The following is a 100,137-nucleotide window of genomic DNA, read 5'->3' as shown; positions in this document are numbered from 1 at the left end:
GCCGATGCTCCGCATCGGCTCCCTCCTCCGCCTTGCAATCGCACGCACCGGACCCCGCCGCGCCCGCCCTCCGGGCGGCCGACGCTACTTTGCGGACACCCCCTAGGGAGTGTCTACTGCCGTTTCCACAGTTTGGCGAGGGCTTCCATGTGGTCGTCACCGGACCCGTCCGCGATGTCGGTGACCTGGAGGACGAGGAGCACGTCGGAGGAGGACCGGACGCAGATCTTGTCGCCGACGTCCCACTCCGCGTCCTCCACGAGGGTTCCGTAGCCGGAGGACCACTCGTCGGCCAGGCAGTCGCTGTTCACGTCGGAGTCCTCGTCCTTGAGCAGCAGGATGTCGTCCCCCGCGAGGTCCCAGTTCTGGTGCAGGTCGACGTCGAAACCGGTGCCGGACTTGGCGTTCTTGAAGTCCGAGGCGTCGAAGCCGTGGCCGGTGGGCAGCCGGACGTCCGCCTCGTCGGCCAGGGACCAGTCGTCGAACGGATCGGTGGCCGCGGGGGTCGGCTCCTCGGAAGTCGTCCCGCCGTCGGTGGGCTCCGGGCTCGTCTCCTCGGCCGACGGGGTGTCCGAGGGAGTGTCGGCGTTGTCGTCCTGGGAGACGTACGACGGGTCCGCGTCCTCGCGGTGCTGGTGGGCCGTGTACGCCAGGGCGCCGATCGACGCGGCCACCACCACGGCGACCGCCGCCAGGAAGGGAGCCGTTCGGATCCGCCCCCGGATCCCCGTCGGGCGCATCGCGGGGCCGGCCGGCGCCGGGTCCACACGGGTCGGCGCGTACCGGGCGGGTGCGGCCGCCGGCGCGGGACCGGAATCCGCTTCGAGCGCGGAGGAGGCCCGCGCGAGCAGGCTGCCGGCGACGGCGGGCGGCAGCCACCCCGAACCGTCCGGCCGCGCGGACAGCTCGGCCAACAGGACTGCGGGCGAAGGCCGCCGCGCAGGGTCCTTGGCCAGGCACCGCCGTACGAGGTCCAGCGCCACCCCCGAGAGGCCCTCCAGCCGTGGCTCGGCATGGACGACCCGGTACAGCAGCGCGGGAGTGGCACCCGTACCGAAGGGGCTCTCCCCGGTCAGGGTGAAGGCCAGCACCGTCCCGAACGAGAACACGTCGGACGCGGCCCCCACCGTGCCCCCGCCGGCCTGCTCCGGAGACATGAAGCCGGGCGACCCCACGGTCATCCCGGTCCGGGTCAGGGCGCTTGCCTCGGTCGCCCGCGAGATGCCGAAGTCGATCACCCGGGGGCCGTCGGGGCCCAGCAGCACGTTCGACGGCTTCAGGTCCCGGTGCACCAGGCCGGCCGCGTGCACCGCCGCGAGCGCCGCGGCCAGTCCGCGGGCCAGGGCGAGCGCCGACTCCACGGGGAAGGGGCCGTGTTCGGCCACCGCCTCGGCGAGCGACATGCCGGGCACGAACACGGTGCTCAGCCACGGTGTCGGGTCGTCCACGCCGGCGTCGAGGACCTGTGCGGTGAACCGCCCGTCCACCGCCCGCGCCGCCGCGACCTCGCGGGCGAAGCGCCGTCTGAACTCCGGATCCCGCGCCAGCTCGGGATGCACCACCTTCACGGCCACGCTGCGCCCGCCGGGCGTCCGGGCCAGATAGACCCGCCCCATGCCCCCGCTGCCGAGCCGCGCGACGACGCGGTACGGACCGACCGTTACAGGATCACCCGGAATCAACGCTTCCACTCGGCCCCCCGCATAGCCTGGCTTGGCCGAATTCTAGTGATGGCGACCAGCACCGTGCAGGGCTTTGCCCACCTCGCCGCGACCTCTCGGCCCCCGCCGGTTCCCAGGGCGCACTGGTGGGCGGCCGGTCCACGTCCGCAGCGGCTCAGGAGCCCCCGGGCGGGTTGCGGGCGTGCCAGTCCGCGAGGCCTCCGGCACCCAGGACGGTGGCGTCGGCCGTCAGTTCGCCGCGCGCGGGCGTACGCAGCTCACGGCGGGCGATGCGGGCGACGATCGGCGGGAAGAGCGGCCGCAGTGGCTGGCACCAGCGCAGCCAGGGCGGCGCGTAGACGGAGGGGGAGCGGCGCGCGACCCCCTCCGCCATCCAGCCGGCGACCTGCTCGGGGGTGCGCACCCGACGGGCGAACCGGGGCTGGTGGCGGCGCAGGGCACGCAGTACGGGAAGCTCGTCGAGGCCGCTGATCATGTCGGTGCCGGTCCAGTGGACGTAGGCGATCCCGACGGCGACACCGTCGGGCTCCACCTCGCTGCGCAACGCCAGTGCGAAGGACTCGACGCCGGCCTTGGAGGCGCAGTAGGCGCTCATCATGGGGGAGGAGCCCAGCGCGGCGGTGGAGGCGACCTGGAGGAAGTAGCCACGCGTGCGGGTCAGCTGGGGCAGGAAGGCCCTGGCGGTGTTGGCGGATCCGGTGAGGTTGACGTCGATGACGCGCTGCCACAGGTCTGCCGCCGTGCGGTCGAAGGGCCCGCCGACGGCGATCCCGGCGTTGGCGGCGACCACGCTGGCCGGTCCCAGCACCTCTTCCACGTGCCGGGCGGCGGCCTGCAGTGCCGCGTTGTCGGTGACGTCGGCCTCGACGCAGACGCTCCGGTTCGGCAGGGTCCTCGCCGTCGCGCGCAGGGACGCCTCCTCGCGGCCCAGCAGCGCCACGGACATCCCCGCCTCGGACAGGTTCCGTGCCAGTGCCGCCCCGATTCCGCGTGCGGCGCCGGTCACGACCGCGACCCTTCCCCGCAGCGGGGCGCCGGGGTGGCGGTCTCGGCCGGGCGTGGACATGTCGCGCATTGCGCCCCTCGTTCCTGGTGCGGGCAGAGCCCGTTGGCCGGCCTCCGGCATCGCGCGGGCCGCACGGCCTCTCTAACAGTCCGAGGCCCCGCAGCCGGTGCACCCCAGCGCCAGGACACCCGTGTCAATCCGGGTGGCGTACATCGGGCGGAGACACGAGGCGGAGGGCCGGCGCATCCGGACGGCTCACGATCCACTCGGTGCGGGTGACCGCTATCAGGACGGTGACCGGCCCGGGGCTGCCGTGGTGCGCGAGCTTGGCCGTCACCGCCGCCCGGACCCGCTCGCGGACGTCTCGGGCGACGTCGACCACGCGCCGGTCGGAGCGCACCGCGCACCGCACCTCCACCAGCCAGCCGTCTTCCGGGGTGTGCCGGCAGCGGACGCCGGCGGCGGGACGCCCGGCGGCCGCGCCGCCCGCCAGGGCGTGCTTCGTCCGGGAGACGGCGAGGGGGAGGAGGTCACCGAGGGCGGGCTGGAAACCTGCCACGCCGGGAACCTGGAGGGCGGCGCGGGCCGCCGCCCGATGGACGTCCTCACGCGCGGCGGTGGTCACAGGTCGCCACCCGTCGATCGCTCGTCGACCGTGGCACGGGGAGCCTCCAGCACCGCGTTGATGGTCAGGTCGACCGCCGTGACGCGCAGGCCCAAGCCGCGGTGAGCCGCGTGCAGCACGGCCCCGCGCACTTCCTCGGCCCGCTCCGGCAGCGGCTGATCGAGTGCGGCCGCGATGGTGAGGGCGACGGTGTGCACGGCCCGGCTCCCCCGGACGAGCACGAGGCGGCAGCTGATGGCACGGGCACCCGGAACGGTGTCGACGGCCCGGCGCAGCACCTTCGCCGCGGCGCTCTCGGCGATGTGCAGGTCCTGATCGGGGTCGTCCAGCAGCAGCATGGCGCCCAGGCGCGTCTCGGCACGCACCGCGTCGACGACCCGCTGCGCGAGTGTACGGCCGTCGGGCTGTTCTTCGGTGCGCAGGGCGCGGGCGGCCCGGTCCAGGGCGGTCAGTCCTTCGACAGCCTGCCGGCACCACGTGCACGTGCCGGTGTGCGGGTCCACCGGGGTGCCGGCGGGCCTGCGCGCCTGTTCCCAGGCACGGCTGACGGGGCGCCCGCAGGGCAGGATTTCGGGGCCGGCCCGCAGCTCGGCCTCGTGGAGCACCGAGGCCGGTGCCTTCATGGTGTCCACGGGCTCGGGGCGGTCGCCCGAGGATCGGTGCGGGTCGTCTAGCGCCATGGGCGCATCGCCTCCGTCAGTGCGCGTCGTGCGCGATAGAGCCTCCCGCGCACGGTCTGTTCGCTGGTGCCCAGAACGTGGGCGATCTCCTCGTAGTGCAGTTCGTGCAGCTCCCGCAGGACCCAGCACGCGCGCAGCTCAGGGTCGAGTTCCAGCAGCGCCCGCTTCAGGGCGGCGGTCGCGGCGTCCCCCTCGCATACCCGGGGCGGCGAACTCCCGGCGTCGGCGGCGGCGGGCTCGGGGAGGGCGTCCAGCGGAAGGGGACGGGGACTGCGGCGCAGGACGTTCAGGCAGCGGTTCGTCACGATGCGGTACATCCAGGTGCCGAAGGAGGCGGCGTGGTGGAACTCCGGCAGACGTCGCCAGGCACTGAGGAACGCCTCCTGCACGGCGTCCTCGGCGTCCGCCCGGTCGCCCAGCAGGTGCTGTGCCAGGGCGAGCAGCCGACTGCTGTGCCGCCGGACGAGGACGGCGAACGCGTCGTCGTCCCCCTCGGAAGCCCGGACGGCCAGCATGCCGTCGTTCAGGTCGTCAGGGGCTCCTGAACCGCCGGGACCGCCGGCGGCGCCCCGCGCGGCGGTGGAGCCGGTGGCCGGCCGCGGCGCAGGCCGGAACTCCGCCTCGTAGGGGGGTGGGGGTCCGGGCCGGTTGCGCATCGCCGCCCACTTTCGTCGGGAACGGTCCTCGCGGTAGCGCACGCATCTCCATGGTAGGTGGAACGGGTCGTGCGACAGCGGTGACGAATGCGCCCGGGGCGTGTCCAAACAGTCGAGGGCGCCACACCGGCACCCGCAGGACCCTCGGGAGGTCCCCCATGTCGGACACCATCAGCCCCATCGCAGGTGGGAGCGAGCCCGGGACGGGCTCGGCGGGCAAGACCCTGAAGGGCCGCAGCGGCGCCGGGGCGGCGCCCGAGACACGAGGCCGGACGTCCATCTCCGACAGCGTGGTCGAGAAGATCGCGGGGATGGCCGCCCGGGAGGTGCCGGGCATCCACAGCCTCGGCGCCGGCGTGACCCGCACGCTCGGGGCCGTGAAGGACATGGTTCCGGGCGGCCGTCCCAGCGTGAGCCGCGGGGTGAAGGTCGAGGTGGGCGAACGACAGGCCGCCATCGATCTCGACGTGGTCGTCGAATACGGCGTGGCCATCGTGGACATGGCCGGCGCCGTCCGCACCAACGTCATCACGGCGGTGGAGCGCATGACCGGCCTCGAGGTCGTCGAGGTGAACGTCACCGTCGACGACGTCCACCTGCCCGACGAGGAGGACGAGGAGACGGGCGAGGGCCGTGTGCAGTGACCCCGCCTCGCCCTCCTCGCCCCGTGCGCGACCGCGCACGGCGCACGACGCAGGACATACCTCGACGTGAGGATTCAGGTGAGTGAGATGAGCGCAGCAAAGGTGGGCCTGCTGGCCGGTATGGCCCTCGGCTTCGCCGCATTCTTCGGAGGCTTCTGGGCGTTCCTGCTCGTGGCCGTCCTGGGCGCGGTGGGCCTGGTGATCGGCCTCCTGGTTCAGGGCGATCTCACGACGTCCGACTTCAGGCGTTCCGGGGGCCCGCGGTGACCTCGCGACCGACACCGACCGCCGCCACGCCCGGCTCAGCGGCTGGTTCGGCCCCGCCGACACTGCCGGCTGCCGAGCGCGGCGCCACGGTGGTACGGGACAAAGTGGTGGCCCGCATCGCGGTCCGCGCCGCACGGGAGGCTCTGGCCGAGCAGGAGGCCACCTCACAGCCCGGCACGGGACTGGCCGGGCCACGCGCCTCGGTCACCGTCGGTGGCGGTACGGCCCGCCTGGGCCTCTCTCTGGACCTGCCGTACCCCATCGACCTGGCCGACGCCTCCCGCCGACTCCAGCAGTACGTCAGCACTCGCGTGAGCCAGCTGACCGGGATCAAGGTCACCGAGGTCACCCTCGCCATCGAGCACCTGGTCCCCATCGGCGGCGCAGGCCTCGATGGCGGGCGCGTGCAATGAGCCCCGGGTGACGACCCTCCCGGAAGGAGCGCCGGAATGAAAACGGACCAAGCCGCTTCCCCCGACCCTGCGCCCGCGGGAGGCGTACCTCCCGCACGCCGGCCCTGGTCCGCACGCCGGATCCCCGCCGCACTGACGGCCCTGGTCGTCGCAGCCGCCACCGGAGCCCTCCTGTTCGACATCGTCCGGGTCCGCGCGGGCGGCAACGCCGCCGCCTGGCGCACGAGCCTCGCCCCCGAGCTGGCCACACGTCCCCTGGACGACGTCTGGATGCGGGTCGGCGCCGCCGTCCTCGCCCTGCTCGGCCTCTGGCTGATCGTGCTGGCACTCACGCCCGGCCTGCGCCACCAGTACCCGCTGAAGTCCCCCGACGCGCACGTACGGGCCGTGCTGGACCGCGCCGCGGCGGTCCTGCTGCTGCGGGACGCCGCCCTGCGCGTCCCCGGCGTCAGCGGCGCGAGGATCCGCATGCGCCGTCACCGCGTCGCGGCGCGCGCCGACGTACGGTTCCGCTCCCCGGCCGAGGTCCGGGCCGATCTGGAGGCCGTGCTGCGGGAGCAGATCGACCGGCTCGCCCTCGCCGACCCGCCCGGGCTCGCCGTCCGGACCCGCGCCCGCCCCAAGTGACGCGTCGTGGACGGCCACCCGCCCGCGACAACACGAGACAGGACGGATCTCATGAGGAAGTCCGCGATCAACCGGATCCTGTTGGCCCTGACGGGCATCGTCATGCTCGGCTCAGGCGTCCTGATCCTGGCGGGTGGCTTCGACGTCTACCGGCGCTGGTCCCTCTCGTCTCCCGACGGCATGCCGTGGACCGCCCCCAAGACCGTGGTGCTGGATGACGCCGACCGTACGCGGTGGACGGACGAGGCCTGGTGGTGGCCCGTGGTCATCGCCGTCCTGGCCGTCGTGTTCCTGCTCGCCCTCTGGTGGCTCCTGGCGCAGCTCCACCGGACCCACCCCGGCGACATTCGGCTGGGCGAGCCCCCCGCGGACGGCGTGGAACTGCGCGAGCACGCCCTCAGCGACGCGCTGGCCGCCGATGCCGGCCGGCAACCGGGCGTCACCCGCGCGCAGGCGCGCATGATCGGCCCGTCACGCAGTCCGAAGGCGCAACTCGACCTCACCCTGACCCAGGACAGCGAACCCGGTCCCGTCCTGCGCGCGCTGTGCGACGGCCCCCTGACCCGGGCCCGCCGCTCCACCGGCCACACCCGGCTGCCGGCCGAGGCGCGGATGCGGGTGGCCGCGCACAAGCCGCACCGGGCCGAATAGGCCTGCGGCACCGACGGGCACGCGGCGGGGCGGAGCGACTCTCACCCCGACAGCTCGGCCCGCCACTGCCGTGGCCACTGCCCCGGAGGCGGCGGAGCGCCTTCGATGCCCAGGTCGCGCCGCGCACTCTCGTAGAAGGCGTCCCGTGCCGCGCTCGCCAGCCGGTGCGCCCTGGTCCACAGCTCGCCGTCGACCGAGTCCTCCCGTATCAGCAGCTGTATGGTCCAGATCGTCTCGTGCCAGCGCCGTGCGGCCGCGACCGTCTCCGCGTCCCCCACCAGGAGGACGGCCTCCCACTCCGTCGCACGGTGGGACTCGGCGTCGGCGAGCAGGGGCAGGCCGTCGGCCGGTGCCAGCGGATCGACCACGTCCGAGTATCCGAGTGAGGCGCCGATGCGCTGGGTGAGGCGGAGCTGTGCCTTGAGGGCGTTGGCGTAACGGCCGTACGTCTCGAAGCGCTTCTCGTCCCACCGCTCCTGCCGCTGCCGCGTCCACCGCCGGCGCTCGGTCAGCGTCTGCACGGCGTAGGAGCCGAGCGAACCGACCACGACGCCCATGAGCGCGGGTAGTTGATCGAGCAGTGCCACAGTCCCTCCCCGAACCGTACGCCTGGTGCCGCACGTTCGGTGCGTCGCGGCAGACAGCTCCTACCCACCTTCGGCACGGAGCACATCCGTTCGGCCGCCCCTCCCGTCCCACGGCCGTCACCGGTGCCCCCGGTGCCGCCGGAGGCCGGCCGGCGCGGCCAGTCGGGTGACATCTGCCCGTACCCCGGCCCGGTGCTGCCGCAGCACACGCGCACCGGCGTGAGGATGCACGGGCCGGTTTCCCCGTTCCTCCACGGCTGGAGTGTCCCAGTGCTCGAACGCAAGAAGCTCAAGGGCCGTACGCAGGTCACCTTCGTCCTCCCCGCGGAAACTCCCGACGGGCCGGTCAGCGTGGTCGGGGACTTCAACCACTGGAACCCCGCCGCCCACCCCCTGGAGCCCCGCGGCGACGGCACCCGCGCCGCGACCGTCGCACTGCCCGCCCACAGCGCCCACTCGTTCCGCTACCTCGCGGCCGGCGACTACTGGTTCGACGACGAGCACGCCGACGCCCACGACGGCACCAACAGCCGTATCCACACCTGACGGCAGCCGCTCCCGGCCCCCCGGCCCCCGGCCCCCGGCCCCGCCCCGCCAACACCGTGACCAGCACCGAGGTGAGACCCAGTGAGCAGCCCGATCGGTCTGTCGGAAGGCTGCGTCGCTGCCATCCAGCACCTGAGGGAGCTGCGGGAGATCAACACCGTGGTCCTGCGGTACGCGGACCCGCCCGACCTGCTGGTCCCGGAGCTCGAGGCCAACCTGACCCACGACGAGCTGGTGCAGGGCCTGCCCTCGGACGAGCCCCGGCTGGTCCTCCACGAGCTGTCCTTCGCCAGCCCGGAGGGCACACGGCGCAACGAGCTCCTGCTGATCTTCTGGATGCCGCCGGCGGCCGGTGAGCAGGAGGAGACCTACACGGCGGGGTACTCGGCCCTGAAGGAGTACCTCGCCGACGTCCACGTCCACCTCACCGCCCGGCGCGCGGACCAGCTGGCCTACCGAAGACTGGTCGCCCTGGCCGGCTGATCGGGCCTGGGGGGTGTCATGCCGATCAGGCCGGGCTCGCGCCTGATCGGCAAGACCCCCCTAAGGTTGGGGCGACCCGACCGAGGAGGACCAGCGTGGCGAGCATGGTGATCGCGCAGACGACCGTGAACGACGAGGCGAAAGCCTACGAGATCGCACAGGGCGCGGTGGAGGCCAGGCTGGCGGCCGCCGCCGACGTCGAGGCACGGATGACCCTCTTCCACTGGAGCAAGGACGCCCTGCGGCACGAGCGGGGCTACCGGGTCTCCTTCACGACGACCACGGAGAGGGCCGCGGACCTGGAGGCATGGGTGCACGGCCGCCACCCGTACGACGTGCCCCAGTGGATCGTGCTCCCGGCGGCCGGGACCTCGGACGCGTACCTGGCGTGGGCGGTGCAGGAGACCACCCCGCGCTAGGTCGTGTCCTCCGGATCATGCCGGGCGGTGGACGGCCCGGGTCGCGCACGCCCTAAGGTCGTCCCTCGTGACCCGACTCCCCGAACTCCCCGCGTACCTCCGTGAGACGTCCGACGCCTACGACTCCGTGGTCGTCCGCTACGCGGATCTCGCCCGCGACTGGCTCGACGGCGTTCCGCTGGACCGCTCGGTCCTCGCCGCGTTCGCCGAGCTGGCGCGGACCGCCGATGCCGGGCCCGTGGCCGAACTGGGCTGTGGGCCGGGGTACGTGACGGCTCATCTGCGCGACCTGGAACTGGACGTCTTCGGCGTCGACCTCTCACCGGCCATGATCGACTACGCCCGCGAGGCCCATCCGGACCTGCGGTTCGAAGTCGGGTCGATGGACGCCCTGGAGCTGGCCGACGGCGAGCTGGGCGGCATCGTGTCCTGGTACTCGGTGATCCACGCCCCGCCGCGGGAACTCCCTGCCTACCTCGCCGAGTTCCGCCGCGTCATGGCTCCGGGCGGGCCCCTCCTGCTCGCCTTCTTCGAGGCCGAAGGCGGTCCCGCGGCGGCGTTCGACCACAAGGTGACGACCGCCTACCGGTGGCCGATCGACGACCTCGCGGGGATGGCCCGCGAGGCCGGGTTCGTCGAGGTCGGACGGATGCTGCGCGAGCCCGGCGAGGAGGAGCGCTTCCGCCGGGGCCACCTCCTGATGCGGGCGCAGGACGGGCCCGGCGACGAACCGAGGTGATCGTTTCGGGGCAATCCGGTCGTGCGAAAACCCCGTGCCCGGCAGGCACGGTCACGCTACCGTTGCCCGCATGAACGTCAACGGCCCCAGCACCACCGCGACCGCGCGAGCGACCAGCTCGCCGGTTGCCGCCGCCTGACCTTCCCCCTCTCCCCGGCGACCGGAAACGGTCCGTCGGCCATGCCGTGGCGTCCCCGCCCGGCCGGAGACCCTCGGTCCGTTCTCCGGTGCCGCTTCCCGCTGCGACGCGAAGGAGCCACCCCATGAACACCGAACGCCTGGTCGACACGTTCGTCGAGTACTTCCAGGAGCGCGAACACCGCCGGATCGTCGGCTCGACGCTCCTGCCACCACCCGGCGACCCCGTGCTCTTCACCACCTCCGGCATGCACCCGCTCACCCCGTACCTGGAGGGCCGCCCCCATCCACAGGGCAGGCGACTGGTCAACGTACAGCGCTGCCTGCGCACCACGGACCTGGAGGAGGTCGGCGACGACACGCACCTGACGGTCTTCGAGATGCTCGGCACCTGGTCGCTGGGCGACTACGACGGCCCGCTCAGCCTCGACTGGGGATACGGACTGCTCACCGAGGGACTCGGCGTGGATCCCCGCCTGCTGTACGCCACCGTCCACGGGGGCGACGACCAGACCGGGCCGGACACGGCCTCCCTGCGGCTGTGGCAGGACCGGGGCGTCCCCGTCGAACAAACCACCGAGGACAACTGGTGGTCCAACGGCCCGGTCGGCCCCTGCGGCCCCGACTCGGAGATCTTCCTCTGGAGCGGCGACGGCCCGCCCCGCTCGACACCCACCCGCGACGACCGCTGGGTGGAGGTGTGGAACCACGTCACGATGAGCCACCGCCGGCTCGACGACGGCTCACTCGTGCCCCTGCCCCGGCGCAACGTCGACACCGGACTCGGTCTGGAACGGCTGGCCTCACTGCTCCAGGGCAAGTCGTCCGTGTTCGAGTGCGACGTCTTCGACCCCTGGCGCCGCCTCGTGCCGCCGCTGTGGCACGTGGACGAAACGTCCCTGCGCGTGGTCTGCGACCATCTGCGCTCGGCCGTCGTGGTGCTCGGCGACGGCGTGCGCCCGGCCAACACCGGACGCGGATACGTGCTGCGGCGGCTGGTGCGACGGGTGCTCACCGTGCTGTGGCGGGACGATCCCTCGCGCGGACTCGGCGACCTGCCGGAGGAACTGGTCCGGCACACCCTGGACCACTTCCGGCAGGACATGCCGCCGGGTGACGTGCTCCGGCTGCTCCGGGAGGAGGAGCACCGGTTCCGCGGCCTCCTGGAGCGCGGCCGGCGGGTGCTCGCCCGCCCCCGGTTCCGGGGCGTGCTGACCGAGGACGACTTCCACTACCTCCACGACACCCATGGTCTGCCGCGCGATCTGGTCACGTCACTGCGGCAGGAATGACGCCCCGGACGAGGGGGCCGACGCGGCGCGTTCACTTCGGCGCGACGGCTCCCGAGTCCGGCGACTGCTGCAGTCCGGACGCGTCGACCGCCTCGAAGTCGGACCCCTTGAAGGCCTTGAGCCCGGCGAGCTGGGAGTTGTCCCAGCCGGAGTTCTCCTCACCGGAGATGAACCAGGCCGAGCCGTTGTCCGCGACGATGGCGCCGTACTTCTTGAGGGCCTCGGCGACCGCCTTGGCCTGCGGAGCCAGATTCGAGGTGTCGACGGAACTCTTGAGCCGCAGCCGCAGCCCCATGGGCGGCAGTGCCGGGTCCGCGGCCGCGCCCGCCTGGTGCCGCGCGGGCCACACGTAGCTCTGGTCCGAGCGCGGCACCGTGATGCGGATCGCGTGGTCGACCTGCCCGGACGCCGCCTCGTCGTAGCGCACCAGGCCGGGCAGGACGGCGAGTCCGGCGGCATCGGCCGACGTCCACCCGTCGGGCCGGAGCTGATGGCTCCGCAGGTCGAAGACCGCGCCGCCGCCGGCGTGCCAGGCGTTGCCGCCCCGCGGCTCGGCGTCCCAGAGCTCGTAGGACTTGCAACTGTCACGGTCCCAGACGACGACGTGCCGGTCGCCGTCGCTCGCCGGGCCGTTCTCGATCCTGGCGTTCTGCGGGATCCGGTACCCGGACGGGTCGCTTTCCTCGGCGATGTCGAAGGTGACCTTCGATTCCGGCACCGCCGTGTCCGAGACGGTGATGGGAATGCCGATCGGCATGCCGTCGACGAGCCCGGAGCCGAAGTCGGGGTGCAGGGGCGCCGCGGCGCCGATCGAGGAGACGTACCGGGCGGAGTCCGGGTGGACGGGAAGGGTGTCCACGGGCGCCCGCCAGAAGCTGTCCGGCAGCGCGGTCTCGCAGTCCGCGGCTGCGGCCGCAGCCGCCGTCCGGCCGGAATCCGTGTATCCGGACACCAGGCAGGCGGATGCCACGGCGAGGACGGTGGCGACGGCGGGGAGCCTGCGGGCCGGACGTGTGAGCGGTACCCCCGCGCGCTGCGCTGTCATGGCTTCACCCCGTCCGAGCGGTGTCCCCTCCAGCCTAGGTACGTTCCCGCCGGGGCGCTTCGCGGCGCGTGCGGCGGCGCCCGGGGTGCTGGTGCGGCGCGCGCCCGGCGGCGGGAGACTGGTGCTGGACGGCCTTGAGCAGCGGCTCCGGACCCGACCGGCCCGGACCAGACGGCGGGAGCATCCATGACCGCGCTCGGCGACCTGATCGACATCGACGACGGGACCGTGCTGGTCCTCGGCCGGGAACTGGATCTCGCGCACGATCAGCCGGACGTCGGCAACGCCCTCGTGCACCGGGCCGGCGAAACACTGGTGGTCGTCGACACCGGCGTCACCACGGCCTTCCGCGCCGCGCTGCGGACGGCGGCGGACCGGGTCGGGCCCTGGTCCCGGGCGCTGGTGCTGACCACGCACGGCCACCCCGACCACGTCGGCAACAACGACCTGGCCGACGAGCTGGGAGTGCCCGTCGAGCACTACGTCCCCGCCCGCGACCTCGACCAGATGCGGGACCCGGAGTCCTACTGGGTGCGGTCCTTCGAGCGCATCGCCTGGGCGGCGCCGCTGCCGGCGCCCGCGCTGGCCGCGAAGGTGGTGTCGCTCTTCGAGCCGATGCGGCCCTTCGCCGCGACGACCCGGACCTACGAGGAGCTGCCGCTGGAGCTGATCCGGATCGGCTCGCTGCGGTTCACCGGCTGGACCTTCGCCGACGGCGCGGTCCGGGTGCTGCGCAGCCAGGGCCACTGTGCCGGGCACGTGATCGTGCACCTCGGGGACTGCGGCGTCCTCCACCTGTCCGACGAGGGCAACGGCGCCTGCGGGGCGATGTACGACGCCGACCAGGTCAAGATCCAGACCGTGCTCGGCGCCGTGGCCCGCCTCTTCGAGGAGGGGGAAGCCGCGATCCTCACCGACGGGCACACCTTCGCCCTGCGCCGGGGTGCCGAGGCGGTGTCCCACCTGGACGGCCTGCTGGAGCAGGCCACCGCCCTCCAGGCGGCCGCGCTGGGACTGACCGGCGGGAACGGCCGGGTGCGCCCGAGCGCGTTCACCGGCCGGTACGCGCAGGCCGTCGCCGACGGGGGAGTGGGCGGCGCCAACCCCAACCCGATGTTCACCGCCATGATGGCGCTCAACGAACTCGGCGAGCTGGGCCTGCGCCCGGAACCGGGCGACGACGCCGACACACCCTGGTCCCGCCCCGCACTCCGACAGGAAGGGTCTCCCTGATCCGGCCTGATCGACAAGACACGACCTAGCCCGCGCTGACGGCCGCCACGTGGGTGGTGCCGTCGTGGAGGGCGGCGATGCGGACCTGCCCCGCGGGGAAGGGGTCCTTGCCGTTCGGGCCGGGTATCCGAGCGAACGGTGTCCAGGATCCGTCCGGCCTCCTGACGTTGTGCCAGACCCGTCCGTCGAGCCCGACCGCCACGACGTGGGCCGAGCCGTCGGGCGTTCCCGCGATGCCGATGGCGCTGGCCCCCATGGTGGCGGTCGTGACACCCCTCGGGGCCCGGAATCCGGTCCAGGAGCCGTCCGGCCGCCGCAGTTGGTGGTAGACGATCCCGTCGATCCCGATCGCCAGGACCTGCGAGGATCCGTCGGACATCCCCGTGATCGCCAGGGCGGGGCCGGCGAACGTGGCCGCGCCGTTGTGGCCGGCCAGCCGTCCCCACGGCGTCCACGTACCCGAACGCCCGCGCACGCAGTGGTACATGGCACCGTCCGTGCCGTAACTGAGCAACTGGGCGGACCCGTCGGGCATGGCGGTGATCGCCACCTTCGTCGCACCCCAGCGGCTCGTCGCCGTGGGACCGGGCACGGCCCGGAACCCGGGCAGCCCGCCGTCGGCCCGCCGCTGCTGGTGGTACGTGGTGCCGTCCATGGCCGTCGCCACGATCTGGCAGGTGCCGTCGGGGAAGGCCGCGATGTCCGCCTCCCTGACGGTGAACCCGGTCGACCCGTCCGGCCCCGCGACGCGCTGCCACGGCCGGAGCGTGGCCGGACCCCGTACGGAGGTCAGCCACAAGCCGTTGTCGGGTGCGATGCCCAGCATCACCACCGAGCCGTCCGCCATGCCCGCCACGGCGCTCTGCACCCCGGCGAACGAGGCGGCGCCGACGGCACCGGGCAGCGGACGCATACCGCTCCACGACCCGTCGGGACGGCGCTCGGTGTGGAAGAGCACGCGCCGCTCGACGTCGTACGGGGGCAGTTGGGCGGAGTAGAACCACACCGGGTTGGTGATGGCCACCAGTTGGTCCAGCGTGGTGGAGGCGGGCTTGGGGCGGCGCACCTCCGCCCGGGCGAACATGGACGCCCTGCCCCAGCCGCGCCACCTCAGCTGCCCGCGGCCGCTGCCGTCGATGCAGGTGGCGGCCACGATGCCCCATTCGGTGTACAGCGTGGCGATGCTGTCCGGGGCGCCCGTCACGTTCAGGGTCACATCGACGGCGTCGAAGAAGGACAGCGGCAGTTCCTCGCCGGGCCCCGCGACCGCCGCGCCGGCGCGGGCCGTGAAGTCCACGGTCACGCCCGCGGATTCGACGGCGTACGAGCGTCCCGTGCGCAGCGCGTCCAGTACCGCGGCCGTCGACAGGCTGTCGGCGCGCACCACGTTGTGCGGCCGGCCGACGGCGTCCGCGGGGCTGTGGGCGTCGCTGTTGCCGACGGCGGCGACCCGCTTGCCGAGGCAGAGCATGACGTGCCAGGCGGCGATGTTGGCCGCGTCGTCCAGGGTCCACGGTCCGTTCCACACCTCCAGCGCGTCCACGCGGTCGAGGCCGAACTCCCAGAAGGATCCGGGTGCCGGAGTGAGCGGATGGGCGGCGATCGCCAGTCCGCCCAAACTGTGCACGCGCCGGACGTGGCCCTCGAACGCCCCCTGGTCCGCGGGTCCGTAGCGCCAGTCCACCCACTCGCCCTGTGGCAGGCCGACGGCCAGCCAGTGGCCGTGCCGGGTCGTGACCTCCTCGGCGTTGATCACCAGCAGGTCGGCCGGTACGTTCCCGTTCCACGTCACGCCGGTCGAGCTGGTGTTGTGGTCGGAGGTGGCGATGAAGTGCAGGCCCTCCTGGCGCGCGGCCGCGACGATCTCGTCCACCGTGCGCTGCCCGTCGGAGTGCACGCTGTGCAGGTGCAGATCGCCCCGGTACCAGCCGGGGCCGCGTCCGGGCACCGCGGCGGGCAGGATGTCGTACGGGGCTGCGGGCAGCGGGGCCCCCTCGTGGAGGGTGACGTCTACCTGCCAGGCCATGCCGCCGGGGCTGCCGACCATGGGGCCCAGGATGACGGACCAGCGGCCCGCCTGAACCGGCCCGGGCACGTAGCCGGGGGTGGCGTCCGTCGCGGCGAGGGTGAAGCCGGACCGTGCGCCGCCCGACCAGCCGCGGAAGCCGGTCGGGCCGAAGATCCCCAGGTCCAGGATGCCGGCGGAGCCGTCGTGAGTGGTCGACACGGAGATCCGCCGGACTCCGGCGGGGACGTCGAAGGCGACGTACGCCCACTGGTCGTTGCCGTAGGGGGAGCGGCCCGTGTAGGTGGTGGTCACCGTATCGGTCCCCCGGCCGCGCGTCGCGGCGTGCGCGACCGGTGCGGGGACCAGCGCGGCGGCCCCGCCCGCGGCCAGCAGGGCCCCTAATCGCAGCAGCGACCTGCGTTCGACCTGCGGGCCGGCTCCGGGCCCGTCACTCGGGAGGTGTTCACTCGGCACAGCCGTGCTCTCCGTTCACATGGGTGGCATGGAAGGCGTGCAGGTGCGAGATGCGAGGAGCGAGGAGCGAGCAGCGGACGGGCAGGAGACGAGACGCGGCCCGCACCCCCTAGGGTGCGGACACGACCTAGCGGCGTGCGCGCTGGGCGTCGACGATCTGTCGCACGGAGCCGTCGACGTCCGTCCGGGCCTGGATCCGCTCCGCGAAGCCGGGGAACTGTCCGGCGATGGCGCTGAGCAGCCGCAGCTCCAGCGGCGCGACGTTGACCTCGCACAGGTCGCGGCGGACGGCCCGCACGACGCCGTCGGCGACCTGGCCCGGCGTCACGGTCCGGATGCCGTTCGGGGTGGCGGCACCGGTGGCCGCGAACATCCCGGCGTCACGCACGAATCCGGGCTGTACCAGCGACACCCCCACCCCCGTGCCCCTGAGCTCCTGGCGCAGCGCGAGGGCGAAACCGCGCAGCCCGAACTTCGTCGCGTTGTACAGGGAGGTCGACTTGGTCGCCGCCTTGCCCGAGATGGAACCGACCAGCACGATGTGGCCGCGGCCGCGGGCCACCATGTGTTCCGCGAGCAGCCGGGACAACAGGACGGGAGCCCGCAGGTTGACGTCGAGGGCACGGTCGAGCTGCTCCTCGGAGTAGTCGAGGAGGTCGCCGCTGGCGGGCAGGGCGGCGTTCGCGACGAGGACGTCCGACTCGACGCAGGCTTCGGCGAGGCGCACGACGTCCGCCCGGACGGCGAGATCGGCGAGCACGGCCTTGGCCCCGCAGGCGTCCGCGGCGGCTTTCAGGGCGGTCTCCTGCCGACCGGTGACCGTGAGGCGGGCCCCCTGCGCGGTCAGACGCGCGGCCAGGGCGGCGCCGATGCCTCCGGTGGCCCCGGTGAGCAGAACGTTCGATCCGGACATCTCCACGACAACTCCCGTGCGGCGTTACGGCGTTCTTCCATTGTTCGTTCGAACGAACAGTATGGATCGCGTCGCTGCTTGTCCACACCCCACCCGTCGCCGACTCCCCGGCCCCGCGCGGCCCCCGCACGGGCCCCGCAGGGCGGCCACGTCGGCCGATGGGGCAGAATGCGGACATGCCCCACGCTTCCGCGACCCGCCAGAGCATCATCGACGCCGTACTGCGGATCATCGGGCAGGACGGCATCGCGGCCGTCACCAACCGGCGGATCGCCAAGGAGGCGGCGGTCTCCCTCGGCTCCGTCACCTACCACTTCGCCACCCAGCACGAGCTGCTGCGCGAGAGCCTGCTGCACTTCGTGGCCGAGGAGACCCGGCACTTCACCGGGCTCGCCGACGAATGCTCCGACGAGCACTTCGACATCGGCCGGGCGGCCGAGGTGGTGGCGCAGGTCGCGGGCGGCAACGCCTTCGACAGCCGCCACATCGCGCCGTTCGAGCTGTACGTCCAGGCGGGCCGCGACGAACGGCTGCGTGCCGCCGCGGCCGAGTGTTTCGCCGCCTACGACCTGCTGGCCACGCGGATCCTGACCCAGCTGGGCGTGCCGGACCCCGAACGCCTGGCCGGCGCGGCCGTGGCCCTGGTGTTCGGGCAGCAGCTGCGCCGCCTGGCCACCGGAGCCCCCGCCGAGGACCTGGTCGACACGCTGCTGATCCTCACGAACTTCACCCCGGCGCAGACGCCGTAGCCGGGGTCACGGCGCGGCTCAGTACGCGAGTCCCACGTGCGCGAGGGCCTGCTTCAGCAGCACCGCGTGGCCGCCCGGCATCTCGCCCTGCACGGCCGGCGAGGCCGCTTCCTGCGGGCTGAACCAGACCAGGTCCAGGGCGTCCTGCCGGGGACGGCAGTCGCCCGTCACCGGCACCACGTAGGCCAGGGACACCGCGTGCTGGCGGGGGTCGTGGAACGGGGTGATGCCGGCGGTGGGGAAGTACTCGGCCACCGTGAAGGGCTGGAGGGAAGCCGGCACCAGGGGCAGGGCCACCGGGCCCAGGTCCTTCTCCAGGTGGCGCAGCAGCGCGTCACGGATCCGCTCGTGGTGCATGACCCGGCCGGACACCAGCGTCCGGCTGATCGTTCCCTCCGCGCCGATCCGCAGGAGCAGTCCGATGCTGGTGACTTCGCCGGTGTCGTTCACGCGCACGGGAACGGCCTCGACGTACAGGATCGGCATCTGGGCCCTGGCCATGTCCAGCTCGTCACTGGTCAGCCAGCCGGGGGTAGTTTCGGTCATGTCAGCCATTTCTTGATCATACTTTCCGCAGTGGGCCTTGGCCCAGATCACGAGTCCGTCGGAAATCGACCGACCGTCAGGCTGCCGTCGACGCCGACAGTTGACGCGCCGTCGTGACGGTTGCGACGGCTCGTCCGCCATGACCGAAAAGCAGCATTCATGGAGACTCGGGCGCATATCCTCACTTCCCATGGAGAGGGTGACCTATTCCGGGAGGCACGATGAGTGAGCGGCCGGTCCTACTGCCCTACGCCGACCAGGATTTCCTCGCCGACCCCTTCCCGCTCTACGGGAAACTGCGCGAGGACGGCCCCGTACGCCGCGTCGTCGTCGCGGGCGGCCTGGACGCCTGGCTGGTCACCCGCTACGAGGAGGGGCTCGCGGCCCTGTCCGACCCGCGCCTCAGCAGCGACGTGCGCGACGCCTCGGACCCCCGGCTGCTGGCCCAGCTGCCCGAAACCGAGCGCGAGTCGATGCTGAGCAACATGCTCCGCAGCGACCCGCCCGACCACACCCGCCTGCGCCGCCTGGTCTCCAAGGCGTTCACCGCCCGCCGGGTCGCGCAGATGCGGCCCCGGATCCAGGCCATCACCGACGGCCTGCTCGACGGGATCGTCCCGGCCGGCCGCGCCGACCTCGTGGCCGATTTCGCCCTGCCCCTCCCCGTCGCCGTCATCGGCGAACTGCTCGGCGTGCCGGTCGACGACCAGCACGACTTCCAGCGCTGGACCGACCGCATGATCATGCGTGGCGCGGAGCCGCCGGACCCCGCCGTCGTCAACGAGGCGTGGCAGCACATGCGCGCCTACGTCACCGACCTCATCCGGGCCAAACGGGCCCACCCCGGCGACGACCTCCTCAGCGGCCTGATCGCCGCCCGGGACGAGGAAGCACGGCTGAGCGAGGACGAGCTCATCGCCATGGTGTTCCTGCTGCTGGCCGCCGGCTACATCACCACCGTCAACCTGATCAGCGGCGGCATCGCGATGCTGCTCGCCCACCCCGGCCAGCTCGACCTCCTGCGCTCCGACCCCGAACTCCTGGGCAGCGCCGTCGAGGAGTTCCTCCGCTACGACGGCCCCGTGAGCCCCGGCATCGCCCGCTTCGCCCGCGAGGACGTCGAGATCGCGGGCGTGACCGTCCCGCGGGGTGCGACCGTCCTGATCGCCTCGGCCATCGCCGACCGCGACCCGGCACGCTTCCCGGACCCCGACCGCCTCGACATCACCCGGCCGGACAACGCCCACCTCGCATTCGGCCACGGCGTCCACTACTGCCTGGGCGCCCCGCTGGCCCGGCTGGAGGGGCACATCGCCATCGGGACCGCGCTGCGCCGACTGCCCGGACTCGCCCTCGCCGTGCCACCGGACGAGATCCGCTGGCGCCCGGGCGGACTGCGCGGCCCCCTGGGCCTCCCGGTGACCTTCCGTTCCTAGCCCGGCGGTCACGGCATACTGGAGGCTCCTGCCGCCAGCAGGTCGTGCATAGCGTCGGCGAGGGAGAGCCCGATGACCAACCTCTTCTTCGAAAGCGGGAACCTGGAGGCCACGGAGGCGTTCCTGTCCGCCGCCTACACCCCCATGCAGATCGGCGGGCGCCCCGCGGACACCCGCGCCCGGATCTCCCGCACCGAGGTCGGCGGGCTGAGCGTGGACCGCCTCTCCTTCGGCTACACGATGGGCTACGACGCCGGGTGCCTCGGCAAGGTGTGCCTCGTGACGATGCACAGCGGAACCATCGTCGACACCACCGGCGGCCGCGAGGAGGTCTTCGGCCCCGGCGAGACCTTCCTCCTGGCCCCTCACGACCGGCCGTACGAGGGGCAGGTGCGCCAAGCCCGCTACACCATCACGATGTTCGACCCCCGCCTGCTGGGCCGGGTCGCGTCCGTTCCCGGTGGGAAGGACGTCCGCATCACCGGAGCCCGGGCCGTCGGCCCCGCCGAGAACCGGCGGCTCGGCGCGGCCGTCGCCTACCTCCGCGACCACGTACTCGACGACAGCGCCGTGTCCGCCGACCCCGACGGGCTGTTCGTCTCGACCGCCGCCCAGCACCTGGCCGCCACGGTACTGGCGACCCTGCCGAACACCGCCCGCGGTGACGCGGCCACCCCGCGGGACGGACGCGACGCGCACAGCGACACCCTGCGCCGCGCCGTCGAGTTCATCGAGGCCAACGCACACCGCGACATCACCCTCGCCGACATCGCCGCCTCGATCCCGGTCACTGCGCGCGCGGTGCAGTACGCCTTCACCCGCCACGCCGGCACGACGCCGCTCGCCCATCTCCGCCGGGTCCGGCTGACCCGGGCCCATGCCGAGCTGCGGGCCGCCGACCCGGCGGGCGCCACGACCGTCGCCGGCGTCGCCGGACGATGGGGCTTCGCCCACCAGGGCCGCTTCGCCGCCGCCTACCGGCAGGAGTACGGCGTGTCGCCCTCCGTCACGCTGAGATCCGGCTGAGCGGGCGGTCGCCGTCAGCGCGCCGCGTCGGGCCAACCGTCAGCGGTTCCGGGGTAGGAGAGGTCGAACAGGGCGTCGGCGCCCGTGATGCGCAGCAGGCGGTAGAACTGCGGGCCGGGATCGGTGAGGGTCAGGGTCCGCCGGTTCTGCTCGCACAGGGACCGCGCGTGGAGCAGGGCGTTGAGTCCGGCGGAGTCGCAGAAGTCGAGCCGCGAGAGGTCGACGACCACCCGCTCCGGAGCGGTGGGAGCGGTACACGCCTCCTGGAGGGCGGCGCGCAGGGGGCCGACATGGTCGAGGTCCATGTCGCCGGTAAGGGTGATGACGCTGCAGTCGGCGCGGGTGGCGAGCGTGACACGGTGCGGACCACGGGCGGCCAGGGGGTTCATCTCGGTCCTGCCTTCGGATGCGCGGGCGGACCTCGGCAGTGGCCGCCCGCCCCGACGCTATCCGGGCGGGCGGGCGCGTACAGCCCCTGAGACGAAAGCATGCAGGTCTTCGTTTGGCGGACATGCGGTCAGGACGCGGCCCCCGCCTCGGTGACCGGGCGGCGGCCCGCGCCACCGGTGCCCATCGCGGCGGACAGGTCCGCGCGCCGCTGAATGCCGAGCTTGCGGTACGTGCTGCTCAGATGGGTCTCCACGGTGCGTCTGGCCAGGTGGAGGAGGTCCGAGATCTCGGCGTTCGTCCGGCCGTCCGCGGCCAGCGCGGCGACGCGGCGTTCGCTTCCCGTCAGCGAGGCCTCACCGGTGAGCGGGCCGGAGCCGCCGCGGGCGCCGCCGGCGCGCAGCATGTCCTGGGTCAGGGTCAGGAGGGCCGTGGCGCCCAGGCGTTCCGCGATCACGGACGCCTCGCGGAGCAGGGAACGCGCCCGGCGCGGATGGCCCGCGGCGGTCAGCAGGCGGCCGTGGGTGACCAGGGCGGATCCCAGTTCCAGGCCCAGCGGCGGTTCCGTGCCGGCCCCCGGGCCGGGCGAGGGTCCGCGCAGCACTTCGACGGCCTGCTCGGTGAGCTCCAGGCCGCGACGCCCGCCGGTGACCTCACCCAGCACCCGCCGGGCGCGGCCGACCACCCGCGGGGTTCCCCCGACCGTCGCGAGCCGGTACTCCTCGTCGGCGAGTGCGAGGGCTTCCCGGGGCCGGTCCAGCGCCGACTGGACCTCGGCGGCGGCCGACCGCCAGGGTGTGACCGCCGGTCCGGCGCTCTCGCCGTCGAGCGCGCGGCGGCCGCACTCCAGGAAGTCCGCCAGAGCGCCGTGCCGGTCGCCGGAGGCGGCGCGCAGAACGCCACGCGCGTAGAGGAAACGATTCGCCTCCCAGTCGGCCCGTCCCGACCAGTGCGAGAACGGCCTGGGCCCGCAGGTTGGAGGCGACGGCCGGGCCCGCACCGTCCACGGGAAGCCCGTTCTCCTCCGCGTACGTCAGCACGCGCGCGAAGTCCCCGCAGGCCGCGGCCGTGTCGATCCGGACCCCCAGCAGCAGGTAGTGGACGGGATGCAGCGGCGAGACCCGGTGCCCGGTGAGGCCCGCCCCGGCGAGCTGGTCGGCCCAGTCCAGCGCGTCGGCCCACTGCGCCACGCAGGCGGCGGCGCCGAACAGGTACGGAGCGGGCAGCGGATCCTCGGCGGCAGTGGTGAGCTCGCGCAGCCGGCGCAGCGCCCGCAGCAACCGCCCGGAGCCCGCCCGGGCGCGCCGCGCCTCCGCGGACAACAGGCCGAGTGCTTCCGCACGTTCGAAAAGGGACGCCATCACACGCTCCTGGCGATCTCGTGGTGAGCCACGATTGTCGGCGGACCGACCGCAACAGGACGATTCTCGAAGCTTGTTCGGCGTGTTGCACGCGTTCCCGTCACGTAAGGATGTTCGGTCATGGCTCTGAGTGCCCGTGCCAGGATCCCGGTCGAGGTCCACGCATCGGACCCGCTCTCCTTCGCCGGCGCGACCGGCCAGTTGCGCCGGCAGCCCGAGATCGAGCTCGTCGAGGAGATGGCCGGGCGGCCGGGGACGGTCGCGGTCCTGCTCGTCGACGCGCTGGACGAGGCGACCCCGTCCCGTCTGCGGCGGCTCACCCGGACCGAGGGGACCCGGGTGGTCCTCGTCGCGAACGCCCTGCGGGAGGCCGACCTGCTCCAGGTCGTCGAATGCGGGGTCCGCGCCATCGTCTGGCGCCGGGAGGCCACCGAGGACCGGCTCCTCCAGGCGGTCCGCGCGGCCGCCCGGGGCGACGGCGACCTGCCCTCCGACCTGATCGCCCGGCTGATCACCCAGGTGGGCAGCATGCAGCGCAGCGCCGATCGGCTGCCGGGCGTGCCGGCCTCCGGCCTCGTACGGCGAGAGGTCGACGTGCTCCGGCTGGTCGCCGACGGGCTGAGCACCGAGGAGGTCGCGGCCAAACTGGCCTACTCCGAGCGCACGGTGAAGAACGTGATGCACGGGTTCACCACCCGCCTGCACCTGCGCAATCGAGCCCACGCCGTGGCGTACGCCCTGCGCGAGGGCTACATCTGACGTCTCGCCGGAGACCGGGTGCCCGGTACGCCGTCAGGGCAGGAGGCCCGCCGGCAGGTACTCCCCGACCGTCGCGGCCGGCCGTCCGGTGGCCTGGCGCACCAGGTCCCACACCGGATCCTCCTCCGGGTCCGACAGGGGCGTGCCGAGGATGGTGGCGACGTCCCTGCGGAGGTTCGGCAGCAGGGCGTACAGGCGATCGCCCGGGCAGGACGTGGCGTTGAAGTCGCGGTGCCCGTAGATCTCCGACGCGGCCAGGCCGTACTGGTCGCAGATGTGGGCGCACAGGTCGGCCAGCGCCGCGTACTGGGCGGCGGGCGGGGCCTCCGAGGTGTAGGTGCCCTCGTTCTCGATGCCGATCGACACCGTGTTCTGCCCCACGCAGTGCGCCGCGCGCACCTGGCGCGTGCCGGTGCGCAGCTCCGCGAGGCTGCTGTGGCGCCCCTCCATCACGAACGCCCCACGGCTGACGGTGAAGTGCTGACCGGTGTCGATCCAGCCCTGCGCGTCCATGTGGTACGTCTGGATCGCCCGGGCCAGCGCGAAGGCGCGTTGCTTGGTGTAGTCCGTCACGTTGGCCGTCGCCGTGTGGTGGACGACGATCCGCTCCGGGCGGTTGGCGAGGACCACGACGGGTTCGGACGCGGCCCGCGCACCCCAGGTGGCGCAGGCGATGATGTCCGGGCCGGCGGCCGAGTACGCCCGCCCGGCCGCGGCGACGGGCAGCGCCGCCGCGGTGGCCAGCGCGAACGCGCCCGTGAGGACTGACCGGCGGGTGAACCGGCCCGAGGCGGGTGCCGGCTGGTGGTGCGGTGCGCGGAGGGTCATACGGTGCCCGTTTCCGTAGGAGGGTGCCCATTCAAGGGAGCCCGGCCGCACCGGTCGCGCCGACACACCGGGCGGCAACCGGACTCTCCCCGACCGGCCGTGGCGCCGAAGCGTGCGAACGCCCCCCGGCGCGACGGCGCTCACCGCGGGGCGGTTGGATGGGGCGTGGACGACGACGGGGGAGCAGTGGCACGGACGCCCGGCCGAGCGGCCGGACGCCCGCGCCCGGTCGTCCCCCGGACCCTCCTGCCGCCGCGACACCGGAGATCCTCGACACCCCCGCCCGGGTGTCGTCCGCCCACTTGAAAGAGCACCATGGCTGACCAGCTCGAACCGCACACCACCCTCAACGACCAGCCGTTCCCCGAACTGCTCGGACTCGCCTGCCAGACGGTCTTCAGCAGCGACGGACAGTGGCTCGCGGTCAGTTCGGTCATGCACCGCTACAGCCGGATCGCCGTCTACCGCACGGACGACCTGTCCTGCGCCCACCTGCTGACCTTCACGACGGAAGCCGAATCGATCGCCTTCCACCCGACGCTTCCGCTGCTCGCCGTGGGCCTCGACAACGGCGACGACTACTTCCGGGCGGGCGGACTCACCCTCCTCGAGGCCGACACCGGACACCGCGTCGACTTCACCGACCCCGCGTGGGGCATCGACCCCATCCGCTGGCTGGACGACCGCACGCTCCAACTCACCTTCTTCGCCATGGACGACGGCAGCGACAGCCGGGTGGCCCGGGCGACGGTCGTACGCGAGGACTGGCGCGGCCTCGGCCCCGACGCCCTCGATCTGACCACCCTCGACCGGACGGCGCAGGACCCCGGGGAACCGAGGACGTACGAGGACACCCCGCCCGCGCTGCAGACGCTGCGCACGCTCGCCGAGCGGGCGGGACGCCGCTATGACCAGCACTGCGCGGTCCGGGCCGTGGCGGGGCTCGGTGACGGCCGGGTGCTCGCCACCGGCCGGGACGTGGTGGTGGAGTGCCGGGCCGCCGACGGTTCGGTCCTGTGGAGCGTGCCCGCCGCGTCGCTGTACGGCGGCACCCGGATCGAGGTGGCCGCCGACGAGCGGACCGTTCGCGTGGCCATCCCCGGTCCCGACCGCCGCACCCGGACCGATTTCCTGCTCGTCGACACCGCCGACGGCAGGGTCCTCGACCGCCGCTCGGTGCCGCACGCGGCCGCGATGTGCGCCCGTACCGACGGGGCGTGGGCGATCCGGGACACCTTCGACCGCTGCTTCGGGGCGGAGCCGCCCGCCCCGCCCGACACCCGGATCTTCGCCGCCGACGGAAGCCCGCTGGGCTCGCTCCACGTCCCGGACCGCTACGACCTGGTCCCGCTCGACGTCCGGCGCTGCCCCGAGCTGCTGTACTGGCGCCGGCGCCGCGACGTGGTCGCGCTCGCCCCCGACGGCGTCACGGAGGCGGTGCTCTTCAGCGTCGACGCCCCGCTGGGCCGCGCCGTCCACGCGGACGACGGCACCGGCGCCGCCCTGTTCCACGGACGGACGGAGCTGGTCCGCAGGGCCTTCCCGTCCGGCGTGGTGCAGTGGAGCAGGCCGCTGGAATCCGAGGTCATCGGCCTCGACACGCACGCCGGGGTGCTGCACGCCCTGTGCGCCGACGGCACCCTCCTCTCCGTCGACACGGCCGACGGCACCCTCCTGGCCACGCGCCGGCTGCCCCCGCACGGGCCGCTCTGCCTGCACGCGGCACCCGACGGCACGGTCGTGGTCGGCACCGCTGCCGGCCAGGTCCTGCGCTGTCCGGCGGTTCGCGTTCCGAGCGGGACACCCAGGTGACCGGTTCGCCGCGGCCGACCGGTTCGTCGCGGCCGACCGGTGAGCGGGTGGCCCGTACGGCGTGTACGGCGTGTCCGCCGCCGTACGGCGGGGAGGGCCGGGTCCGGCTGCCTACCGTGCTCCCATGAGCAGACGTCCCGCAGTGCCGTTGGCCGGGTACGGCATCCGGCCCGCCCGGCCCTCCGAGTCGGGAGCGATCGCCGCGCTCCTGGCCCGCGCCTTCGCCGACGACCCGGTCATGGCGTGGATGGTCCCCGCTGCCGACCGGGAACGCAGGACAGCCCGCTACTTCCGGCTGTCCCAGCGCCAACAGCGGCCGCGCGACGGCGCGGTCCGGGTCGCCGCGACGGGCGACGGGCGGCTGCTGGCCGCCGCACTGTGGGCGGGACCCGGGTGCTGGAAGGCCTCCGCGGCACAGGAGTTGGCGGCGCTGCCCCAGTACGCCCGCGTCTTTGGCCTGCGCGGGATGCCACGGGCCGCAGAGGTCCAGAACGCCATGCACGAGGCCCATCCGGACGAGCCGCACTGGTACCTGCCGTCGGTGGGGACGGACCGGGGGCTCCAGGGGATGGGCGTCGGCTCGGCGCTGCTGCGCCAGCAGCTGGCCCAGTGCGACCGGCTCGGGCAACCCGCCTACCTGGAGTCCAGCAACATCACCAACATCCCCTTCTACGAAGGGCTGGGCTTCCGCGTCACCGGTGAGATCCGGCTCCCGGGCGGCGGACCGACCTTGTGGCCGATGTGGCGCGAACCCGTCCACGCGGACGACCGCAGCCCCGGCTGACGCTCAGGTCTGGCACTGCCTCGTCGCGGCGGGGGACCAGCCGCTCCAGGCGGCGCCGTCGGCCCGGGCGTGAACGCGGATCTCGACCTTCACGGGGCCGCACACCCGGGTGCTGCTCCCCACTTCGAGAGGGCCGACGGACTCCCCGGCGCGCACGTAGGTGCGGCCACTGCCCAGCTTCTCCCAGTGACCGCCGTCGACGACGCGGAAGTAGGCCTCGTAGGCGACGTTGAGTCCCTTGCTCCCGGTGTTGCGCGCCTTGACGTACGCCGTGATCTCGCGCGTGGGGAACCTGCCGGCGGATCCCCGCTGGGCGCTGATGCAGCCGTTGACGGCCACCCGGCCGGTCGACGTCCCGCCGCCGCAGGCGACCGCCGCGGCGTCCGCGGTGGCCGGGACCGCCAGCACGGTCAGTGCGGCCGCAGCCAAGATCGTTCCGATGCGCCTCAGATGCAACGTTCCATGCCCTTCGTCGAGTCCGTCGAGTCCGCTGTCTCGGAACAGACCATGGCCCGCGTCGGGCCCGAGGGGCAGGGGGTCGCCGGATCTTTCGCCCGAACGGAGTCGCCGCAGGCCACGCGGGCGACGCGCCGCAGCTCGACGCCCCCGTCCCGCCACCCGGCGGGGGCGCCCCAGTGCGGATGGGCGCACAGGCGCCCGGACAGCGCGATCAGCCGCCGCAGCAGCAGGGTCGTCCCGCCCCCGGCGGGCACCTGCGCCAGCTCGCCATAGGTACGCAGCCACGCCGCCTGCAGCGCGACCAGGTCATCGGGAAACCGGAATGATGCCGTCACCTCTATATTCCAACACATGTTCGATTCTCGGCGCGAGCGCGACGCTCCGGCGTGGAGTGCTTGTGATGACCGCCGTGCGCATCACCAGGGCACCTCGCCGGCGTCCTCGAAGAAACGGCCGGTCGGGCCGTCGTCGGGCAGGGTCGCGAGTTTGATGGCGATCGCCGCGCCCTGTTCAGGGGTGCGCACGCCGCGGAAGCCGTTGAGGTCGGTCGCGACGTAGCCGGGGCAGCCGGCGTTGATCAGGATGTTCGTGCCGCTCAGCTCCCGGGCGTACTGAAGGGTGACGGCGTTCAGGAACGTCTTCGACGGCGCGTACGCCGCGGCCACCGGGCCCGTCGTCTGCTCGGCGGCGGTGCCGGACTGCCGGGTGAGGGAGCCGACGCTGCTGGACATGTTCACGATCCGCGGTGAGGCGGAGCGGCGCAGCAGCGGCATCATCGCGTTGGTGACGCGGACGACACCGATCACGTTGGTCTCCACGACCGTGCGGATGGTGGCGGGATCGACCCGGGTGGGCTCCTGCGGCATGCCGCCGGTGATGGCGGCGTTGTTGACCAGCACGTCGAGACGCCCGGCCTGTTCCTCGATCAGCCGTGCGGCGGCGGTCGTGCTCGCGTCGTCCGTCACGTCCAGTGGTACGCCGAAGGCGTCGACGCCGGCGTCGCGCAGTCTCTCCACCGCGGCCTTGCGGCGCTGATCGTCGCGGGCGCCGACGCCGACGCTCCAGCCGAGGGAGCCCAGCCCCGCGGCGATCTCGTAGCCGATTCCCTTGTTCGCGCCGGTGACCAGCGCAATCGTTCGTTCGCTCATGGGGACCATGCTGCCGTCGCACCCCGGCGAGGGTCCAAGACCGATAGGGTGGGCAGCGATACCGTCCGGGTATCGATCCGAAGTATCGTGGCCGGATGGAGACCCGGGAACTGCGCTACTTCGTCGCTGTCGCTGAAGAGTTGCACTTCGGCCGCGCCGCGCAGCGGCTCGGGATCGCACAGCCGCCTCTGTCACGGGCGATCCAGCAGCTCGAACGCCGGCTCGGGGCAGCGCTGCTGGACCGCACCAGCCGCACCGTCACGCTGACGGAGGCCGGCTCAGTGCTGCTGACCGAGGGCCGTGCGGCGCTCGACGCGGTCGCCGCCGCCGAGCGTCGGACCCGCCGCGCCGCCCGATCCGCGACCGGCCGACCCGGCCTGGTCCTGGTCACGAAAGCCAGCGCGTCCAGCGAACTGCTGGCGAAACTGCTCGACGCGTACGCCGCCGAACCCGGCGCGGTCCCCGTCGACGTCATCCTGTGCGGCCCGGCGGAGCAGGAACGACTCCTGCGCGAGGGCCGGGCCGACGTGGCGCTGCTGCACCGGCCGTTCGACTCGACGGCCAGGCTCCACACCGAAGAACTCAGCACGGAGGGCCAAGTGGTGGTCCTGCCGGCCGGACATCCGCTCACCGTCCGGGCCCATGTGCACATGGCCGACATCACCGCGCTGCCCGGCCTGCCCCTGCCACGCTGGCCCAACCCCGACGGCACCTACCCGCCCGGCCCCGGCCCCCGGGTCCGCGACCACGCGCAGTTGTTGCAGCTCGTCGCGCTCGGCCGGGCCTGCGCGGTCTCACCGGAGTCGTGCCGAGCCCAACTGCACGGTGACCTCGCCGCCGTGCCCGTACTGGACGCGCCGAACGTCACCACCGTGATCGCCTGGCCGCCGCACAGTCGGTCCAAAGCCGTCGCCGACCTTGTCCGGACCGCGACGCGTCTCCAGTAGTTCCCACATGCCTGGCCGGGTTCCACCGGTCGTGGCCCGGCTCAACCCTGCGGCCGGCGGCGCTGAGTCACGTGTGGCGGGACCCGGGGTCGTGGTCGCAGGGGTTGTGGTTGACGTAGCGGCAGCTTCTACGGTCGTGACCAGGGCCGGAGAGGCCGGCCCGACTGGTGGTGGCGAACGGGTGACGGTGGTGGACCGACCGATCGCGGAGGTGGCCCGGATGCCGGGTGGGACGGCACGAACCCTGCGTCACTACGACGAGATCGGACCGCTGCCGCCGGCCCGGATCGGAGCCAACGGTCACCGCGACCTGCGTCGACGACCCCGCCCGGAGGGTCGCCTACGAGGCCGTCGCACCTGGCCCGGCCGCATCCCAGCGCGACGCGCCATCGATGTCTACGCCACCGAACGCCTCGCCTGAACGGTCGGCCGGCTCGTCCCCCGGCAGTTCGCCCGCGCCATCAGCGGCGTCCACCTCGCCCCAGAACCTGGCCGAGGTCATCGACCGGGCGCGTTACGTCCTGGCGAAGTCGGCGGCCGTGGGCGCGGATGCGCCCGGCGCGCAGGGCCTGATGCTGGTCCGGGCATGGCCGACCCGCGCGGCCTACGCCCGGGAGACGCCCGACCAGTGGCTCTGCCGGGCCACGGTCTCCGACTCGGGCGTCGCCGCCCCTTCGGCAACGGCTGGGGGCGCCTGTTCGCTGCCGACCGCCGGGAGGTGACGTCCGCGACCTGCGGTGGCGCGCCCCTGGAGGTCCGCCGGGTCGGCACCGTCGCGCGTGGCTCCCGGAGGCTGTACGCCGTAGGGTCCCGGACTGCATCCGGGGCAGCACCGGCCTGTCGCTGCTGCACGACGGCATCACGTCCGAGACCCGGTTCCGGCTCGGCGACGCCCGGTGATCGCACCTGCGGCGAAGGGGCCTGAGCGCTGTGAGCGATCTGAGCGCCGCATCCGGTGAACGGCGCCGGACGAGGCGCTCGGTCACTGGGAGCGGTGCCTGGGCCGGGGGCGCCTACGATTCGTCGGCCGCGGTGTCACCGCAGGACAGGGCCGCCCTTCTCCTGCGGTACACCACCACCGCGCACACCGCGAGGAGGAGGACGGCGACGGCGCAGGCGCCGAGCACCGGCTGCTGGGCGAAGAGCCTTCCCAGCACTTCGAGCACGCCGAGCCCCGCTGTCGCGTAGATCAGCGCCCAGGCCGCTCCGCCCACGAACAGGGCGGGGAGGTAGCGGGGCAGGGGCATGCGCATGCTGCCCGCGAGGAAGTTGGCGGCGGTCTGGAAACCGACGGTCAGGAAGGAGACGGCCACCACGGGTGCGCCCCACCGCTGGATCGCCCGCTCGGCGCGCTGGAACCTCGCCGTGGAGATTCGCCCGGCGAGCCGGCTGCGCCGGGCACCGGCGCCGGCGAGCCAGCCGACGGCGAACGTCCCTCCGGCGCGGAGCAGGACGATGACGTACAGGGCTCCGGCCGTCAGCGCGATCTTATCCACGAGGCATCGTCCCGATCTCCGGGCCGTACCCCGGCACGCCCGTCACCCGCATGGCCGGCCCGCCCCAGTGGGCGCACGACGCGCACAAGCCCGGTCACCGCCTCTCACCTGCGCCCTGCCTCTGCGCGTTCCGCTCCATGGTTGCCGCCTGCGGTGCCGGACCCCAGCCCGGTACGCCAGCGCGCCAAACGAGGTTAGCCTAACCGAACACGCATACGGGATGCCGGGCCGCCGGAGCAAGTCGGCCATGGGTGTCAGAGCCGATCACCCCGGCCGGGGGACCGGGCGTGACGGCGGACGCGCGCGTGCCCCTGATCCCCCGGGCGCCGGAGGGCTTGAGCCGACGGGCTCGGTACTTCGGTCGAGGGGCACGGGCTGCATGTTCCCCGCCGTGACCTCCCACCCTGCCGGGAGGCCGCGCGTTCTGGAAGCCGACACTACCGAAGGCTCGGCCGCGGACGGATGGTGGTTCCCGGCAGGCGGCAGTCGCGTCTCCATGGCTCACGGGTTCATGATCGGGCCGGACGGCGAGTTCGGGATCGACGCGACGCGTGGGGCCTGGGCCTGACCTGACATGACCCCGGCAGCCCGGGCGCACCGGCTCCGCGTACGGTCTGCGCATGGAAGATCAACGACCGCCGTTGTCATGGCTGGACGCGTTCGAGGCCTGGGAGCCCGTGCTGCGGCTCATGCTGGCCGGCGACACGGAGCGTGCGGCCGCCCGGCCGGCCCGCGTGGCAGGACGTATCGGCCAGTACGGCTGGAGCCTTGCGCATCGGGGCTCCATGTCGGCGACCGCGCGCACCAGGGTGGAGGACATACAAAGGGCGCTGGCGCGCGGCAGGGTCCAGGAGGTCGCGTTCAGGGCGGAGGTGCGACCCGACGGAAGGACCACGCTCGGCCTCGTCTGGCCGAGCCCGGTCGTCGAGCCGGCTGTCGGCTACCCCGACCTGGGGGTGCTCGTCCTGGCCGAGGGTTCCCTTCCCGAGCCGTGGCTGCGCCGTCCCGATCCGGCGCCCGAGGCGGTTCCGGCACCGTCCGCGGACCCGGAACTGCTGGAGCGGACTCTCCGCGAACGGTTGCCCGACGCCGTCGGCGCGACCGCGGAGGAGATCGCTGCCGCCGAAGCCCGCTTGGGCGTCGCGCTGTCCGACGAGCTCAAGGCGCTCTACCGGGTGGCACGGGTGGACTGGCGTGGTGACTTCGAGGGGGCGGACCGCGTCGGCGATGCGGTGGGCTGCGAACTCAGCGGCCTGGACGACCTGTACGCCGTCGACGCCGAACGCCGGCACTCCGGCTGGGGCCACGGCGCGATGCGTGCGCTCAGTACCGCTCCCGACGCCGCGGTGCAGGGCCTGGCCGGCTCGCCCGGCTGGATCGGCTTCGGGAGCAACGGCGGCGACGAGTTCGCGGTCGACCTGAATCCCGGGCCGGGCGGACACTTCGGGCAGGTCATCCTGGTCGACCACGAGCAGAGCCTCGGCGCCGAGCTCGTGGCCGATTCCCTCACCGATTTCGTCCTGGGCCGGAGGCGGGAGGAACGCGGTGGCCGCCGCGGCAACACGCTTCCGGCCGTGGCCAAGGTCGGTTCCGGATTCCTGGAGACGATCGAGACCGCCGCCCACGGCGCACTGGAGGTGCTGACGATCGGCGCCTGGGACGGCGCTCCGTTCAGCCTCGCTCCCCTCGCCGGACTGCCGCGCCTGCGCACCCTCACCGCAGCGCCCGGCACCCTGGCCGACCCCTTGGAGATCGCCGGTTTCACCGGACTGGAGTTCCTGGAACTGGGCGTGCGGGATTGGCGCGTCCTCCTGGACGCCGGGGCCGTCCCGCGCACCCTGAAAGCCGCGGCCGTCAAGGTCCGGGACCAGGACCACCTGCCCGTCGCGGCCCTCGCCAACGAGATCCTGGCCCTCTGGGACCGCCCTCAGATCGCCCAAACGCTCATCCAGGGCGACCTCGGCCCCGTGACCCCCGCCCGCTGAACAGCCCGGCCGCCCGGCCGCCGCGGAGGTACCGTCGGCCACGGCCCGGGCCCAGTCGGCGCATGCCCCCGCGGCGTCGGTCCACCGACGTCCCGGGGGCATGCGCCGACAGGCGGCTGCCGTCAGTGGCTGAGCGACCTGAGGGCCGCCGCGTCGTACGGCTGCAGTTCGTCGAAGCGGTTGCCGAGGACCTTCGCCGCCCACTGCGGGTCCTGGAGCAGCGCGCGGCCGACGGCGACCATGTCGAACTCGTCGCGTTCCATGCGGTCCAGGAGGTTGTCGATGTCGCCCAGCGCCGCGCCCTCGCCGGCGAAGGCGCGGATGAAGTCGCCGTCGAGGCCCACCGAGCCGACGGTGATGGTCGGCCGGCCGGTGAGCTTCTTGGTCCAGCCCGCCAGGTTCAGGTCCGAGCCGTCGAACTCCGGGAGCCAGTAGCGCCGGGTGGAGGCGTGGAACGCGTCGACGCCCGCCGCCGCCAGCGGGGCCAGGATCGCCTCCAGCTCCTCCGGGGTCTGCGCGAGCCGGGCGTCGTAGGCCTCCTGCTTCCACTGCGAGTAGCGGAAGATCACCGGGAAGTCGGACGAGACGCGTTCGCGCACCGCCGCCACGATCTCCGCCGCGAACTTCGTACGGGCCACCGCGTCGCCGCCGTACGCGTCGGTGCGGCGGTTGGTCCGCTCCCACAGGAACTGGTCGAGCAGGTAGCCGTGGGCGCCGTGCAGTTCGATGCCGTCGAAGCCGATCCGCTCGGCCTGCGCGGCGGCGTCGGCGAACGCGCCGATGACGTCGTCGAGGTCGGCGCGGGTCATCGCCCTGCCGGTCCCCTCGGTGCCGTCGACGCGGATGCCGGAGGGGCCGACGGCGGGCGCTTCGGCGTACGGGGCCTCGCCCTGCTTGCGCACCATGCCTATGTGCCACAGCTGCGGAACGATCGTGCCGCCGGCCTCGTGCACGGCCGCGGCGACCTTCGCCCATCCCGCCAGCTGGTCCTCGCCGTGGAACCGCGGCACCCGGTCGCTCTGCCCGGCGGAGTCGTGACCGACGTAGGTGCCCTCGGTGACGATCAGGCCCACGCCCGCGGCGGCCCGGCTGGCGTAGTACGCCCGCACATCCTCGCCGGGCACGCCGCCGGGGGAGAACATCCGCGTCATCGGCGCCATGGCGATGCGGTTGGGGACGGTCAGGCCGTTCAGCGTGACGGGCCGGGAGAGGATCTCGGCCGCGCGGGAGGCGGTGGACGTGGTGACGGACATGCGGGTCCTCCGGTGTGAGGCTGTGGCTCGTCGGGGTGACAACGAGAAGTGCATAGTACACACGCTATGTATCATGCATATGGCTGCGGGTCCGGCCCGCAGAGGTCCACCGGTCCGCCGGTCCGCGATAATGGAGCGCCGGAAAGGAGCGGGAGGCGCAGTGCTGGAAAAACTGGAGCGGGAGCTGATGCTCCTCTCGCGGCACCAGGTGCTGGCTCGGCGCGAGCGCGACGCCGAACGCCTGGAGCGGTCGGCGTACCTGCTGCTCAGCCGGATCGACACCCAAGGACCCATGTCCATCGGACAGTTGGCGGAGGCCTTCGGCCTCGACACCTCCACCGTGAACCGCCAGACGGCCGCACTGCTGCGCTGCGGACTGGCCGAACGCGTCGCGGATCCGGACGGCGGCATGGCCCGCAAGCTGCGCATCACCGCCGAGGGCGGGCGCCGCCTCGAAGGAGACCGCGAGGTCAACCGGTCCTGCCTGGCCCGGGTGGTCGCCGACTGGTCCCCCGAGGAGGTACGGGAGCTGGAGGACGTCCTGGTCCGGCTCAACCGCAGCGCCGAGGCCCTCGAAGGACGGCACTGGCCGCGCACGGAGGAAGGCGACGCCGGGACCTCATGCCGCCTGCCGGCCCCGGCGCAAGAGGGGCCTGCCACCCCGTAGGGGACCGACGCCGCGATGCCGACGGGGACTGGGCCCGCCCCCTCGCGGAGGGGCGGGCACACGGCTGATCCGCATCGAGCCGCATCGCGCGGCGCGGGGCCTCAGGTGGCGACGGTGGCCACCGGCTCCAGGCCGTAGGTGCGGGCGTAGCCGTTCTCGGTGCCCACGAGCAGGTCCACGACGTCGAAGTAGCGGTCCCAGAAGGGGGTTTCGCGCAGTGCGTCGATCAGCAGCCGGTAGGCGTCATGGTCGTCCGCCTCCCAGACCCAGACGTCGGTGACCCGAGCCGAGTAGAACTCGGTGTCGTAGAAGCGGGAGCGGACACCGCGGGTGCGGGCCTCGATCACCGGGACGACGTGGGTGGTGAAGGCGTGGACGCGTTCGGGCACCGTCATCGCCAGCCACTCGGGGGTGGTTTTGACCAGCATGAACGCGGTGACCGGCGGCTCGGTTCGGTCAGCGGGCATCGGCTGCCTCCGGAGCGGCGAGGACGACGGGCCGCAGGGTCTGCGCGCACCACTGCGCGAATCCGGTGGCCGGTCCCGCCTGCGGCGAGCGGTCGACGCCCGAGTCCAGGCCCTCGTCCTTGGCGCGCTTCATGTCGACCATGCCCTCGACGAAGGCCGCGCCCAGGCCGTGTCCGAGCATGGTGGACCGCAACTCGTCGAGCGTCTGGCGTTCGTAGCGGACCGGACGGCCCAGCTCCTCGCTCATGATGCGGGCGAGGTCATGGGGAGACAGGTCCTGCGGCCCGAGCACCGGAACGCTGCCGGCCCCGGTCCAGGACCGGTCCAGAAGCAGCCCGGCCGCCGCTGCGGCGATGTCGGCGACGGCCACCATCGGAGCCGGCCGGTCCGCGGCGACGGTGTCGGTGAAGACGCCGTTCTCGCGGATCGAGTCGACCTCCTCCAGCAGGTTCTCGAAGAACGACGGGTTGGCCAGGGCGCGGTAGGCGACACCGGAGCCGGCGATCAGGTCGTCCATGGCCAGGGACGCGGTGACCAGCCCGGCCCGGCCGGCCTGAGCGGTGCCGCGGCCGAGCGCCGAGACGCCGACGACATGGCCGACACCGTGCGCGGCGAACGCCCGCGCGGCCGGGCGGGTGAAGCCGCTGTACGCCTCCTCGGGCGTGAGCGAGACGTCCGGCGGGACCAGCCAGAAGACCGCGTCGGCCCCGGTGAAGGCCCGCTCGACGGTCGCGGCGTCCCCGTGTGAACCGGTGACCACCTCGACCCGTTCCCGCACGGCCTCGGGCAGCCGGGCGGGATCGCGGACCACGACCCGCACCTCCTCTCCGCGTGCGGGCGCGGCCTCGACCAGCAGGGACAGCAGCCGACTGCCGATGTTCCCGGTGGGGGCGGTAATGACGATCATGAAAACCTCGCGGTCTGAGTCGGTCGGATCTGTAACGCCCCCTCATCGTGCGAACCCGAACCGCATTGCCACAATGGGAACTTCAGCATCCAATCATTGCCCAGAACGGAAAGATGCAGGTGAACAGGGTGAGCAGCCCAGCCCCGAACCTCGACGCCAATCTCGCCGTCGCCCTCGACGCCCTCCTCGCCGAGCAGAGCGTCACCCGTGCCGCCGCGCGGCTGCGCACCTCTCCCGCCGCGATGAGCCGCACCCTGGCCCGGCTTCGCCGGGTCCTGCAGGACCCGCTCCTGGTGCGGGCGGGGCAGGCGATGGTGCCCACACCGCGCGCCGAGGAGCTGCGGGACGAGGCCGCCGCCGTGGTGCGGCGACTGGAGGCGCTGCTCACGCCGAGCGGCGGTATCGACCCCGCCGCACTGCGGCGGACCTTCACCGTCCAGGCCGCGGACCTGGTCGGCGCGGCACTGACCCCCGGGCTGCTCGGGCTGGCCCGGCGCCGGGCGCCGGGCGTCTCGCTGCGCGTGCTGGCCGAGGAGTGGGAGGCGGGCCCGGCGCTGCGCGAGGGCCGGATCGACCTGGAGATCGGGGCCATCGACCACGTCGACCCGGAGACCCGGGTCGAGGAGCTGGTGACGCTGCGGATGGCGGCCGGCGTCAGGGCCGGGCACCCGCTCGCCGAAGGACCCCTGACCGCCGCCGGGCTGGCCGCGGCGGAGCACGTGGCCGTCAGCCGCCGGGGCCGCTTCACCGGCCCGCTGGACACGGCCCTGGCCGCCCAGGGGCTCAGCCGGCAGGTCGGAGCCGTCCTGCCGGGGCATCTGGCGGCGATGGCGCTGGCCGCGGTCGGCGACGTGGTCTGCCTCGTGCCGACCGCCCTGCCGGGCGAGCCGCCGTCACCGCTCGGCGACGCGGCACGCGCGATGGGGCTGCGCCTGCTGGACATCCCCCTGCCCCTGCCCCCGGTGACGATCGGCATGGCCTGGCACCCGCGCCACACAGCGGACGGCGCCCACCAATGGCTGCGCGCCGCCGTACGCCACGTCCTGCGCCCACCCCGCCCGGAATGACCCCCGCCCCGCCCCGGGGAGCGGCTATGCGGGGCGGGTGGGGAGGGTGGCGGTGGGGGGTGTTCGACGGCGCAGGGGGGCGAAGGCGAGGAGGTAGCAGAGTCCCCCGAGGGGCAGCAGGTCCAGGCTGAACGCGTTCGCGGCCGTGCCCAGTACGAAGAGCGCCTGCGCCCGGACGGCGTCACGGCCCGTGAGGGTGGCGAGCAGGATGATCATCCCCAGGTAGAGGAAGAGCGGTCCGACGGTGTAGACGGCCGGCATCACCCCCGGGACGTCTTGGACCTGCCCGAACAGCTCCCGCATCTCCGGCTTGTCCGCCGCTCGGAGCCCCACGTACAGGTCGATCAGTGCCTGCGCGGCGGCCGCCGCCACTCCCACCAGCCCGGCCGCGAACCCCGCCCGGGCCAGCCGTCGCCGTACCGGCCCCGCGCCGGCCGTCGCCATGCGGTACACCCCCGCGCACATCGCCCCGAAGAGCAACACCCCGAACAGGAAAGCGAGGTGGCCGGCGGTCCAGGCGGCACCGGGCTCCTTCGACCCCTCCGCCAGGAGGCGGACGGAGCCGTAGACGATGAGGAGGAGGGGGGCGGCGGCGAAGGAGATGCCGGCGAGACGTCCGGGCGCGTTCGATGTCATGGCCTCACCCTGCCGCCCGCGCGTACAGCGGCACATGGGTGATCACCCCGGCAACACCCCGATGCGCCATGCGGGTTGAGCCAGGGTCGGCGAAGGGTCGGCCTCAGGGGCACTGACGCGGTACACGGCGCGGTGCCCGTACGATCGGGCGATTTCCAGCAGCTTTCTATCTCCAACCGCTGTTGTTTCTAGAATGGCGGGGTGAAGGACATCGATGTGATCGCGGTGCTGCAGGACCCGGTGCGCCGCCGGCTGTACGAGTACGTGGCCGCCCAGGGGCGCGAGGTCGGGCGCAACGAGGCGGCCGAGGCGGCCGGGGTGGCGCGGACGCTCGCCGCGCACCATCTGGACCGGCTGGCCGAGGCGGGGCTGCTGGAGAGCGGTAGCCGCCGCCTGACGGGACGCTCGGGGCCGGGGGCCGGCCGTCCCGCCAAGGTGTACACGCGGGCACGCGTCGAGCGGTCCGTGTCGCTGCCCGCCCGCGACTACCGCACCGCCGCCGAGCTGCTCGCCGAAGCCGCCGAGGAGGTCGGACTGGACGCCGGGCTCTGCGCGGCGGCGCGCCGCCGGGGTGAGTCCCTCCGCGGCGCGGCGGCGCCCTGCGGCGGGCTCGAAGAGGCCGCGGAGCTGCTCGCCTCCCGCGGCTACGAACCGCACCTGGAAGGCGATGGAGAGGGGGAGGGCGGGCAGGAGCGCGTGCTCCGTATGCGCAACTGCCCGTTCCATGCCGTCGCCGAACGCTTCCCCCCGCTCGTCTGCGGCATGAACCTCGCACTGCTGGAAGGGCTGCTCGGCGTCGACGGTCCGGTCCGTGCCCGCATGGACGCCCGGCCGGGGGAGTGCTGCGTCGTCGTCGAAGCTTCTAAAGACAATGAACGTTGACATAGAAATGAGGAGCGTGCTGGGATGAGGCCATGACCACACCCGCGCATGCCTTCCACCTCGCCCAGCTCAACGTCGCCACGCTCCTACACCCCTTCGACGACCCGCGCATCGCGCCGTTCGTCGAGCTGCTCGATCCGGTCAACTCCGCCGCCGACGAAACGCCGGGCTTCGTGTGGCGGCTCGTGGGGGAGGGGGAGGCCGACGCCACCGGACTGCGCCCGGCGGGCGAGGACGTCATCGTCAACCTGTCGGTGTGGGAGACCCAGGAAGCCCTGTGGGACTTCGCCTACCGCAGCGGACACCTGGAGGTGATGCGGCGGCGCCGCGAGTGGTTCGAGCGGCACGTCGAGGCGCACATGGTGCTCTGGTGGGTTCCCGCCGGCCACCTGCCGACCGTCGACGAGGCGCTGGAGCGGCTGAGCGACCTGCGGGCGCACGGGCCGTCGCCGCGCGCGTTCACCTTCGCCTCCTCGTACACCGCCGCCGAGGCAGCCCCGCCCCACATGGCCCCGCCCGACGTGGCCCTGCGCGCGAAGCCGGCCGACGAGGCCGAGGCGGCGGCGGTCTGAGGCAACCACCCCCGCCCAGCCCCTCCCCATCCCCCTCGGGTCGCCCCGCGCTGCGCCGGAACGCACGATGGGAAGGGTGATGACGGTGTTGGTGGTCGGTGTGCCCGAGGGCGAGCAGCTGGAACTGCTCCGTTCGGGCATCCAGCGCAACCCGCACTTCCAGGTCGTGTCGCACGCCGACGACCCCGCCGTCGCCCTCGCGCACGCCCGGGTCCTGCTGCCCGACATCACCGTCCTGTCCCTGCCCGCCGGAATCGGCAGCATCGACTCGGACCCGGAGGTCCTGCGCGTGTTCCGCGGAGTGCGGGGGCTGGACCCGCCCAGCGGGGTGGTGCTGCGGACCCCCTCCGCGCGTGTGCCCCGTGCGGTGTCGGGCCTGGAGGTCGAGGGAGCCGTCCACGTCGTGCGCGAAGGGGACTCCGAGGCGCTGATGCGGGCCCTGCGCACGATCGGGCTCCGCCGGGCCAGTTGCGACCCCGACGAGATGCCCTGACCCGGCCCCGGACCGCCGGCGACCACCGTCCTCACCCACCGTGCTCGCCCACCGTCCTCGCCCCCGTCACCGGCGGCCGACGGCGCGCGGGAGGCAGGGCGCAAGCGGAGGAGCTCGCACCGATTGCTTCGATGATCATTCCCTGCGTACTGTCCCGAGGGGATCGCGGCGGCAGCCCGCTGCCACCCGGTGCCCGCAGCCGGTGTCCCGGCGATTCCCGAGTGCGACAGAGAGCGAGCGATCAGACAGATGCAGCCGACCCCGACGTTCGTGCTGGTTCACGGCGCCTTCGCCAACTCCTTCTCCTTCGCGCCGCTCCAGGCCGAACTCGGCCTTCTCGGACACCGCTCCGTAGCCGTCGACCTGCCCGGCCACGGCTTCGAGGCGAGCTACCAGCGCGCCTACCAGGCGCCGCAGGACCCCGAAGGCCTCGCCGCCGCACCCGGCTCGATCCGGGGCGTCACGCTCGCCGACAACGCCAAGCACCTGATCGGCATCCTGGAACGGGCCAAGCAGAACGGGCCGGTGGTCCTCGTCTCGCACAGCCGAGGCGGAATCACGGCCACCGCCGCCGCCAACGCACGGCCGGACCTGATCGACCGCATCGTCTACGTCGCCGCCTGGGCCCCGGTCGACCTGGAGGTCGGTGCCTACTACGCCGAACCGGAGATGGCCGCGGTCGACGCGGCTTCCCTGAGCCTGGCCCTGGCCGGGAACCCCGCGGAACTCGGCCTGCTGCGCGTCAACTTCCGCACGGCAGACCCCGCGGCCCTCACCGCGTTCAAGACGGCCTTCCTCGCCGACGGCACCGACGAGGAGTTCCTGACCTTCCTGAACACCTTCCAGCCCGACGAGAACCTCGACGTCGGCACCTCCGCGGACCGGGCACAGGCTGCGACCTGGGGCACGATCCCGAAGACCTTCGTACGCCTGGCGGACGACGCGAGCCTGCCGCTCGCCATGCAGGACCGGCTGATCCGCGAGGGCGACGCCCTCACGCCGGACAACCCGTACGACGTCCGCACCCTGGCGGGCAGCCACCTGAAGTGGCTGGTCGACCCGGCCCCGGCGGCCCGGGTCCTCGGGGAACTCGCCGCGCTCACGGCGCCGGCCACCGGTTCCTGAGCGCAGCCCGTCCGTAGGGTCCGCCATGTCCCGGCCGCGCAGCCCGGACAGGGGTTCCCCGTCCGGGCTGCGCGGGCCCGGCGATCGTACGGAGGGGACTCAGGCGGCGGCCAGGGCCTCCAGGGCGGGGACCGTCTCGGCGGGACTCGGCAGAGCTGCGTTCTCCGCGCGGAGGCGTTCGGCGGCGTCGCGCAGGACCGGGTCGGCGGTGAGGCGCGTCAGGAGCGCGGCGTCCACCTCGTCGGAGGCGGAGCGCAGGGCGGCGCCCGTCGCGGTGAGGGCGTCGGCGTTGGTGAAGTGGTCGGCGCCCTGGGGGAGCAGGAGCTGGGGCAGGCCGGCCTGGAGGGCGGTGAGCAGGGTTCCGGAGCCGCCGTGGTGGATCAGCCCGTCGGAGGCGGTCAGCAGCTCGGCCAGCGGAACCCACGGCAGCGGGCGGACGTTGTCCGGGAGGGTGCCCAGCGGCGCGAGGTCGGTGTCGCCGACGGCGAGCAGGAACTCGGCGTCCACCGACGCCGCCGCCTCGATCAGGCGGACGATGGCGCGGACGCCGTCCAGCTCGGTGAGCACCGTGCCCAGGGTGACGGCCACGCGCGGGCGGGTACCGCGGCGGAGCAGTTCGAGGGGGACGGTGCCGCCGCCGTTGTACGGGAGGTAGCGCATCCGCAGGCCGCCCGGGTCGCCGCCGAGGGAGGCGGGGACGATGTTCAGCGCGGTGGCCTCGGCGGGGCCCGCCACTCCGTACGTCTCGTACGCCTCGGTGAAGTTGGCGGCGAGCCGGCCGACCATGTCGTGCCCGGAGGTGACGCCGAAGTTCTGGATCACCGACGGGATCTTGAGCTTGGCCGCGACCAGCGGGGCCGAGGCCTGGAAGGAGTCGTAGACCAGCAGGTCGGCGCGCCAGCTCTCGGCGGCTTCGAGCAGGCCGTCCACGGTGGAACGGGAGATGAGCGCGAAGCCGCGGGCCGCCCGGTCGAGGATCTCGTCAGGGGTCATGTCCGGCGCGACGTAGCGCACCTCCTCGCCGGTGGACTGTTCGAAGACGTCCCGGATGCTGCGGCCGTCGCCTATCTCGACGAGCGGGAAACCAGCCTCGCGCAGCTGGTGCAGCGGCTGCGAGCCGGCGAACAGCACGTCGTGACCGGCCGCGCGTAAGGCCTGCGCCGTCGGGATCATCGGAAAGAGGTGCCCGGCCGAGGCCGGACCGGTGAAGAGTATGCGCACGGCTTCTCCTTGCCCATGGTGTGCCGGTCGGGGACGGGTCGTGCGGGCCCGCCCCCGGTTCCACCCTTTGAACTGCCGCAACGGCACGCGGTGTTCCCCGTCGGAGATCGAAAATCAGACGTTCTGGGAGGACCGTGGGCAAGACACCCCCTAGCTGTTGCCGGACCTGAAGAGGAAGTCCTCGACGGCGCGCAGATCGGTGTTCCAGTACGTGACCCGGGGGTTGGGGCCGACGGTGAGGGTTCCGACCTCCTCCGACAGTCTGATGTCGAGCGGCGCCGCCTCCCGGTTGCTGTCGGGGGCGCGGTCCTGGTAGCCGAGGGAGAACGAGGTGACGGTCCTCGTCTGCTGGCCGGCCCGGAAGACGAACACACCCGCGTACGCCTTCTCCCCTCGGCCCGATCGTGGCGACGGCCCGCGGCTTGGAGTCCGTGGGGGCGACCGGATCACCGATGTCCGTGCCGAAGCGGACGTACGGGTGGTGGTAGAGGGTGCAGGCCTTGTCCGTGAGGTTGGTGGCCGTGATGAGGAGGTGCCGGCCCGAGTCCTGCCGCCATCCCGACGTGTCGATCGACAGGTCGTTGTCGTTGCAGGCGACGACGGTGCCGTCGCCGCCACCCGCGCTCTGCGAGGGGCCGGCGGCGCCCCCGTCGCCACCGGGCCGGGCCGTGGTGCCGGACGGGCTCGGGGGGCCGGACGGGGAGGCGGCGCCGGACGGGGAGGCCGCGGCGGTCGGAGCGGGGGCGCCGGACGTGGTGGGGTTCTTGCCCCGGGCCGCGCCGCCGTCGGAGTCACATGCCGCGGACGAAAGGAGCGCGGCGACGGCCGCGGCCCCGAGGGTGTAGGTCTTCCAGCTCTTGCGGACAGTGCGCATGGTGGCCCCCGTATGCCTTCACATGGCTTGAACGGTGCGATCGACGCCTCGGTTCTGCCCTGCGGAGTGGCCGAAATCCGCACCCCCGGGGGACCGTTACGGACTCAGGACGTGAAGGACACCATTCCGTTCAAGTGGCCACGACCCGTCCGTTCTCGGGACGCGCGGTCCCGCGTGGCTAGCATGAGGGGATGGAGATCCGAGCGGGTCAGGTGGTGGTCCACTGCGTGGAGCACGGGACCGGCCGGCCCGTGCTGGTGCTCCACGGCGCCGGTGTCGACCACCGGGAGGCCGAAGCCTGCTTCGAGCCGGCCCTCGACGGTGTCGCCGGGCTGCGGCGCGTCTACCCCGACCTCCCCGGAATGGGGCGGACGGCCGCCCCCGCGACACTGCGCAGCGCCGACGACGTCGTCGACACGCTGCTCCGCTTCGCCGACGAGGTCACGGCCGGGGCCCCGGACGCCGAGTACCTCCTCGTCGGCCACTCGGCCGGCGCGTACTTCGCGCAGGCGATGGCCGCCCGGCGGCCGGAGCGTGTCGCCGGCCTGGCGCTCGTGTGCCCGTTGCTGCCCCGCGTGCGGGAGGTCCCGGACCACCGGGTGGTCGCCGGCTCGGGCGAGATCGGCGACGAGGTCTTCCGGAGCTACTTCGTGATCCAGACGCCGGACATGCTCGAACGGTACCGACGCCACGTGGAGCCGGCCGCGGCGCTCGTCGACGAGGCGGCACTCGAACGCATCGGCGAACGCTGGGCGCTGACACCCGGCCACGAGCGCGCGTACCCGGGCCCGATACTGGTCGTCGCCGGGCGGCTGGACTCGACGGTCGGCTACGCCGCCGCCGTCGACCTGGTCCACCACTACCCGCACGCCTCGCTCGCCGTGGTCGACGACGCGGGACACGCCCTGCCGCACGAACAGCCGGAACTCCTGCGCGCCCTCCTCGCGGACTGGCTCATCCGCGTCGAGCGTTCGGCCGCGGCGAGCCGAGCCGACGGGGAGCCGTCCACCAGGACCGAACCCTCCTGACCGAGGCGGTCGAGCGGGCCGGCGCCGGAGATCCTGAGCGGCCTGCCGTCCCGGCCCCGGAGGCAGCGGCGGTTTCCGGACGTTCGTGGGCAACGGGCCCTGCCGGGTGACAGCGGGCCGCGGTTCGGGGCATGCGCGGCAGTGGCTGCGACGCGCAGACCGTGTGCCACACCAGCGAACAGGAAGGAACGGCCATGCTGATAACGGTCACCCGCTCCGGAGGCTTCGCCGGCCGGGATAAGCTCAGCGCCCTCGACACCTCCGGCCGCACGGACGCCGCGGACCTGGAGGAGCTCGCCAAGCGGGCCGTCACACCCGTCGCGGACGGCTACCGCTACCGCATCACCGTCGACGACGAGGTGCTCGACCTCCAGGACCCCTGCCTGTCAGACGCCCAGCGCACACTGATCCGTACCGTCCTCGGCGTGGGTGCCTGACCTCGACCACGGCCCGGGCGCGCCGCCCCGCGGCGCCCGGCGGCGGCGCGCCCGGCCCGGCCCACCCGGACGGGTCGCCCGCCGTGCCGGGGTGCGCCCGCCGCCCTACGCTCGGGGCATGCCACGCCGCCCGATGCGCATGTCCGAAGCGGCCAAGGCCGCGCTGGCCACCGCGCTGAAGAAGCTCCGGACCGATCTCCAGGCCGCCTCGGTCTTCCCCGATCCCGTGCTCGCGGCGGCCGAGGCGGCCGCCCGCTCGCCCCGGCTGCCCGACAAGGACGCCACCGACCTGCCGTTCTTCACGATCGACCCGCCCGGTTCCAAGGACCTCGACCAGGCCATGTACCTGGAGCGGCGGCCCGGGGGCGGGTTCCGGGTGTACTACGCCATCGCCGACGTGGCCGCCTTCGTCACCGCCGGCGACGTGCTGGACGCCGAGGCGCACCAGCGGATCGTGACGCTGTACTTCCCCGACGGCAAGGTGCCGCTGCACCCGCCCGTCCTCTCCGAGGGCGCGGCCAGCCTGCTGCCGAACCAGAAGGTCCCCGCCCTGCTGTGGGAGCACGACCTCGACGCCTACGGCGAAGTGACGAGGTCGTCCGTGAGCCGTGCCCTGGTCCGCAGCAGGGCCAAGCTCGACTACGCGGGCGTCCAGCAGGCCATCGACTCCGGCACGGCCGAGGAGTCCGTCGCCCTGCTGCGCGACATCGGCGTCCTGCGCGAGGCCGTGGAGGCGGAGCGCGGCGGCATCTCGCTCAGCCTCCCGGACCAGGAGGTCACGTTGGAGGAGGGATCGTTCCGGCTGAGCTACCGGGCGGCGCTGCCCGTGGACGGCTGGAACGAGCAGATCTCCCTCATGACCGGCATGGCCGCGGCCACGATGATGCTGGCCGGCGGTCCCGGCATCCTGCGGACCCAGGAGCGGGCCCCGACGCATGAGGTCACGCGCCTGCGCCGGATCGCGCAGGGCCTCGGGATCGACTGGCCGCACCACGTGTCGTACGCGGAGCTGATCCGCTCGCTGAATCCGCACGAGCACCGGCACGCGGCCTTCCTCCACGAGGCGGCCGGCGCCCTGTTGCTGAAATCGGTCTACCGGTCCTTCCGCGACCACGACAGCATCCCCGCGCAGACGGTCCACGCGGCGATCGCGGCACCGTACACGCACTGCACGGCGCCGCTGAGGCGCCTGGTCGACCGGTACGCAGGCGAAATGTGTGTGGCAGCCACCGCGGACCGGGACGCGCCGGAGTGGGTGCTCGCGGCCCTGGACGAGCTGCCGGACACGATGGCGAAGGCGAAGGGGAGTGCGGCGGACCGGCAGTCCGTGGACCTGGTGGAGGCGGCGCTGCTCATGGACCGGGTGGGAGCCACCTTCGACGCCGTGGTCATCGACACCGACGCGGAAGAGTCCCGGCCGAACCCGCGGGAGGGGCAGGTACAGCTGGCCGAGCCCGCCGTCCTGGGCAGCGTCACCTCCACCACCGCCGACCTCGAACTCGGCAGCAGCGTCCGGGTCGAGCTCCGACGGGCCGACCCCGCCTTCCCCGAGAAGAACAAGCGGGTCCTCTTCAGCCTGGTGGAGGACGAGGGGTGACGGCCCCTCACCGGACGGTTTCGCAAGGAACTTGCCCGGGTTGGCACCGCTTCTGAACTGCGCGTTCATGGAATGCACGCAGGCGTGGCGTCAATTATGGCTCGACGTGGTGCCATTGATGCGCCATGATGGCGTCATGGGTGGCGCGCCCATGGGCCGTAGAGGTCGGCGGGCGCGTTCGCGGGTGGGCCGTCGAAGGGGTGGGGATCATGGAGACCGTGCAGAACGGGCAGCAGGCGACACAGCCCGGTGCCGTCACCGCCTTCGCCCGCTTCGTACTCTGCGGCGGCGGAGTCGGGCTCGCCTCCAGCTTCGCCGTGGGGGCCCTCGCCTCCTGGATCCCCTGGGTCCTGGCCAACGCCCTGATCACCGTGGTCTCCACGCTGCTCGCCACCGAGCTCCACGCCCGCTTCACCTTCGGCGCGGGCGAGCGCGCGAGCCGGCGCCAGCACGCGCAGTCGGCCGGGTCCGCGGTGGCGGCGTACGCGGTGACGTGTGTGGCGATGCTGACCCTGCAGCGGCTGGTGCCGGCGCCCGATCCGATGCTGGAGCAGGTCGTCTACCTGTCGGCCTCCGCACTCGCCGGAGTCGCACGATTCGCGGTGCTCCGCCTCTTCGTGTTCGCGCGGAACCGCTCGCAGGCCGCGGGTACCCTTCGTGGCGCCCGCACCCTGCCCGCGACCGTGGTCCGCGCCTCGGCCCCGGCGGGCCCCGCGGAACTCTGCCGCGCCGCCTGACGAGTTCGGGGTGGCGGGGGAGCGGGGCGGAGGCCCGTCGGAACCCACGCGGACCCGGAGCCCCCAGTGCCCCTCGTCGATTCCCGCACGCCGGGCTGACGTAGCGTTCGGGCATGAGTACGCCCCCGCCCCAGCAGCACCCCGGTCCCTACGGGCCCCCGCACCCCCCGCACCAGCAGCCCTACCCGGCGCAGCCCCACCCGGGCCGGCCCTACCCGGGTCAGCCGTACCCGCCGCAGCCGCACCCCGGCCAAGGCGCGTGGGGGCAGCCTCCGATGGGCCCGCCGCAGCGCAAGAACCGGACGGGCATGGTGATCGGGATCGTGGCGGCCTCGCTGGTGGCGCTCGGCGTCCTCGGGTTCGGAGTGAAGCTGCTGACCGGAGCCACCGGCGGCTTCCCCGAGGCCACCCACCGCCTCACCGTTCCCAAGACCCTCCTGGACGGCAAGTACCAGCTGGACCAGGACCTTTCGGCCACCGCGGGTCAGGAGGCCCTGAAGGGCACCTACGACTCCAAGGTCCGCGACCCGAAGCCGGCCGTCGGCCAGTACACGGCCAAGTCCCCGCAGGGAACGGGCGCACTCGTCATCTCGGGCATGTACGGCCGGTTCAAGGATCCCGCGAGCGCTCGCAGGAAGATGCTCGACGGAGCCGAGGACGCGGAGGGCGCGAAGGTGGCGGTCCCCGCGAGGGACATCACCCCCCTCGGATCCGACATCACCGTCTCCTGCCAGGTGCTGACCGTGCAGCAGGGCGGGGCCGAGGGCTCCCTGCCGATCTGCGCCTGGGCGGACGAGAACACCGGCGCCTCGGTCGGATTCGTCACCCCGGAGACGACCCAGCAGAAGCCCGCTTCCGTCGACCTCGCCCCGTTCGCCGAGGCCACCCTCAAGGTGCGCGCCGAGGCCCGGCAGCCGATCGGGTGAACGACGCCGCGGCTCTAAACGATCGCAGGGTTATGCCCAAAAGGTGACTTTCCGGAGTTTGGGCCGGTCGGATAGCAATGGTGCGGCGCCTGGCGCGGCCCGCCGACGGTCGGCGGCGACCCCAGTGCGCCGAGGAGGAAACCTCTCGTGATCCGCACCCGTTTCGCCGTCACACTGGCCACCATGGCCGTCACCGCCCTGGCCGTCACCGCGAGCCCCGCCTCGGCGGCGCCCGGTGACACGGTCAACATGTGCGCCAGCGCGCTCACCCCGGACGGCTGGGTCGACGTCCAGTGGTGGAACAGCGCCGGGTGCGGCTCCGGCTTCACGCCCAACATGAAGCAGATCAAGGACCTCAGAGGCTACCCCGTGGGCACGCAGGTCAACGCCTGCGCGTCCACGTGGCCGCCCGCCGGCTGGACCATCACCAGCACCTACTACTCGAGTGGCTGTCGCTACTCCGCCGTCCCCAGCTTCAACCCCAACACCTGGACGCTGAAGCGGACTTCCTGACCCCACGCCGTAGCCGAAGCAGTAGCCGAAGCCGTAGCCGACCCTCCCGCGGGCCGGCTGCGGCTTCGCCGTTTTCGCCCTGCCTGCGTCCGCGACGCAGTGGGCGCCACGCGGGCGCCGGGCCGGGCACGGCTTGCTAAACGGACCGGCGGTTCGTACGCTCGGGATCAAGCGGACTGGCGGTCCGTTTGTCAGGCGGGCGTGCGCCCGTCCCCAGTGCGAGCAGATCGGAAGCCCGGACCATGACGATCCCCATGACGGCCGCGGAGCTGTACCGCCACGGCCTGGAACTGCTGTTGGAGAAGGACATACCCGCCTGGGTCGACCTGTGGTCCACCGACGGCGTCCTCGAATTCCCCTTCGCCCCCGAAGGCATGCCCTCGCGCCTCGACGGCAAAGCCGCGGTCGGCGAGTACATGCGCCACTACCCCGACCACGTGGACCTGCACGACTTCCCCGATGTGAAGATCCATCAGACCACCGTCCCCGAAACGATCGTGGTCGAGATGCGCGGAGTCGGCCGCCTGGTGCAGACAGACACCCCCTACGACATGACCTACATCGCCGTGGTCACGGTCGAGGACGGCCTCATCACCTCCTACCGCGACTACTGGAACCCGCTCGCCGCATCCCTGCCCGGCGCCGACTTCACCGGAGCGAACCGATGACGAGCACCCCCACCACCACCGCCCCCGCCACCCTGGTGATCGGGGCCACCGGCACCACCGGCCGCCGCGTCACCGCCGGACTGCTCGCCGAGGGCCGGCGCGTGAAAGCGGCCGGCCGGACCGCCACCCCGCACACGGGCGCCCAGGCCGTCCGCTTCGACTGGAACGAGCCCGTGACCTGGGCCGAAGCCCTGGACGGCGTCGACCGCGCCTACCTGATCCCGCCCACCGGCTCACCGGATCCGGCCGCCGTCATGCTGCCCTTCCTCCACCGGGCCCGCACGGCAGGCGTACGCCGCGCGGTGCTCCTCAGCTCCTCCGCGATCCCCGCGGGCGGCCCTGCGGTGGGCCGGGTCCACGAACAACTGCCCGGCCTGTTCGAGGAGTGGGCCGTGCTGCGGCCCTCCTGGTTCATGCAGAACTTCGCCGATCCCGCCCCCCACGCACGCACCATCCGCGAGGACGGTGCCATCTTCACGGCCGCGGGAGACGGCCGCGTCGGATTCGTCGACGCCGAGGACATCGCCGCCGTCGCCGTACGCGCCCTGACCGACGGACGGGCCCCCGACACCGACCTGATCCTCACCGGGCCGCAGGCGCTGAGCTACGCCGACGTCGCCGCGGTCATCACCGATGTCACCGGGCGGCCCGTCGTACACCGGCAGCTGACCTTCGAGGAACTGCGCGACCGGTGGGCGGCGGAGATACCGATGGAGTTCGCCACGATGCTGGCCCGGATGGACCGTGCCATCGCCGACGGGGCCGAGGACCGTACCTCGGACACCGTGGAGCGCCTCACCGGCCGGCCCCCCGGCAGCCTGCGGGCCTTCGTCGAACGGGAGCTGCGCTCGGGCGCGAACCGCTGACACGACCCGGCCGAATATCATTCCCCGGGGCCGGAGAGGCCGTAGACCAAGGAGGACACGTGGCCCGACCAACGGAACGCGCCGACGCCCAGCGCAACCGGGAAGCCGTCCTGGCGGCCGCCGACGCCCTCTTCGCCGCCAGCAGCAGCCCCCACAGCGTCTCGATGGACGACATCGCCGCTGCCGCGGGCGTGGGCAAGGGGACCCTCTTCCGCCGCTTCGGCGACCGCGCCGGCCTGATCGCCGCCGTGATCACCTCCCGCCTCGAACCGCTGCAGCGCACGGTGCGTGAGGTGCAGGAGGCAACGGGCAGCGCACCGCGGCAGCGGGTGCTGGCCCTCCTCGACACCTCGCTGACCTTCAAGATCGAGAACCGGAACCTCATGGCGGCCGCCGAGGACGCCGGGCTCAGCAGCCCGTACCAGGCCGAGCACTACGGCTGGTGGCACGAAACGCTGCGGGCGGCGCTCGACCGGGTCCCCGGCGTCCACGACCCGGACTTCACCGCCCACGCACTGCTGGCCACGATCCGCGCCGACCTCGTCGCACACCTGATCGACGAACAGAGGATGTCCCCCGAAGGCCTGCGCTCCGCGCTCGCCGCCCACGTCGACAACGTCCTCGGCGGCTAGGTCGAGTCCTGCCGATCAGGCCGGTGGTCCTGCTGCTGCCGTGCCGGGAGCCCGGTAGCGGATCTGCTCGGCGTTGCGCAGGGCGTCCAGTGTTTCGTCGATGGTGAGCAGCACGGTCGTCTCGAACGAGCTGAGCGCCCCGCCCCCGCTGATCGCCAGGGCGACCGAGGCCATGGACACGTTGTCGGGGGCCTCCCACAGGTTGTATCCGTCATGGGTGCCGAAGGCGTACCAGAAGCCGTGCAGCTTGCCGCCGACGGACTCGATGTAGGACCTGGCGGCCGTCGTACGGTCCTCGGGACGGCTCATCAGCCGTGCCCACGTCTCCGGCGTGTAGCTGAACCTGGACAGGTAGAGCGGCATCGTGCACCTCTTTCGTTGTGTGAAGAGGTGCCCGCGGTCGGCCGGGTAGGGGCGCGTCAGGTCCTCGGATCCCCCGAACGGCCGCCTCCGGACGGCCGCGGCGGCCGACTCCGGCGAGGTGCCCCCGGGCCGCACGAGCCGGGGGCACCTGGTCCGCCGCTACGGCGCCGCCGCCACCGGCATGACGTAACCGAGCAGACCCTCCCGCGAGTAGGGCCCCTCGCAGTTGGCGCGGTCGGAGACGAAGTGGTCGAAGACGGACGGTACGTAGCACCGGTAGAGGGGTACCGAGCCCGGCACCGCCTTCGTGTGGACGTACCCGACCGCGCCGAGGGGCTGCTGGCCCTCGCATCCCGGATCGGGGGTCAGCAGCGAGTGGTTCGCCGCCCTGCACTCGTAGAGCCGGACCGTGCCCGGCGCCGGGTCCCGCAGCACCTTCCAGACCGCCTCGGGGGTGAAGCCGGCGGGCAGCGGCCGTGAGGAGGCCAGGTGCCCGGCGTGCGGGCGGTAGCCGCGCACCAGGGGCGCGTACGGGGTGGTGTGGCCGTGGGCGCGCCCCCACGTGCGCAGATAGCCCTCGGCACCCTGCATGAGCTCGTCCACCACGTCCTGGCCCCCGGTGACCCGGATGTCCTCGATCCAGTCCGGAACGAGGCCGTAGTGGGCGCCGCCGCCGTCCGTGTTGACGTCCCACACGCGTGAGCCGGTGACCTGCCGGTCGAGGAGCGAGCCGCCGTCCGGACTGCGGAAGGGATAGCGGACCTGATCGCCGGCCGCCGCCCTCGGACCGGGCAGCCAGGCGAAGCCGTTCATGTCGGTGCCGATGCCGTACCCGGCGCCGTACCGGGCGCGCAGGGCGGCGTGTTCACGCGCCTCGGCGGCGAACGCGGGGGCCTCGAACATGTGGCCCGTGATGAACCCGCCCAGGCGGTAGACCCGTTCGGTCCAGTTCTCGTCCATCCAGCCGTGCGTGGACAGGACACCCGGGTAGCGCTCCGCCTCGAGCACGCGCAGCGCCTGGTTCGCCGCCTTGACGCTCATGTGGTCGATCTCCAGCATCATGCCGCGCTTCGTCATGCCCAGCACCGCGTACTCGCCCAGCGCGGTCAGACCCCGGCGGTTGCACTGCGCCGCCCGGAGGGAGGCGCCGCCGTACTCCGGGAGCTCGACGCCTTCCGGCAGGGCGCCGCGGACCCGGGCCTCGGCCGCCGCCTCCGTCTCCACCGCCTGCGTCGTCCCCGCCTGCGCCGCCCCCGCCCGGGAGGTCCCGGCGGGCTCGGCCGCTCCCGCGGCGAGCCCGAAGCCGATCGGATTGTCGTGCTCGGGCCCCGCGCACGGCTCCGTGCTCCAGAAGGTGCCCGTCGACAGGAACTGGCCCGCGTTGACGGCCATGCCCTGGGTGCCCGAGTCGAACCGTACGCCGCACAGGGCGTTGTCGAACTTGTGGCACAGGAACATGCTGCGCACGCCCAGGCGGTGCAGTTCGTCGAGGCCCCGGTCGATGTCGTCCATGGTGCAGCGGGCGCTGTCCAGCACCTGCTTGCAGCCGAACGGTTCGGAGGTCTCCACCCCGAGGACGACGGCCAGCTTGCCCTCCCGGACGACCTCGCGCGCCTGCTCGGGGTCGGTGACGACCCGGAACCAGCCCTTGCCCGGGCCGCCGTACATGGCGTCCACGTAGGCCTGGAGTTCGTACGTCTTCTGGATCTGGAGCCGGATCGCGGTCATCTCGTCGCAGCCGCGGTCCTTGAAGAAGTACAGCGAGCAGATGACCCCGTTGGTGACCATGTCGTTCACCAGGACCCGCTGCCCGCCCCGCCAGGCCCGCTCCACCCAGGCGTAGTACGTCTGCTGGTGGGTGGCCGAGTCATGGGCCGGCCAGTCGCGGAACGTCGGCCAGCCGTTCGGGTCGTGCCGCCCGTCACCACCCTTGGTGATCATGTCGAAGAGGGCGAGGACGCCGTTCGGGTAGTGCTCGGGGCAGTCCTTCAGCGCGTCGGCCACCCCCGCCGGGGAGAAGACCTCTCCGCAGACCAGCCGTCCTCCGAAGCCCTCGTCGGACATCAGGTGGACGTGCGCGTCCACGTATCCGCGCACGCGGCCCCGCGCGTCGGTCCCGGTGAACGGCTCCCCGGTGACGTCGACCTGCGAGTCCGGGGCCGGGCGCGCCACGGGCTCCCACCACTTGGGCCCGGCGGGCGCGCCGGCGGCCGCCGCGGGCCCGAGGGCCAGCGTCACCAATGCGAGGACCAGGCCGATCAGCAGGTACCGGCTCCGTCCCAAGGCTCTTCGTCGGTTCATCCCCATCCCTTTCACGAGGCGTTCACGACACTGCGGAGATGGTCTTCCTCGGCCCCGGACGCCGCCGCCCGCGCGGTCGCGGGGGTCACACCGGGCGGTCCACCGCTCCCGCCGAACGGGCACGGACCAGGGCCAGGTAGTCCGCCGCGAGGCGGTGGCAGTCACCGGGCCACCGCGCCGAGACGTAGTTGCCGTCGGTGACGGTGAAGCCGCGTCCGGGCCGGGCGGCGGTGTCGCGCACGGGCAGCGGCGGGCCCGCGAGGAAGTGGCGCGGATCGGCGAGCGCCGCGGTGACCTCCTGCTGCACGGTGGCGCGGTACGTCCGGTAGTAGCGCCCCAGCCAGAGCCGGGTGAGGTTCCACCCCGTCAGCTCCAGCAGGGTCGTCAGAGCCGTCGTGCGGCGGCCGTGGAGGACCGAGCGTCCGGTGGCGGGATCCTGGGCACGGGCGGCGAGCAGCACCCCGTGGCAGACGGCCCCCACCGGCAGCCCCTGGGTGAAGGCCCGGGCGAACAGCTGCTGGGCGGTGGCGTCTTCGAGCAGTGTCCGCATGCGCGGGGCGTGGCCGCCCGGTACGAAGAGACCGGTGATGCCGGCCGGGTCGACGTCGGCGTACGCGAGAGGGGCGAGGAAGGCAGGGTCCTCGGTGAGGCGCCGGTAGGCGGCCAGCTCGGCGCGGCGGGTCATCAGCCAGGGCGACAGCCAGGAGAAAGCCGAGGTCGGTGAGCCGGGGATCGGCGAGCGCGACCTTCCCGTCGGGAGTCGCGAACCGCACCTCGAAGCCGGCGTCCCGCAGGGCGGCCCAGGGCACCGCCGCCTCGGTGGGGTCGTAGTCGCCTGCCGGGAGCAGGAAGAGAATCACGGCGTACTCCTCTGAGCGGTGGTGATCAGGGCAGCACGTTCGCTTCCGCGGCCCGGGGGCCCGACCCCCTGACCTCCTCGGTGTCCGAAGGACGAGCCTAGGAGCGGCCCGCGGCACCGTCATTGACCCCGACGGCCAAGGCGTTGACTCCCCGGACCCGCACCCCGCCGCCCCTCCCCGCGGGCGGCCGTCCCGCGGACGCTATTGACGGGGGTGGCGGGTCCGCATTGACTGACGGCCGTGTCCACCGTCGAGCCCCCTACCGTCACGGGACCCTCCGTCAACGCCTCGTACGCCCTCGCGGTCCTGAGCGCGACGGCCGAGGCAGGAACCGGCGGGGCCGACTCCCGGGCCATGCCCACGGACCGGCTGGACTACGGCGAGATGCGCGCCCTGTGGGACGAGGTGCTGGCAGCCCGGGACGCCGGCCCGCACACCGGGCTCCTCGTCGGCGACCGCATGCGGCCCGACGGCCTGCACATCCTCGGCCACCTGATCCTCACCTGCGCCAGCCTCGCGGACGCCGCGCGGGCAGCCGAGCGCTACCACCCCCTGGTGAGCCAGGCGGGCACGGTGACCCTGCGACGCCTGGGCGCCGCCGGCCGCATCTGCTACCGGCCGACCGTCGGCCCGCCCGCCATGCACCCCCAGCAGGTGGAAGCGGTCGTCAGCAGCATGGTGCGGGCGGCCCGCTGGATCGCGGGCGACGACTGGACGCCGCTGGCCGTGTCGTTCGCCCACCCCCGGGCGGGCGCGGCCGAGCCGTACGCCCGCGTCTTCGGCTGCCCCGTCACCTTCGACGCCCCGGAGAACGCGATCACGGTCGCCGGCGAGGACCTCGAAAGGCGCCGGCCCCTCTACGATCCGGCGCTCAACGGCCTGCACCGTGCCTACGCCGACCGCCTCCTGCACCAGCTGTCCGCGGCGGCCCCGACCGCGGCAGAGAGCGTCCGGCAGTGGCTGGAGCACGCCGCGCTCGGGGACGCGGGCCCCGAAGGCCCCGCCCGGCAGCTCAACCTCAGCGTCCGGACCCTGCGCAGGGCCCTGCACGCGGAGGGCACCTCGTGGCGCGCACTCCTCGACACCGCCCGCCACGGCCGGGCCAGGCGGCTGCTGGAGACCACGGCCCTGCCCCTGGACCGGATCGCCCCGCTCATCGGCCTGAGCGGCGCCACGGCCCTGGTCCGAGCCTTCACCCGGTGGGAGGGCATGCCCCCGGGCGCGTACCGCAGCCGGCACCGGCCCGCCTCCCAGGCCCGCGACGGGACCGGATGACGGAGCGGCGACGGGCGGGGGAGCGGAACCGGGCTCGGAACGGGACCGGGACGGGGGAGGGTGAGGGTGAGGAACTCCACCCCCGGCGGGACCCCGGCCGACCGGGCCCGGTGCTAGATTGTCCGGCGGCCGGATCCCAGGCCCCGGACGAGATGCGCCGTACCCGGTTACGCACGACGACGCGCGAGGTGCCGCACCAGCGGCACCATCCGCTGTCCGCTCCCGGGCAGCGTCCTCGTCGAGCAAGATGGGCCGAACGCCATGACCGTGCCACTCACCCGCAGCCTGTACCGGACGACCGCGCACGCAGCCGGGGGACGTACCGGATCCGTACGCACGGACGACGGGCGCCTGGACGTCCGTCTCGCGCCGCCGCGCAAGAAGGTGCCCGGCACCACCAACCCCGAGCAGCTGTTCGCGGCAGGTTTCGCGGCCTGCTTCACCTCCGCGTTCGCGGAAGTCGCCGCCGAGTTCGGGGCGGACGCCTCCGCCGCGCGGGTGGCCTGCGAGGTGGAGCTCGGTACGACGGACACGCCCGCGGGCTACGGCCTCGCGGTGGCCATCACCGTCAGCCTGCCGGGGTGGCGGGCGGCGGACCTCCAGCCGCTGCTGCACCGGGCGGACGCGGTCTGCCCGTACTCGCAGGCGGTACGGGGCAACGTACCGCTGACGCTCCTGGCGGTGGACGACCCGGCCACCGGCGACCGTGCCACCGACGACCGTGCCTGAGCCTGGGCCTGAGCCGGAGCCGGCGGGTGAGGTCCGGGGCGTCCCGGTACCCGAGCGCGGCGCCTGGTTGCGGCGGGGGATCAGCCGCAACGGCGGGCCGCTCGTCGAGGACCGGGGCACCGAAGTGGTGTGGCTGCAGGCCGGGTCGTACTACGCCGACAGCCGCGGCTTCGCCGGTACGACCTCCTTCGACGGCTCCCAGGTGCGCTTCCACCACCTCACGGGCGAGCCCGGCGACGACACCGGCACGCTCCGCCGGGACGGCGAGAACCTCGTCGAGTGGGGCACCAACCCGGACGGCGGCACCTTCCTGGAGATCTGGACCCCGCTGCCCGGTGCGGACGGTGTCACCGGCTCCTGGTCCGGCCCCGACCACCACGTGGTCCGCGTCGGCCGGCACGTGGTGCACGTCGATTCCCGTGCGGGTACGTACTGGCGGCTGTGAGTCCCGGCTCACCGGCGGCCGGACGGGGTCCCTTCGTCGTCGAGCATGCGGGTCAGGCGAGCGGCGAAGAACATGGCCGCGCCCGCCGCGACGATGCTCAGTGCATCGGCCACCATGCCCACGGTCACCGCGTCGAGGAAGGGACCGAGGTCTTCGGCCCGCCGGTAGCCCACGCTCGCGTACCGGCCCAGCAGGATCGAGCCGGCGAACGACGCCCACCAGAGGTTCAGCGGCCAGAAGGGGCCCTTGGCGCCCCGCAGACCGACCGTCCAGGCCTCGTTGGCGATCCGGTACGGCAACCAGAGGCAGGCCACCGGAACGAACCAGCCCCCGATCGCCCAGCCCGGCCCCCGGCGGAACCCGGTGGGCGCCAGCGTGCCGGCCCGCTGCCGGACGCGGTGGAACCAGGTGATGAAGACGGCCGCGCACGCGAGCACGATGAGCAGCTGGACCTGCTCCACCCTGGCGAACATCGTGTCCAGGGCCGCCCACCGGTCCTCGGAGATGTAGGCGAACTCGTCGTCTCCCTCCACCGCGGAGTGTGCCCGGAAACCGGCGTACAGGGAGACGGCGTCGCCTGCCGCGGCCGCCGTCAGCACGGCGTGCAGCACTCCGAGCAGAGCACGTCCGGGACTCGGGGCCGGATGGGCGAGCGGCGGACGAGGGCGGAGAACGTCGGGACGGGACGAGGACATGACGGTGTGAACCCCCCACGGGCACGGTACGCAGGCGCCCGGGGATGAGCGCGCAGAGGAAAAGTACGGCAATGAGAACCCGCCCGTCCACAAAGAAACCGCAGGTCTACGGCCTGCGGGGCCGGTAACGACCGCTGCCGGCCGCCGGCGGTGCCGGCCCGACGACGCATGGACCCGCGGGTTGCGGTGATACGAGCGGAACAGGCGGTTCACGGCGGGCCGCCCCTGCTGGAAGGAAACCGGGCGTGACCCACGACTCCCGTACCGACGTACTCCTCGACCCCCGACACGACGCGCCGCTCGACGGACCGTGCCGCTCCGGGGAACGGGAGGTCTTCGAGCGGGGCGCGAACGAGCGGGCCGAGGCCGCCCGGGAGCGCGAAGAGGCCGCCAAGGCCGTCTGCCACCGCTGCCCGGTCCGTCTCCCGTGCCGCCGCCACGCCCTCGCCGACCGGGTCCTCCACGGTGTGCGCGGCGGTCTCACCCCCGACGAGCGCCACCGCCTGCTGGCCAACACCCAGGCCGTGTCCGCAAAGTAGCGCCGGGCCGCACCCTACGATCGGCGGATGACCAGACGGCCGCCTCAGCCTCCCCGCTCCGTGTGTTTCGACGTGCCCGACGGGCACGGCGTCATCGAGGTGATCGGCGACGAGGGCGGCAGCCTGCTCCTGCTCGCGGGGGAGCCGGTGGTCTTGGAGGTCAACGACGGCTGCGGAAGCCTGGGTTGGCTGGCCGCCCGCGCGGGAACGGGCGGGCCCGGGCTGTCGGAGGTCAAGTACCTCACCGAGTGGCTCGGCGCCCCCGGCCTCGTGCCCGATCCGCTGACCGGTCGGGCCGGGCCGCCGGATCCGCAGTGCCTGCGCCCGCTGCTGTCACTGCTGGCCCCGGGGCGGTACGTGATGTCGGCCGGGCTCGCTCCGCACGACCTGCGAGTGGTCCGTCCGCGCGCCCTGCAGGTCCAGAGCTGGTACGCCGACGAGGAGCTCGCGCTGGTGACCAGCGACGCGTGGCCGCCCCGCGACCACAGGGCGGTGCGCGGTTACGTCGACCGCATCCGTGCCGGGGGCGGCCTGCCGGCCCTGGTCGCGCTGTTCCCCACCGCCGGGAGCTCCGTCGGCCACCTCCTCGACGGGCACCACAAGCTCGCCGCGTACGAGCGCGCGGGGGCCCGTCCCCTGGTGATCAGGCTGGCCCCGCTGGAGCCCCGCCCCTTCCGGCGCGACGACCTCGACCGCGCCCGGGCGGCGTTCTCCGACGGCGCGCCCCGACCGCAGGGCGACGCGCTGGGCAGGCTCTTCTCCTCCGTGCGGACGGAGTCCGCCTGACCGAGGGCGTCCTCGGAGCCCTCAACCCGCGCCTTCAGCAGGCCGGTTCGCCGGGCGGGCCGGCCGGTGGGAGGTCGATCACGACCATCCTGTCCAGCCGGTAGCCGTCGAGGTCCGGACGGTTCCACCGCTCGCCGTCGCGGACCTGGTGGAACCTGAACGTCGCGTTCGTCTCGTTGGCGCTGACGATGCACCGCACCGGCCCGGGCCGGTCCAGTACGGCCACGAGCTGCCGGAGCTCCAGGGCGAACGCGATCCCGTGGAGGAGCAGGACTCGCTGGTCGTCCTGCGAGATCTCCGGGGCGCCGTCCACGATCTGGACGTCGACGGGGACGTGGTCCTCCAGATGGAGGGAGCTTTCGGCGCACTCCCAGCCCGTGAGGTCCGCGAAAGGGGACGGAGCCTCGGCGGCGTTGCCCGCCGAGCCGGCCCAGGCGAGTACGTGCCCTCGACGACGTATCCCCTCGGCGAGCCGGTCACGCAGGCCCGGCGCGAGGCCGCCCGGCGGCGCGAACAGGGCCCGGCCCGCCGGCACTCCCAGTACCTCGGCCGCAGCATCGTTCATCGTCAGCGACAGCATGAGATCCATGATCGCCGCCGACCGCCGCTCCCGTGCCCGACGCTCTGCATAATTCGTCATGTGCCTGACAGCAAGGCGCGCTGCGCACTCCCATGAACGGCACCACACCCCGAAGGGAGCGATCGGTACATGACCAGGCCTGAGAGCGCCGGACACGGACGCGAGAACGGACCCGAGGGCGGACCTGAGACCGGACCCGAGACCGGACACGGCGACGACCGCGAAGGCGCACTCGAATACGACGTCGTCGTCAGCGGAGCCAGCCTCGCCGGCAGTGCCGCGGCGATCCTGCTCGCCCGCCGCGGCGTCCGCGTCGCACTGCTGGAACGGCGCTCGGACCCCGAGGCGCACAAGGTGCTGTGCACCCACTCCATCACGGCCAACGCCTACCCCGTCCTGGACGAACTCGGCCTCGTCCCCGCCATCGAGAAGGCCGGGGCCGTCCGCAACGAGGCCCGCTGGTACACCCGTTGGGGCTGGATCGAGCCGAGGGCCGTGCCGGGCGGCCCCGAGCTGCCGTACGCGTACAACATCCGCCGCAGCACCCTCGATCCGATGATCAGGTCCCTCGCCGAACGGACGCCGGGCGTCGATCTGCTCCTCGGCCACCAGGTGGCCGGGCTGGTCCGGGAAGCCGGGCGGACGGTGGGCGTGCGCGCGTCGACACCGCAGGGCGAGCGCGAGATCCGCGCCCGTCTGGTGGTCGGCGCCGACGGCAAGGACTCGGCCGTGGCGAAGTTCGCCGGGGTGCCCGGCCGGCAGTACGAGAACGGGCGGTTCGGCTACTTCGCGCACTTCCGCGACCTTCCCCTGCGCGGGGGGCTCGGCCACACGTGGTTCCTCGACCCCGACATGGCGTACGCGTTCCCCAACGAGGACGCAGTGACCGTCATCGCGGTGCTCCCCGGCAAGAAGTGGCTGCCGGCCTTCCGGGAAGACCTGGAGGGCAGCTTCCTCGCGTTCGTCCGCGCCCTGCCCGAGGCGCCGTCCATCGACTCCGCCGAGCGCATCACGAAGATCACCGGCACCGTCAACTACCCGCTCCACAGCCGCAAGCCGACGGCGCCCGGCGTGGCACTCGTCGGCGATGCCGCCCTGACCGGCGACCCCTTGTGGGGCGTGGGGTGCGGATGGGCCCTGGAGTCCGCGCAGTGGCTGGCGGAGGCCGTCGCCCCGGCCGCAACCGGCCGCGGCGACCTCGACGGGTCCCTCATGGCGTACGAACGCAGACACCGGCGCACGCTGCGCGGACACCAGTACCTGGCGGCCGACTTCGCCAAGGCCCGCCCCTTCAACCCCGTGGAGCGGCTGATGTTCTCGGCGGCGGCGCGTGACGCATCGCTGGCGCGGCACATGCACCTCTTCGGATCCCGCCTGATCGGTCCGCTGAGATTCCTGAACCCGGTGGCCGTGGCCAAGGCCTCGGCCGTCAACATCAAGCACCGTCGCGCGGCCGCCCCGCCGCCGGCACACCTGTCACGCACGCGGTCCTGACCGCGCTCCGCTCCCGCTCCCGGATCCGGCCTGATCCGAACGACGGCCGGGGCGTCAACGGCGTCGGCGTGGACGGCGACCCGGACCTCCTCGCGCCCAATGCTGTCCGATATGCCCACATATGACACAAGTCCCCTGAGCGCGACGGATAGTGACTCCCGTCACTTCCAGTGACGGATGGGACATGTCCTGCGCGGACCGGGGCAGGCGCGCCCGAGCACCACCACCGCGGGTAGGCCGCGGTGCCGGAATCGGAGGTACAGCGCGTCGTGTCCGAGCAGACGACCATCCACATCGCCGGGACCTGGCGTTCCGCGATATCAGGAGCCACCCGAGAGGTCCTCGACCCGGCGGACGCCACGGTCCTCGCCGTCGTCGCGGAGGGCGGCACCGCGGACACCGACGCGGCCGTCAGCGCGGCCCGCGCGGCCTTCGACGGCGGGGAGTGGCCCCAGACCCCCGTGCTGGAGCGGGCCGCACTGCTGCGCCGCGCCGCCGTCCTGCTGCACCGCGACCGCGAACGCCTCGCGCTGCTGGAGAGCCGCGACGCGGGCAAGACGCTGGAAGAGGGCCGCGTGGACGTGGACTGCGTCGCCGACGCCTTCCTCTACTTCGCCGACCTCGTCTCCGGCGAGAGCGCGGGCCGCGTGATCGATGCCGGCACCCCCGACGTCCACAGCGTCGTCGTCCACGAACCCGTCGGGGTCTGCGCCCTGATCACCCCCTGGAACTACCCGCTCCTCCAGGCCTCCTGGAAGATCGCCCCCGCCCTCGCCGCCGGCAACACCTTCGTGATCAAGCCCAGCGAGATCACCCCGCTGTCCACGGCGGCCCTCGTCGGGCTACTGGTGGAGGCCGGTCTGCCGGCCGGCGTGGCGAACCTGGTCACCGGCGCCGGCGATCCCGTCGGAGCGCGCCTCGCGGCCCACCCCGACGTCGACCTCGTCTCCTTCACCGGGGGTCTCACCAGCGGTACGAAGGTGATGCGCGCGGCCGCCGACTCCGTCAAGAAGGTCGCCCTCGAACTCGGCGGCAAGAACCCCAACGTCGTCTTCGCCGACGCCTGCGCCACCCAGGAGGGCTTCGACACCGCCGTCGACCAGGCGCTCAACGCCGCCTTCATGCACAGCGGCCAGGTCTGCTCCGCGGGCTCCCGGCTCATCGTCGAGGAGAGCGTCGCCGAGCGCTTCGTCGCCGAACTCGCCCGCCGGGCGGACCGCATCCGCCTGGGCCGCGGAACGGACCCCGGCGTGGAGTGCGGGCCGCTGGTGTCCGCCGCCCAGCGCGAACGCACCGAGGAGTACGTGGCCTCCGCCCTCGCCGAGGGAGCCGTACTCCGCTCCGGCGGCGTACGGCCCGACGAGCCCGGCTACTTCTACCGCCCGACCGTGCTGGACGGCTGCCACCGGGGGATGCGCGTCGTACGGGAAGAGGTCTTCGGGCCCGTCCTGACCGTCGAGACCTTCCGTACCGAGGCCGAGGCCGTCGCGCTCGCCAACGACACCGAGTACGGCCTCGCCGGCGCCGTGTGGACCTCCGACGCCGGACGCGGCCGCCGCGTGGCGGGCCGGCTGCGCCACGGCACCGTCTGGATCAACGACTTCCACCCCTACCTCCCGCAGGCGGAGTGGGGCGGCTTCGGGAAGTCCGGGACCGGGCGCGAACTGGGCCCGTCGGGCCTGGCCGAGTACCGCGAGACCAAGCACGTGTACCAGAACCTCGCCCCGCGCCCCGTGCGCTGGTTCGCGGGCTGAAGGAGGAGCAGAGCATGACCACCCCCACGCACATCCCCACGCCCGCTGACGAGCACGAGTCAGCCCACGAGCACGAGTCCGTGCACGAGTACCGCTACGACTACGTCGTCGTCGGCGGGGGCACCGCCGGCTCGGTGATCGCCTCCCGCCTGACCGAGGACCCGGACGTCACCGTCGCCGTCATCGAGGGCGGCCCCAGCGACGTCGACCGCCCCGACGTGCTCACCCTGCGCCGCTGGATGGGGCTGCTCGGCGGCGAACTCGACTACGACTACCCCACCACCGAGCAGCCCCGCGGCAATTCGCACATCCGCCACAGCCGCGCCCGCGTCCTCGGCGGCTGCTCCTCGCACAACACCCTGATCTCCTTCAAGCCGCTGCCGTCCGACTGGGACGAGTGGGAGCGGGCGGGGGCCGAGGGCTGGCACGCGTCCGCCATGGACCCCTACTTCGACAAGCTCCTCAACAACATCGTTCCGGTGGCCGAGAAGGACCGCAACGCCATCGCGCGCGACTTCGTCGACTCCGCGCAGAACGCCCTGGGCGTCCCGCGCGTCGAGGGCTTCAACCGCAAGCCCTTCCACGAGGGCGCCGGCTTCTTCGACCTCGCCTACCACCCCGAGGACAACAAGCGTTCCTCCGCGTCGGTGGCCTACCTCCATCCCGTCATGGACGAGCGCCCCAACCTCCGGATCCTCCTGGAGACCTGGGCCCACCGCCTCGAACTCGACGGCACCCGGGCGCGCGGAGTCCGCGTACGCGCCGCCGACGGTACGGAGTCCCTCATCACCGCACGTCGCGAGGTGCTCGTGTGCGCCGGCGCCGTGGACACCCCGCGGCTCCTGCTGCACTCGGGCATCGGCCCGCGCGCGGACCTGGAAGCCCTCGGCATCCCGCCGGTTCACGACCTGCCCGGCGTCGGGGAGAACCTCCTCGACCACCCCGAGTCGGTGATCGTCTGGGAGACCGACGGCCCGATACCGGAGAACTCCGCGATGGACAGCGACGCGGGCCTCTTCGTCCGGCGCGACCCCGAATCCGCGGGACCCGACCTGATGTTCCACTTCTACCAGGTCCCCTTCACCGACAACCCCGAGCGCCTCGGCTACGAACGCCCCGCGCACGGAGTGTCGATGACCCCCAACATCCCCAAGCCGCGCAGCCGCGGCCGCCTCTACCTGACCAGCGCGGACCCCGAGGTCAAGCCGGCCCTGGACTTCCGCTACTTCACGGACGAGGACGACTACGACGCCAGGACCCTGGTGGACGGCATCAAGCTCGCCCGCAAGATCGCCGCGACCGAGCCCCTCGCCGGCTGGCTCGGGCGCGAGGTCTGCCCCGGTCCGGAGATCACCGGTGACGAGGAGCTGAGCGCCTACGCCCGCTCCGTCGCGCACACCGTCTACCACCCGGCCGGCACCTGCCGGATGGGCGCCGCCGACGACCCCGGGGCCGTCGTCGGCCCGGACCTGAAGATCCGCGGACTCGAAGGCATCCGCATCGCGGACGCATCCGTCTTCCCGACGATGCCCGCGGTCAACCCGATGATCGGAGTGCTCATGGTCGGCGAAAAGGCAGCCGAACTCCTCACCCGGGACGGTGGTACCCGATGAACACCACCCCCGCCGCCGCCCCGGCGCCCGCCGACTCCGACGCGCCGTCCGTCTTCTCCGTGAACGGCCTCTGGAAGGTCTTCGGCCCCGACAAGGCCGCCGCCAAGGTCCCCGGCTCCGCCGACGCCGACCTGTCCGCCGCCGAACTGCGCGAGCGCACCGGCTGCACCGCGGCCGTCCGCGACGTCACCTTCGACGTCCGCAAGGGCGAGGTCTTCGTCGTGATGGGTCTCTCGGGATCCGGCAAGTCCACCCTCGTACGCTGCCTCACCCGGCTGATCGAGCCGACCGCCGGAAGCCTGGCGATCGACGGCGAGGACGTCCTGGCCATGGACGCCACCCGGCTGCGCGACCTGCGCCGCCACCGGGCCGCCATGGTCTTCCAACACTTCGGCCTGCTCCCGCACCGCACCGTCCTCGACAACGTGGCGTACGGACTGGAGATCCAGGGCGTCGGCCGCGGCGACCGCCGGGACAAGGCCGCCGAACTCGTCGCCAAGGTCGGCCTGGACGGACTGGAGCACCGCAGGCCCGGCCAGCTCTCGGGCGGCCAGCAGCAGCGCGTCGGCCTGGCCCGCGCCCTCGCCGCCGACCCCGAAGTGCTCCTGTTCGACGAGCCGTTCAGCGCCCTCGACCCCCTCATCCGGCGCGAGATGCAGGAGGAGGTCGCCCGGCTCCACCACGAGGAGGGCCGCACCATGGTCTTCATCACCCACGACCTGGCCGAGGCCCTGCGCCTGGGGGACCGGATCGCGCTGATGCGCGACGGCCGCATCGTCCAGCTGGGCACGCCCGAGGAGATCGTCGGCTCGCCGGCCGACGACTACGTACGGGACTTCGTCCGCGACGTCCCGCGCGAACAGGTGCTCACCGTCCGCACCGCGATGCGCGCCGCCACCGCCGGCGAGGCCGAACAGGGTCCCGCGCTGGCCCCCGCCACCACCGTCGTCGATGCCATCCAGGCCGTCGCCGTCAGCGGCGGACCGGCCCGCGTCGTCGACGGAGGCCGCTGCCTGGGCGTCGTCGACGACGCCGGTCTGCTCGCCGTGGTGGCCGGGCTCCCGGCCCCCACCGGACGGGGGGTGGCGGCGTGACCTGCCCCGCCCGTCCCGCGCTCCCCGTCCCCGTCACACGGAGGTGGTGCGCATGACCGCGACCCCGACCCACTCGAAAGCCCGTACCCCGGCCCGCATACCGGGTTCCCGGGCCGCCGCCCCCTCCGGAGCCGCACGGCCCGGCGGCCGGGCGACCTCCCACACCGCGTCCGCTCCGCAGGACCGCCCCCGCAGAGGCCTGCGCGGCCTGGCCGCGGGCCGCGCGTTCCTCCTCCCGATGGGCATCGCGGTCGCCCTGCTGATCCCCCTCGCCACGGCCTTCCCGGGCGCGGGCAGCTGGCCCGCGGCACTGGCCGTGGACCTCTCCGGACCGCTCGGCCGCGCCGGCGACTGGATCATCGACCACCGCGACAGCCACCCGCTGTTCCTCTACCTCTTCGGCCACGTCAGCAACGCCGTCGTGGTGGCCGTCCGCGCCGTGTACGTGCTCCTCCTGGCAGCAGGCTGGACCGGGGTCACCGCCCTGGCCGCCCTGGTCGCCTGGCGCCTCGCCGGCATCCGGCTCGCCGCGACCTGCGCCGCCGCCTTCGCGGCCTGCGGCCTGCTCGGCATGTGGGTGCCGACGATGCAGACCCTCGCGCTGATGGTCGTCGCCGTCGCCGCTTCCGTCGTACTCGGCGCCCTGCTGGGCCTTGCCGCGGGGCTGTCCCCGCGCGCCGACCGCGTACTGCGCCCCGTACTCGACACCATGCAGATCCTGCCGGCCTTCGCGTACCTGCTGCCGATGGTGCTGGTCTTCGGCATCGGCGTGCCCGCCGCCGTCCTGGCCACCGTGGTCTACGCGGCCCCGCCCATGGCCCGCCTCACCGCCCTCGGCCTGCGCGAGGCCGATGCCGGGGTCATGGAAGCCGCCGCCTCGCTCGGCGCCACCGGCCGTCAGCGGCTGCTCACCGCGCGCCTTCCGCTCGCGCGCCGCCAACTCCTGCTGGGCGTCAACCAGGCCATCATGACGGGCCTGTCCATGGCCGTCATCGCCTCCGTGATCGGCGCGGGCGGCCTCGGCGACCGCGTCTACCAGGCCCTCGCCTCCGTGGACGTCGGCGCCGCCCTCGCCGCCGGCATCCCGATCGTGCTCCTCGCCGTGGTGCTCGACCGCACCGCCGACGCCGCGGGCCGCCGGCTCGGCGCCGACCCCGTACCCCTGGGCGAACAGCACCTGCTGCGGCGGGTGTTCTCCGGCTGGTACGGCCGCCTGCTCACGCTCCTCGCGGCGGTCGCCGTCGCCGTCGTCGGCCGGATGGCCGGCACCTCCGTATGGCCCGAGTCCTGGACCGTCTCCCTGGCCGATCCGGTGAACTCCGCCGTCGCCTGGATGACCGACCACCTCTACTCCGGCGTACCCGTCGTCGGCGGCACCGCCGACTGGGCCGCCCGCTTCACCGGCTGGATCCTCGACCCGCTGCGCAGCGGGCTCCAGGCAGCCCCGTGGTGGCTGCTCCTGCTCACGGCCTGCGCGCTCGCCCTGCTCGCCGGCACCTGGCGCACCGCCCTCACCGCGGTCCTCGCCCTCGGCGCCGTCGGGGTGCTCGGAGTGTGGGAAACCTCCCTGGACACCCTGTCCCAGGTCCTGGCCGCGGTGGCCGTCACGCTCGTACTCGGCTTCGCCATCGCCGTGGGAGCCGCCCGCAGCGCCCGGGCCGAGCGGATGCTGCGGCCCGTCCTCGACATCTGCCAGACCCTGCCGCAGTTCGTCTACCTCATCCCCGTCGTCGCGCTGTTCGGCGTCGGCCGCGCCCCGGCCGCCGCGGCCGCGATCGTGTACGCGCTGCCCGCCGTCGTCCGGATCACCGTCCAGGGCCTGCGCGAGGTCGACCCGACCGTCGTGGAATCGGCCCGCTCGCTCGGCGCGACCCGCGCACAGCTGCTGCGCCAGGTCCAGCTGCCGCTCGCCCGGCCCGCGCTGCTGCTCGCCGTCAACCAGGCCGTCGTCCTGGTCCTCGCCGTCGTCATCATCGGCGGCCTCGTCGGCGGCGGTGCGCTCGGCTACGACGTCGTCCTCGGACTCGCACAGGGCGACCTCGCCACCGGCCTGGTGGCCGGCGCCGCGATCGTCTGCCTCGGACTGCTCCTCGACCGTGTCACCCAGCCCGCGAAGGAGGCCTGACATGCGCGACACCGACCACCGGCGCACCCTGCGCCGCCCGCGCGGCGCGGCCGTCCTCGCCGCCGCCACCGGACTCGCCGTCCTCACCGGCTGCGGGGCCGCCGACATGACCCGCCAGGCCTCGCCGTACGCCGCCGCCGAGGGCGCGAAGACCGTCACCCTCTCCGTCCAGTCGTGGGTCGGCGCCCAGGCGAACACCGCCGTCGCCTCCTACCTCCTCGAACACGAGCTGGGCTACCGCGTGGACACCGTCCAGGTCGACGAGGTGCCCGCCTGGGACGCCCTCAGCCAGGGGCGCGTCGACGCCATCCTGGAGGACTGGGGCCACCCCGAGCAGGAGAAGCGGTACGTGGAGGGCAAGAAGACCATCACGCGGGGCGGGGACCTGGGGGTGACGGGCCACATCGGCTGGTTCGTCCCCACGTACTTCGCGGAGGCGCACCCCGACGTCACCGACTGGAAGAACCTCGACAAGTACGCCGACCAGCTGCGCACACCGGAGAGCCGTGGCAAGGGCCAGCTGATGGACGGCTCGCCGTCCTACGTCACGAACGACAAGGCGCTGGTGAAGAACCTGGGCCTGGACTACGAAGTGGTCTTCGCCGGCTCCGAGGCCGCCCAGATCACCCAGATCAAGCAGTTCGCCAAGGAGCGCAAGCCGTTCCTGACGTACTGGTACGAGCCGCAGTGGCTGTTCGAGCGCGTCCCGATGACCGAGGTGAAGCTGCCGGAGTACACCGAGGGCTGCGCTGACGACCCGGAGAAGGTGGCCTGCGCCTACCCGCACACACCGCTGCAGAAGTACCTCAACGCGCGCTTCGCCCGGTCGGGCGGAGAGGCGGCCGAGTTCCTGAAGAAGTTCCACTGGACGAAGGCGCAGCAGAACGAGGTCTCGCTGATGATCGCCGAGGAGAAACTGTCCCCGCAGCAGGCGGCGAAGAAGTGGGTGGAACGCAACGAGAACGTCTGGAAGCCCTGGCTGACCTGACGACCGCCCACCTCCCCGTGCCCTCCCCTCCGGGGGAGGGCACGGGCGCCGGACCGCCCGACGCGGCGGGCGGAACCGCCGAACACGAGCGCCGCGTGTCGCGGCGCCGACTGCCGGCGGGAAGGGCTTGCGCAGACCCGACGGCCGGGGGCGGGCCGCTGCGCCAACTCGGCATCGTCTCGTGGACGTGGGCCCGTGGACGCCCGGGTGGGGGCCGGGTCCGGCGTACGGTCGGGGGACCGGCCGGGCCTCGTCGCCGGCTGGGCCGGGTCTCCCGATGCCATGACCGGAACAGGAGCAGTCGTTGCTTCTCTACGCCCAGACCCCCGCGCGGCGCAACCGCCAGATCCTCGCGGACCTGATCGCGGTGCTCCTGATCGCCGCCGCGGTGACGTTCGCCCTGGCCGTCCACGACGCGATCATGCTGCTGGCCGAGCCCGGACGGAAGGTGGAGAGTTCCGGCGACAGCCTGGCCGCCGCCCTCGACGACGCGGGAGAGACGGCCTCACGGGTTCCGCTCGTCGGCGACCTCCTGAAGACGCCCTTCCGGTCCGCGGCCGACGCCGGCACCGGGCTCGCCGACGCCGGGCAGTCGCTCCAGGACATCGTCGGCCAGGTGGCGTTCCTGGTCACGCTCGCGCTGATCGTCGTCCCCGTGGCCTGCGTGCTCCTGCTGTGGCTGCCCCTCCGCCTGCGCTGGATCCGCCGCAGCGCCCGCATCCGGGGTCTGCTCACCGCCCCCGGCGGCGCCGATCTGCTCGCTCTGCGCGCCCTCACCGGGCCCCCGGGCGACCTCTCCGCGATCCCCGCCCCGCCCGGCGGCCTCGCGGACGCCTGGCGGCGCGGCGACCCGCAGGCCATCTCCGCCCTGTCCGAGATCGCACTCAGGCGAGCCGGCCTGCGGCCCTGACGGCCGGAGCCGGCCCGCGCCCGGCCGGGCCGCGCGCACACCGCTCGGCAGTGCCGGCGGCGGTCTGGAAGGATCAAGGCCTACGGTGCCCTTGATCGCTGTGATGAGGAGGATCTGATGAGCGTGGCCGACGGGGGGCGGCAGTGGCCGGACGAGGTCAGCGTCGAGAACGCGAGGGCGACACTGCTGCAGCTCCTTGCGCGGGCTGGGGTCCCGTCCGATGACGCGCGGCAACTGATCGGGCTCCTGGAAGCGGGCGCCCTGGCACTCGCGCACGAGGAGCTGAGCGCAGACGCCGGCCGCCCCCGGAGCATCCCGGGGGACAAGGGAGAGGCGTACGAGTCGGGCCGGCTCGACGGCGCCCGCGACGTCCTGGAGGAGCTCGGCGCCGTCGCGGAGCGGACCCTGGTACGGGCCGTCGGTGTGGAGGGGGAGCAGGGCGCGGCGGGGGAGCGGCCCCGGGCCCGGCGCATGGAGGTGGAGCGGGCACGGGTGGCGGTCACGCCCCTGTACCTGTCGTTCACCGCGGTGTCGGAGCTGGATCCGGAGGTGACGGACGAGGTCCTCGCCGCCGTCCTCGGCACGATGAGCCCCCGGCAGCGGGCCGGATACGCCGGGCGGCTGACGGAGTTCGCCGCGGACCACCGGGCCCGGCTGGAGCGCATGTTCGCCGGCTACGGCCCGGACAGCGCCATCACGATGCACGGCCGCTACTCGCTCCTGCACTCCGCCACGAGCATCGCCGTGCTGGAGCGGCTCGCCGCCGCACCGCGGGAGCTGCGCGAGGAGTGGGACGCCGTGGAGCTGCCGCCCGCGTGGCTGGACGGGCTCACCACCGCCTGGAACGCTCCCGCCTGACCGCCTCAGGCCCGATGGCCGCCGCGGGAATACCGCGGCCGCACCCCCCGTTCCCGGGTATAGTTGAATCGTAAACAACCTTGGGAAGGGTAGCCATGCAGTTCGGAATCTTCACCGTCGGTGACGTCACGGCCGATCCGACGACCGGACGCGTGCCCAGCGAGCACGAACGCATCAAGGCGATGCTCGCCATCGCGCAGAAGGCCGAGGAGGTCGGCCTCGACGTCTTCGCCACCGGCGAGCACCACAACCCGCCGTTCGTCCCCTCCTCGCCGACGACCATGCTCGGCTACATCGCGGCGCGGACCGAGAACCTCATCCTGTCGACCTCCACCACGCTGATCACCACGAACGACCCGGTGAAGATCGCCGAGGACTTCGCGATGCTCCAGCACGTCGCGGACGGCCGCGTCGACGTGATGATGGGCCGCGGCAACACCGGACCGGTCTACCCCTGGTTCGGCAAGGACATCCGCGACGGCATCGACCTCGCCGTCGAGAACTACGCCCTCCTGCGCCGCCTCTGGGACGAGGACGTCGTCACCTGGAAGGGCAAGTTCCGCACGCCGCTGCAGTCCTTCACCTCCACCCCCCGCCCCCTCGACGGCGTCGCCCCCTTCGTCTGGCACGGCTCCATCCGGTCGCCGGAGATCGCCGAGCAGGCCGCGTACTACGGCGACGGCTTCTTCCACAACAACATCTTCTGGCCCGCCTCCCACACCGAGCAGATGGTGAACCTCTACCGGCAGCGCTACGCCCACTACGGGCACGGCACCCCCGAGCAGGCCATCGTCGGTCTCGGCGGCCAGGTGTTCATGCGCAAGAACTCGCAGGACGCGGTGCGCGAGTTCCGCCCGTACTTCGACAACGCCCCGGTCTACGGCCACGGCCCGTCCCTGGAGGAGTTCACCTCCCAGACGCCGCTCACCGTCGGCTCGCCCCAGCAGGTCATCGAGCGGACCCTGTCCTTCCGGGACTACGTGGGCGACTACCAGCGCCAGCTGTTCCTGATGGACCACGCGGGCCTGCCCCTGAAGACCGTCCTGGAGCAGCTCGACCTGCTCGGCGAAGAGGTCGTGCCGGTGCTGCGCAAGGAGTTCGCGAACCTGCGCGCGGCCGGCGTGCCCGACGCACCGACCCACTCCGCCCGGGTCGCCGCCGCAGCCGCGCCCGAGGCCCAGGAGAGCCCGAAGGAGGAGACGCAGGCATGAGGATCGTCGTCGTATCGGCAGGGCTGAGCTCGCCCTCCTCCACCCGGCTGCTCGCCGACCGGCTCACCGCCGCGACCCTGGAGCACGTCGACGCGGAGACCGAGGTCGTCGAACTGCGGGAACTGGCGACGGAGATCGCCCAGCACTTCGTCACCGGGTTCCCGCCCGCCCGGCTGGCCGCCGCGCTCGACGCGGTCGCCGCCGCGGACGGCCTGATCGCCGTGACACCGGTGTTCGCCGGCTCGTACAGCGGCCTGTTCAAGTCCTTCTTCGACCTCATCGACAAGGACTCCCTCACCGGCAAACCGGTGCTCCTCGGCGCGACCGGCGGCACGGCACGCCACTCCCTCGTCACCGAACACGCCCTGCGCCCGCTCTTCGCCTACCTGCGCGCGCTCGTCCTGCCCACCGCCGTGTACGCGGCCTCGGAGGACTGGGGCGAGGAGGGACTCGCGCAGCGGATCGCCCGCGCGGGCGCCGAGCTGGCACGCTTCACGACGCCCGCCGCGGTGCCCGGCCAGGGCGCGGCACCCGACGTCGACACCGCCGCCGCGATCGCACCCCGTTCACTGACCGGGGCGATCACTTCGGTGGACCCGGCCGACGGATTCGTGACGGTGCCGTTCGAACAACGGCTGGCCGCGCTGCGGGTCCCCTAACCCCTGCCACCCCACGCCCGCCGCCCCCGACCCGGGGCGGCGGGCACCGGGATATTCGATGGGCCGAGCCCACGCCATCAGGCACAATGCCCAGCGATGATCTCTACAGCCGACGACCTGCTCGTCGCTCTCGAACCCCTCCCGCACGCCGCCCGGCTCCGGCACACCGCCGTCACCGCCCACCGGCTCGCAGCCCGGGAGGGCGCCCTGCGCCCCCTGCTCACCGCCCTGGACGCGCGCGGCCCGTACGAGCGCCGCCTCGCCGCGCTGGCCGCCCTCACCGGCGGGGACATCGAGCACCTCGCCGCCCGGCTCGCCGACAGCGACCCCGTCGTACGCCGGTACGCGCTCCGCGGCGCACGCCGACTGCCCGTCCCCGACGCAGCCGTCGAAGCCGCCTACGACGACGCCCCCGCCGTGGTCCGCGCCGACCTCGCACGGCTGCTGCGCGACGGACGGCGGCCCCGGCTCGCCGAGCGCCTGGTCCTGCGGGCGCGCACCGAGTACGGCGGCCAGGACGCGGCGCGCCTCCTGGCCGGCTGCTCGCCGGAGTTCACGGCGAAGCTCCTGCCCGAACTCGCCGGGGCGCTCGCCTTCGAGGACTGGAGCACCCTGGCCGCCCGCCACCCCATCGCCGCCCTCGACCACGCCGAGCGCGAACTCGGGGACCTTCCCGAGCCGTTGCGCGCACGCTGGTGGAAGCAGCACGCCACCGCGATCGCCGCCGCCCTGCCCGCCGCGCCGGGCCGGGCGCTGGACCTGCTGGAACGGTACGGCCCGGACGACCTGCCCGATCCGGTGCACGACCGGCTGGGCCACCTCGTCGCGGTGGACGCCGAGCGCGTCGCCCGCTGGTTCGCCGACCCCGGCCGCACCGCCGGGCGCTGGGAGCGGACCCCCGGCCCGGCGGTCATGCGGCAGCTGGTGGCCGCGGACCCGCCGTCGCTGCCCAGGCTCGGGGCCCGGTGGTTCCACCGGGGCGCCTTCACCGTCCTGCTGCGGGCGATGCCACCGGCGCACCGGCCCGGCTTCCTGGACGCCGTCCTCGCCGAGGACGCGTCCCGCCGGAAATTCGGCGCTCTCGCAGGCGTCCTCGCCCTGCTGCCGGTCGCCGAGCGGCACGCACGGGCCCGCGCCGCGATCGAGGAACTCGGCACCGAACGCCGCACGGACTGGGAGATCTGGTTCCCGCTCGCCCTGCTGCCGCCCGCCGAGGTCCGCCCGGAACTCCTGGCCGCCCTCGGCACCGGCGACGCCGACGACCGCGGGACGATCTGGGAACACCTGACCCTCAACGCCGGCCACACCCGCGATCCCGAGGAGGTGGCCGAGGTCCTCGCGCTGGCCGCCGGCCGGCTCGCCAACGAGCGCGACCCCGTACGAGGGGAGGCCCTGGCCGCCCTCGCCGGGCTGCCCGTACCGCTGCTCGCGAAGGCCCTCGGAGCCACCGCTCCCGCCGGAGACCGCAGCGGCTCCGCGTCCCTGGAACGGCTGTGCCTGGACGCCCTGCGGTCCAGGGACTGCTCGCCCAGGACCCGGAACACGGTCCGGACCCTCGCCCTCGCCCTGCTCGGCGCCGCCACGGACTCGCCCGCGCCCCCCGGTTCCGCCGCGCCGCGGACCGCCGCAGGCCTGCTGGAGGCGCTGACCGCGCACACCGGCACCGTGGAACTCGGCCCTCCGGGCAGCATCAGGCGTGACGGCGCCATACGCGCCGCCCTCGACGCCCTCCGCCCGTGGCTGGACCGGGCCGCCGCCCGCGGGGACGCCGCGCCCCTGCTCGTCCTGGTCACGGCCTGCGGACACCGGGCGTACCGGATCCCGGAACTCCAGGACCGACTCGAACAGGCCCTGCGCACCTGCCCGGACACCCTCTTCGGTGAGGTCGCCGCGGCCTGGCTCGCCGACCCCTCGACCCGCGGCGACCGCATCACCGGACTGCTGGCGCGGGAGCCCTCCGCGGTCTTCCTGCCCCAGGTCCTCGCCGTGCTCGCGGCGGAGCGCACCGACCTGCTGGACCGCGCGCTGCCCGAGGCCCCGCCCCCGGGAGGCCGCTTCCCGGCGGCCGGCGCCGCCCGGCCGCTGCCCCCCTTCCGGTACGCCGACCGGTGGCTGCCCCGGCAGCAGGGGGCCGCGGTCCGGCTGGCCGCGGCCGTCGTCGCCGACCCCGGCCGCGGCCTCGACGAACGCGCCGCGACGCTGCGTGCGGTGGCGCCGGTACCGGAGCACGGACGGGCCCTGCTCCAGCGGTACGCCGCCGCGGCCGACGACGTCGGGTCCGCGCCGACGGCGGCCCTGACGGCAGCGGCCCTGGACGCGTCCGCCCACGCGCACGACCCCACCGCGGCACTCGAAGCCCTGCTCGACCACGCCGGCGACGAAGAGGCGGCGGCCGCCTGGTCCGCGGCCGGCCGCGCCGCCGCCCACGCCCGTCCCACCCGGCTCGCTGCCCTCCTGCGCGATGTCCTGACCCGCGAGAGCGGGGTGAAGGTCACCGTCCGGAAGGCGGCCGCCCGGCTCGCCGTACGCCACCTTCCCCCGGGCGCCGCCACCGCGCTCCTGTCCACCGTGGGCCGTACCCCGGGCGTCCATCCGGACGTGCACGCCACCGTCGTCGGCCTGGCCCCGGCACTGCTGCCGGACGAGCAGATGTGGGCCCTGCTGGAATCGGCGGTCGCCCACGGGCCGGACGTCGCCCGGCGCGCACTGCTGGACCGGAACCCGGCGGACCTGGCCCCGGCCCACCGGTCGCGGTACGGGGCGCTCGTCGCCCGGCTGCCCCTGGTCGCCGAGGAACACACGGCGGACGAAGCCCTGGGCGCGCTCGGCAACTGGGCGCGGTACGCACCAGCGGCCGGGACGGTGCTGGCGGACCTCTACACCGACCTCACCTCGCCCCTGAGGGAATGGCGGTCGCGCAGCGGGCTGTTGGAGCTGGCCCAGTCCGGCCTGCCTCACCCCGTCGGCGGTGTGCAGCCCGGCAGTCTCCTCCACGGCGTCGTGGACCGGCTGCTGGAACGCGTCGCGGCCGGAGAGGCGGAGGGCGGCGGACCCTGCGGCGACCTGCCGGCACGCCGCCGCCTGCAGTCCCTCGCCGAGTCGTGGATGCGCGACCGCCGGATCTACGCGGCCCTCGCCCGGCAGACGGCGACAGAACCGGCCGTCACCGCCATCCGTACCACCCTCCTCGTCCGGGCGGTCGACCTGGAGGCGGCCGAGCCCGAACTGCTGCTCGCGCTCAGCGAGCTGATCGACGCCATCGGGGACCGCCCCGTCCTCGCGGGCCGGGTGGCGGAAGCCCTCGAAGACACCCACCGCTACGGCGACCCGCTCGCCGACCCCACGGCCGCCCTCGCCGCCGTCCGCTCCCTGGGCGCCGACGGCGGTCTCGTGCAGGGCCTCCTCGCCGTCGGCCTGGCCACCGCCCTCGGATCCCGCCAGAACTGGACGGACGCCTGCCGCGCCACCGTCGCCGAACTGCGCCGCCACCCCGACCTTGAGGTCAGAGAGACGGCGTACGCCACGGACCTGCGCGGGACCTGAGCCCGCCCTGACGCCGCGCACGGGTGCGGACACGTGCGCACCGGCGCGGACAGGTGCGGACAGGGCTGGACAGTCAACGCCCGCGCCGGGCATGGAAAGTGGACACCGCCCGGCGTGAGTCTGTGGCCATGAACCTCGGACGTACGAAGGACACCCCGGGCGCCCCACCCCGCCCGGGGCCCGCACTCGCGGCGCTGGCCGCCGCGCAGTTCACCGTCATGCTGGCCACCTCGATCGTGAACGTGGCCCTGCCGCAGATCCGCACCGGCGTGGGACTCTCGGACGGCGGCACCACCTGGGTGGTCAACGCCTACGGCCTGGCCTTCGGGGCACTGCTCCTCGCCGGAGGCCGGGCGGCCGACCTCCTCGGCCGCCGCCGGGTACTGCTCGCCGGCCTCGCGGTGTTCGCGGGCGCCTCGCTGGCGGCGGGACTCGCCGCCTCCCCGGGCCTGATGATCGCCGCCCGAGCCGTGCAGGGTCTCGGCGCCGCGGTCATCGCCCCGGCCGCGCTCGCCCTGGCGATGGACCTGTTCCCGCCCGGTCCCGCCCGGGGCAGAGCACTGGGGGTGTGGGGAGCGGTGTCCGGCGCGGGCGGCGCGGTCGGTGTCCTGCTGGGCGGCGTACTCACCCAGGCGTGGGGCTGGCCCTGGGTCTTCCACATCACCGCGGTAGGGGCAGCGCTGGTCCTGGCCGCCGTGGCGGCGCTCGTACCCCGGGGCGCCGGCCGTGGGACCGGGCGGTTCGACCTGTTGGGGACCGCCACCGTCACCCTCGCCCTCACCTGCCTGGTCTGGGCACTGACCAGCGCACGGGCGCTCGGCTGGACGAACGCGGCGGTGCTCGGTGCCCTCCTCGGCGCCGCCGCGCTCTTCGCCGCCTTCGCCGTCGTCGAACGCCGCCGGACCGACGCCCTGATACCGCCGAGGCTCTTCGCCACCGGCCAGGTCGCCGCGGGCAACCTCCTGATGGCGCTGCTGGGTTCCGTGTGGATCGCCCTGTTCTTCTTCCTGCCGCTCTACCAGCAACAGGTCCTCGGAATGAGCCCGCTGACCACCGGCGCCGGCCAACTGCCCCTCGCCGTGGCCAACATGCTCGGCGCCGTCGCCGCACCCCGGATCTCCCGGCGCATCGGCGCGACCGCGACCGTGATCGCGGCCCTGCTCACCGAGGCCGCCGGAATGCTGTGGCTGTCACGGATCACCGCCGAGGGGACCTACCTCGTCGACATCCTCGGCCCGAGCGTCCTGGTCGGGCTCGGCCTCAGCGTCGCCTTCGTCCAGCTCACCGCCCTCGCCGTGGACGGCGTCCCGCGGCAGGACACCGGCCTGGCCGGGGGACTGGTGAACACCACCCGCCAGGTCGGCGGCGCGATCGGCCTCGCCGCCCTCGCCACCCTGGCCGGCTCCGTCACCGCCCGGGCGGCCGGCCACCAGCCCCACCTCGAAGCCCTCACGGCCGGCTACCGGACCGCCTTCGCGGTCTCCGCCGCGATCCTCGCGGCCGCCGCGCTGCTCGCCCTGCCGCTGACCCGCCCGGCCCGGCCCTCCCGCCGAGCGCTCCTGCCGTGCCGCACGCCCGACGCCGCGACCACGCCCCCGAACGGTCAGACACCCCACCACCTACCCGCCCCCTGATCCAAACCGAAATCCGGACCCGACCCGTCACCGAGAACCGGCAGGACACCTCATGCACACCATCGACACCACCGCCCCCGTCGTCGTCCGCCTCACCACGCGGATCGACGCCCCCCTCGCCACCGTCTGGTCCCTGCACACCGACGTCGACGACTGGCCGGCCTGGAACACCGGCGTCGACCGGGCCCGGGCCGACGGCCCGATGGCGGTGGGCACCGGCTTCACCTGGCTGACCCACGGGATGACCATCACCTCCACCGTCCGCGAACTCGTCCCCGGCAAGCGGATCGTCTGGGACGGGACCGTGCAGGGCATCGTCGGCATCCACGCCTGGACCTTCGAACGGACCGACGCCGGCGTCGTCGTCCACACCGAGGAGTCCTGGAGCGGAGAGCCGGTCGACGCCGCGGCCGGCGAACTCACCACCGCCCTGCAGACCTCCCTCCAGAGCTGGCTCCACTGTCTCAAGGCCCGCGCCGAGCGGTCCGCCGCCTGACCCAGGGGTGGCCCCCGGCGCGATGCCGGAGGCCCCCCGGCTCCCGGCCCCCGCCCGGGGCACACCCGCCCCCATCCCTCCCGGAGACCTCCACCGTGACCAGTACCACCACCACCGTGCCGCCGGTCGGCACCGGCGCCCCCGCGACCCGTCGACCGCGCGAGGTCGACAACCGTGCGGCGTACGCCGGCTTCGCACTCGCCTACCTGCTGGGCCACGGCGCGGCCGCGGCCTCCCACGGCGACACGCCCGTCCTCGGCCTGCCCGGCTGGCTGCCCACGGCGCTCCTCGGCGCGGGGCTCGCGACCGGCATCGTCCTGGCCACCACGGCCGCAATGCGGTCCCAACGCGGAGCCCCCGCGCCGGAGATCCTCTCCGGCAGACTCCTCGGGACCGCCTGGATCGCCGCCTTCACCGCTCTGGCCCTCGCCATCACCGGCCTGACCTCCGTCCTCGACGCGCCCGAACTCCAGTCCGTCCTGTGGCCCGCCGGATCCGGCCTCATCGTGGGCCTGCTCTACCTCGCCGAAGGCGCCGTACGCCGCAACGTCCTGCACTACGGCCTCGGCATCTGGCTCGCCCTGACCTCCGCCGCGGCACTCTCCTTCGACGCCCCCGGCCTCCACTGGGTCCTCACGGTCGCGGGCGGCGGCGCCTACGCCCTCGCCACCGCCCTCGAAGCCCGCCGCCTGCGCTCCCTCGAAGACGCCCCGCACCACTGACGCCGCGGCCTCGGCGGACCGCCCGTCCGCGACGGCGGCGCGCCGATGTGCGGCGCGCCGGCGTGGCGGGCACGGTGCGGGGCACCATGGCAGGCGTCCCGTACGTCCGTTCTCGTGGAGGAGACGCCGTGCACGTCGCTGCGCCGGCCGGCGGTGGCCCCGCCGAGGCGGACACCCGCCGGACCCGCCCCCCGGTGCGGGCGGCGCTGCGATGACGCCCGCCGCGGCCTTCGAAGGGCTGCTCGCCGACGCGCGCGCCGCCCTGCCCGGCATCGTGGCACTGCGCCGCACCATCCACCGCCACCCGGAAACGGGCGCGCACCTGCCCCGCACACAGCAGACGGTCCTGGAGGCACTGGACGGGCTGGGGCTGGACCTGGCCACCGGCGAGCGCCTGAGTTCCGTCACCGCACGCCTCGAAGGCGCCCGGCCCGGCCCCACGGTCCTGCTGCGCGCCGACATGGACGCGCTGCCCATGGACGAGGACACCGGGCTCGATTTCACCTCCACCGTGCCGGGCGCCATGCACGCCTGCGGCCACGACACGCACACCGCCATGCTCGTCGGAGCCGCCCGGCTCCTCGCGGCCCGCCGCTCACGGCTGGCCGGCAGTGTCGTCTTCATGTTCCAGCCCGCCGAGGAATCCGGCGGAGGCGCCCGGCACATGATCGACGAAGGGGTACTGGAGACCGCCGACGGCGGCCGTGTCGCCGCGGCCTTCGCCCTGCACGTCACCACCCGCTTCGCCGCCGGCACCCTCCACCTGCGGCCCGGACCCGTCTTCGCCGCGTCCGACGGGCTGCACGTGACCGTACGCGGCCGCGGCGGACACGCCTCCGCCCCGCACCGCGCCCTCGACCCCGTCCCCGTCGCCTGCGAGATCGTCCAGGCCCTGCAGACCATGGTCACGCGGACCGTCGACGTCTTCGATCCGGCCGTGGTCACCGTCGCCTCGATCCACGCCGGCACCGCGGCCAACGTCATCCCCGAAACCGCCGAGATCCACGGCACCTTCCGCACCCTCACCCCCGCCACCCGGCGGCTGGTGCGCGACGGCATCACCCGCGTCGCCCAACACGTCGCCACCGCCCACGGAGCACACGCCGACGTCACACTGACCGAGGGCTACCCGCCCGTCGTCAACGACCCCGCCCGCACGGCAGCCCTCCACGAGGCCGCGGCCGCGCTCCTCGGCCCCGGCCGGGTCCACCGTCTGCCGGAACCGATCATGGGCGCCGAGGACTTCTCCTACGTCCTGCAACAGGTGCCGGGCGCGATGGCCTTCCTCGGGGCGTGCCCGCCCGGCATCCCGCCCGCGCAGGCACCCGACATCCACTCCAACCGGGTGGTCTTCGAGGAGGACGCCATGGCCACCGGAGCCGCCGTCCTCGCGGCCGCGGCCCTGCACGCGGGCACCCTCCCCGACGCCCGCTGACCCCACCCGTGCCGCCCGCCCGGCCCGGTCGGACACCGGTCAACCTGCGCCGCGGCGGGACTGGACACGACCCGCGCCGGGCAGGCACCCGGCGTGCTGAACCAACCGGACGCCCTGCCCCGCCGCATCTCCGACGCCTACGTCGACGCCCTGATCGGGCTCGACCCGATCCTCGGCACCACCCTCGGGGCGGCCGGCGCCGCGGGCGCGCTCCCCGACTTCTCGCCGGACGGCCGGCAGGCCGTGGCCGACCTCGCCCGCTCCACCCTGGCCCGGCTCACGGCCGCCGAGCGGGTACCGGGCGCCGACAGCGCGGTGGAGCGGCGGTGCGCGACCCTGCTGAGGGAGAGGCTGGGGGCGCAGCTGGCACAGTTCGACGCCGGCGAGCACCTGCGCGCGGTCGACAACCTCTCCTCCCCGCTGCACCAGGTACGCACGGTGTTCTCGCTGATGCCGGTGGCGACGGACGAGGACTGGCGGGCCGTCACGCGGCGCCTCCACGCGGTGCCCGAGGCCCTGGCCGGCTACCGGGCATCCCTCGCCCTCGGTGCCCGCAAGGGCCTGCCGGCGGCGCCCCGGCAAGTCGCCGAGAACATCAGGCAGCTGGACGAGTGGCTGGGGACGGGCGGCTTCGGCCGGCTGGCCGCGGACGCCCCCGAGGGAAGCCGGCGCACCGAAGCCGAGACGGCGGCGCGGACCGCCACCCGCGCGGTCGCCGAACTCCGCGACTGGTTCGCCCAGGAGTACGCGGGACGGGCCGACGGCCACCCCGACGCCGTCGGCCGCGAACGCTACGCCGGCTTCGCCCGCCTCTACACCGGCGCCGACGTCGAACCGGCCGAGGCGTACGAGTACGGCTGGTCGGAGTTCCACCGGCTGCTCGCCGAGATGCGCGCCGAGGCCGGCCGGATCCGGCCCGGAACCGACGACCCCTGGGAGGTACTGGCCTGGCTCGACCACCACGGGCGGGCCGTCGAGGGCGCGGAGGAGACCCGCCTGTGGCTGCAGCGGTTCATGGACGAGGCCGTCGACGCGCTGGACGGGACCTACTTCGACCTGGCCGGGCCGGTGCGGCGCGTGGAGTCCCGGATCGCACCACCGGGCGGCGCGGCCGCCCCCTACTACACCCAGCCCTCGCTGGACTCCTCCCGGCCCGGCCGCACCTGGCTGCCGACGCTCGGCCGGACCCGCTTCCCGACCCACCACCTCGTGTCCACCTGGTACCACGAGGGCGTTCCGGGCCACCACCTGCAGCTGGCGCACTGGACGGCCGTCGCCGGATCACTGTCCCGCTACCAGACCCACGTCGGCAAGATCAGTGCCACCACGGAGGGCTGGGCACTGTACGCGGAACGCCTCATGGACGAACTCGGCTTCTACACCGAGCCGCAGGACCGGCTCGGCCACCTCGACGCCCAGATGATGCGGGCGCTGCGGGTGCTCGTCGACCTCGGCATGCACCTGCGGCTCGAGATCCCGGCGCATGCGCCGTTCGCCGCGGGCAGCCGCTGGACCCCGGCCCTGGCCAGGGAGTTCCTCGGCCGCCACTCCGGCCGCCCGCCCGCGTACCTCGACAGCGAGATCGTCCGCTACCTGGGGCGTCCGGCGCAGGCGATCACGTACAAGCTGGGCGAACGCGCCTGGTTGCAGGGCCGCGAGGCCGCCCGGGCCGCGCGGGGCGCGCGGGGCGCGGGCTTCGCACTCAAGCGGTGGCACATGGCGGCCCTGTCGCTCGGCTCCCTGGGGCTGGACGACCTGCGGGAGGAACTCGGACGGCTCTGAGCGGCAGCAGGGTGTGGTGCGGGCCCGCCGGCGCCGCCGTCCTGGCAGGATGGCCGCATGGAACGTGTGCTTGGAATCGGCGGATACTTCCTGAGGGCCACCGACCCGGCGGCCCTCACCGCCTGGTACCGCGACTGCCTGGGCCTGGACTCGGACGAGCACGGCCTGTGGCACCCGGGCGCCGGACCGACGGTCTTCGCGACGTTCGATTCCGGGACGGACTACTTCGGCACCCGCACCCAGCAGACCATGCTCAACTTCCGGGTACGCGACCTGGACGCGATGCTCGCCCAACTGCGCGCCAAGGGCGCCGACGTGGCGGCGCAGACCCAGGACATGGACGGCGTCGGCCGCTTCGGCTGGGTCACCGACCCCGAGGGCAACCGCATCGAGCTGTGGCAGCCCGCCTGACCACTCCGGCGCGCGGGCACCCGGGGACGCCGGGCCTCAGTCCTGCCAGTAGAACAACAGGGTGCTGACGTCGAGCGGTTCACGCGCCCCGAAGTAGTAGACGCCGAGCCCCGTGACGCGGACGGCGCCGGTCGCCCCGTCGATCCAGCGGAAACCGGCCCCCTCCAGCGCGGCGCGTGCGGCCGGGTCGTCCTCGTGGTTGCCCGCGAACGGCCCCAGGGTGCTGATGAACACCTCGCTCCGGCCGCCCTCCCCATACCCGATCACGTGGTAGGTCCCGCCGCCCTGGCGGTGGGCCTCCCCGCACGAGAGCGGCGGACGCGGCATCAGCCCCGCCGCGGTCAGCGCGGCCGTCGCCAGAGCCAGTCGCCGCTCCTCGTCCGCCAGTTGCCGCTCCTCGTCCTGCGGCTGCGGCGGCTCCGTGCACAGGGCCTCGAGCCGCCAGCGCGGGTCGCTCTGCTTCTCGCACTCGTGCCCGTACTCGTGGACGATCGCCCGGCGCACCTCCTCGTCCAGGCCCTCGACCTCCACCCGCGGGCGCCCCAGCGCCTCGTACAGGGCACGGGTCCGCGCCGCGTCACCGGTCAGCCGGTGCAGCGCGTACGCCGCCCACAGCGCGGCGTCGGGCGTCGGGGCCCCGGCGAGGTAGGCGCGGATCCGGTCCGGGCAGGTCAGCAGCGACTGTGCGAGGTGGGCCACCGCGGGGTCGGGGTCGGCGAGCGCGTCGATGACGTCCCCGCCGGCCCGGTCCCGCAGGCGCACGGCCGTGGCCCGGTCCTCCGGCCGCCCGCCCGCGAGCTCGTCGAGCAGCGCCTGCGCCCCGTACCGTTCCACCAGCGCGTCCAGCCCCGCCTCACCGACGGCCCGCCGGGTCCACCAGTGGCTGAACGCCAGGGTCGCCAACTCGGCCGCAGCCGTGAGGTCCCCGAGGGCCCCGCGCGCCTGGAGGACCGCCTCCGCCATGCCGTACGCCTCCTCACGCCGCCGGTCCTCGTGCCGCAGCCAGGGCAGGAGTTCGGCGCGGTCCGACAAGACGCCCAACAGAGCCTTGCGGACCGTCCCGGTGTCCCCGGTGTCGCGGACGCACGCGAGCAGTGCACCCAGCCGCGCCTGCGGCACCCGGCCCGTCAGCGCCTCCACGCAGGCCGTCCGGCGCCACCAGGGCTCCGCACGGTCGACGGCGCAGCGCGCGAGCCGGTCGGCGTCGTACGCCCGCAGCCCCGCGGCGTCGATCCGGCCGGCCTCGGGCGTCAGGGTCTTGATGTTCGGCATCCGGGGATGCTACTTCGCCCCCCGGCGCGCCCCGAAGCGGATTACGGCGCACCGCGAACGGAGTAACCACCGGACGCCTTCCGTCCGGCGCCCGGGACCCCGAGCCCGCGACCGAGCCCGGTCCCGGGGGAGGCGCGTCCCGTGCGCGACCGGGCGCGCGCCGGACTGCGCCGCCCCCGGGAGCGGGATATCAAGGAGCGTGACGGTGAGCGCGAGGCTCCGGCGGTCACCACCCCACGGCTGAGGAGTACGTCTCGTGGAGTTCGAGGTCAATGGCGCCCGCCGCACGGTCGACGTGGACGACGACCCGGCCGCCGTGGAGGTGGTGCGCGACCGCCTGGGACTGACCGGCACCAAACTGGTCTGCGCCGGCGGCGTGTGCGGCGCCTGCACGATCCAGGTCGACGGCGAGCCCCGGGTGTCCTGCCTGACCCCCGCAGCCCGGCTGGCCGGCCGGCGGGTCACGACGGTGGAGGGCCTGGCGACCCACCCCGTGGCACGCGCCTTCGCAGGCGAGGACGCCCTCCAGTGCGGCTACTGCACCCCCGGGTTCGTGGTCGAGGCGGCGGCCTTCTTCGAACGGTGGCGCGCCGAGCACGGCCCCACCCGGCCGGGCCGCGAACAGATCGCGGCCGCCCTGGCCGGCCACCTCTGCCGCTGCGGCGCCTACGAGGGGATCTTCAGGGCGGTGGCCGCGGCCTGCGCCGGCGACTACGACACGGCACCGACCGGCAGGCAGGCCCCGGCCGTCCCGCGCACCGAAGCCCCCGAGAAGACCGGCGGATCGGCCCGCTACACCACGGACCTGCACCCCGATGGCCTGCTGGAGGGCGTGATCATCCGCTCGCCGCACGCCCACGCGCACGTGCGCTCCCTCGAAGCCGGCGACCTGCCCTTCGTCCCGCTGCTGCCCCCGACGGCGTGGTGCGGTACGTCGGGCAACCCGTCGCGGCGGTCGCGGCACCCGACCGGGCCGCCGCACGAGCCGCGGCCGCGCGCGTCACGGTGGACTACGAGGTGCTCCCGGCGGCCCTGGACGCAGGCCGGGCCCGCACCGGTGAGGGCCCGCTGGTGTACGAGGACAAGGCGGCGCGGAAGCGGGCGCCCGGCTCCGGTGAGACCCCCCAGCTGGTGCCCGCCCGCTGGCGCGGCAACCTGCGGGGCCCCTCCGCCATGAGCAAGCGCCCCGCCGCGGCCGTACGCCGCATCCGGGAAGCCCGTACCAAGAACCCGGACAGGGTCGTGGAAGGCGTCTTCACCACCGCCCCACAGACCCACACCCCGCTCGAACCGCACGCCTGCCTCGCCCACTGGGCCGACGGCACCCTCCACATCCAGGTGTCCACGCAGTCGGTGAAACGCGTGGCCGAACTGGCCGCCGAACGCTTCGGCGTACCCCCCGAACGGGTGGTGGCCCGGGCCGCGCACGTCGGCGGCGGCTTCGGCTGCAAGATGGGCCTGACCTCCGACGTCGTCGCCGCCGTGGAGCTGGCCCGGCTGCACGAGGCCCCGGTACGGGTCGTGCTGGACCGGGACGAGGAACTGACCGACGGCGGCTACCGGCCCGGCACCCGGATCCGGCTGGCGATGGCCGCGGACGCGGACGGCGACCTCAGCGCGCTGGCCATCGACGCGGACAACGACGGCGGGGTCTCGGTGGGCGGCTCCGTCGCGGCCCTGGCCCGCTTCATGTACGGCAAGGCCCCCCGCCGGCTCCGCGACTTCGACACGGTCACCCACACGCCCCCCGGCGCCCCCTTCCGCGGCCCCGGCGGACCCACCATGTGCTGGGCCCTGGAACAGGCCGTCGACGAGATGGCCCACCGCCTCGGCCAGGACCCGATCGCCCTGCGCCGCCGCTGGGACGGCAACCCCAAACGGCACGCCCTGTACGAGCGGGCCGCGGCCCTGCCGGTCTGGTCGGGCCGCCGCGGCGGCAGCGGGCGGTTCCGCCGCGGCGTCGGCGTCGCGGCCGCCAACTGGCTGTACTTCCTCGACCCCGTCACCGAGGTCGAACTCACCGTCGAGGACGGCGTCGTCGTCGCCCGCTGCGCCGTACAGGACATGGGCACGGGCTCGCGCACCGTACTGCGCCGGGCCGTCGCCGACGCGCTCGGCCTGCCGGAGGCCAGGGTGCGCGCCGAGATCGGCCGCAGCGACGCCGTCCACGGCCCCGTCTCCGGCGGCAGCCGCACCACCCCCTCCCTCGTGCCCGCCGCCGTGGACGCCGCCGACCGGCTGCGCGACGCGCTCGGCGGATCCGACGTCGCCGCCCGGCTGGACGCGGCACACGGCGTACGGGTGACCGGCCGACGCCCCCGGGACCGCCGGGGCTTCGTCACCCCCTTCACCCTGGGCGGTATCGCCGTCGGCCGCGGTTTCACCGGGTCGGTGCAGGTCGCCGAGGTCGAGGTCGACACGCGGCTCGGCCGGATCCGCCCGCTGAGCGTGTGGAGCGGCATCGCCGCCGGCCGCATCCACGAGGACCGGCTGGCCCGCGGCCAGTGCGAGGGCGCCGTCGTCCAGGGCATCGGCTACGCCCTGTTCGAGGAACGGCGCACCGACCCCGTCACCGGCCGGGTGCTGACCGAGAACCTGGAGGACTACCGCATCCCGGGAATCGGCGACACCCCCGAGATCACCGTCCACTTCCACCAGGAGGGCTTCGAGCACGTCCCCGGCGGCGGTGTGGGCCTCGGCGAGATCGCCACCCTGCCCACCGCGGCGTCCCTGGCCAACGCGGTCCACGACGCCACCGGCTGGCGCCCGTACGACATGCCCATCCGCCCCGACCGGCTCCTGGAAGGACTGCGTACGTGAGCACCGAGCCCGATCTCACCGACCTCTCGGCCGCCGTACGGGCCCACGGCGGCGAGCTGCGCGCCGGTGGCACCGACACCGGCGCCCGGCAGCGCAGCGGCGTCTCCACCGGGCCGTTCACCGACCTCGACGGCACCGCCGACCTGCACGGCACCACCCCGCTGCCCGGCGGCGGGCTGCGGATCGGCGCCCTGACCACCCTCGCCGCGCTGGCCGCCGATCCGCAGGTACGCGCGGGCTGGCCGGCCCTCGCGGCGTCCGCCGGGGCCGCGGCCACCCCGCAGATCCGCGCCGCGGGCACGCTGGGCGGCAACCTGCTCCAGCGCAACCGCTGTTGGTACTACCGCAACCCACACGTCAGCTGCCTGCAGAAGGGCGGCGCCGGCTGCCCGGCCCGCGAGGGCGACCACCACTTCGGCGTGGTCAGCGGAGGCGGCCCCTGCATCACCCCGCACCCGTCCACCCTGGCGACGGCCCTGCTCACCTACGACGCCGAGGCCGAGGTCCACGGCGAATCCCCGCGCTCCGTGGCCGACTTGTACGGAGACGGTGACCGGCTCCACCACGCCGACCACCTCCTGCCGCCGGACCGCATCCTCACCGCGGTCCGGCTGCCCGCACCCCTGCCCGGCGAACGCGCCGCCCACCACCGGGCCACCAGCCGGGCCCACGCCGAGTGGCCCCTCGTCGAGGCCACCGCCCGGCTCGCGCTCGACGGGGCCACCGTCACGCACGCCGCCGTCGCCGCGGGCGGCGTGGCGCGCGTCCCGCTGCGGCTTGCGGAGGTGGAGGCCGCGCTCATCGGCCGCGAGGCCACCCCCGGGACCCTCGCCGCGGCTGCCGCGACCGTGCTGGACCGCTGCCGGCCGCTGCCGCAGACCGGCTACAAGACCACGCTGTTCCGCGACACCGTCCTGGAGGTCCTCGAACAGGCGGCGGCCGGGACGACCGCCACCGGCCCGGCGCACTGACCACATCCCACCCACCGGGAGCGGGCGCGGATTTCTTAGCAACAGAGGCCAACTATTCGCCCGTTCACCGCCGGGAGGACTACAAAGGTCGAGACCGAACCGAAACCGAAACCGGCGATGGGGACCAGGTCACCCGCCGGTGATCGGAATGATGTCGAAGGCGGTGGATGCGCGTGCGTGAGTACAGCGAGGTCGAACCGATTCCGTTCAGATTACTGACGAGGAGTCCGGGTTCCGGCTCCTCCACCTGATGCAGGCGGCCATGCTGAAACCCGTGTCGTTTTCCTCGGCGTACGCATCGGTGGACGAGTATCGGCTCCTGACGTCGGCCATCCGGTCGAGAGCAGCAGATGCTCACGGTCTTTTCAGCATGGCCGGCCCGGGGGACGACGGGAAATCCCACCTCCCCCTCCGCATTCAACTTCGAGGCTTGTTCATCGAGCTCTGCATCGAGCTCCGCCCGCACGAGGCGGGCCCCCGCATCATCGGATTCCGCAACACCTTCGAGAACGGGCAGGCCCCACCCGAAGCCCATCTCCGCCACGTGCGGGACGCGGCGGCCCCACCCGGCATCCCCCGAACGCAGGAACTGCCGTTCGGCGGCCGGCGCCGCGACCTGGAGACGGCCGCGGGCGTGCGGAGTTCGGGGATCCTCCTGGGGCGCCGCCCCCTGGGCGACGCGGTCACGTGGCTGCACCGGAACCGTGATCCGAAATCCACCGCGCACGGAATGCTCGTGCTCTCGGTGATGCTCTGCGATGCCGCCCGATTCCCCGCCCTGGCCGATGCGATGTCACGCATCTGGATGCCCGGAGGCAGGCTGTCGGACGCAGTGGGCGCCGGAAAATCTTCAAACAGACACCAATCCAAAGGCGTTGGGGCGCCGAAGAAGGAACGAGCCCCTCTCCGGGGGCTGGTTTCGACCCCGTACGATCTGCGATTCCCGTCCCGGGGATCAACGGAACAGGAGCGAATGTGATAGTCAAGCGCGCCGGTCGCAACGTGGTTCTCGCCGCTGTACCCGCCGCCGTGTTCCTGACCCTCGGTCTTTCCGGACCAGCTCTCGCGGAGGGCGCAAAGGCGTACCAGATCGACCTGGCGCAGCTGAACGAATCAGGATCCCGCGGCACGGTCATGCTCAGCCTCAAGGGAAACCAGCTGACCGTGCAGATCGAGTCCGAAGGCATGGTGCCCGGTTCGCCGTCGGCGCAGCACCTGCACGGCTCGACGAAGGGACACGACTTCAAGTGCCCGGACGCGACCGACGACACCAACCGCGACGGAGTCCTCAGCAACACCGAGGCCACGCACGACTACGGCGACATCAACATCTCCCTCACCACGACGGGTGACACCAAGGCCACCAGCGGTCTCGCCGTGGACCGCATGCCCGTCGCCGACAAGAAGGGCAAGATCTCCTACAAGCGGACCATCACCGTCGGCCAGGACGTGGTCGACCACATCAAGGACCTGCACGTCGTACAGCACGGCATCGACCGCAACAAGAACGGCAAGTACGACTTCGAGGGCGCCGGCAAGAGCGAGCTCGACACGAAGCTGCCCCAGGAAGCCACGGCTCCCACCAACTGCGGAGAGGTCAAGGGCGCGGCCGTCGGATCCATCCCGGTCGGAGCCATCGAGACCGGCGGCGGTTCCCTCGGGAACGCCTCGGTGCAGGTGACGATGCGCGACGGCGTGGCGATCACCGTGCTCGCCGTGGCGGCCGGTGCGGTGGCCCTCACCCGCAAGCGGGCCTCCGCCGTCCCCGTCCGCCAGGAGAACACGGGGGGCGGCGCGTGAAGCGGGCCCCCGAACCCGAGACGGTGACCCCGTCCACCGAGCCGCCCCGGCGCCGCAGCGCACGCCGCACCGTACGGCCGCTGGCCGCCGCGGCCCTCGCCGCCCTGCTCCTCGCGGGGTGCGGAGGCCAGAACGCGGCGAAGCCCCCCGCCCCGGCCGGGCAGGGCGGGCAGGGCGGGGCACCGGGCGCCGCCTCGCCCGCCGGGAAGCCCGCCGGCGGTGACGCCGCGACATCGGCGGACGGATCGCAGAACGGTACGGGCGCCGGCACCGGTGCGGGCGCCGGTGCGGGCCGCGCCGAGCAGGCCCTCGCCCGGTCGGAGCCGCAGAAGATCACGATCCCCTCCCTGGGACTGACCAGCACCCTGGAGACGCTGCGGCAGAACGCCGACGGCACCATGCAGACCCCGAAGGACCCCGCGCTCGCGGGCTGGTACGAGCCGGGACCGACGCCCGGCTCCCAGGGACCGGCCGTGATCGCAGGACACGTCACCTGGAACGGAGCATCAGCGGTGTTCGAGAAGCTCAAGACGATGAAGGGCGGTGACACCATCAAGGTGACCCGTAAGGACGGCAAGACGGTCACGTTCACGGTGGACCGGGTCGGCGAATACCCGAAGGCCGAGTTCCCCACGCTGGAGGTCTACAAGAACCTCGACCACGCGGGTCTTCGCCTGGTGACCTGCGGCGGAGACTTCGACCCCAAGAAGCACTACTACGACAGCAACGTGGTGGTCTTCGCCCGCATGACGGGCGCCGCGTAGCCCCGGGCCGCGCAGCCGGGACGGCGGGGCCGGGAAGACGTCCGTCGGCCGCACACCCCCCACTGCGGCCGACGGACCCGCCCACGTGTACACCGCCGACCGACCCCGCCGCCGGACCCGTCGGCGGCCACGTCGCGACGGACGTTTCATCCGCCGGATCGTGAGCAGGCGAGCCTTCGTCATCACCATCCCACGGAAGGAGCAAGCAATGTCCGACGTGTCGCGACTCCCGGGCCTGGCCGAGCACCACTGGGCGTGGCAGGCGGAAGCGGCCTGCCGGGGCCTGGGTTCGCGCAAGTTCTTCCACCCGGCGGGGGAGCGCGGTGAGGACCGCGCCGCCCGCGACCAGGCGGCCAAGGAGATATGCGCCCGCTGCCCGGTGCGGGCCGCGTGCCTGCGGCACGCGCTGGACACCGGGGAGGCGTACGGGGTGTGGGGCGGGCTCACCACCGAGGAACGCCGGGCCCACGCGGCCCGCAGCACCGTGGGCGCGGTGGCCTGACGGCGAACCTCAGAGCAGGCCGGTGCTCAGGGGAAGGCGCGCTCCGGCACGGACGGAATTGATGACCGCTTCATGCAGGGCGCGGCTCGCCTCCTCACTGGGGCACGGCACGGGGCTCCCCGCGAGGGGCAGCCAGTCGGAGGCCCCGCTGTACTGCACCGTGACGTAGGCCAGACACTCGACCTCGGTCCACGTGGTGTGGATGTCCAGCTCACCGGTGAGGACGGGACCCGACTCGCCGGTCATGACTCCGTCCCGGCCGGCGAAGATCCCGCAGGTGGTCCACGATGCCCAGCTCATCCGGCCTCCTTGCCGCACTGCACGCAGCACAACACTGCACTCGTCGTCCTGCCAGTGTGAACGCGCCGGGCCTCCCGCGCCCTGCGGAGCGCGGTGTCGACCCGCCGCGGTGACGCGAACGCGCACGGAATCCGGGTGCGACGGCCCGGCCGGGGCACGTAGTGTCGGCCCGCGCAGCCGCCCGGCCCGCCCGGCCCGCGTCCCGGTGGGGGAGCCGGCTGCCGGATCGTGTCGTGACTCCGGACGGATCGACGGGTATGGATCTTCTTCCCTTTTCCGCTGCTCACGCGGCCGTGGTGGCCGGCTGGCCGGCCTCGGCCGGTGAGGTCACCCTGTGGTGCGGGCGGCAGGAGTTCCCCGTGCCCGCGCAGACGATCACCGACTGGCAGCGGGACGCCGACGTCCGGGCCCACGTCCTCGTCGCGGACGGGGAGGTCGTGGGGTACGGAGAGCTGTGGTTCGACGCCGACGAGGACGAGGTCGAGCTGGCCCGGATCATCGTGGCGCCGGACGCCCGGGGCCGGGGCCTGGGCCGCGCGCTGGTGCGGGGACTCCTCGCCCGGGCCGTCGCGGCGGGCTTCAGCGACGTCTTCATGCGCGTGCACCCGGCCAACGCGAGAGCCCTGCGGTGCTACCGGGGGGCCGGGTTCGCGCCCGTGGACCCCGCTCTCGCCGAAGCCTGGAACGAGGCCCAGCCGGTCGGCTACGTATGGCTCCAGGGCGATACCGGCGCCCCGGATGCCCGTACGGGGATCAGCGCGTCCGGGCCCTGAGCCGGACGGCCCCCGGATCGGGAGCCCGCCCGCACCGGGTCGGCCGGGCGTCGGCTTCCAGGACCGGCACGGCTGCGACGCCCGCGCCCCACCGGGCGCCGGCAACCCCGGGTGCACTGCTCCGCTGGGCGGTCGCCCGTTCGGCGGACCTGCGCGCGGGCGCCGGGTCGCCGCCGCCGCGGCGGGATACGGATGTCGTCACCGCACCACGACCGGGCCGCCGCCTCCAGGGAGAATTCGATGAGCTGTATCAACCGACGCGACCTCGCCCTGCTGGCGCTGCGGGCCGGAACCGGAGCGGTGCTCATGGCGCACGGCACCCAGAAGCTGTTCGGATGGTTCGGCGGCGCCGGTCTCGACGAGACGGCGGCCGCGATGGAGCACATGGGATACACCCCCGGCCGGCAGAGCGCGCTGGCCGCGGGACTCGGCGAGACCGGGGGCGGGGCGCTGCTCGTACTGGGCCTGGCCACACCGGCGGCGGGCGCCGCCGCCGCGGGAGCCATGGCGGGCGCCGTCGCCGTCCACGCCCCCGCGGGCTTCTTCGCCCAGGGCGGCGGATTCGAGTACCCGGCCTTCCTCGGGTTCACCGCCGCCGCCATCGGCCTCGCCGGGGCCGGCCGCTACTCCCTGGACCACGCCACCGGCCACACCTTCGACCAGCGGTGGATGCTCGCCCTGGCCTTCGCCGCCAGCGCCGCCGCGGCGGCAGCCGTCGTCACCAAGCGCGCACAGGACCGGTCGGACGAGGGCCGGCAGGAGGAGTGAACGACCGAACGGGTCGGCGGCCGGCCGGGCGCGGACTCACCACCCCACCGCCCAGGAGGAGCGGCAGATGACCGGTAGGACGATTCTGGACCTCGAAGCACAGACCCGAGCCGTGGCCCGTCTCGCGGCAGGCGTCCCGGACGTCCGGCTGGACGACCCGACGCCCTGCCCCGAGTACACGGTCGGTGTCCTGCTGGTCCACCTGACCGGCCTGGCCGTCGCCTTCCGCGACGCCGCACGCAAGGACCTGGGCCCGACGACGGACACCGCCCCGGACCCGGCCGCCACCCCGCTGCCCGCCGGGTGGCGCGAGGAGCTGCCCCGGGTCCTCGGCGAGCTGGCCGAGGCCTGGCGGGACCCGGCCGCCTGGACCGGCATGACCCGGGCCGGCAGCGTGGACCTGCCCGGCGACATCGCGGGTGCGGTGGCAGTCGACGAACTCGTGATCCACGGCTGGGACCTCGCCCGGGCGACCGGCCAGGAGTACGCACCCGACCAGGCCGCGCTGCGCGCCGCGTACGACTTCCTGCTGGCGGCCGCCGAGGACGAGACCCGCGGCGGGGGCATCTTCGGCCCGGTCGTGCCCGTACCGGACGACGCCCCGCTGCTGGACCGGGCAGTCGGGCTGAGCGGACGCGACCCGGCCTGGACCCCACCGGCGACCCCGTGACGCGGGCGGCGGGGCGCGCGCCGTGCCGCGTGCCGCCTGCCGCGCGCCACCTGCCGCGTGCCGTGCACGGGTGCGCCCGCCGTACGGGGGTACGTTCCGCCGCATGCGAACTCATGATCTCGTGATCGTCGGGGCGGGCTCCGGCAACGCCGTCGTGGACGAGCGCTTCTCGCACCTGGACGTGGCCGTCGTCGATGAGGGGCCGTTCGGCGGCACCTGCCTGAACCGCGGGTGCATCCCCAGCAAGATGCTCGTGCACGTCGCGGACCTCACCGACACCGTCCGTGAGGCCGGCCGGTTCGGCGTGGAGGCCCGGCCGGGCCGCGTGGACTGGCCCGCCGTCCGCGAACGGGTCTTCGGCCGGCTGGACCAGGAGGCCGCCGAGGGGGAACAGGGGCGGCGCGGCTCCGCGAACGTCGACGTCTTCAAGGGCCGCGCCCGCTTCACCGGCGACCGGACACTGACCGTCGGGACCGGCGCCGACACCGTCACAGTGCGCGGAGAGCAGGTCGTCGTGGCCGTCGGCAGCCGCCCGGCCGTACCCCCGCCGGTCCGGGACGGCGGACTGCCGTACGAGACCTCCGACACGGTGATGCGCCTGGACCGCCCGCCGCGGCACCTCGCCGTGCTGGGCGGCGGCTACATCGCCGCCGAACTCGCGCACGTCTTCCACGCGGCGGGCAGTCGCGTCACGGTCATCGAGCAGGAGGACACGCTGCTCGCCGCCCAGGACGAGACGGTCGCCGCCGCCTACACCGCCATCGCCTCCGAGCGCTACGAGGTGCGTACGGGCACGGCACTGACCCGCGTCGAGGGCGAGCCGGGACGGCTGCGCCTGGTGCTGGACGACGGCCCGGCCGTCGAGGCGGACACCCTGCTCGTGGCGGTGGGGCGCACCCCGAACAGCGACCGGATCGACGCCGGCCGGGCCGGCATCGACCTGCACGACGACGGCCGGATCGTCGTGGACGCCTTCCAGCGAACCAGCGCGGCGGGGGTGTTCGCCCTCGGGGACGTGAGCACGGCCTTCCCGCTCAAACACGTGGCGAACCGGGAGGCCCAGGTCGTCGCGCACAACCTGCTCCACCCCGACGCCCCGGTCCGCACCTCGCACGAGGCCGTCCCCGCAGCGGTGTTCACCCACCCGCAGATCGCGCAGGTCGGCAGGACCGAGCAGCAGTGCCGGCAGGAGGGCCTCGACCACGCCGTCTCCGTACGCCGCTTCGCCGACACCGCCTACGGCTGGGCCCTGGAGGACACCACCGGCTTCTGCAAGGTACTGGCGGACCGCCGCACGGGACTGCTGCTGGGCGCCCACATCCTCGGCCCGCAGGCAGCGACCCTGATCCAGCCGCTGGTGATCGCCATGAGCCTCGACATCAAGGCCCGCGACCTGGCCCGTTCCCCCCTGTGGATCCACCCCGCCCCCACCGAGGTGGTCTCCAACGCCCTCCGCGACCTGGACCTCGGCGATCGCGAGCCGTAGGCCGTCGGTGGGGTGAAGCAGCCAGGACTCCGACACTTCCGGATGTCGAGAACGCGGCACCGGCTCCGTCCCAGGGGTACCAATAGCCGGAACGGACTGCGAGACGCAGAAGGAGCACCCCGTGACGATCCAGCGGATGGACAACGTGGCCGTCGTCGTCGACGACCTGGAGGCCGCCATCGCCTTCTTCACCGAACTCGGCATGGAGCTGGAGGGCGAGGCGCAGATCGAGGGGATCTGGGCCGACCAGACGGTCGGCCTCGACGGGGTCCGCAGCGCCATCGCGATGATGCGCACCCCGGACGGCCACGGCAAGCTGGAGCTGACGAAGTTCCACACCCCCGCCGCGATCACCACCGGACCGCTCAACCCACCCCCCAACACGCTGGGTCTGCACCGTGTCATGTTCGCCGTCGACGACATCGACGACACGATCACCCGCCTGCGCCGCCACGGCGCCGAACTCCTCGGCGAGGTGGCGCAGTACGAGAACGTCTACCGCCTCTGCAACCTCCGCGGCCCGGCGGGCATCATCGTCGCCCTGGCCGAACGCATCGGCTAGGCTCCGTCTCTGCCGGCTTGAGTCGTTGCCGCCGAAGTATCAAGCCGGACCGTCCGTAGGTGGCGCAAGCGCTACAGCAGCCGTCCGGTAACGTGTATTTCTTCGGGCGCCGTTGGGCCCGGAGTTCAAAAGGTGAATGCCGATGGCGCTCGGCGAACGGCCCGTCGTGTGGAGCTTGCCCCCTGAGGATGCCCGGGCTGGATGGCGGGCCCTGTGGTGGAGCGTCGGACCGGGTGGCGAACTCGCGGGGGTGCTGGTCCAGGAACGTCACCTGCGCCGTTCCCCGTGCTGGTCGTGATCTCGGACGGGGTGGAACACCGCACCTCTGTCACCGGCACAGCCCCGCGTACCAGCCACCCGGCCCTGCTCTCGTGGTCACGTTTTCTACTGGCGTCAGGCCGTCCACGCCGGGACCGGAACGGGAGCTGGGAGAGGAACGCGGTCGTGTACTCCCCTGGTATCGGTGACGACATCGACTACATCGTCACCGACCGAGAAGGCGGCATCTGGACTTCCTACGGTGACGAGGGCATCTACGGAGACCACCCGGAGACCAGTGCCGGCCTGGCCCGCTGGCACACCGACGCCAGCCACACCTGGAACCCTCGGGGACGGCTCCCTGTACGGCCCCTCGGCGGAAGCGCGGGGGCCACCGAGGAGGCCGTGGCCTGGCTCGCCTGGTACAGCCACGAGGGTGCCTTCCTGTCCCGAATCGATCCCGCCACCGGTGACATCAGCAGCTACCGCAACCCCTTGAAGGACACCGACGGCATCGCCGTCCGCGGCACCCGGATGCTCCTCACCCACCGGTTCCACAACCCCCCGGCGTCGAGCTGAGCCGCGCGGAACTCGTCGACGATGCCTGGGTGATCACCGCCCAGGAGAAGCTGCGACTGCCCGGTCCGGTCGCCATGCGCTGCGCCCAAGGCCGCGACGGCATCCTCTGGCTCCGCGCCGACGACACCTGGACACAGATCGAGGCCTGAGCCACCATCTCCCCGGCCGGGACACCGGCTGCGGGCGGGTACCCGCCAGGTGTACGGCGAAAGTGCTGGTTGGCCCGGCAGGTGGTGGAGTCGATGTCCACGGCCCAGGTGATCAGGCCCTTGACCTCGGTCGTAGACCCGGTTCCACGGCCCGTAGCGTTCAGCCACGTCCCGCCGGGGTGCGCTGGTCCGGGTCCTGATCTGCGCTCGTCGGGCCGCGAGTGCAGCGTCATCGGTCGGCGTCGGCGTCGGCGTCGGAACGGTCAGGTTCCTTCTGGATCGGAGACGTAGGTCTCCTCCACCGTCGTGCGCTGCAAACGGACCGAGATCGAGTAACTCGTCATGTTTCCCCCTGATGGAACGCTTCGGATGCCGGCAGGCCGGCAGGCCGGCCCAGGCAGACCTACCGGCAGGACGTGCCGGCCCAAGGGGACGATCGGCAGCGTCAGCGGGCGGCGGCCGATCCGCTCCGCACCAGCGCCCAGCTGCCGCCGTTCACCGCGTACACCGTCAGCCGACGGTTGACCGTGTCACCGCTGCCGTCGAAGGCGACCCGGCCCGTGACGCCGTCGAAGGCCAGCCCCGCCACGGCCTGCGGCAGCTTCGCCCGGGCGTTGTCGGGGAGGGAGCCGCCGTTGGACGCCACCACCGCCTTCACCGCCTCGATGAGCGACCACGTCGCGTCGTACGCGTAGGGGCCGTACCAGCCGGCCGCCTCCGGATAACCCGCCTTCTGGTACCGGGCGAGGAAGTCCTGCCCCGCCCCCGAATCCTCGGCGGGTGTGCCGATGTTGGTCGCGAGGTCGCCCTCGGCCTTCGGGTTCGACGTGAGGTACTGCTGGTCGAAGATGCCGTCGCCGCCCATCAGGGGGACGTTCACCCCGGCCTGCTTGAGCTGCTGGGAGATCGGCGCGGCGGTGTCGTAGTAGCCGCCGAAGTAGACGGCGTCGGCTCCCGACGACTTCACCCTCGTGGCGAGGCCCTCGAAGGCGCGTTCCGCGGGATCGACCTGCTCGGTACCGACGACGGTTCCGCCGAGCTTCGTGAATTCGGCCGCGAAACGGGAGCTGAGGGACGTGCCGTGGGCGCTCGCGTCGTCGACCACGTACAGCTTGGTCTTCTTCGCCTCGCCGTGCAGGTGGCGCGCGGCGAACGGTCCCTGGTCCACGTCCGTGGCGACGGTGCGGAAGTAGGTGGAGTACGGACGCGACGTGCTGCCCGCCGCCCAGTCAGGGCCGAGTGTCAGCACGGGGTCGGTGTTGGCGGGGGACACGACGGCCATGTTCGCCTGGGCGAGCGGTGGCACCAGGGTCTTGGCGACCCCGGAGTTGAGCGGCCCCACGACCCCCAGGACCTTCTCGTCGGACACGAACTGGGCGGCGTTGGAGGCGCCCTTGGCGGGGTCGGCCCCGTCGTCCAGTGCCTTGATCTCGAAGTTCACGCCCGGGACGTGCCCGGACTCGTTGGCGGTCTTGGCCGCCAGATCGGCGGCGTTCTTGATGCCGACGCCCATCGAGGACATTCCCCCGCTGAGCGGTGCGTCCACTCCGATCACCACCGTGACGGAGGAAGCGGGCGCCCCGCTGCCGGCCGCCTTGCCGCCGCCGCGGGTGTCATCGTCACGGGTGAGGGTCCAGGTCAGGACGGAGCCCGTGGCGAGGGTCGCCAGCGCCGCGCCCAGGACCACCGAGCGCCGGGTGAGGGTACGCCCCCGGGCGGACGCCTGCCGGCCCTGCCGCATCTCGGGCACGGTCCCGTGCACGACCGGATCCTCGGCCGGTGCCTGCGGAACGGGCGGAGCCGTCGGCCGGTCCGGTACGGAGCGCTGCGGCGTGCCGGCGACGGACCCGGAGTCGAGGACCGTCGGGGTCGGCACCGAAGGCGTCGTCGACGGCGCCTGGTCCGGCGCCTCGTCGGGTGCCTCGTCGGGTGCCTGGTCCGGTGCTTGCTGCGGCGCCTGCCGCGGTGCCTGCTCCCCTGCCGGCACGGAGGGTGTCCTCGGGTCGGGCGGGGGAGTGTGACCGGGCTCCGGTTCGCGCCCCTGCCCGGTGGGGGCATCGGGCAGCGACGGGGAGGACCGCAGCACCGAGGCCAGCATCCCGGCCGCTTCCGCGGCCTCCACGCGCTGCGCCGGATCCTTGGTGAGGAGCGCGTCCAGCAGCGGTGCCAGCGGGCCCGCGTGCGCCGGCGGCCGGTGCGGTCGGGTGAACACGGCCACGGCCAGGGCGTGCAGCCCCTCCGCATCGAACGGCGGGCGCCCCTCGACTGCGTGGTACAGGGTGGCGCCGAGCGCCCACAGGTCGTTCGCGGGGGTCGGGCGCTTGCCCTCCAGCTGCTCCGGCGACATGTACTGGGGCGTGCCGATGACGGTCCCGCTGTGGCTCAGCCTGGTCGTGGCGTCCGCGAGGTGGGCGATGCCGAAGTCGGTGAGGACGACGCGGTCCTTGGTCAGGAGCACGTTGTCCGGCTTGATGTCACGGTGGACGATCCGCGCCCCGTGCGCCTCGGCCAGGGCGTCGAGCAGGGCGGAGCCGATCTCGGCCACCCGCTGGACGGGCAGTCGGCCCTGGCTGCGGATGGTGGCCGCCAGGGACTGCCCGCGCACCAGCTCCATGACGATGACGGGCGCGCCGTCGTGCTCCACGACGTCATGGATGGTGATGATCCCGGGGTGGCTGAGCGTGACCGCCGCGCGGGCCTCGCCGATGAACCGGCGCAGCAGCGCGGCACGGTCGTCGTCGTCCAGCCCTGGCGGAAAGAGGATCTCCTTGACGGCGACCTCGCGCCCGAAGAGTTGCTGGTCGACGCCACGCCAAACCCGGCCCATACCGCCTTGGCCGATGCGTTCGACCAGCTGGTACCGGCCGGCGATGAGTTCGGGATTCTGCTCGGTCACGCGCACACTCTAGATCCTGCTGAGCCGATCAGGTGACGGAAGTCTGGCTTGATCACGCCCACGGTGACGAGGGCGTGGTGCGCCCGTCGGGGTAGTGGCGGACGAAGCCTCCTCCCACGGACCGTGATCGTCTGTTCTACGCAAACCTGTCCACCGCGACCGGCGTTGCGTGTGTTGGTGTGCTGTTCTCCGGGTTTGGTGCGGGTGGGGGGTGTGGTGTGGATAGCGTCGCCCCATGGGTTTCGGTGGTGTGGGCGACGGCGGTGGTCGGGGGCAGGCGTCGCGCGGGCACGTGCTGTTGGTGGCGGCGGATGCCGCGGTGCGGCGCGGCAGGGTGTTGGTGGCTCCGGGAGCGAATGTCGCCGCGCTGGCGATGGTCCCGGCCGATGTGCTGCTGGGGTGCGAGGTGCCGGCCGACACGGTGTGCCTGGAAGGGGTGCGCGATCCGAACACGGTGTTGGCGCGGTTGCGCGCGGCCGTGACCGCGACAGGACCGTTGTTCGTGTACGTGTCGGGGCGGTTGACGGCGGATCGTCGGGGCCGGCGGTTGTTCGTGGCGCTGGCGGGGACGACGGCGGGCAGTGTGCGGTACACCTCGGTGCCGTGGGATTGGCTGGTGGGGGAGTTGCGTTCGCGTACGGGGGGTGTGACCACGGTGGTGGTCGACCTGGTGGCGGACAAGGAGGCGTGGCCACTGGTGGGGGAGCCGGGGGCGTTGCCGGGGCTCGCGGAACTCGCGGGGGCGGAGGTGTTCGGGGTGGTGTGCGGGCCGGACGTGCCGGTGGGCGATGGAGGCGTCAGCGGGTACACCCGGCAGTGGATCGATCAGCTCCGGCGCGCTCCGGTGCGGCCGTCCGATGTGGAGGTGCACGTGCTGGCGGCGGGGTCGGCCGGGCTGGCGCCCGGCACGCTGGTGGTGCCGTCGGCGCGGGAGCTGGAGATGCGCCGTGTGCCGGCGCCGGCACCCGGTCACCCGCGTCGGGAACCCGAACCGGTGGCCGTGCCCGCCCCCGCCGGACCGCCGCCCGCGGTCGGGGTGGGCGTGGTGGAGGACGATCCGCGGGCGCGACTGCACGCACTGGCGGTGGAGGGCCGGCACGGCGAGGCGGACGTGCTGGCCAGAGCGTGGGAGCGGGGTGTGGTGGAGCGGTGGGGACGGGCGTCGGCGGAGGCGGTGCGGTGCGCGGAGATCCGTGCGGACCTTGCGCGGATGGCGGGCGATTTCGTGTCGGCGACCCGGTTGTGGGTGCGTGCGGGGCGGGCGCGGCTGGAGTGGCAGGGAGCGGATGCGGCCGAGGTCCGCGACGCGGCGGCGGGGGCCCTGTACTGCTGGACGCAGGTGAAGGACCGGGCGGGGGCGTTGGAGGCGGGGCCGGAGCTGGTGGGTCTGTTGCGGACGCTGCCGCTGCCCGATCCCGGTCACCTGAGGCTGGCGGAACGGCGGCTGGAGGCGCTGCGTACCCCGGACCGCTCCGGCGCCCTGAACCCCTGACGCCGGCTGGGGGGGGGTCTTCGGCATGGCGTGGCCCGCCGCCGTCGGGTGCGGCGCCGTCGAGGCGCATCAGCGTCGCGGCGGCCGTCGCGTCGGGGCGGGGTAGGTGTGCATTGCATACTGCTGTACATGAGGTATTCGCCGGCTGCCCGCATCCATCTGATGATCACTTTCGTGCTGGTGATGTGCGGGGTGGCCGGTGGTGCTTGTCTCGGGTGGCTGCTGGGCGGGCGGGTGACGGGTGTGCTGGCTGCGGTGGCGGCCGGGCTGGGGGCGGGGATCGGCTCGTTCCTCTCACGCAGGCACGTGGCCGACTTCCTGCGCCCCGCCCCCGCCCCCGCCCCCGCTCCTACC

General features: G+C 73.6%; 102 protein-coding genes, 3 pseudogenes and 1 riboswitch. Of the genes and pseudogenes, 73 read left to right on the top strand and 32 right to left on the bottom strand.

The features are described 5' to 3' along the window. Nucleotides 1-113: 113 nt before the first annotated feature. The 5 genes from IG86_RS44015 to IG86_RS0128590 all read right to left on the bottom strand — a co-directional run bounded on the left by IG86_RS44015 (nt 114) and on the right by IG86_RS0128590 (nt 4,691). Complete coding sequence (locus IG86_RS44015) at nt 114-1,691, bottom strand: serine/threonine protein kinase (RefSeq protein ID WP_199814514.1); 1,578 nt, start codon at nt 1,689-1,691, stop codon at nt 114-116. Nucleotides 1,692-1,836: 145 nt separating this feature from the next. Then, the gene (locus IG86_RS0128605) at nt 1,837-2,757 is read right to left on the bottom strand and encodes an SDR family oxidoreductase (RefSeq protein WP_030828059.1); all 921 of its coding nucleotides are present in this window, start codon (nt 2,755-2,757) and stop codon (nt 1,837-1,839) included. Nucleotides 2,758-2,881: 124 nt separating this feature from the next. Then, nucleotides 2,882-3,313, bottom strand: coding sequence for a hypothetical protein (locus tag IG86_RS0128600; RefSeq protein WP_051785478.1), 432 nt, complete (start codon nt 3,311-3,313; stop codon nt 2,882-2,884). Next, nucleotides 3,310-3,993: a hypothetical protein gene (locus IG86_RS0128595; RefSeq protein ID WP_051785477.1), complete on the bottom strand. Its 684-nt coding sequence runs from the start codon at nt 3,991-3,993 to the stop codon at nt 3,310-3,312. The genes IG86_RS0128600 and IG86_RS0128595 overlap by 4 nt, the downstream gene beginning before the upstream one ends. Further along, on the bottom strand, nt 3,984-4,691 hold the full coding sequence (locus IG86_RS0128590; protein ID WP_338116764.1) for an RNA polymerase sigma factor: 708 nt from the start codon (nt 4,689-4,691) through the stop codon (nt 3,984-3,986). The genes IG86_RS0128595 and IG86_RS0128590 overlap by 10 nt, the downstream gene beginning before the upstream one ends. 116 nt (nt 4,692-4,807) lie before the next feature. On the opposite strand from IG86_RS0128590, the gene IG86_RS0128585 reads away from it, so the two are divergent. The 5 genes from IG86_RS0128585 (at nt 4,808) to IG86_RS0128565 (ending at nt 7,251) form a co-directional block, all read left to right on the top strand. After that, nucleotides 4,808-5,293: an Asp23/Gls24 family envelope stress response protein gene (locus IG86_RS0128585; protein ID WP_030828047.1), complete on the top strand. Its 486-nt coding sequence runs from the start codon at nt 4,808-4,810 to the stop codon at nt 5,291-5,293. A gap of 87 nt (nt 5,294-5,380) precedes the next feature. Beyond that, on the top strand, nt 5,381-5,560 hold the full coding sequence (locus tag IG86_RS0128580; protein WP_030828043.1) for a membrane protein: 180 nt from the start codon (nt 5,381-5,383) through the stop codon (nt 5,558-5,560). A 107-nt stretch (nt 5,561-5,667) separates the two neighbouring features. Then, nucleotides 5,668-5,973, top strand: a complete 306-nt coding sequence (locus tag IG86_RS44010; RefSeq protein ID WP_208864281.1) for an Asp23/Gls24 family envelope stress response protein — start codon at nt 5,668-5,670, stop codon at nt 5,971-5,973. A 36-nt stretch (nt 5,974-6,009) separates the two neighbouring features. Next, the gene (locus tag IG86_RS0128570) at nt 6,010-6,600 is read left to right on the top strand and encodes a DUF6286 domain-containing protein (protein WP_037943210.1); all 591 of its coding nucleotides are present in this window, start codon (nt 6,010-6,012) and stop codon (nt 6,598-6,600) included. 51 nt (nt 6,601-6,651) lie between these two features. Next, on the top strand, nt 6,652-7,251 hold the full coding sequence (locus IG86_RS0128565) for an Asp23/Gls24 family envelope stress response protein (protein ID WP_030828034.1): 600 nt from the start codon (nt 6,652-6,654) through the stop codon (nt 7,249-7,251). Nucleotides 7,252-7,292: 41 nt separating this feature from the next. On the opposite strand, the gene IG86_RS0128560 is transcribed toward IG86_RS0128565, so the two are convergent. Then, nucleotides 7,293-7,838, bottom strand: a complete 546-nt coding sequence (locus IG86_RS0128560; protein WP_234316363.1) for a hypothetical protein — start codon at nt 7,836-7,838, stop codon at nt 7,293-7,295. 270 nt (nt 7,839-8,108) lie between these two features. On the opposite strand from IG86_RS0128560, the gene IG86_RS0128555 reads away from it, so the two are divergent. The 5 genes from IG86_RS0128555 (at nt 8,109) to IG86_RS0128535 (ending at nt 11,455) form a co-directional block, all read left to right on the top strand. Further along, nucleotides 8,109-8,384 carry an isoamylase early set domain-containing protein gene (locus IG86_RS0128555; protein WP_030658138.1) on the top strand — a complete coding sequence of 92 codons (276 nt, stop codon included), beginning with the start codon at nt 8,109-8,111 and terminating at the stop codon, nt 8,382-8,384. An 81-nt stretch (nt 8,385-8,465) separates the two neighbouring features. Further along, a complete protein-coding gene (locus IG86_RS0128550) occupies nt 8,466-8,867 on the top strand; it encodes a cofilin family protein (protein WP_030828029.1) in 402 nt (133 codons plus the stop codon). Nucleotides 8,868-8,971: 104 nt separating this feature from the next. Continuing rightward, nucleotides 8,972-9,286: a divalent cation tolerance protein CutA gene (gene cutA / locus IG86_RS0128545; RefSeq protein ID WP_030828028.1), complete on the top strand. Its 315-nt coding sequence runs from the start codon at nt 8,972-8,974 to the stop codon at nt 9,284-9,286. Between the two features lie 67 nt (nt 9,287-9,353). Further along, on the top strand, nt 9,354-10,025 hold the full coding sequence (locus IG86_RS0128540; RefSeq protein WP_030828026.1) for a class I SAM-dependent methyltransferase: 672 nt from the start codon (nt 9,354-9,356) through the stop codon (nt 10,023-10,025). Between the two features lie 263 nt (nt 10,026-10,288). Continuing rightward, nucleotides 10,289-11,455, top strand: coding sequence for an alanine--tRNA ligase-related protein (locus IG86_RS0128535; RefSeq protein ID WP_030828025.1), 1,167 nt, complete (start codon nt 10,289-10,291; stop codon nt 11,453-11,455). Nucleotides 11,456-11,486: 31 nt separating this feature from the next. Here IG86_RS0128535 and IG86_RS0128530 read toward each other — a convergent pair whose 3' ends face one another. Continuing rightward, nucleotides 11,487-12,500 (bottom strand): hypothetical protein, encoded by a 1,014-nt coding sequence (locus tag IG86_RS0128530; RefSeq protein ID WP_051785475.1) that lies wholly within the window; start codon nt 12,498-12,500, stop codon nt 11,487-11,489. 186 nt (nt 12,501-12,686) lie between these two features. On the opposite strand from IG86_RS0128530, the gene IG86_RS0128525 reads away from it, so the two are divergent. Beyond that, on the top strand, nt 12,687-13,733 hold the full coding sequence (locus tag IG86_RS0128525) for an MBL fold metallo-hydrolase (RefSeq protein ID WP_030828022.1): 1,047 nt from the start codon (nt 12,687-12,689) through the stop codon (nt 13,731-13,733). A gap of 25 nt (nt 13,734-13,758) precedes the next feature. Here the strand turns inward: IG86_RS0128525 and IG86_RS40240 are convergent, their stop codons facing one another. Further along, nucleotides 13,759-16,053: a CehA/McbA family metallohydrolase gene (locus tag IG86_RS40240; RefSeq protein ID WP_157854921.1), complete on the bottom strand. Its 2,295-nt coding sequence runs from the start codon at nt 16,051-16,053 to the stop codon at nt 13,759-13,761. Between the two features lie 289 nt (nt 16,054-16,342). Further along, the gene (locus IG86_RS0128515) at nt 16,343-17,134 is read right to left on the bottom strand and encodes an SDR family NAD(P)-dependent oxidoreductase (protein WP_030828020.1); all 792 of its coding nucleotides are present in this window, start codon (nt 17,132-17,134) and stop codon (nt 16,343-16,345) included. A 170-nt stretch (nt 17,135-17,304) separates the two neighbouring features. Here IG86_RS0128515 and IG86_RS0128510 point away from each other — a divergent pair, with 170 nt between their 5' ends. Next, on the top strand, nt 17,305-17,877 hold the full coding sequence (locus IG86_RS0128510; RefSeq protein ID WP_030658161.1) for a TetR/AcrR family transcriptional regulator: 573 nt from the start codon (nt 17,305-17,307) through the stop codon (nt 17,875-17,877). A gap of 18 nt (nt 17,878-17,895) precedes the next feature. Here IG86_RS0128510 and IG86_RS0128505 read toward each other — a convergent pair whose 3' ends face one another. After that, nucleotides 17,896-18,432 (bottom strand): NUDIX hydrolase family protein, encoded by a 537-nt coding sequence (locus IG86_RS0128505; protein ID WP_106981509.1) that lies wholly within the window; start codon nt 18,430-18,432, stop codon nt 17,896-17,898. Between the two features lie 212 nt (nt 18,433-18,644). Between IG86_RS0128505 and IG86_RS0128500 the strand changes: the two genes are divergently transcribed. Both IG86_RS0128500 and IG86_RS0128495 read left to right on the top strand, forming a co-directional pair. After that, nucleotides 18,645-19,859, top strand: a complete 1,215-nt coding sequence (locus tag IG86_RS0128500; RefSeq protein ID WP_030828018.1) for a cytochrome P450 family protein — start codon at nt 18,645-18,647, stop codon at nt 19,857-19,859. Between the two features lie 72 nt (nt 19,860-19,931). Next, complete coding sequence (locus IG86_RS0128495) at nt 19,932-20,885, top strand: helix-turn-helix transcriptional regulator (protein ID WP_030828016.1); 954 nt, start codon at nt 19,932-19,934, stop codon at nt 20,883-20,885. Between the two features lie 14 nt (nt 20,886-20,899). On the opposite strand, the gene IG86_RS39200 is transcribed toward IG86_RS0128495, so the two are convergent. Further along, entirely contained in the window at nt 20,900-21,274 is a 375-nt protein-coding gene (locus IG86_RS39200) for an STAS domain-containing protein (RefSeq protein ID WP_051785473.1), read from the bottom strand. 128 nt (nt 21,275-21,402) lie between these two features. After that, complete coding sequence (locus IG86_RS39195; protein WP_030828012.1) at nt 21,403-22,272, bottom strand: helix-turn-helix transcriptional regulator; 870 nt, start codon at nt 22,270-22,272, stop codon at nt 21,403-21,405. A gap of 481 nt (nt 22,273-22,753) precedes the next feature. Between IG86_RS39195 and IG86_RS0128470 the strand changes: the two genes are divergently transcribed. Further along, nucleotides 22,754-23,392, top strand: a complete 639-nt coding sequence (locus tag IG86_RS0128470; RefSeq protein ID WP_030900674.1) for a response regulator transcription factor — start codon at nt 22,754-22,756, stop codon at nt 23,390-23,392. Nucleotides 23,393-23,425: 33 nt separating this feature from the next. Here the strand turns inward: IG86_RS0128470 and IG86_RS0128465 are convergent, their stop codons facing one another. Beyond that, the gene (locus IG86_RS0128465; protein ID WP_045936739.1) at nt 23,426-24,220 is read right to left on the bottom strand and encodes a peptidoglycan recognition protein family protein; all 795 of its coding nucleotides are present in this window, start codon (nt 24,218-24,220) and stop codon (nt 23,426-23,428) included. 315 nt (nt 24,221-24,535) lie between these two features. On the opposite strand from IG86_RS0128465, the gene IG86_RS0128460 reads away from it, so the two are divergent. Then, on the top strand, nt 24,536-26,032 hold the full coding sequence (locus tag IG86_RS0128460; RefSeq protein ID WP_030828003.1) for a PQQ-binding-like beta-propeller repeat protein: 1,497 nt from the start codon (nt 24,536-24,538) through the stop codon (nt 26,030-26,032). A 124-nt stretch (nt 26,033-26,156) separates the two neighbouring features. Beyond that, a complete protein-coding gene (locus IG86_RS0128455; RefSeq protein WP_051785472.1) occupies nt 26,157-26,816 on the top strand; it encodes a GNAT family N-acetyltransferase in 660 nt (219 codons plus the stop codon). 3 nt (nt 26,817-26,819) lie between these two features. Here IG86_RS0128455 and IG86_RS0128450 read toward each other — a convergent pair whose 3' ends face one another. The 3 genes from IG86_RS0128450 to IG86_RS0128440 all read right to left on the bottom strand — a co-directional run bounded on the left by IG86_RS0128450 (nt 26,820) and on the right by IG86_RS0128440 (nt 28,423). Next, a complete protein-coding gene (locus IG86_RS0128450) occupies nt 26,820-27,245 on the bottom strand; it encodes a hypothetical protein (protein WP_244306127.1) in 426 nt (141 codons plus the stop codon). Nucleotides 27,246-27,262: 17 nt separating this feature from the next. Continuing rightward, nucleotides 27,263-27,610 (bottom strand): hypothetical protein, encoded by a 348-nt coding sequence (locus IG86_RS42515; RefSeq protein ID WP_063761576.1) that lies wholly within the window; start codon nt 27,608-27,610, stop codon nt 27,263-27,265. An 81-nt stretch (nt 27,611-27,691) separates the two neighbouring features. Continuing rightward, nucleotides 27,692-28,423 carry an SDR family oxidoreductase gene (locus IG86_RS0128440; protein ID WP_030900667.1) on the bottom strand — a complete coding sequence of 244 codons (732 nt, stop codon included), beginning with the start codon at nt 28,421-28,423 and terminating at the stop codon, nt 27,692-27,694. Nucleotides 28,424-28,518: 95 nt separating this feature from the next. On the opposite strand from IG86_RS0128440, the gene IG86_RS0128435 reads away from it, so the two are divergent. The 3 genes and pseudogenes from IG86_RS0128435 to IG86_RS43195 all read left to right on the top strand — a co-directional run bounded on the left by IG86_RS0128435 (nt 28,519) and on the right by IG86_RS43195 (nt 30,092). Beyond that, on the top strand, nt 28,519-29,370 hold the full coding sequence (locus IG86_RS0128435; protein WP_030827991.1) for a LysR family transcriptional regulator: 852 nt from the start codon (nt 28,519-28,521) through the stop codon (nt 29,368-29,370). Nucleotides 29,371-29,560: 190 nt separating this feature from the next. Beyond that, a pseudogene (locus tag IG86_RS41650) lies at nt 29,561-29,677 on the top strand (MerR family DNA-binding transcriptional regulator); the annotation flags it as partial. Nucleotides 29,678-29,762: 85 nt separating this feature from the next. After that, a complete protein-coding gene (locus IG86_RS43195; protein WP_157854920.1) occupies nt 29,763-30,092 on the top strand; it encodes a hypothetical protein in 330 nt (109 codons plus the stop codon). Nucleotides 30,093-30,383: 291 nt separating this feature from the next. Here IG86_RS43195 and IG86_RS0128425 read toward each other — a convergent pair whose 3' ends face one another. Continuing rightward, the gene (locus IG86_RS0128425) at nt 30,384-30,866 is read right to left on the bottom strand and encodes a DedA family protein (protein WP_030827988.1); all 483 of its coding nucleotides are present in this window, start codon (nt 30,864-30,866) and stop codon (nt 30,384-30,386) included. Nucleotides 30,867-31,486: 620 nt separating this feature from the next. Between IG86_RS0128425 and IG86_RS0128415 the strand changes: the two genes are divergently transcribed. Further along, a complete protein-coding gene (locus IG86_RS0128415; protein WP_107056294.1) occupies nt 31,487-32,851 on the top strand; it encodes an SMI1/KNR4 family protein in 1,365 nt (454 codons plus the stop codon). Between the two features lie 122 nt (nt 32,852-32,973). Here IG86_RS0128415 and IG86_RS0128405 read toward each other — a convergent pair whose 3' ends face one another. Then, complete coding sequence (locus tag IG86_RS0128405; RefSeq protein ID WP_030827980.1) at nt 32,974-34,104, bottom strand: NADH:flavin oxidoreductase; 1,131 nt, start codon at nt 34,102-34,104, stop codon at nt 32,974-32,976. A gap of 130 nt (nt 34,105-34,234) precedes the next feature. Between IG86_RS0128405 and IG86_RS0128395 the strand changes: the two genes are divergently transcribed. Beyond that, nucleotides 34,235-34,771 carry a MarR family winged helix-turn-helix transcriptional regulator gene (locus IG86_RS0128395; RefSeq protein ID WP_045936748.1) on the top strand — a complete coding sequence of 179 codons (537 nt, stop codon included), beginning with the start codon at nt 34,235-34,237 and terminating at the stop codon, nt 34,769-34,771. Between the two features lie 101 nt (nt 34,772-34,872). Here the strand turns inward: IG86_RS0128395 and IG86_RS0128390 are convergent, their stop codons facing one another. Next, nucleotides 34,873-35,238, bottom strand: a complete 366-nt coding sequence (locus IG86_RS0128390) for a darcynin family protein (protein WP_030900661.1) — start codon at nt 35,236-35,238, stop codon at nt 34,873-34,875. Further along, nucleotides 35,228-36,145: an NAD(P)H-binding protein gene (locus IG86_RS0128385; protein WP_030827974.1), complete on the bottom strand. Its 918-nt coding sequence runs from the start codon at nt 36,143-36,145 to the stop codon at nt 35,228-35,230. The genes IG86_RS0128390 and IG86_RS0128385 overlap by 11 nt, the downstream gene beginning before the upstream one ends. A 113-nt stretch (nt 36,146-36,258) precedes the next feature. On the opposite strand from IG86_RS0128385, the gene IG86_RS0128380 reads away from it, so the two are divergent. Continuing rightward, entirely contained in the window at nt 36,259-37,212 is a 954-nt protein-coding gene (locus IG86_RS0128380) for a LysR family transcriptional regulator (protein ID WP_030900660.1), read from the top strand. A gap of 24 nt (nt 37,213-37,236) precedes the next feature. Here the strand turns inward: IG86_RS0128380 and IG86_RS42510 are convergent, their stop codons facing one another. Then, nucleotides 37,237-37,848 carry a hypothetical protein gene (locus IG86_RS42510; protein ID WP_051785471.1) on the bottom strand — a complete coding sequence of 204 codons (612 nt, stop codon included), beginning with the start codon at nt 37,846-37,848 and terminating at the stop codon, nt 37,237-37,239. Nucleotides 37,849-38,049: 201 nt separating this feature from the next. Between IG86_RS42510 and IG86_RS0128370 the strand changes: the two genes are divergently transcribed. The 4 genes from IG86_RS0128370 (at nt 38,050) to IG86_RS0128355 (ending at nt 40,920) form a co-directional block, all read left to right on the top strand. Next, nucleotides 38,050-38,730: a helix-turn-helix transcriptional regulator gene (locus IG86_RS0128370; protein WP_030900654.1), complete on the top strand. Its 681-nt coding sequence runs from the start codon at nt 38,050-38,052 to the stop codon at nt 38,728-38,730. Nucleotides 38,731-38,762: 32 nt separating this feature from the next. Further along, nucleotides 38,763-39,302 carry a DUF3291 domain-containing protein gene (locus IG86_RS0128365; protein ID WP_030900651.1) on the top strand — a complete coding sequence of 180 codons (540 nt, stop codon included), beginning with the start codon at nt 38,763-38,765 and terminating at the stop codon, nt 39,300-39,302. Nucleotides 39,303-39,378: 76 nt separating this feature from the next. After that, nucleotides 39,379-39,795 carry a response regulator gene (locus IG86_RS0128360; protein WP_157854919.1) on the top strand — a complete coding sequence of 139 codons (417 nt, stop codon included), beginning with the start codon at nt 39,379-39,381 and terminating at the stop codon, nt 39,793-39,795. 249 nt (nt 39,796-40,044) lie between these two features. Beyond that, a complete protein-coding gene (locus IG86_RS0128355) occupies nt 40,045-40,920 on the top strand; it encodes an alpha/beta hydrolase (RefSeq protein WP_030900647.1) in 876 nt (291 codons plus the stop codon). Nucleotides 40,921-41,019: 99 nt separating this feature from the next. Here the strand turns inward: IG86_RS0128355 and IG86_RS45155 are convergent, their stop codons facing one another. The 3 genes and pseudogenes from IG86_RS45155 to IG86_RS45590 all read right to left on the bottom strand — a co-directional run. Then, the gene (locus tag IG86_RS45155; protein ID WP_030827951.1) at nt 41,020-42,141 is read right to left on the bottom strand and encodes a nucleotide disphospho-sugar-binding domain-containing protein; all 1,122 of its coding nucleotides are present in this window, start codon (nt 42,139-42,141) and stop codon (nt 41,020-41,022) included. Between the two features lie 150 nt (nt 42,142-42,291). After that, nucleotides 42,292-42,513 (bottom strand): hypothetical protein, encoded by a 222-nt coding sequence (locus IG86_RS43705; protein ID WP_030900644.1) that lies wholly within the window; start codon nt 42,511-42,513, stop codon nt 42,292-42,294. A gap of 28 nt (nt 42,514-42,541) precedes the next feature. Beyond that, a pseudogene (locus IG86_RS45590) lies at nt 42,542-43,015 on the bottom strand (DUF4232 domain-containing protein); the annotation flags it as partial. A gap of 191 nt (nt 43,016-43,206) precedes the next feature. Between IG86_RS45590 and IG86_RS0128335 the strand changes: the two are divergent. From IG86_RS0128335 to IG86_RS0128295, 9 genes are all read left to right on the top strand, one after another. Next, on the top strand, nt 43,207-44,043 hold the full coding sequence (locus tag IG86_RS0128335; protein ID WP_030900640.1) for an alpha/beta fold hydrolase: 837 nt from the start codon (nt 43,207-43,209) through the stop codon (nt 44,041-44,043). 194 nt (nt 44,044-44,237) lie between these two features. Further along, complete coding sequence (locus IG86_RS0128330; protein WP_030900637.1) at nt 44,238-44,480, top strand: protealysin inhibitor emfourin; 243 nt, start codon at nt 44,238-44,240, stop codon at nt 44,478-44,480. Nucleotides 44,481-44,598: 118 nt separating this feature from the next. Next, on the top strand, nt 44,599-46,077 hold the full coding sequence (locus tag IG86_RS0128325; protein WP_030900633.1) for an RNB domain-containing ribonuclease: 1,479 nt from the start codon (nt 44,599-44,601) through the stop codon (nt 46,075-46,077). A 209-nt stretch (nt 46,078-46,286) separates the two neighbouring features. Beyond that, nucleotides 46,287-46,814, top strand: a complete 528-nt coding sequence (locus tag IG86_RS0128320; RefSeq protein ID WP_030827938.1) for a GtrA family protein — start codon at nt 46,287-46,289, stop codon at nt 46,812-46,814. A gap of 113 nt (nt 46,815-46,927) precedes the next feature. Next, nucleotides 46,928-47,740, top strand: a complete 813-nt coding sequence (locus IG86_RS0128315; protein ID WP_030900630.1) for a hypothetical protein — start codon at nt 46,928-46,930, stop codon at nt 47,738-47,740. Nucleotides 47,741-47,887: 147 nt separating this feature from the next. Then, nucleotides 47,888-48,253 (top strand): hypothetical protein, encoded by a 366-nt coding sequence (locus tag IG86_RS0128310; protein WP_107091928.1) that lies wholly within the window; start codon nt 47,888-47,890, stop codon nt 48,251-48,253. A gap of 242 nt (nt 48,254-48,495) precedes the next feature. Continuing rightward, complete coding sequence (locus IG86_RS0128305) at nt 48,496-48,921, top strand: nuclear transport factor 2 family protein (RefSeq protein WP_030900617.1); 426 nt, start codon at nt 48,496-48,498, stop codon at nt 48,919-48,921. Then, nucleotides 48,918-49,787: an NmrA family NAD(P)-binding protein gene (locus IG86_RS0128300; RefSeq protein WP_030900614.1), complete on the top strand. Its 870-nt coding sequence runs from the start codon at nt 48,918-48,920 to the stop codon at nt 49,785-49,787. Before IG86_RS0128305 ends, IG86_RS0128300 begins: the two co-directional genes overlap by 4 nt. A 59-nt stretch (nt 49,788-49,846) precedes the next feature. After that, nucleotides 49,847-50,419, top strand: a complete 573-nt coding sequence (locus IG86_RS0128295; RefSeq protein ID WP_030827923.1) for a TetR/AcrR family transcriptional regulator — start codon at nt 49,847-49,849, stop codon at nt 50,417-50,419. Nucleotides 50,420-50,434: 15 nt separating this feature from the next. On the opposite strand, the gene IG86_RS0128290 is transcribed toward IG86_RS0128295, so the two are convergent. The 3 genes from IG86_RS0128290 to IG86_RS39185 form a co-directional block, all read right to left on the bottom strand. Beyond that, nucleotides 50,435-50,782, bottom strand: a complete 348-nt coding sequence (locus IG86_RS0128290) for a GYD domain-containing protein (protein WP_030900611.1) — start codon at nt 50,780-50,782, stop codon at nt 50,435-50,437. A gap of 159 nt (nt 50,783-50,941) precedes the next feature. After that, complete coding sequence (locus tag IG86_RS0128285; RefSeq protein WP_244306125.1) at nt 50,942-53,083, bottom strand: amidohydrolase family protein; 2,142 nt, start codon at nt 53,081-53,083, stop codon at nt 50,942-50,944. A gap of 85 nt (nt 53,084-53,168) precedes the next feature. Further along, nucleotides 53,169-53,768 carry a DJ-1/PfpI family protein gene (locus IG86_RS39185; protein WP_244306122.1) on the bottom strand — a complete coding sequence of 200 codons (600 nt, stop codon included), beginning with the start codon at nt 53,766-53,768 and terminating at the stop codon, nt 53,169-53,171. Between the two features lie 415 nt (nt 53,769-54,183). Here IG86_RS39185 and IG86_RS0128275 point away from each other — a divergent pair, with 415 nt between their 5' ends. The 3 genes from IG86_RS0128275 to IG86_RS0128265 all read left to right on the top strand — a co-directional run bounded on the left by IG86_RS0128275 (nt 54,184) and on the right by IG86_RS0128265 (nt 56,392). Continuing rightward, entirely contained in the window at nt 54,184-55,218 is a 1,035-nt protein-coding gene (locus IG86_RS0128275; protein ID WP_030900606.1) for an AraC family transcriptional regulator, read from the top strand. Nucleotides 55,219-55,341: 123 nt separating this feature from the next. Then, nucleotides 55,342-55,404, top strand: a riboswitch (guanidine-III (ykkC-III) riboswitch). A 75-nt stretch (nt 55,405-55,479) separates the two neighbouring features. Then, entirely contained in the window at nt 55,480-55,947 is a 468-nt protein-coding gene (locus IG86_RS0128270) for an Ohr family peroxiredoxin (RefSeq protein WP_045936735.1), read from the top strand. Continuing rightward, complete coding sequence (locus IG86_RS0128265; protein WP_157854918.1) at nt 55,940-56,392, top strand: hypothetical protein; 453 nt, start codon at nt 55,940-55,942, stop codon at nt 56,390-56,392. Before IG86_RS0128270 ends, IG86_RS0128265 begins: the two co-directional genes overlap by 8 nt. Nucleotides 56,393-56,400: 8 nt before the next feature. On the opposite strand, the gene IG86_RS0128260 is transcribed toward IG86_RS0128265, so the two are convergent. Continuing rightward, nucleotides 56,401-57,003 (bottom strand): DUF4328 domain-containing protein, encoded by a 603-nt coding sequence (locus IG86_RS0128260; RefSeq protein WP_051785469.1) that lies wholly within the window; start codon nt 57,001-57,003, stop codon nt 56,401-56,403. A gap of 329 nt (nt 57,004-57,332) precedes the next feature. On the opposite strand from IG86_RS0128260, the gene IG86_RS0128255 reads away from it, so the two are divergent. Both IG86_RS0128255 and IG86_RS39180 read left to right on the top strand, forming a co-directional pair. Next, a complete protein-coding gene (locus tag IG86_RS0128255) occupies nt 57,333-57,626 on the top strand; it encodes a WhiB family transcriptional regulator (RefSeq protein ID WP_051785467.1) in 294 nt (97 codons plus the stop codon). A gap of 27 nt (nt 57,627-57,653) precedes the next feature. After that, nucleotides 57,654-58,412: a hypothetical protein gene (locus IG86_RS39180; protein ID WP_157854917.1), complete on the top strand. Its 759-nt coding sequence runs from the start codon at nt 57,654-57,656 to the stop codon at nt 58,410-58,412. A gap of 34 nt (nt 58,413-58,446) precedes the next feature. Here IG86_RS39180 and IG86_RS0128245 read toward each other — a convergent pair whose 3' ends face one another. Further along, complete coding sequence (locus IG86_RS0128245) at nt 58,447-58,992, bottom strand: hypothetical protein (RefSeq protein ID WP_107056293.1); 546 nt, start codon at nt 58,990-58,992, stop codon at nt 58,447-58,449. 129 nt (nt 58,993-59,121) lie between these two features. Here IG86_RS0128245 and IG86_RS0128240 point away from each other — a divergent pair, with 129 nt between their 5' ends. The 17 genes from IG86_RS0128240 to IG86_RS0128160 all read left to right on the top strand — a co-directional run bounded on the left by IG86_RS0128240 (nt 59,122) and on the right by IG86_RS0128160 (nt 81,721). Next, nucleotides 59,122-60,486: an NAD(P)/FAD-dependent oxidoreductase gene (locus IG86_RS0128240; RefSeq protein ID WP_078906064.1), complete on the top strand. Its 1,365-nt coding sequence runs from the start codon at nt 59,122-59,124 to the stop codon at nt 60,484-60,486. A 269-nt stretch (nt 60,487-60,755) separates the two neighbouring features. Continuing rightward, entirely contained in the window at nt 60,756-62,240 is a 1,485-nt protein-coding gene (locus IG86_RS0128235; protein ID WP_030900593.1) for an aldehyde dehydrogenase family protein, read from the top strand. A 14-nt stretch (nt 62,241-62,254) separates the two neighbouring features. Then, nucleotides 62,255-63,853 carry a GMC family oxidoreductase gene (locus tag IG86_RS0128230; RefSeq protein WP_045936734.1) on the top strand — a complete coding sequence of 533 codons (1,599 nt, stop codon included), beginning with the start codon at nt 62,255-62,257 and terminating at the stop codon, nt 63,851-63,853. Continuing rightward, on the top strand, nt 63,850-64,947 hold the full coding sequence (locus IG86_RS0128225) for a quaternary amine ABC transporter ATP-binding protein (protein ID WP_030827884.1): 1,098 nt from the start codon (nt 63,850-63,852) through the stop codon (nt 64,945-64,947). Before IG86_RS0128230 ends, IG86_RS0128225 begins: the two co-directional genes overlap by 4 nt. A 52-nt stretch (nt 64,948-64,999) precedes the next feature. Next, a complete protein-coding gene (locus IG86_RS0128220; RefSeq protein ID WP_078906063.1) occupies nt 65,000-67,072 on the top strand; it encodes an ABC transporter permease in 2,073 nt (690 codons plus the stop codon). Nucleotide 67,073: 1 nt separating this feature from the next. Then, complete coding sequence (locus tag IG86_RS0128215) at nt 67,074-68,060, top strand: ABC transporter substrate-binding protein (protein ID WP_030900585.1); 987 nt, start codon at nt 67,074-67,076, stop codon at nt 68,058-68,060. 304 nt (nt 68,061-68,364) lie between these two features. Then, complete coding sequence (locus IG86_RS0128210; protein ID WP_030827875.1) at nt 68,365-68,970, top strand: hypothetical protein; 606 nt, start codon at nt 68,365-68,367, stop codon at nt 68,968-68,970. A 117-nt stretch (nt 68,971-69,087) separates the two neighbouring features. Further along, nucleotides 69,088-69,828 carry a hypothetical protein gene (locus IG86_RS0128205; RefSeq protein WP_030900581.1) on the top strand — a complete coding sequence of 247 codons (741 nt, stop codon included), beginning with the start codon at nt 69,088-69,090 and terminating at the stop codon, nt 69,826-69,828. 95 nt (nt 69,829-69,923) lie between these two features. After that, complete coding sequence (locus IG86_RS0128200; protein ID WP_030827869.1) at nt 69,924-71,039, top strand: LLM class flavin-dependent oxidoreductase; 1,116 nt, start codon at nt 69,924-69,926, stop codon at nt 71,037-71,039. After that, on the top strand, nt 71,036-71,698 hold the full coding sequence (locus IG86_RS0128195; RefSeq protein ID WP_030900578.1) for a CE1759 family FMN reductase: 663 nt from the start codon (nt 71,036-71,038) through the stop codon (nt 71,696-71,698). Before IG86_RS0128200 ends, IG86_RS0128195 begins: the two co-directional genes overlap by 4 nt. A gap of 96 nt (nt 71,699-71,794) precedes the next feature. Then, nucleotides 71,795-75,241, top strand: a complete 3,447-nt coding sequence (locus IG86_RS0128190; RefSeq protein WP_030900577.1) for a hypothetical protein — start codon at nt 71,795-71,797, stop codon at nt 75,239-75,241. 128 nt (nt 75,242-75,369) lie between these two features. Further along, a complete protein-coding gene (locus IG86_RS0128185; protein ID WP_051785465.1) occupies nt 75,370-76,875 on the top strand; it encodes an MFS transporter in 1,506 nt (501 codons plus the stop codon). Between the two features lie 52 nt (nt 76,876-76,927). Further along, a complete protein-coding gene (locus tag IG86_RS0128180) occupies nt 76,928-77,371 on the top strand; it encodes an SRPBCC family protein (RefSeq protein WP_030827857.1) in 444 nt (147 codons plus the stop codon). Between the two features lie 95 nt (nt 77,372-77,466). Further along, on the top strand, nt 77,467-78,093 hold the full coding sequence (locus IG86_RS0128175; RefSeq protein ID WP_107051930.1) for an ABC transporter permease: 627 nt from the start codon (nt 77,467-77,469) through the stop codon (nt 78,091-78,093). A 211-nt stretch (nt 78,094-78,304) separates the two neighbouring features. After that, nucleotides 78,305-79,528 carry a M20 metallopeptidase family protein gene (locus IG86_RS0128170; protein WP_030827852.1) on the top strand — a complete coding sequence of 408 codons (1,224 nt, stop codon included), beginning with the start codon at nt 78,305-78,307 and terminating at the stop codon, nt 79,526-79,528. Between the two features lie 93 nt (nt 79,529-79,621). Continuing rightward, nucleotides 79,622-81,310 carry a DUF885 domain-containing protein gene (locus tag IG86_RS0128165; RefSeq protein WP_030827849.1) on the top strand — a complete coding sequence of 563 codons (1,689 nt, stop codon included), beginning with the start codon at nt 79,622-79,624 and terminating at the stop codon, nt 81,308-81,310. Nucleotides 81,311-81,367: 57 nt separating this feature from the next. After that, nucleotides 81,368-81,721, top strand: a complete 354-nt coding sequence (locus IG86_RS0128160) for a VOC family protein (RefSeq protein ID WP_030827845.1) — start codon at nt 81,368-81,370, stop codon at nt 81,719-81,721. Nucleotides 81,722-81,757: 36 nt separating this feature from the next. On the opposite strand, the gene IG86_RS43190 is transcribed toward IG86_RS0128160, so the two are convergent. Continuing rightward, the gene (locus tag IG86_RS43190; RefSeq protein WP_030900575.1) at nt 81,758-82,993 is read right to left on the bottom strand and encodes a hypothetical protein; all 1,236 of its coding nucleotides are present in this window, start codon (nt 82,991-82,993) and stop codon (nt 81,758-81,760) included. Between the two features lie 256 nt (nt 82,994-83,249). Between IG86_RS43190 and IG86_RS44005 the strand changes: the two genes are divergently transcribed. The 7 genes from IG86_RS44005 (at nt 83,250) to IG86_RS0128125 (ending at nt 89,850) form a co-directional block, all read left to right on the top strand. Continuing rightward, entirely contained in the window at nt 83,250-84,170 is a 921-nt protein-coding gene (locus IG86_RS44005; RefSeq protein ID WP_208864280.1) for a (2Fe-2S)-binding protein, read from the top strand. After that, a complete protein-coding gene (locus IG86_RS39175; RefSeq protein WP_208864279.1) occupies nt 84,065-85,813 on the top strand; it encodes a xanthine dehydrogenase family protein molybdopterin-binding subunit in 1,749 nt (582 codons plus the stop codon). Before IG86_RS44005 ends, IG86_RS39175 begins: the two co-directional genes overlap by 106 nt. Beyond that, nucleotides 85,810-86,784 carry an FAD binding domain-containing protein gene (locus IG86_RS45150; protein WP_030900574.1) on the top strand — a complete coding sequence of 325 codons (975 nt, stop codon included), beginning with the start codon at nt 85,810-85,812 and terminating at the stop codon, nt 86,782-86,784. The genes IG86_RS39175 and IG86_RS45150 overlap by 4 nt, the downstream gene beginning before the upstream one ends. Nucleotides 86,785-87,046: 262 nt before the next feature. Further along, nucleotides 87,047-87,763, top strand: a complete 717-nt coding sequence (locus IG86_RS0128140; protein WP_234348894.1) for a ribosome-inactivating family protein — start codon at nt 87,047-87,049, stop codon at nt 87,761-87,763. After that, nucleotides 87,760-88,584: a hypothetical protein gene (locus IG86_RS0128135; protein ID WP_030900569.1), complete on the top strand. Its 825-nt coding sequence runs from the start codon at nt 87,760-87,762 to the stop codon at nt 88,582-88,584. The genes IG86_RS0128140 and IG86_RS0128135 overlap by 4 nt, the downstream gene beginning before the upstream one ends. Then, complete coding sequence (locus tag IG86_RS0128130; RefSeq protein WP_234350562.1) at nt 88,581-89,348, top strand: class F sortase; 768 nt, start codon at nt 88,581-88,583, stop codon at nt 89,346-89,348. Before IG86_RS0128135 ends, IG86_RS0128130 begins: the two co-directional genes overlap by 4 nt. Nucleotides 89,349-89,556: 208 nt before the next feature. Next, nucleotides 89,557-89,850, top strand: a complete 294-nt coding sequence (locus IG86_RS0128125) for a WhiB family transcriptional regulator (RefSeq protein ID WP_030827825.1) — start codon at nt 89,557-89,559, stop codon at nt 89,848-89,850. 9 nt (nt 89,851-89,859) lie between these two features. On the opposite strand, the gene IG86_RS0128120 is transcribed toward IG86_RS0128125, so the two are convergent. After that, on the bottom strand, nt 89,860-90,150 hold the full coding sequence (locus IG86_RS0128120; RefSeq protein WP_030827822.1) for a hypothetical protein: 291 nt from the start codon (nt 90,148-90,150) through the stop codon (nt 89,860-89,862). Nucleotides 90,151-90,407: 257 nt separating this feature from the next. Here IG86_RS0128120 and IG86_RS40230 point away from each other — a divergent pair, with 257 nt between their 5' ends. The 6 genes from IG86_RS40230 to IG86_RS44680 all read left to right on the top strand — a co-directional run bounded on the left by IG86_RS40230 (nt 90,408) and on the right by IG86_RS44680 (nt 95,246). After that, nucleotides 90,408-90,923 (top strand): GNAT family N-acetyltransferase, encoded by a 516-nt coding sequence (locus IG86_RS40230; RefSeq protein ID WP_051785464.1) that lies wholly within the window; start codon nt 90,408-90,410, stop codon nt 90,921-90,923. A 240-nt stretch (nt 90,924-91,163) separates the two neighbouring features. Continuing rightward, entirely contained in the window at nt 91,164-91,691 is a 528-nt protein-coding gene (locus IG86_RS0128110) for a DoxX family protein (RefSeq protein WP_030827816.1), read from the top strand. Between the two features lie 67 nt (nt 91,692-91,758). After that, nucleotides 91,759-92,361 (top strand): TIGR03086 family metal-binding protein, encoded by a 603-nt coding sequence (locus IG86_RS0128105; RefSeq protein ID WP_030827813.1) that lies wholly within the window; start codon nt 91,759-91,761, stop codon nt 92,359-92,361. Between the two features lie 103 nt (nt 92,362-92,464). After that, nucleotides 92,465-93,847 carry a mycothione reductase gene (locus tag IG86_RS0128100; protein WP_030900559.1) on the top strand — a complete coding sequence of 461 codons (1,383 nt, stop codon included), beginning with the start codon at nt 92,465-92,467 and terminating at the stop codon, nt 93,845-93,847. A 121-nt stretch (nt 93,848-93,968) separates the two neighbouring features. Then, complete coding sequence (locus tag IG86_RS0128095) at nt 93,969-94,409, top strand: VOC family protein (protein WP_234316093.1); 441 nt, start codon at nt 93,969-93,971, stop codon at nt 94,407-94,409. Nucleotides 94,410-94,853: 444 nt separating this feature from the next. Next, entirely contained in the window at nt 94,854-95,246 is a 393-nt protein-coding gene (locus tag IG86_RS44680; RefSeq protein ID WP_234316092.1) for a hypothetical protein, read from the top strand. Nucleotides 95,247-95,840: 594 nt separating this feature from the next. On the opposite strand, the gene IG86_RS45420 is transcribed toward IG86_RS44680, so the two are convergent. Next, nucleotides 95,841-98,291: a bifunctional serine/threonine-protein kinase/ABC transporter substrate-binding protein gene (locus tag IG86_RS45420; RefSeq protein ID WP_157854915.1), complete on the bottom strand. Its 2,451-nt coding sequence runs from the start codon at nt 98,289-98,291 to the stop codon at nt 95,841-95,843. 250 nt (nt 98,292-98,541) lie between these two features. Between IG86_RS45420 and IG86_RS45145 the strand changes: the two genes are divergently transcribed. After that, a complete protein-coding gene (locus tag IG86_RS45145) occupies nt 98,542-99,783 on the top strand; it encodes a hypothetical protein (protein WP_030900555.1) in 1,242 nt (413 codons plus the stop codon). A 129-nt stretch (nt 99,784-99,912) separates the two neighbouring features. Further along, nucleotides 99,913-100,137 (top strand): annotated as a pseudogene (locus tag IG86_RS39160) (hypothetical protein); the annotation flags it as partial.

It is taken from the genome of Streptomyces virginiae, assembly GCF_000720455.1.
GTDB classification, from domain to species: Bacteria; Actinomycetota; Actinomycetes; order Streptomycetales; family Streptomycetaceae; genus Streptomyces; species Streptomyces virginiae.
Note: the sequence above shows the minus strand (reverse complement) of the source record. Positions and strands in the feature narration are given on the sequence as shown.

Bases quoted from the DNA above. Each gene is read 5' to 3' on its own strand.
- IG86_RS0128605 (WP_030828059.1), bottom strand. From the start codon at position 2,757: ATGCGCGACATGTCCACGCCCGGCCGAGACCGCCACCCCGGCGCCCCG.
- IG86_RS0128595 (WP_051785477.1), bottom strand. From the start codon at position 3,993: ATGGCGCTAGACGACCCGCACCGATCCTCGGGCGACCGCCCCGAGCCC.
- IG86_RS0128585 (WP_030828047.1), top strand. From the start codon at position 4,808: ATGTCGGACACCATCAGCCCCATCGCAGGTGGGAGCGAGCCCGGGACG.
- IG86_RS0128580 (WP_030828043.1), top strand. From the start codon at position 5,381: ATGAGCGCAGCAAAGGTGGGCCTGCTGGCCGGTATGGCCCTCGGCTTC.
- IG86_RS0128570 (WP_037943210.1), top strand. From the start codon at position 6,010: ATGAAAACGGACCAAGCCGCTTCCCCCGACCCTGCGCCCGCGGGAGGC.
- IG86_RS0128565 (WP_030828034.1), top strand. From the start codon at position 6,652: ATGAGGAAGTCCGCGATCAACCGGATCCTGTTGGCCCTGACGGGCATC.
- cutA (WP_030828028.1), top strand. From the start codon at position 8,972: ATGGTGATCGCGCAGACGACCGTGAACGACGAGGCGAAAGCCTACGAG.
- IG86_RS0128535 (WP_030828025.1), top strand. From the start codon at position 10,289: ATGAACACCGAACGCCTGGTCGACACGTTCGTCGAGTACTTCCAGGAG.
- IG86_RS0128530 (WP_051785475.1), bottom strand. From the start codon at position 12,500: ATGACAGCGCAGCGCGCGGGGGTACCGCTCACACGTCCGGCCCGCAGG.
- IG86_RS0128525 (WP_030828022.1), top strand. From the start codon at position 12,687: ATGACCGCGCTCGGCGACCTGATCGACATCGACGACGGGACCGTGCTG.
- IG86_RS0128510 (WP_030658161.1), top strand. From the start codon at position 17,305: ATGCCCCACGCTTCCGCGACCCGCCAGAGCATCATCGACGCCGTACTG.
- IG86_RS0128505 (WP_106981509.1), bottom strand. From the start codon at position 18,432: ATGGCTGACATGACCGAAACTACCCCCGGCTGGCTGACCAGTGACGAG.
- IG86_RS0128500 (WP_030828018.1), top strand. From the start codon at position 18,645: ATGAGTGAGCGGCCGGTCCTACTGCCCTACGCCGACCAGGATTTCCTC.
- IG86_RS0128495 (WP_030828016.1), top strand. From the start codon at position 19,932: ATGACCAACCTCTTCTTCGAAAGCGGGAACCTGGAGGCCACGGAGGCG.
- IG86_RS39200 (WP_051785473.1), bottom strand. From the start codon at position 21,274: ATGAACCCCCTGGCCGCCCGTGGTCCGCACCGTGTCACGCTCGCCACC.
- IG86_RS0128470 (WP_030900674.1), top strand. From the start codon at position 22,754: ATGGCTCTGAGTGCCCGTGCCAGGATCCCGGTCGAGGTCCACGCATCG.
- IG86_RS0128465 (WP_045936739.1), bottom strand. From the start codon at position 24,220: ATGACCCTCCGCGCACCGCACCACCAGCCGGCACCCGCCTCGGGCCGG.
- IG86_RS0128460 (WP_030828003.1), top strand. From the start codon at position 24,536: ATGGCTGACCAGCTCGAACCGCACACCACCCTCAACGACCAGCCGTTC.
- IG86_RS0128455 (WP_051785472.1), top strand. From the start codon at position 26,157: ATGAGCAGACGTCCCGCAGTGCCGTTGGCCGGGTACGGCATCCGGCCC.
- IG86_RS0128440 (WP_030900667.1), bottom strand. From the start codon at position 28,423: ATGAGCGAACGAACGATTGCGCTGGTCACCGGCGCGAACAAGGGAATC.
- IG86_RS0128435 (WP_030827991.1), top strand. From the start codon at position 28,519: ATGGAGACCCGGGAACTGCGCTACTTCGTCGCTGTCGCTGAAGAGTTG.
- IG86_RS43195 (WP_157854920.1), top strand. From the start codon at position 29,763: ATGTCTACGCCACCGAACGCCTCGCCTGAACGGTCGGCCGGCTCGTCC.
- IG86_RS0128415 (WP_107056294.1), top strand. From the start codon at position 31,487: ATGGAAGATCAACGACCGCCGTTGTCATGGCTGGACGCGTTCGAGGCC.
- IG86_RS0128405 (WP_030827980.1), bottom strand. From the start codon at position 34,104: ATGTCCGTCACCACGTCCACCGCCTCCCGCGCGGCCGAGATCCTCTCC.
- IG86_RS0128395 (WP_045936748.1), top strand. From the start codon at position 34,235: ATGGAGCGCCGGAAAGGAGCGGGAGGCGCAGTGCTGGAAAAACTGGAG.
- IG86_RS0128390 (WP_030900661.1), bottom strand. From the start codon at position 35,238: ATGCCCGCTGACCGAACCGAGCCGCCGGTCACCGCGTTCATGCTGGTC.
- IG86_RS0128385 (WP_030827974.1), bottom strand. From the start codon at position 36,145: ATGATCGTCATTACCGCCCCCACCGGGAACATCGGCAGTCGGCTGCTG.
- IG86_RS0128380 (WP_030900660.1), top strand. From the start codon at position 36,259: ATGCAGGTGAACAGGGTGAGCAGCCCAGCCCCGAACCTCGACGCCAAT.
- IG86_RS42510 (WP_051785471.1), bottom strand. From the start codon at position 37,848: ATGACATCGAACGCGCCCGGACGTCTCGCCGGCATCTCCTTCGCCGCC.
- IG86_RS0128365 (WP_030900651.1), top strand. From the start codon at position 38,763: ATGACCACACCCGCGCATGCCTTCCACCTCGCCCAGCTCAACGTCGCC.
- IG86_RS0128355 (WP_030900647.1), top strand. From the start codon at position 40,045: ATGCAGCCGACCCCGACGTTCGTGCTGGTTCACGGCGCCTTCGCCAAC.
- IG86_RS0128335 (WP_030900640.1), top strand. From the start codon at position 43,207: ATGGAGATCCGAGCGGGTCAGGTGGTGGTCCACTGCGTGGAGCACGGG.
- IG86_RS0128330 (WP_030900637.1), top strand. From the start codon at position 44,238: ATGCTGATAACGGTCACCCGCTCCGGAGGCTTCGCCGGCCGGGATAAG.
- IG86_RS0128325 (WP_030900633.1), top strand. From the start codon at position 44,599: ATGCCACGCCGCCCGATGCGCATGTCCGAAGCGGCCAAGGCCGCGCTG.
- IG86_RS0128320 (WP_030827938.1), top strand. From the start codon at position 46,287: ATGGAGACCGTGCAGAACGGGCAGCAGGCGACACAGCCCGGTGCCGTC.
- IG86_RS0128315 (WP_030900630.1), top strand. From the start codon at position 46,928: ATGAGTACGCCCCCGCCCCAGCAGCACCCCGGTCCCTACGGGCCCCCG.
- IG86_RS0128305 (WP_030900617.1), top strand. From the start codon at position 48,496: ATGACGATCCCCATGACGGCCGCGGAGCTGTACCGCCACGGCCTGGAA.
- IG86_RS0128300 (WP_030900614.1), top strand. From the start codon at position 48,918: ATGACGAGCACCCCCACCACCACCGCCCCCGCCACCCTGGTGATCGGG.
- IG86_RS0128290 (WP_030900611.1), bottom strand. From the start codon at position 50,782: ATGCCGCTCTACCTGTCCAGGTTCAGCTACACGCCGGAGACGTGGGCA.
- IG86_RS0128285 (WP_244306125.1), bottom strand. From the start codon at position 53,083: ATGAACCGACGAAGAGCCTTGGGACGGAGCCGGTACCTGCTGATCGGC.
- IG86_RS39185 (WP_244306122.1), bottom strand. From the start codon at position 53,768: ATGACCCGCCGCGCCGAGCTGGCCGCCTACCGGCGCCTCACCGAGGAC.
- IG86_RS0128270 (WP_045936735.1), top strand. From the start codon at position 55,480: ATGACCGTGCCACTCACCCGCAGCCTGTACCGGACGACCGCGCACGCA.
- IG86_RS39180 (WP_157854917.1), top strand. From the start codon at position 57,654: ATGACCAGACGGCCGCCTCAGCCTCCCCGCTCCGTGTGTTTCGACGTG.
- IG86_RS0128245 (WP_107056293.1), bottom strand. From the start codon at position 58,992: ATGCTGTCGCTGACGATGAACGATGCTGCGGCCGAGGTACTGGGAGTG.
- IG86_RS0128240 (WP_078906064.1), top strand. From the start codon at position 59,122: ATGACCAGGCCTGAGAGCGCCGGACACGGACGCGAGAACGGACCCGAG.
- IG86_RS0128230 (WP_045936734.1), top strand. From the start codon at position 62,255: ATGACCACCCCCACGCACATCCCCACGCCCGCTGACGAGCACGAGTCA.
- IG86_RS0128225 (WP_030827884.1), top strand. From the start codon at position 63,850: ATGAACACCACCCCCGCCGCCGCCCCGGCGCCCGCCGACTCCGACGCG.
- IG86_RS0128220 (WP_078906063.1), top strand. From the start codon at position 65,000: ATGACCGCGACCCCGACCCACTCGAAAGCCCGTACCCCGGCCCGCATA.
- IG86_RS0128215 (WP_030900585.1), top strand. From the start codon at position 67,074: ATGCGCGACACCGACCACCGGCGCACCCTGCGCCGCCCGCGCGGCGCG.
- IG86_RS0128205 (WP_030900581.1), top strand. From the start codon at position 69,088: ATGAGCGTGGCCGACGGGGGGCGGCAGTGGCCGGACGAGGTCAGCGTC.
- IG86_RS0128200 (WP_030827869.1), top strand. From the start codon at position 69,924: ATGCAGTTCGGAATCTTCACCGTCGGTGACGTCACGGCCGATCCGACG.
- IG86_RS0128195 (WP_030900578.1), top strand. From the start codon at position 71,036: ATGAGGATCGTCGTCGTATCGGCAGGGCTGAGCTCGCCCTCCTCCACC.
- IG86_RS0128190 (WP_030900577.1), top strand. From the start codon at position 71,795: ATGATCTCTACAGCCGACGACCTGCTCGTCGCTCTCGAACCCCTCCCG.
- IG86_RS0128185 (WP_051785465.1), top strand. From the start codon at position 75,370: ATGAACCTCGGACGTACGAAGGACACCCCGGGCGCCCCACCCCGCCCG.
- IG86_RS0128180 (WP_030827857.1), top strand. From the start codon at position 76,928: ATGCACACCATCGACACCACCGCCCCCGTCGTCGTCCGCCTCACCACG.
- IG86_RS0128170 (WP_030827852.1), top strand. From the start codon at position 78,305: ATGACGCCCGCCGCGGCCTTCGAAGGGCTGCTCGCCGACGCGCGCGCC.
- IG86_RS0128160 (WP_030827845.1), top strand. From the start codon at position 81,368: ATGGAACGTGTGCTTGGAATCGGCGGATACTTCCTGAGGGCCACCGAC.
- IG86_RS43190 (WP_030900575.1), bottom strand. From the start codon at position 82,993: ATGCCGAACATCAAGACCCTGACGCCCGAGGCCGGCCGGATCGACGCC.
- IG86_RS0128140 (WP_234348894.1), top strand. From the start codon at position 87,047: ATGCTGAAACCCGTGTCGTTTTCCTCGGCGTACGCATCGGTGGACGAG.
- IG86_RS0128125 (WP_030827825.1), top strand. From the start codon at position 89,557: ATGTCCGACGTGTCGCGACTCCCGGGCCTGGCCGAGCACCACTGGGCG.
- IG86_RS0128120 (WP_030827822.1), bottom strand. From the start codon at position 90,150: ATGAGCTGGGCATCGTGGACCACCTGCGGGATCTTCGCCGGCCGGGAC.
- IG86_RS40230 (WP_051785464.1), top strand. From the start codon at position 90,408: ATGGATCTTCTTCCCTTTTCCGCTGCTCACGCGGCCGTGGTGGCCGGC.
- IG86_RS0128110 (WP_030827816.1), top strand. From the start codon at position 91,164: ATGAGCTGTATCAACCGACGCGACCTCGCCCTGCTGGCGCTGCGGGCC.
- IG86_RS0128105 (WP_030827813.1), top strand. From the start codon at position 91,759: ATGACCGGTAGGACGATTCTGGACCTCGAAGCACAGACCCGAGCCGTG.
- IG86_RS0128100 (WP_030900559.1), top strand. From the start codon at position 92,465: ATGCGAACTCATGATCTCGTGATCGTCGGGGCGGGCTCCGGCAACGCC.